Origin of the sequence: Brevibacterium spongiae (genome assembly GCF_026168515.1) — a bacterium.
Lineage (GTDB): Bacteria > Actinomycetota > Actinomycetes > Actinomycetales > Brevibacteriaceae > Brevibacterium > Brevibacterium spongiae.
The window spans coordinates 2006927-2122269 of sequence record NZ_CP093443.1 but is presented as its reverse complement, the minus strand read 5'-3'; the positions used below and the strand labels follow the sequence as shown (position 1 = coordinate 2122269).

Sequence of the window (115343 nt, the reverse complement as noted above, 5' to 3'; positions counted from 1 at the left end):
CTCGAGTCTCGCCGCCGGTCACCCCTTCGCGGCCACCGGCGGACGCATCGTCGCCAGCACCGCCAAGCACCTGAAGACCACCGGCAAGAAGCGTTCCCTGGTCTCGATCTGCGCCGCAGGCGGACAGGGACTGACCGCGATTGTGGAGGCAGTATGAAAGACACATATCTCTCCCTCGTCAACGGACCTCTGAAGCAGGTCGCGAAGACCCTCGGCCTGCCGCAGCCGGTCGAACTCAATCGGTTCGGCTCCACCCCGGCCAGCTACACCAACAGGCCGGTGCTGGTCCTCGGCACCGGAGCCGGCGCACAGAGCCTCGCCGACCTCCTGCTGGAGAACGGCCTCGAGGTGCGCCGGAACGCCCAGACCGGTGAGAAGGTGCGTGCGATCATCGCCGTCCTCGACGATGCGCAGTCGCCGGCGGCGCTCTCACCCGTCGTCCTCGAAGTCGGTGCGGCGCTGCGATCGCTGGCGACCTGCGGTCGCATGATCACGATCTCGACCGCACCGGATCCGACGAACCAGACACCGGAACAGGCCGCCACCACTCAGGGCATCACGGGCTTCACCCGTTCGGTCGCCCACGAGATGCGCGCGGGTGCCACCGCCAATGGGATCCTCCTCGACGGTGTCGATCTCACCGCACCCTCGGTGACCGCAGCACTGTGGTTCCTGCTCTCGGGCAAGTCCGCCTATGTGTCCGGGCAGTTCCTCACCGTGTCCTCCGCCGCCGGTGACCGCCTGAGCCTCAAGGACTTCATGTCCACGGGCGCCCAGGGACCACTGGCCGGACGCACCGCCGTCGTCACGGGTGCCGCCCGCGGCATCGGAGCGGCGATCGCCCGCAACCTCGCCCGAGACGGCGCCTCCGTCATCGGTGTCGACATGCCGCAGGCCGGTCAGCCCCTGGCGCAGGTGATGAATGAGATCGGCGGCAAGTCCGTCCAGCTCGACATCACCGCCGCAGACGCAGCGGACAAGATCGCCGAGGCGGTCGCAGCTCCCGTCGACATCCTCATCCACAATGCGGGCATCACCCGCGATAAGATGCTCGCGAACATGGATGCCGGCAAGTGGGACTCGGTCATCGCGGTCAACATCGCCGCGCAGACGATGATCAACGCCCATCTGGCCGATAAGGGCCTCTTCGCCGACGGAGCCCAGGTCGTGTCCCTGGCTTCGACCTCGGGCATCGCCGGAAACCGGGGGCAGACGAACTACGCCACCTCGAAGGCCGGTGTCATCGGACTCACGGCCGCCTCGGCGGACGACTTCGCCTCCCGCGGCGGAGCGATCAACGCCGTCGCCCCCGGCTTCATCGAAACGGACATGACCGCGAAGATGCCGACGCTGACCCGCCAGGTCGCCCGCCGACTCTCCAGCCTGCAGCAGGGCGGACAGCCGGTCGACGTCGCCGAGGCGATCAGCTTCCTCGCCTCGAGCGGAGCCCGCGGCATCAACGGTGAGACCCTGCGCGTCTGCGGACAGAACATGGTGGGTGCATGATGGCAGGATCGATGCTCCCCGTCTACGCCCGCGCACTGATCAAGACCCTGCCCGTGGGACCGCGGACCGGACCCGACCTGCCGCAGCGGTCGCTCGACCGCAGCATCCCGCTCGAGCCGGTCGCCTATTCCGGTTTCGCGCACGTCGTCGAGCAGAGGCTGGGCGATATCGTCCACCCCGGCTACCTGCACGTACTCGCGTTCCCCCTGTCCATGCAGCTGCTCTCGGACCCCGATGTGCCTCTGCCGATGCTGGGCATGGTCCACATCCACAACCGCGTGGACATGCTGTCGCCGGCCCGCCTCGGCGAGGTCGTCGACTTCCACGTCGAACTCGCAGGACCGTTCGAGCACGCGAAGGGCACGACGATCGAGGTGCAGGTCACCGCGCACGTCGAAGGACGTCCCGTGATGGACGAGGTCTCGACCTATCTCGCCAAGGGCAAGAAGCTGCCGGGTGTCCAGGCGCGAGCCCAGGTTCCGCACGCACAATTCGAGGCTCCGCGCCCGAGCGCGCTGTGGCGTCTGGATCCGATCATCGGGCAGCGCTACGCGCAGGTCTCCGGCGATTTCAATCCCATCCACCTCAACGGTCTGGCGGCGAAGGGCTTCGGCTTTCCGAGGCAGATCGCCCACGGCATGTACACGGCCTCTCGGGCACTGTCGGCGATGGATCCGCGACTGGAGTCCTACCGCTGGGACGTGTCCTTCGCGAAGCCGATCCTGCTGCCGGGCACAGCCGGTTATGCGCTGCTGGAAGGACGCCGTCACGAGGCCTCGCGGTCGGCGGTGTTCCACCCCAAATCGGGCAAACCGCACGTGCTCACGCAGGTGGCACACCTCGAAGGATGACCTGAAAAGTGGAGTGCGTCACAAATGCCGATTTCGATTTTGCGACGCCCTCTCGCGCATGTAGAGTTATCTCTGTTGCCAGCGCGAGTGGCGGAATTGGTAGACGCGCTAGCTTGAGGTGCTAGTGCCCAACTTATCGGGCGTGGGGGTTCAAGTCCCCCTTCGCGCACAACATGGAGATGGCCTCCGGATTTCGATCCGGGGGCCATCTTCGCATTCTGCAGTCGGAGTTTTCGCGGCATAGGGGCTTCCGGAGCTTCCGCGGGTTCAGAACTCATTCGCCGCGTCCTGATCACGAACACCACGTGTGAACTTCTGACCCGCTGATACACGCCCGTTTGTCTGTGAGCCGGGCTCGCGGGTGGGATACGGTGGGAGACAGCCGTACGATCACCGCGCAGAAGCGTGATCGGATCACCACCGACGGGAGTCCCTGTGTCTGATTTCAGCGCCGCCGAGGCGGAAGTCACCGAACTGTGCCGCCAGCTCATCCGCATCGACACTCAGAACTGGGGCGGCAACAAAGCCAACCCGGAGCTGCCTGCCGCGGAACTCATCGCCTCCTGGTTCGCCGAGGTGGACCTGAAGTCCGAGATCGTCGAATCCTCACCCGGCCGGGCCAATCTCGTCGCCCGCGTCGAGGGCACGGATCCGAGCGCGCCCGCGCTCGTCGTCCACGGTCACACCGACGTCGTGCCCGCGGCTGCCGAGGACTGGAGCGTCGATCCCTTCGAAGGCGTCATCAAGGACGGCCTGCTGTGGGGCAGGGGAGCGGTGGACATGAAGGATATGGACGCGATGATCATCGCCTCTGTCCGGGCGATGATGGCCCAGGGTCTGCGCCCGCGCCGCGACCTCATCATCGCCTTCTTCGCCGATGAGGAAGCCGGCGGCAACTACGGCGCCCGTCATATGGTGCGCAATCGCCCGGAGCTCTTCTCCGGTGCCACCGAGGCGATCTCCGAGGTCGGCGGCTACTCCGTCGACATCCGCGGTCAGCGCGTCTACCTCATCCAGACAGCCGAGAAGGGCCTGGCCTGGCTCAACCTCATCGCCCACGGCACCGCCGGGCACGGCTCCCAGCGCAATGACGACAACCCTGTCACCCGTTTGGCCGAGGCGATCTCGCGCATCGGCAACCATCCCTGGCCGCAGGACATCCCGCTGGCCACCCGGAAGCTGCTCGAGGGCGTCTCGGAGCTGACAGGCATCGAGTTCCGGTCGGAGACGATCCCGCAGCTGCTGGCCGAACTCGGCTCGGTCGAGAAATTCGTCGCCCCCACCCTGCAGAACACCTCGAACCCGTCCTTCCTCGACGCCGGCTACAAGCACAATGTCATTCCCGGCACGGCCACGGCCTACGTCGACTGCCGCACCCTGCCCGGCCAGCACGAAGACGTCATGCTCACGATCAAGGAGCTCGCAGGGGAGGGCATCGACATCTCCGCCGAGGACGAAGGTGAGGCACTCGAGGCCCCGTTCGACACTCCGCTCGTGGCGCAGATGAAGGCGAGCCTGCTGGCCGACGACCCGAGTGCGAAGGTGCTTCCGTACACGCTCTCCGGCGGAACGGACAACAAGTCGATGGCAGAGCTGGGCATCACCGGCTATGGTTTCGCACCGCTGCAGCTGACCGGCGACCTCGATTTCCCCGCGATGTTCCACGGCGTCGACGAGCGTGTGCCGATCTCCGCCCTCAAGTTCGGGACTCGCGTGCTCGGGGACTTCCTGATGAAGGCATGACGGTGACGACGATCCCGGCGAGCACACCGACGGCGCTGACAACCGTCGTGAGCGTGACCACCGACCCCGGGATCGGCAACAGCACATCGAGCAGGAGCGCGCCGAGAAGATTGCCGAAGAGCGCGAACAGGCTCAGCAGCAGCACCCCGAGGCGGGCCACCGTCACCGTCGTCAAGGCGATGAAGATGACCCCGAAGACCCCGCCCAGTATGATCCACCACTCATCCGGTGCGGTGGGAAGACCGGCCCACGGGACCCCTGCGACCAGCAGCACCGCGGTGCCGAGGACAAGGGCGGCGAAGCCGACGGTGAAGTTCACCGTCGTCGCGACGACCGCAGACCCGGTGGCGGCGCGGATGCGGCCGTTGAAAGCCTGCTGGACACTCGTCAATGCTCCGGAGGCGAACGGCAGCAGGGGAGCCCACAGCGGGATTCCCGTCTGCAGCCGCTGACCGGCGCCGAGCGCCAAAGACCCGAGCACGATGAGCACGCCGATCACACGGAGGACATCGAGTCGCCGGCGACCGCCGGGCGGCAGATCGGTGGAGTCGACGATGAGTCCACCGGTGACCTGCCCGGAGACGAAGGCCATCGTGAACATCGCCACGCCCATGAGCGGCACGGTCAGGGCCTGAGCGATGACGACGAGTCCGCCGCTCAGCCCACCGAGCATCACCCACCACGGCAGGGACCGCTGCCGCAGCAGTCCGAGCAGCCGCCATACGGCCCCGCGCGAGCGCGGCGAGACGATGAGGGCGGTGCCGACGACGAGGAGTCCGACGACGAATGAGACGAGTGCGGCGAAGACAGCATGGCCGAGCACCTGACCGAGCAGGCCGTTCGCGCGTCCCTGCAGGGACATCGCCGCTCCAGCGACGACCGTGATCAGCCCTGCGGAGAGGACGGGGAGGAGAGGCTGAGACCTCACACTCTCAGCTGCTCAGTGACAGCGGCATGATTTTGCGGCGCAGCCAGACGGTGCGGACTCCGCCGACGGAGATCCGAGTCCGGGCGAGCTCCCATTTGCCGTATTCCGCCTCGTCATTGAGCTCCTGCAGGCTCACCGAGCGCGGTACATCCTTGGAGAACGAGACCTTGCGGAACTCGTAGGTCATACGTGGACGCTGACGTTTCATAGGCCCACCCTAGACGATCTGGGCTAATCTGGATGGTATGCCCGTCATCGTTCTGCTGCGGCACGGCCTCTCCAGTGCCAATGTGTCCGGAATCCTGGCCGGACGAGCTCCCGGCGTGTCCCTGACCGATGCGGGAGCGTCAGCGCTCGAAGCGAACCTGGCGCTGCTGCCGAACCGGCGTTTCTCCCGTCTGCTGCATTCGCCGCTGCAGCGCTGTGCGGAGACGGCGGAGATCGCACAGCGGGCAGCGGAATTCGATTCTGTGTCCGCCGACGAGTCCGTCATCGAACTCGACTACGGCGACTGGACCGGGCGGACGCTGAAAGAACTTGCCGAAGAACCGCTGTGGGCCACGGTGCTGCGACGTGCATCGCAGGCCGAGTTCCCCGGAGGGGAATCCATCGCCGAGGCGGCCCGCCGATCCGTTGACCGCGTCCGTTCGCTTGTGGCCGAGCTCGGCGCGGAGGAGTCGAAGGAGTCACCGCGGTGGGCGATGGTCGTCTCTCACGGCGACATCATCAAGGCGATCATCGCCGATGCTCTGGGCATGCCCCTCGATGACTTCCAACGACTGAGTGTGGCCCCGGGCTCGTTCACCGTCATCGACTACTCGGGTGCGGTCCCCGTGCTCGCGGCGATGTCGGTGACCGCTGCCGGACTCGCCCAATCAGGTGCCGTCGGCGGGGGCGGAATCCGCTGACCCCGGCCTCCGCGCATGAAGGCCGAACTCAGAGGATTCGCTGAAGGCCGAGCTCAGCAGATTCGCTAAAGACCGAGCTCGGCTACCCGGGATCAGACGGCGGCGAGGACGCCGGTGCCGAGCAGAATGTAGAGCACGATGCCCAAGGCCACGCGGTACCAGACGAAGATCGCGAACGACTTCGTCTCGACGTAGCGCAGGAACCAGTGGATGACGACGAGTCCGAGGCCGAAGGAGATGATCGTGGCGAGGATCGTCGGCCCCCAGCCGAGCACCATATCGGTGCTGCCGAGTGTCTGATAGACCCCGTAGAGGCCCGATCCGACGACGGCCGGGATCGCCAGCAGGAAGGAATAGCGGGCTGCCGAGGGGCGATCGAAGCCCATGAACCGACCGGCCATGATCGTGCCGCCGGAACGCGATACGCCGGGGATGACGGCCAGGGCCTGCGCGAGTCCGTACAGGATGCCCTGTCCCCAGGTCATGTCGTCGAGGGTGCGCTGGCGTTTGCCGACCCAGTCGGCGAGGCCGATGATGAGGCCGAAGACGATGAGCATCGTCGCGGTGATCCACAGGCTGCGCAGTGCGCCCTCGATGTAGTCCTGGAACAGCAGTCCGATGATGACGATGGGAATCGAGCCGACGATGATCAGCCAGCCCAGGCGCACCTCGGGATCTCTGCGATCGTGCTTGCCGACCAGGGCCTTGCACCATTTGGAGATGATCGAGACGATATCGTGCCAGAAGTAGACGATGACGGCGGCTTCGGTGCCGATCTGGATGATCGCGGTGAAGAAGGCGCCGGGATCGGAACCGGGCAGCATGAGTTCGCCGACGATGCGCACATGCGCCGAGGACGAGATCGGGAGGAACTCGGTGAGTGCCTGCACGATTCCGAGAACGGCAGCGACGAGCCAGTCGTACATACGACTCCTTGAGAATGTGGGTTGGGAACGAAACCACGGTAGTCGCCTGATCAGGTAACCTCAAGAAGCATGAAGCACCAACGCCTCGGCACCACCGGTCTTGACGTCAGCGATGTGGGTCTCGGAACCTTCGAATGGGGGCACCGGGTCGACGACCGGACCGCTCAACTTCTCGTCGACGACTATATAAGTGCTGGTGGGAACCTTATCGAGCTGCCAAGTTCGGCCACGGTCGCGGCGTCGGTCCTGGGGGAGCTGAGACTTCCCGAAGAGATCCTGGTCATGGCCCGTGTGGGCGTGTCCATGAGTGATGCGGACCATATCGAGGTCGGACTCGGGCGGGCGCGCATCCTGTCCCAGGTGGACTTCCTGCTGCGCACGACCGGACGCAGCCACCTCGACGTACTCGTCCTCGATGTCTTCGACACCGACGTCGATCGGTCGGAGACCGCCTCGGCGATCGATACGCTGCTGACTCTGGGCAAGATCCGCTACGTGGGAGTCTCCCACCACACCGGGTGGCAGCTCGCGGAGATGCGCGGAGCCGGGATTCCGATCGCCTGCGCCGTCGCCGAATACTCGCTGCTCAACAGGGACGCCGAAGACGATCTCATCCCTGCCGCCGACTACGCCGGAGTCTCACTCATCGCCGGCGCCGGGCTGGGCCGCGGAGTGCTCACCGACAAATATGCCGCGTCGACACCGTCCGATTCTCGTCTGGCCGGCGAACTCGGCGACTATGTCGGCGCTTATCTCGATGACCGGTCGAACCGGGTGCTCGCCGGGGTCCGGAAGGCCGCTGCCGCCTTGGGCGTGTCGACGACCGATATCGCCTTGGCATTCAACCGGCACCAGGGCATCGCCTGTTCGCTGGTCTCGCCGCGAACACCGGCTCAGCTGGCCGAGATCACCAGCAGCGAGGTCGAACTGGCCGAGGAGATCGCCGAGGTGCTCGACCAGATCTCCTGATCGGCTGCGTCAGTTGAGATGCTGGATGAGTTGGGACGCTGGGTCAACAGCGAGGCTGGTCCAGCTGCGAGGCCGCGTCATTCGTCCTCGTCGTCGTCATCGATGATGAAATCGTCGTCATCGTCCTTCGCATCCTCGACGTCGTCGAAGAGTTCGAAGGGAGTCACTTCGTCGAACGCGGTGTAGATCGCGTCTTCGTAGATTTCGAAGGCATCGGCCAAAGCCATATAAGCGGCTTCGACTCGGGGGTCTTGGTCACCGTTGCGGTGCGCGGATGCAGCGTAGTGCTCTCTCACTGCTTCGAGGAATGCGTCCAGGGCCTCACGAGGATCAGTGCTCATGACTCAAATGTATCCCAGGCCGGAGTCACATGTAAGGGTTTGAACTAGGCTGAAGACATGGCAGCTCTCTACGACCACCCCGCACCTGACCGTTTCGTCGTCGGCACGATCGGACTGCCGGGGGAGAGGACCTTCCTCCTCCAGGCGAAGTCCGGCAGCGCGCTCACGACCGTCGTGGTGGAGAAGGAGCAGGTGGAGATCCTCGCCGATCGGATCACCGAGCTGCTCGACATGGTCATGGTCAAGGATCCTGCCGCACGGGTGCCGCAGACAGCGTTGGATGACCGGATCGACAATGCCGGGCTCAATGTGCCCATCGAACCCGAATTCCGCGTCGGCACCATGAGCCTGGGATGGGATACGGTCAAACACGAGCTCGTCATCGAATGCTTCGAACTCACCGAGGCGGACGCACAGGCCGGGACCTCTGCGGACCCGGACGACGACGAGGTCGAACGCGAAGTGCTGCGTGTCGTCCTCGACGCCGCAGCCGCCCGAGAGTTCTCCCGTCGCGGCGAACAGGTCGTCGGGGCAGGGCGCGGGGACTGCCCGTTCTGCTCGCTGCCGCTCGAACCCGACGGGCACCTGTGTCCGCGGGCCAATGGGATCCCGCGCGCCTGAACCGTGATGGACCACAGCTTTCTCCTCGACGCTCTGACCGCGGGGGAGTGGACGGAGATGGGCGCGATCCCGCGGGCCAGCAACGACACCCGCCTGCTCGTCATCGAACAGGCAGGTCGAGCGATCAAAGCCGTGTACAAGCCGATCTCCGGGGAACGACCGCTGCACGACTTCCCAGAAGCGACCCTGGCCCTGCGCGAGGTCGCGGCTTTCCGGCTCAGCGACTCACTCGGCCTCGACGTCGTCCCGCCCACGGTCCTCCGCCACGATCTGCCCGCCGGTCCAGGCTCCCTGCAGGCCTACATCGAGGCCTCTGACGACGATGAGGCGGTGACCCTGACCTCGGTCCAGACGATCCCGGCCGACCACACCCCGATCTTCGCTCTGCGCACCGAGGACGGGCGCGACCTGGTCCTGTCCCATGCGGTCGGCGAAGGCCTGCGGGCCATCGCCTTCTTCGACCTGCTCGCCAACAATGCCGACCGGAAGGCCGGCCACGTCATCACCGGCAGCGCCCTGCCGAGCACCGATGCGCGGGATGTCGGAATCTTCGGCATCGACAACGGTCTGACCTTCCACCACGAGGAGAAGCTGCGCACCGTGCTGTGGGGCTTCGCCCGCACCTCCTTCCAGGCCGAGGAGATCGATGCCCTCGAAGAGATCGTCGACATGGGCCAGGCCCTGCAGAACCGACTCTCCGACTGCCTGTCGACGACGGAGATCGCAGCGCTGCGCGGGCGCGCCGAGACTCTTCTCACAGCGGAGTTCTTCCCCGAAGCACCCGAGAACCGCACAGCCATCCCCTGGCCGCCCATCTGAGGACACACATCCCGTGGCAGGGTTCGCTTCGGCCGCTTTCGCAGTGAAGTGCCGAACGCCTGACTCTCGGTTAGGCTGGTGGCCGTGAAGTCATGGCCCGAACCTCAACTGCCCCGTCTGACCAGCACCGGCAAGGTGCCCACGGTCTTCGACACGAGCACCCGCAGCCCGCGTCGTCTGCGCGGCCGCGAGCAGACCGCTCGCCTCTACGTGTGCGGGATCACTCCCTACGATGCGACGCATCTCGGTCACGCCGCCACCTATGTGGCCTTCGACCTGCTCAACCGCATCTGGCGTGATGCCGGACTCGACGTCAACTACGTGCAGAACACCACCGATGTCGACGATCCGCTGCTGGAGAGGGCCGACGCCACCGGAGTCGACTGGCGCGAGCTCGCCTCCTCCCAGATCCAGCTCTACCGCGAGGACATGGAGGCACTGCGGGTGATCCCGCCGCAGAGCTTCATCGGCGTCGTCGAGACGGTCGCCGAGATCGCCGCGGCCGTTGAGGACCTCGTCGCCAAGGGTGCCGCCTACACACTGGACAACGGCGACGTCTACTACCGGGTGTCGACCCCGATCACCCCACCCTTCGGCACCGTCAGCCATGACGATGAGAAGACGATGGCGGCGCTGTCCGCCGAACGCGGCGGCGACCCGGACACACCGGGCAAGGACAACCCGATCGATCCGCTGCTGTGGCGTGCCGAACGTGAGGGCGAACCGGCGTGGGACGGAGGCTCGCTGGGCCGAGGGCGGCCCGGCTGGCACGTCGAATGCACCGTCATCGTCGACAAGTACGCGGGCCTGCCGGTCGATGTGCAGGGCGGTGGAAACGATCTGATCTTCCCGCACCACGAGATGAGCGCAGCACACGCCGCGGCCTGGCGGGACACCCCGATGGCCAAGACCTACATGCACACCGGCATGGTCGGTCTCGACGGCGAGAAGATGAGCAAGTCCAAGGGCAACCTCGTGCTCGTCTCACAGCTGCGCGAACGCGGAGTCGACCCGATGGTCATTCGGACCGTGATCCTGTCCAACCACTACCGCAGCGACTGGAGCTTCACCGAAGAGCAGCTCGAGACCGCCTCCGCCCGTCTGGACGCGTGGCGGCATGCGGCGAAATGCGAGTCCGAATGCCGCGAGGGCCTGCGCGGACACATCATCGGTCTGCTCCGCGAAGCACTCACCGACGACCTCGACAGCCCGCGTGCGCTGGGAATCCTCGACGAGTGGGCCGACCACTACGCAGACTCCGAGCCCTCGGCCACCGCCTCTGTCAGCGGTGACCGGGTCGCCGACGCCGTCGACGCGCTGCTGGGAATTCGTCTCCTCGACTGAGATTCGGCCAGGGAGGCCGAGATTCCGTCTGCTCGACTGAGACCTCGCCTGTTCGGCTGAGATGCGTCGCTATCGGTCGCGGCCGCGTTTGCGCAGATAGCGTTCGAACTCGGCCGCGATGGCGTCTCCGCTGGCTTCGGGCAGTTCGGCGGAGTCGGTTCCCTCTTCCAGCGCTCGAACGAGTTCGGCCAGCCGCGGATTGAGGGAGACGAGCTCATCGGCACCGAGCTCCCACGCACGGCTCTCCTCTTCGAGGACATGGATGTCGACTTCGATCTCCGCATAGTGCTCGACCGCCTTCGCCAAGGCGAGCTCCGCCTTCGGCGAGGGGGAGTCGGCAAGGTAGTCGGGCACTCCGACCCACAGGTTGACGGCACGCAGATTCCGCCACTGACAGGCGACCCCGAGGAGGCCGAGGATGCCGATCGGGCCCTCATAGCCGTTGGCGTCGATGTCGAGTTCATGGGCCAGCGCCCGATCCTCGGTGTTCGCGACGACCGGCAGCGGGCGGGTGTGCGGCACTTCCGCGTGGAGTGAACCGAGGAGGACGACCGCATCGTCCGGCCCGATCTGGCCGAGGATGAGGGAGAGGAACTCCCGCCATTTCAGCCCCGGCTCATGACCGTGGATGATGGTCACCGGCAGTCCGCCGTGATGGCCGCGATGGACGGCGATGCCCGGCCAGGCGATCGATGCGGTGCCGTCCTCGTCGCGGAGGATCTCCGGTTCGGAGAAGCGGAATTCGTAGAACCCGTCGGTGTCGAGGATCTCCGCGTCGTTCAGCGCCCAGACTTCGACGAGATCCTTGGCCAGCGAACTCGCCGCTTCGGAAGCATCGGCATCCTGACCTTCGAAGGCGATGAACACGAGTGCCCCGGACCCGGATGGAAGAAAGCTCATGGTTCAAGACTACGCTGGCACTATGACGAATTCTGCCTCAGCCGAACCTGCCGCAGTCCTCTGGGATATGGACGGAACCCTGGTCGATACGGAACCGTACTGGATCAGAGCCGAAACCGAGCTGATGAACGCTCACGGGCTTCCCTGGTCGGAAGAGCAGGGACTCGAATTCGTCGGCAACGAACTGACCACCTCGGCGGCGATGATGCAGGACGCCGGCCTCGACCTGCCGGTCGACGACATCGTCGAGACCCTCATGAGCACAGTGATCGACGCGATCCGCACCTCCGTGCCGTTCCGCCCGGGGGCACTGGACCTGCTCGCAGAACTGACAGCGGCGGGGATCCCCAACGTCATGGTCACGATGTCCTACCGCCGACTCGCCGAGGCGGTCATCGCCAGCTGCCCCGCAGGCAGCTTCGCAGGGCTCATCGCCGGTGACGAAGTCTCCGCCGGCAAGCCCGATCCCGAGCCCTATCTCAAGGGTGCCGCCCTGCTCGACCTCGCCCCGGGCGATTGCGTCGCACTCGAGGACTCGAAGCCGGGCCTGGCCAGTGCCGAGGCGGCGGGGACCATCGCCGTGGGCATCCCGCATCTCGTCGACCTCGAAGCACGACCGGGCCGGATCCTGTGGGACAGCCTCGAGGGCCGCACCGTCGAGGATCTGCGTCGGCTGGCCCAGCGCAGCTCCGTCTGAACCGGGTCGGGCGCCTCAGGCGCCGACGATCTTCGTGATCTCCGGGGTCGGCGGGGCGGTGTTTCCCCAGGCCGGGCACAGCGGTTTGAAAGTGCACCAATTGCACAGCGGTGACTTCTTCGGCCGCCACCGATCCGCCTCGGCGGAGGCGATGATGTCCTTCCAGATGGCATCGATCTCGAACTCCGTCTGCTCGACCTCGGCCATCGTCGGGTGCGATTTGAGCACGCTGCGCGAACCGAGGTACATCAGCTGCAGCGTGTGGACGAGCTCTCCCGAGAGCCGGTAGACGACGAGGGCGTAGAAGCCCATCTGGAACTTCGCCTCCCGACCGTACTGCGGTTTCGGCTGCTTGCCCGTCTTGTAGTCGACGAGCCTGGTCTCCCCACCGGGGGCGACATCGACCCGATCGATGAACCCGCGCAGCTCGAGCCCGTTGTCAAGCGTCGTGCGCACGTACTTCTCCGTCTCCTCGGGCTCGAGGTGCTCGGGGAACTCGAGGACGAAATAGGAATCGATGAGGCGACGCGCCGATGTGAAGAACGTCTCCTTCTCCGATTCAGCGGTGAAGATGTCGAGCACCTCCGGATCCTTCTCCACGAGTTCGTCCCAGGCGGGCATGAGCATCGACTGGGCCAGTTCGGCGGTGCGCTCCGCGGCCGGCGCGGTGAACAGCTTCTCGAGCACGGAATGGACGACGGTGCCGCGGAAGGCCGCCTGCGAGGGCGGTTCCGGCAGCTTGTCGATGCTGCGGAAGCGGAACTTCAGAGGACATTGGATGAAGTCGTTGGCCCGGGAGGGCGAGAGACTGGTGAGCTCGGCCATATCACCACTGTAACGACCCGCCCTGACACGTCGTGGCGACCAGCGCCCGGCACTGTGTCGCTGTTAGGCTGAGTTACCGACCCACAGTGGTCCGCTCACCTCGACATCGACCGGAGGAATCCCTTCCATGGCCGCGAAAAACCACCAGCCCGGTGCCTCATCGGGTCTGCGTCTTGGCACCGTCCTCGGCGCACCGGTGATTCTGGCGTGGTCGTGGTTCCTCGCCGCCATCGTCATTACGATCCTCTTCACACCGTGGCTCAACCAGGTGCGACCGGATCTGGGCATCGGCGCATGGTTCGTCGCGTTCGCCTATGCGGTGCTGCTCTTCGCCTCGGTGTTCCTCCACGAACTCGCTCACGGCGTGGCCGGGCAGTTCTACGGTCAGAAGGTCGCCGCCATCGAGCTGAACATCTGGGGCGGCTTCACCCGCTTCGAACCCCAGATGGACAATCCGCGCGACAAGGCCGCGATGACGAGCTTCGTGATCTCGATCGTCGGCCCCATCGTCAACATCGTCCTCGCCCTGCTGGGATGGTGGTGCCTGAGCGCGGCAAGCCCCACCTCGGTGCCATGGCTGCTGCTCATCGCGGTCACCTTCGCCAATGTCGCCCTCGGCGCCATCAACCTGCTGCCGGGCATCCCTCTCGACGGCGGGTGGGCGCTGCAGGCGATCATGTGGCGCATCACCGGCTCCCAGTACCTGGGCACGATCGTGGCCAGCTGGGTCGGACGCATCATCGCCATCGGCTTCATCGGCTGGTCGGTCATCACCCCGCTGCTGGCCGGCGAACGGCCGGCCCCGCTCACCGTGGCCTGGATGTCGCTCATTGCGATCATGTTGTGGTTCTCCGCCGGGGACGCTGCCACCCACGCCAAACGGGCGCGGAAGATGGAGACCTACGACCTCTCCCAAGTCATCCAGCCCGCCATCGCGGCCACCTGGGATGCCGACCTCGCCGACACCCTCGACTACGCGAACACACTCGGCAACGCCAAGGAACGCACCCTCATCGTCGTCCTCGACCAGAAGGGACTGCCCTATGGGCTGGTCGACCGGCACGCTGCCGCCGGCCGTCTCGCCGAAAACCTCGACGCCGTCCCCGCAGGCGAGGTCGCCCGCCCCCTCGTCGGCTGGATCGGCGTGCCCAAGGACATCACAGCCCCGCATCTGCTCGAATCGCTCACCCACCGGCCCAAGGCGCAGTTCAGCCTGGTCATGGACGGGAACACGCTCGTCGGCGTCATCGACCTGCAGGAGTTCTTCGACGAGCTTCTCGCCGCCTGAGCCGGTTGTGTGAGGCAATCCTCACCAGCGTAGAGTGGTGACATCATGACTCAGCCACTCCATACCCGACCCGTCCGCGTCCTCGACCGCGGCGAAAAGGTCCAGCTCACCGACCCCAAGGGGCGCATGCACACCTTCGTGCTCGCCCCGGGCGAGCACTTCCACACGAACAAGGGACTCATCAGCCACGATGACATCATCGGGCGAACCGAGGGCATCATCGTGTCGAACTCCGGGGGAGTGGAGTTTCAGGTCTTCCGTCCCCGCTACGAGGACTTCGTGCTCTCGATGCCGCGCGGCGCCGCAGTCGTCTATCCGAAGGATTCGGGACTCATCGTCACCCTCGGCGATATCTTCCCCGGCGCAGTCGTCGTCGAGGCAGGCGTCGGCTCCGGAGCACTGTCGATGGCTCTGCTGCGCGCCGTCGGCCCGAACGGATCGGTCCACTCCTTCGAACTGCGAGAGGAATTCGCGACGATCGCTGCGGGCAATATCGCTGACTTCTTCGACGGTGAACCCGAGAACTGGTCGGTCACCGTCGGTGATCTCTCCGACATTCTGCCGCAGACGTTCGCAGCCGACAGCGTCGACCGCGTGGTCCTCGACATGCTCACTCCGTGGAACACCCTCGACGCGGTCAGCGAAGCCCTGACTCCCGGCGGCATCGTCATCGCCTACGTCGCCACGGTCCCGCAGCTCTCCCGCTTCGTCGAGGCACTGCGCGCCTCGGGGAAGTTCGCCGAACCGGAATCCATGGAGGCCATGGTCCGCGGCTGGCACGCCGACGGACTCGCCGTCCGCCCCGACCATCGCATGATCGCCCACACGGGCTTCCTCATCATGGCCCGCAGGATGGCCGCAGGGGTGGCTCCGCTGGAGAAGAAGAGGCGCCCGCAGGGGGCTACCGCGGCTGCCGAGGACGTCGCCGCGTGGACGGAGCCCGAAGTCACCGAGGCGGCCATCGGCACACGCACCGCACACGGAAAGAAGCTGCGCCGAGTCGTCCGCGAAGCCGGGAAGCGCCTGCGCACCGATGACGCCGCAACGTCTGCCGCCGGCGCGAGCGCGACAGACGCTGCCGCAGGCGCGACCGAGAGCGACGGCCCAGCCGCCGCAGACTCGACAGGACACACCACCACTGAGACCACTGGGCCGAAGGAGGATCGATGACTGAGACCACGACCGAGGTGAAGAAGCTGCGCGAGGACACCGCGTCCCTGCGCCAGCAGCTCTACTCCGCGGGCAAACGCAATGAGGCCTTGTCGAAGACCCTGCGCACCGCCCGGGACGAACTGGACCGGATCAAGGAAGAGGCCCGGCGGCTCACCGAGCCGCCGAACAACTGGGGCACTCTCGTCGCCCTCGACGACAAGGGGGTGACCGCGGACGTCATCGTCGGCGGCCGCCGCATGCGCGTGGCCGTGGCCCCGGAGGTCGAACCGGCCGGTCTGCGCGCCGGAGCCGACGTCCTCCTGTCCGAAGGCCTCGTCGTCATCGGCACCGGAGACTTCCCACCCGTGGGATCCGTCGTCAACGTCCGCGAATTCGTCGATGCGACGCGCATCCTCGTCGGCGCCCCTGGTGATGACGAACAGGTATTCACCCTCGCCGCGGGCCTCGTCGACTCCGGCCTGCGCGTCGGCGATGCCGTCGTCGTCGACACCCGCACCCATTACGCGCTGCAGGTCGTCGAGAAGCCCGAAGTGTCCTCGCTTCTGCTCGAAGAGGTCCCCGACATCACGTATTCGGACATCGGGGGACTGTCCGACCAGATCGGCCTCATCAAGGACGCCGTGGAGCTGCCCTTCGAACACCCCGAGCTCTACACCGAACACGGCCTCAAGCCGCCGAAGGGCATTCTGCTCTACGGCCCTCCCGGCTGCGGCAAGACGCTCATCGCGAAGGCCGTGGCGAACTCGCTGGCCGATCGCACCGGTGAGGAGAGGACGAGCAAGACCTACTTCCTCAACATCAAGGGACCGGAGCTGCTGGACAAGTACGTCGGCGAGACCGAACGTCAGCTGCGCCTGATCTTCGCCCGCGCTCGGGAGAAGGCATCGGCCGGCTTCCCCGTGGTCGTGTTCTTCGACGAGATGGAATCGCTGTTCCGCACCCGCGGCACCGGCAAGTCCTCGGACGTGGAGACGACGATCGTGCCGCAGCTGCTGACCGAGATCGACGGAGTCGAACAGCTCGACAACGTCATCGTCATCGGCGCCTCCAACCGTGAGGACCTCATCGACCCGGCGATCCTGCGCCCGGGCCGCCTCGATGTGAAGATCCGCATCGAACGGCCCGATGCCCAGGCCGCACGCGACATCTTCGAGAAGTACCTCACTGCCGAACTGCCGCTGCATTCGTCCGTTCTCGCCGGTCACACAACCCCCGCCGAGGCGGTCGCCGCCCTCATCGACGACTGTGTCGAGCGGATGTTCGCCGAGACCCCGGAGAACGAATTCGTCGAGGTCAGCTACGCCGACGGTTCGAAGGAGGTCCTCCACTTCTCGGCCTTCGCTTCGGGAGCGATGATCCACAACATCGTCGACCGGGCGAAGAAGTCCGCGATCAAGTCACTGCTCGAAACGGGTGAGCGGGGCCTTCAGCGGGCACACTTCGAAGCCGCCATCGCCGAAGAGTTCAGCGAGCACGAGGACCTGCCGAACACGACCAACCCCGACGAATGGGCACGGATCTCCGGTCGCAAGGGCGAGCGGGTGACACATCTGCGGATGATGCACCTCGACACGACCAGGGGAGCCCCGACCGTGCCGTACGAGACCGAGATCGCCGAGGTGCGGCCGAACTCGGACCTCGTCTGAGACGCCGAACGGGCCCACCTGCACTCAGCAGGCGGGCCCGTCCGTTCATTCGTCAGCGGCTGCGCTTGCGGCGGCCGGATCCGCCTGAGACGGCGGTGGCGATGATGCGCCAACCGACCAAGGTGATGAGGTTGAGCGAGGTCGCCACGATCATGAAGCTCACCGGAACCGTGCCGGGATCGCCGCCGGCGCCGGTGACGCCGCGCAGCACGAGACCCACCAGCACGGTCACCGCCCACACTCCGGTGCCGGTGGCCAGGGGCGAGATCGGTCGGTCCCAGACCGCGCTCAGCAACCAGGCGAGGACGAGGGCTGCGACGAACGGCCACGCTGTGGTCATCAGCCCCTGCGGGTCGAAATTATGAGAATGTGTGTAGTGACCGACGATCGTGAACAGAATCACGAGGATGAGGTCGACGATCAGTGCGATCGGGAGATGAGATTTCTTCGTTGCCACGTCCCCGAGTCTAATCCTTGGAGGAGATGCAGATGCTCAGAGTCAGACGCGTCATGGGTTCCGAGACCGAGTTCGGCCTCAGCCAGCCCAATAATCCGCGGGCGAACCCGATGCGGGATTCAGCGCGCGTCATCGACGCCTATGCGGGACCGCGCGGGCTGAAATCGTCCCAGAGCTTCTGGGACTTCGCCACCGAATCCCCGCTCGCCGATGCCCGCGGCTTCTTCATGAATGTCGCCGACGCCGACTCCTCGCAGCTGACGCACATCCCGTCCGAGGATGTCGAAGCCCAGTACCTGGCGAATGTGGTCACAGAGAACGGTGCCCGCTACTACGTCGACCATGCTCACCCCGAGTACTCCTCCCCGGAGGTGCTCACCCCACGCGATATCGTCACCTTCGACCGGGCCGGCGACCTCGTGGGGCTGGCCTCGGTGAGGGCACTGGAGACGACCGACGAACCGGTCAACCTATACAAGAACAACACGGATTCGAAAGGTTCGTCGTACGGCACCCACGAGAACTACCTCGTCGACCGCAGCACCGACTTCGACGACATCGTCGCAGGCCTCGTCCCGTTCTTCGTGACCCGCCAGATCCTGTGCGGTTCCGGGCGGGTCGGCATCGGCCGCGAAGGCGAGGGCAAGGGCTTCCAGATCTCGTCTCGTGCCGACTTCTTCGAAGCCGAGGTCGGCCTGGAGACGACTCTGCGGCGGCCCATCGTCAACACCCGCGACGAACCGCATGCCGACCCGGCGAAGTACCGACGACTGCACGTGATCATCGGCGATGCCACCATGGCCGAACCGGCCACCTATGTGCGCTTCGGTGCGACCTCGCTGGTCCTCGGCCTCATCGAGGCGGGGCTGGCACCGAGGATCGAACTCGACGATGCCCTGCAGTCGCTGTGGGACGTCAGCCACGACCTCAGCCTCAGCGCCCCTCTGCGCCTGGCCGACGGCACCACGATGACTGCCCTGGAGATCCAGGAGACCTTCTACGCCGCCTGCGCGCAGCACGCCGACCCCGAGGATGCCGACACCGCTGCAGTGCTCGCCGAATGGCGTCGTTTCCTCGACGGACTGGCCGCCGACCCGCGCAGCCTCGCCGATTCCATCGACTGGATCGCGAAATGGGTGCTGCTCGAGAGCTACCGGAGCCGGGAAGACATCGACTGGGACCACCCGAAGCTGGCTCTCATCGATGTCCAGTACCACGATGTGCGTCCTGAGAAAGGACTCTTCCACAAACTCGAGCGGGCCGGACGGATCCGCCGGATGACCACCGACGCCGAGGTGGAGGCCGCAGTGACGAACGCCCCCGACGGCACCCGCGCCTTCCTCCGCTCGGTGGCGGTCAGCCGCCTCGGCGATGACCTCGTGGCCGCGAGCTGGGACTCCCTCGTCCTCAACGCGGGCGAACTGGGCATCGTGCGTCTGCCCATGCACGAACCCCTCAAGGGCACGCGTGAGCTGTTGGCAGAGCGGGTCGCGGGAATCGAGACTGCCGAGGGCCTGCTCGAGGCTCTCGGAGTGGATAGACTGAAGACGAAGAACGACTGAAGAGGTGTGAGATGAGCTCGCAGGAACAGGTCCAGAGGGACAAATCGAACGGCGGATCGGATGCGCCCGTCGACCCGCCGGAGGCCGTGCAGGGTCAGATCAATACGCAGAACGTCGACTCCATCCTCGACGAGATCGACGGCGTGCTGGAATCGAACGCGGAGGAATTCGTCAAGAACTTCGTGCAGAAGGGCGGCCAATGAGATGTCAGGATTCCCTCCTGCATTTCTGAGCTCGACGAGCAATTCGTTCGTCGACCTCGCCCGCTCCCTGGCCCCCGAGTCGCTGCCGCAGACCAGCGGACGTGATCTGGCCGAGCAGACGCCGGAAGGCACGACGATCATCTGCTTCCGCACCGCCGCGGGCATCCTCATGGCCGGGGACCGCAGAGCCACGATCGGCAACCTCATCGCCTCCCACTCGATGGAGAAGGTCAAGGCCGCCGACGACTACTCCGTCATCGGCATCGCCGGCACGGCCGGGGTCGCGCTCGATCTCATCCGGCTCTTCCAGCTCGAACTCGAACACTACGAGAAGATCGAAGGGGCCAGGCTCTCTCTGCACGGCAAGGCCAATCGACTGGCCGCGATGCTGCGCGGAAACCTCGGACTGGCCATGCAGGGGCTGGCCGTCGTCCCGCTGTTCGCCGGAGTCGACGAGTCGACCCCGCACGGGCAGATCTTCAGCTTCGACGTCACCGGCGGCAAATACGAAGAGCACCGTTTCCACTCGATCGGCTCCGGTTCGGGCTTTGCCCGCGGGGCGCTGAAGAAGCTGTGGCAGCCGGACCTCGACCACGAGCAGGCGATCGGCGTGGCCGTCGAAGCGCTCTTCGACGCCTCCGACGACGATTCGGCGACCGGGGGACCGGACTTCGTGCGCCAGATCGCACCGACGATCTTCACCGTCGACCTCGAGGCCGGCGTCACCGAAGTCGACTCGGCCACGGTGCTCGAGACCGCCACAGAGGTGGTCGCTCGCCGCACCCACAGCGCGCGGTCATGAGCCTCGAACGGGCACACACGCGGCCTGACCAAGCGCCACGCGTCGAATCGTCACCGCGAAAGGATCGGACATGAGCCAGGCACCGTTCTACGTCTCACCGGAACAGCTGATGAAGGACCGGGCGGACTTCGCCCGCAAGGGCATCGCCCGGGGTCGGTCGGTCGTCGTCATGCGCTTCGACGAGGGAATTCTGCTGCTCGCGGAGAACCCGTCGCCGACTCTGCACAAGATCGCCGAGATCTACGATCGGATCGGCTTCGCCGCCGTCGGCAAATACAACGAATTCGAGACTCTGCGCCAGGCCGGGGTCCGCTATGCGGATCTGCGCGGCTACTCCTACGACCGCACCGATGTCACGGCGCGCGGTCTGACGAACGCCTATGCGCAGACCCTCGCCGGTGTCTTCACCACCGAATCGAAGCCGTTCGAAGTCGAACTCGTCGTCGCCGAACTCGGTCTCACCGCTGCCGGCGACCAGCTCTATCGACTCAGCTACGATGGTTCGGTCATCGATGAGTCCGAGCATGTGGCCATCGGCGGTCAAGCCGATGCGATCACCGCTGCCCTGGCCGGAGTGGCGACTTCGCAGATGACGCTTCGCGAGGTCTTCGCCCACGGCGTGCAGGCCCTGGGCGCCGCCACCCAAGCGACTCTGGCCACAGAGGCGCTGGAGGCGGCGATCCTCGACCGGACGACGACCAAGCAGAGGACGTTCCGGCGCCTCGATGATGCCGCAATGAGCCGGCTGCGGGAGGCCTGAATGGCACGCATCTACGGAATCGAGACCGAATACGGGCTCGCCCACACCGCTGATCCCGACGGGCGTCGGATCGGGCCGGAGGAGATCGCCCGGCATCTCTTCCGCCCCATCGTCGAATGGGGACGGTCCTCGAACGTGTTCCTGCCCAACGGCTCACGCCTCTACCTCGACGTCGGCTCCCACCCCGAGTATGCGACCGCAGAATGCGACGACCTCTCCGATCTGCTCGCTCAGGACCGGGCCGGCGAGGCCCTCATGGTCGACCTGCTGGGTCAGGCGCAGACCGCTCTCGAGGACGAAGGCATCGGCGGGCGCGTCCACATGGTCAAGAACAACACGGACGCGGCAGGCAACTCCTATGGGTCCCACGAGAACTTCCTCATCCGCCGCACCCTGGACTTCAACCGGCTGACCACTGTGCTGCTGCCGTTCCTCGTGTCCCGGCAGCTGCTCGTCGGTGCCGGCGCCATCATTCCCAGCCGTTCATCGTTCTCTCCCGATGAGGAGTCCGATCGCTCGGAGATGATGTTCGGACTCTCCGCTCGCTCCGATGTGATGTGGGAGGGGCTGTCCTCGGCGACGACACGTTCGCGGCCGATCATCAACGCCCGCGACGAACCGCACGCGGATGCGGAGAAGTACCGTCGGCTGCACGTCATCGTCGGTGATTCCTCGATGTCGACGGCCACCTCGGCGCTCAAGCTCGGATCGGCGATCCTCATGCTCGACCTCATCGAACAGGGCGCGCGGATCCCGGAGAACGGTCTGCGCCACCCCGTGCGCGATATCCGGCTCGTCGCCCGCGACCTCACAGGCACCGTCGTCCTCGAGCGCACCGACGGGACCACGACGACTCCCTTGGGTCTGCTCGCCGATTACCGGGATCGGGCGCAGCGGATCGTCGACAACGGCGATCACAGCCTCGGCGATGAGAAGCTCGCAGGCTATGTCATCGACCTGTGGACGCGGATGCTCACCGCGGTCGAGTCACAGGACTTCTCGACCGTGGACACGGAGATCGACTGGGTGATGAAACGCGCACTCATAGAACGGTCCATGCAGCGCGGGATCAGCGACATCACGGATGCGCGCATCCACCGACTCGACATCGCCTACCACGACATCACCCCGGCGACCGGCCTGTTCCCCAAACTGGAGGCGGCGGGAATGGCGAAGAACCTCGTCCCCGCCGAAGCGGCCACCCGCGCCAAAGACGTGCCCCCGGCAACGACCCGCGCCGCCGTCCGCGGAGAATTCATCCGCGCCGCCCACGACGCCCGCCGCGACTACACAGTCGACTGGGTGCACCTGCGCCTCAATGACGAATCCGGTCGCGCCGTCGCACTCAAGGACCCATTCGCCACGACTCACCCGCAGGCGGAAACACTCATCGCCGGCCTGTAAGATCGCCCTGTGATCCGGTCGCACCCGCCATTCGGTGCGGGCACGGCCACGCGTGACGAAAGGAAACCAGTGCGCACCAAAGTGCTCAGCGCCATTGCGGCCGGCCTGCTGCTGCTCTCGGCCTGCGGGCAGGGCGACGAGTCAGATGATTCGACCACACCTCCGCCCTCAGTGGCTGCCCAGGACGCGAAGTCGACAAGCCTCGACGACATCACGGTCGAAGGCAAGAAGGGCGAGAAGCCGAAGGTCAGCTTCGAGTCCCCGCTGGTGATCGAGAAGGCCGAGAAGAAGGTGCTGGAGAAGGGCACGGGAGACAAGATCGCCGACGGCGAACAGGTCACCGCCCAGATGACTCTGGTGTCGGGCACGAGCGGGAAGGTCGTCGAATCCAGTTACGATTCGAAGTCTCCCGCCGGATTCCCCATGGACAAGTCCCAGATCTCAGAGGACCTGTACAACGCGCTCCTCGACGTCAAGGTCGGCTCCCGGGTCATGCTGTCGCTCAACGGCAGCGCCCAGCAGGGGGAGGCCGCGCAGACGCTCGTCTACATCATCGATGTGGAGAAGACCTCTCGCCCGCTCACCCGCGCCGAGGGTGAGAAGGCCGACCAGTCGGACAACCCGGTGACGGTGAAGTGGGGCGATGACGGGGCCCCATCGATCTCGAAGCCCAAGGGTGAGAAGCCGAAGGACCTCGAGACGTACACGACGATCGAAGGCAAGGGGCCCGAGGTCAAGAAGGGCCAGAGCGTGGCCGTGAAGTACTCCGGCTGGCTCTGGGACGACACCTCGAAGACCTTCGACTCGAACTGGAAGAGGGGCGGGCAGCCGTTCGCCGTCGAACCCGTCGGAGAGGCACCGGTCATCGACGGCTGGAACGAAGGCCTCGTCGGACAGAAGGTCGGCAGCCAGGTCGTCCTCGTCATCCCGCCGGACAAGGGCTACGGCAAACAGGGCAGCGAACCCTCGATCCCGGGTGATGCGACCCTCATCTTCGTCGTCGACATCCTCTCCGCCCAAGGCTGAGGCAAACCGCTTCCAGGGCTGAGACGAACCGAGTCCGCACCGCACACGAGACTGAAACACACCCATCCGAACAAGGAGGAAGAGCATGAGCAAGCAGAAGCCAGAAGTCGATTTCCCCGGCGGCGACGCCCCCACCGAACTCATCATCACCGATGACATCGTCGGCACCGGCGCCGAGGCGGGACCCGGCGACACCGTGAGCGTGCACTACGTGGGAGTCGCCCATTCCACCGGTGAGGAGTTCGACGCATCCTACAACCGCGGCACCCCGCTGGAGTTCCGTCTCGGTTCCGGGATGGTCATCTCCGGTTGGGACCAGGGCATCCAGGGGATGAAGGTCGGCGGCCGCCGCACCCTGCAGATCCCTCCCCACCTCGCCTACGGAGACCAGGGAGCCGGCGGAGTCATCCGCCCCGGCGAGTCACTCATCTTCGTCTGCGATCTCGAGAACGTGCGCTGACCCAGCGCGACACCGAAGTGGCCGGGCCCTGTGGGACCCGGCCATTCGTGTCAGTGCTGTGCGGAAGTCAGCAGTGCGCAGTGCTCAGAGTATTCGTATGCTCGTGCGCGCAGGGATCGCAGCTTCGCGGTGCAGGGATCACAGTTCGGCGGCGCAGCGTCCGGCGGCGGCTGCGGCCAGGAACGACGCTGCATCGGCCGGCAGCTTCCGTCCCATCGTGGACAGGCCGACGGGGGAGGAGCGGAGCGCCGCCCACAGACCGCCCAGGTCGACGTCGACGAGATCATGCATGGCCAGGCCACCCAGCTGTGCCCCGACGACGTCTGCCACGACGGCAGGATCCGGATCCATCTCGGCCCGCTCCGCCTCGGTGAGGGTGGAGAAGTCGGGCACCGGAACGATCATTCCCGGCCGCGCGATCTCTCTCAGCGGCGTCAGAGAATGGTGGGAGATGCCGAAGTGACGACCGCGGGCATCGGCGTTCGACATCCGCAGCAGCCCCACGGGACGTCCGGCGAGCAGAGCCGCGGCATTGAGATGGTCGCCGGTGACGAGACCCGAATACCCGTACTTCGTGCCGGTGCCGAGGTTCCCCGGCCCCTGCGCGACGATGGTGATATCGGCACCCATGACGTGTTTGGCGGCGAGGAGACCGGAATGGATGGTCACCGCTTCGAGGTCACCGCCCCAGGACTGCCCGGTGCTGATCGTCCCGGTCAGCCATCCGGCTTCCTTGAGACCGGCTGCCGCCTGTGAGAACGGGGCGGGCAGTGCCGCGCCGTCGCTGAGCACATACGCCACACGCAGGCCGGGATCGACGGCACGGATGCCGGCGATGATCGCCGGCAGGGCCGAATGCAGATCGGCCACGACCACTGGCATGCCGTCGAGGTGCTCCGCCTCGGCGAGGACAGCATGGTGTTCGGATTCCTGATCGTCGACGCCGAGCACCATCGTCTGCAGAGGCGAATAGCGGTCCTTGACCAGATGCCCGGGTCCCTCCGGCGGATCCTCGGGCAGCGCGTCGGGCAGCGCCACGATGAGCCCGAAACCGCCGGTGCCCAGGCGCTTGGCCAGGGCAGAGACATTCACGAGCACGGTGTCTCCGAGGCTTGGCTGCCCGACGGCATCGGTGTAGGCGACCGCGCGGATGGACGTCACATCTGTGTCGGGCAGCGCCTGGTCCAGTTCCACGTCGACATCTGTGTATCCTGGCCGGGTGGAGCGAATCGCTGTGACGATTCCTTTGCGCCAATGAATCATGGTCCCCAGACTATCGCCCGGCCTAGGTTACGGTGGAATTGTGACAACACCCCGCAGCAGCAGACAGAGACAGCAGACGGAGCGTCTGATGAACCTGCTCATCGCACTGCGCGCCTCGCGCGGTTGGGTCTCCCGCAAAACGCTGATGAGCGTCATCGACGGCTATTCCGGACTCGACGAAGTCGCCTTCGACCGCAAATTCTCCCGCGACAAAGAGCTGCTGCGCCATATGGGCATCACGATCGCCACCCGCGCCGAACACGACGCGTACGGAGACGCGGGGGAGACCGGCTACCGGATCTCCACTGCCGACTACGCGATGGACGAAGTCGACCTCACCCCGGCCGAGGTCGCCGCCGTCACCGTCGCCGCCTCCTTCTGGTCGGAGACCGAGCTCGGCGAATCCAGCGCCCAGGCACTGACGAAGCTGCGCGCGCTGGGCATCGACCTCGACCAGCAGGGTCTCGGACCGGCGCAGATCGAACCCGGCTCCGCCGCCCGCCGTCTCGCCAGCGCGAACTTCGCCGATGCCCTCCACCACATCAACGCCCGCGAGGCCATCGGCTTCCGCTACCACAAGCCGGGACAGAGTGCTCGGAAGGTGCGGCTGGAACCCTACGCTCTGCTCAGCCGCGGCGACCGCGTCTACCTCATCGGCTTCGACCTCGACCGGCAGGCACGGCGGACGTTCCGCCTCTCCCGCGTTGAAGGCGGCATCGCAAAGCTCGGCGGACGCGAGCCCGGCGACTACACGATCCCCGCGGACTTCTCGCCCGAGCTGGCGCTGCAGTCGAGTTCGGAGATGGCGGTGGTCGCCGAGGCGAAGCTGAACATCCGCGCCCACCGGGCCGACCCGCTGCGACGTCGCCAGGTGCGCGAGGACGGCGCTGACGTGATCATCGAATTCTCCGACGTCGACACACTCGCGGCGGAGATCGTCGGCTACGGCGATGCCGTCGCAGCCGTGGAACCGCCCGAACTCGTGCGAGCTGTGGACCGACGCCGCGAGACGATCCGCGATTCCCTCAACCGACTCGGAGGTGCCAGTGTCCTCAGCGCGTGAGCGACTGACGAGGCTGCTCAGCCTCGTGCCCTACCTCGACGCCCACCCGGGCGCCGACCTCGAGGACACAGCCGCCTACTTCGGCATCGACTCCGACACCCTCATCGACGATCTGCAGCTCCTCTTCGTCACCGGACGTCCGGGGCACATGCCCGATGACCTCATCGACGCCAGCTGGGAAGGCGGGCAGATCTTCATCTCCAACGCCGAAGAGGTCTCCGTGCCCGTGCGGCTGAGCGCGGAGGAAGCCGGAGTCCTCGTCCTCGCACTCGAACTGCTCTCCTCACTGCCGGGACTCGACTCGGAGGCTGTGGCCACCGCCGCGAGCAAGCTGCGCCTCGCGGCGGGGGAGAACCTGCGCACCGCCGTCGACGTCAGCCCCATCGACGTCGACGAAGAGCTGCTGAGTGCGATGCGGCAGGCCGTCGACGACGAGTCGGCGCTGCAGATCGAGTACTATGTGGCCTCCCGTGACGAGCTGACCACGCGGATCATCGCTCCGACGAACCTCGTGCCCGGTTCAGACTGGTATGTCGACGCCTGGTGCTATTCGGCCGGTGCTCCGCGCCGATTCGCCCTCGGCAGCATCAGAACGTGGGAACCGGCGGATCATCCGCCGCTGTCCGTGAGCGAATCGTCGTCCCGATCCCATGAGGTCACACTCGGATTCGACGGCAGGGGAGCCTGGCTGGCCGATGAACTCGACGTGACGGAACGTGAATACTTCGACAACGGTGAGACGAGTGTGCGGGTGCGTCTGCTGGTGCATTCCGTCGACTGGCTGAGCCGGTTTCTGCTCTGCCATGCCGATGTCATCACCGAGGTCGATGACACCGACGCGGTGTCGGCCGCCCTGCGACGACTCGGCTGAGCGGAGAACCGCCTGCGGATGAGGATGAAAGGCTCAGCCGCACAGCGTAGAATCGTCCACAGCATCAACAATCCAAGGAGCTCCCAATGAGACCAAGTTTCGTGCAGATCGCGATCGTGATCCTCATCATCGTGATCATCTTCGGCGCGCCCAAACTGCCGCAGCTGGCCCGGAGCCTGGGACAGTCGATGAAGATCTTCAAGTCCGAGGTCAAGGACCTGCGCGACGACGATGAGGACTCGACGACGAAATCCACCGAACCGGGAGCACTCAACCAGAACTCCTCGAACGACTCGACCACGGCGACCGGTGGGACCACCGGTGCGGATGCGCCGAGTCGGGAGAAGCAGGACCCGCAGTCTCACGAGAAGTGAAAGAGAACAGTCAGCGGAGAGCCTCTCGTTCACGGAAGAAGAATCCTGAGAAGAAGATGCCCGTCGTCGGGCACCTCGTCGAGCTGCGCAACCGCGTCATCATCGCGGCCATCGCCATCGCAATCGGTGCGGTCGGCGGCTGGTTCCTCTACGATCCCGTCCTCGACATCCTGCAGGAGCCGATCCGGACCATCCGTGACAACGGGGGACGAATGGCGGAGATCAACTTCGCCGGAGTCGCCTCTCCGTTCGATCTGAAGATCAAACTCTCGTTCTTCATCGGGCTCTTCCTCTCCTGCCCCATCTGGCTCTACGAGATCTGGGCCTTCATCGTCCCAGGACTCAAAAGCAAGGAGAAGCTGTACTCGCTGGGGTTCCTCGGCGCTGCGATTCCGCTGTTCCTCGCCGGGTCGACGATGGCGTTCTTCGCCCTGCCCAATGCCGTGAAGGCGCTGACGTCGTTCACGCCCGAAGGCGGAACGAACATCATCCCTGCTCAGGACTATCTGAGCTTCGTGATGGTCATCATCGTCGTCTTCGGTCTCGCGTTCGTCCTGCCCGTGCTCATGGTGGGACTGAATATGCTGGGCATCCTCTCGGCAGAGCGGATCAAGAAGTCATGGCGCATCATCGTCATGCTCGTGTTCCTGTTCGCCGCCATCGCCACCCCGACGCCCGACGCGATGTCCATGTTCTTCCTCGTCATCCCCATGATGACGCTGTTCTGCCTGGCATGGGTGATCTGTGTGTTCAACGACCGACGACGCAAGAAGCGCCTCATCGCTCAGGGCCTGTGGGTCGATGAGGACGAATTCACCGACGAAGAGAAGAATGACTGATTCCACTCGCCCCTCAGATCCAACCGCTGCGGAAGAGACGCTGAGTCCCTCCGCCGCCTACGCCGACTTCCGGGCGCGCGCGGACTTCGCCCGCACTCCCTTGGGGCGGTTCATGGCGCGCACCGACTTCGAACTCGACGACTTCCAGATCGAGGCCTGCAGCCACCTGCAGGAAGGTGAGGACGTCCTCGTCACAGCACCCACCGGAGCGGGGAAGACGCTCATCGCCGAATTCGCGGTCGAACTCGCCCGCGACGAAGGCAAACGGGTCTTCTACACCACACCGATCAAAGCGCTGAGCAACCAGAAGTTCAATGACCTCGCCACCGTGCACGGGGCCGAGAACGTCGGCCTGCTCACCGGTGACACCTCGATCCGGCGGGATGCGCCGATCATCGTGATGACCACCGAGGTGCTGCGCAATATGCTCTACAACGATCTCGGGGGCCTGTCCGACCTCGGCTTCGTCGTCCTCGACGAAGTCCACTACCTTGCCGACAGGTTCCGCGGACCCGTGTGGGAAGAGGTCATCATCCATCTGCCCGATCGGGTGCAGATGGTGTCGCTGTCGGCGACGGTGTCGAATGTCGAGGAGTTCGGTGCGTGGCTGCGGGAGGTCAGGGGCCCCACGACGATCGTGTCGACCAGTCACCGCCCCGTGCCGCTGGTCAACCATGTCCTCGTCGGCCATCGCATGTTCGACCTGTTCACCCACGCCGATTCCGACCGGATCGACCCCGCGCTCAATCACGCCACCCGCACCCACGGGGGACCGCGTTCGAAACGCGCCCGTGCCACCCGAGCCCGGTTCCGGCGCCCCAGCCGCACGCAGGTCGTCGCCTCCCTCGCCGAGGCGGCCATGCTGCCCGCGATCATGTTCATTTTCTCCCGCAACGGCTGCGATGAGGCCGTCGAGCAGTATCTGAGCACCGGAGTCGATCTGAACTCGCGCGAGGAGAAGACGATCGTCAATGCTGCGCTCGAGGCGCTGCGGGATGACATCGCCGACGAAGACCTGGGCATCCTCGGCTACCACACGTTCCGCGAGGGACTGCTGCTCGGTGTGGCCGCACACCATGCGGGCATGATCCCCCAGTTCAAACAGCTCGTCGAAGAGCTGTTCTCGCAGGGCATCATCAAGGTCGTCTTCGCCACGGAGACCCTCGCTCTGGGCATCAACATGCCTGCACGCACTGTCGTGCTCGAAAAGCTCGTGAAGTTCAACGGCGAAGCCCATGCGATGATCACTCCGGGGGAGTACACGCAGCTGACCGGACGGGCCGGACGCCGCGGCATCGACCGGATCGGACATTCGGTCGTCGTGTGGCATCCGACCATCGAAGTCAGCGAACTCGCCGCCTTGGCGTCGAACCGGTCGTATGCCCTGAACTCGGCGTTCGGACCGACCTACAACATGACTGCGAACCTGCTTTCTCGGATGAGTTCGGCGGAGGCGGCGAAGGTCCTCGAGACCTCGTTCGCGCAGTTCCAAGCCGACAAGGCCGTCGTCGGTCTGGCACGGAAGGTGCGCAAGAACGAAGACACGATCGCCGCGTATGAGAAGTCGATGCACTGCGACCTCGGGGACTTCGCCGAATATGCGCGTCTGCGCCGGGCGATTTCGGACACGCAGAAGCAGGAGACGCGGACGAAGTCGCGCAATCGGCAACGCGATATCGTCGAATCCCTCACCGCGCTCAAGGTCGGTGATGTGGTGACGATGCCGGCCAAACGGGTCGGCGGCCGTGCCGTGATCATCGCCCCGATGAGCAGCCGGGATGGAATCTCCCGACTGCCCACAGTCCTCACCGAACAGGGCAAGGTCTGGCACCTGCGCCCGCATGAGGTGACCGAGCCGGTCGCCTCACAGGGCCGCGTGCGGGTGCCGAAGAAGTTCAACCACCGGCAGGCCGGCGATCGCAGGCAGCTGCTGGCCATCCTCGAATCCGCGATCGCCGACGGCCGAGTCGACCCCGACGCGCACTGGGAGTCGAGTCGGGAACGTCACGGTGAGAGCACGACCGTGGCCGAACTGCAGGCGCAGATGCGCGCGCACCCGTGCCACGACTGCCCGGATCGGGAGATGCACGCCCGGTGGGCCAACCGCGCCGACAAGCTCATTCGGGAGAACGATTCCCTCATCGCCCGCATTGAGGGCCGCACGACCTCAATCGCCCTCGTGTTCGAACGGGTCCAGGACGTGCTGCGCGGCCTCGGCTTCGAACCTGCCGAGTCGACGATGCTGCGTCGCATCTACGGCGAACGGGATCTGCTGGTGGCGCTGACGATCCGCGCCGGGCTGTGGGAGAAGCTCAATGAGCCCGAACTCGCAGCGTTCGCGTCGATCTTCGTGTTCCAGTCGCGCAGAGACACCTTGCATGCGCATCGGGCTCCGAGCGCCGATCTCAAGGTCGTCTGCGATGAGGCGGAGACGATTTGGCGTCGGCTCTTCCACCTCGAAGAGCAGCACGCGTTGGAGACCACCGATGAACCGGATCGCGGGCTCATCAGACCGATGTACCGGTGGACGGAGGGCAAGAACCTCTCCGAGTCGCTGCGCGGCAGCGACATCGCCGCAGGCGACTTCGTTCGCTGGGCGAAGCAGAGCCTCGATCTGCTCGGTCAGGTCGCCGAGGTCATCGACGACGACACCGCAGTGCGGATCCGACGGACGATCGACGCCATCCGTCGCGGAGTCGTCGCCGACTCCTGACCGTGACCGCTCAGCGGCGGATCAACGTTCGGCGATTCCCCAACGCTCAGTGACGCTTCATGCTCAGCGGCGGACCTTCTTGACGATGTTCTCGATGTCCGAGCCGAAGGCGTTCTCCGTCGTCAGGTAGGTCCACGTCGACGAGGGTCGCTTGAGGCCGTGGGACTCGAGATCGATTCCCTCGGCCGTGATCTCGGCCTCCGCGATGGTGGTCTTCGAATCCTCGATGACATCGGACCAGAATGAGGAGAAGACGCGGATGGATTCCGCGTTGAACGCCTCATGCGGCTTCTCCCGCGCGAAGGTGCGCAGGTGGATGCCTTCGCGCAGATCGTTGAGGAACGCCAGATGATCGACCCAGCGGGAGTCGAGGTGGAAGAGCATGACTTCCCGCAGCACCTCGTCGAGGAGCTCTTCGGAGTGTTCGGCCGCGATCTGCTCGGCTCTGTCGCCGAGTTCGCTGCGCAGCTGTTCGACAGGACCGTCGTCCTTGCGGATCTCCGTGCGACGTTCCAAGACGAGTTCTCGCTGCTTGGCCATGAGCTCGTTGAACCGCCAGGTGTCGCGGTGCAGTGCCGTGTTCTGTCCCTCTGCGATGCGCTGAGCATGTTCGACGAGGCCGAGGGCGCGCTTGGAGTCGATGAGTCCGGTCTCGTCGCCTTCGGAGACGAACCGTTGGATCTCCGGGACGCGAGTGACCAGCTCATCTTCCAGACTTGTGAAGAACACTGAGGTTCCCGGATCTCCCTGTCGCCCGGCACGACCGCGCAGCTGATCATCGAGGCGGGAGGACGGATAGCGTCCGGCTCCGATGACGAGCAGACCGCCTGCCTCGGCGACGTCGTCATCGGCGAGCCGGATATCGGTGCCGCGCCCCGCCATCTGCGTGGACACCGTCACGGCTCCCGGCGCACCGGCTCCGGCGATGATCTCGGCCTCATGAGTGTCGTCCTTCGCGTTGAGGACTGCGGCGTCGATGCCGCGTTCGCTCAGGCGCTGGGCGAGTGATTCGCTTTCGGCCACCGACGAGGTGCCGATGAGCACCGGCCGACGGCGGGCGTGGTTGTCCGCGACTTCCTCGACGATCGCGCGCTCCTTCGACTCCTGATAGGTGAAGAGGCGGTCGGGTTCGTCGATGCGGACGACCGGCAGGTGGGTGTCGATGGGCACGATCTCGAGATTGTAGAACTCGCGCAGATCGTCGCCGACGGCCAGAGCCGTGCCCGTCATTCCGCACACTGTCTCATAGCCGTGGACGAGTTCTTCGACGGTCATCTGGTCGAGGATCTCACCGCTGTCGGTGGTGCCGAGGTTCTCTTTGGCTTCGACGGCGGCCTGGAGTCCGTCGGGCCAGCGCTGCAGCTCCGCGACGCGTCCGCGGGACGAGGAGATGAGTTTGACCCGACCATCGACGACGAGATAGTCGACATCGCGTTTGACCAGGGCTCGAGCGTAGAGTGCGAGGTTGACGGCGGCCAGCGTCTCGGAGTCCTCACCGAAGAGTTCGACATCGAGTTCCTCTTCGACACGGTCGACTCCGGCATCGGTCAGTGACACGGCGTTCCGGTCGGGGCTGACCTCGAAGTGGGTATCGGGGCTGAGTTCGGCCACGAGTGCTGCGATCGCGGCGTCGGCGTCTTCGACGCTGGCCGACCCGGCCAGGACGAGGGGGACACGGGCCTCATCGATGAGCACGGAATCGGCTTCGTCGACGATGACGACGTCGCGGTCGGGAACACGCAGGTCCGCATCATCGGTGAGGAAGCGGTCCCGCAGGACATCGAATCCGACCTCGGTCACCGAGGCGTAGACGACCTCGGCCTGATACGCCTGACGTCGTTCGTCGTCGTCCTGCGCCCCCGAGATCGCCGCCGACCGCACACCGAGGAGGTCGAAGAGCGGTTTCATCCACTTCCGGTCGCGCACGGCCAGGTAGTCATTGACGCTGACGACGTGGACGCGGCGTCCCTGCAGGGCGTATCCGGCTGCGGCCAAGGCTCCGACGAGGGTCTTGCCCTCACCGGTCGCCATCTGCACGATGCTGCCTTGGAGGAGCCCGATGAGTCCGCGCAGCTGTGTGTCATACGCGGTTTCGTCCAGGGCACGCGAACCGGCCTCGCGGGCGAGAGCGCAGTAGCGGGTGAGCATCTGCTGCTGGCTTCCCGAGGCGAAGACCTCGCCGGCGGCCTCGGTGAGTTCGGCATCGCTGAGCTCGGAGTATTCACGTCCGGCAGCGGCGAGGTCCTCGGCCGCGCGTTCGAACCAACCCGTTGCCTTCTCCGCGTGAGCGCCGGGTCGGTTGAGCAGGCGTGAAAAGAATCCCATTGTCGTCCTTCGTCGTAAGTGCGTCGGTGTCGAGTCTAACGTTCAGGGCATCGGCCACGAACCGTCGACGACGGCTTCGGCGTTGCCCTTCTTCCGCAGCCAGGCCTGGAGTCCCGCGGCCTGTGAGCGTTTCCATTCGGCTTGGGCGCTCATGATCTCGCCATTGCTCAGACCCGCGATTTCCGTGGACTTTTCGGCCAACGCTCGGGAAATGTCCAGTGCCGCGAGCGCGTCGGCGGCAGCATCGTGGGCGTCGAGGAGGTCGACTCGGTAGGTCTTCGCAGTGTCGACGAGTGTGCGCTTTCCCCTGCGGTACGGATCGATGTGCTTGTCGAGGACGAAGGTGTCGACGATCGTCGGGATGATCGATGCGAAGTCGATGTCCGGGCGATGGCGGGCCACCTCGGCGGCCATCACGCTCAGATCGTAGACGACGTTGTGACCGACGACGACGGCACCTTCGTCCTTGAGCGCGGCGAACTCATCGCAGAGTTCGGTGACGACTGCGGCCGCCGGCGCACCGTTGGCTTGAGCGTACTCGGTGGTGATGCCGTGGACGGCGCGTGCCGACTCGGGGATGTCGATGCCGGGATCGGCCAGCCAGGTCCGCGTCTGCGTCGCCGAGTCGACGAAGGCGGCGGTGACGATGCGGGCCGTGGCCGGGTCGACTCCGGTCGTCTCGAGGTCGAAGCCGACGAGCCGGGACTGCACCCACGTGCCTGCCGCGCCGCCGGACCGCCCGGTCTCCGAAGACGGTCCACGCGCCGAGCCCGGTGCCGTTGAGGACTGTGCGAGCGGGGGAGTGCCGTCCTGCTCGGCCCTCGCATCGTTGATCCCCGGACCGTCGGCCCTCGACTCACCGGGGTGCGAATTGTCTGCGCTCGAACCAGCGGTCTCCGAACCGCCGCCTGCAGATTCGAGTGCACCGATGAGATTGTCGACGGAACGGCGGATGTTCTGTCCTTCTGCGGCTGCGAGGACCGAGGCCCGGTCGAAGCGGTTCGGCACGGCACTGAGATCCACGCGATGGTCGACATCGGTGAGGCAGCGCATGACTTCGAGCGTCTTGTACAGGGTGTCTTCGACGTCGATGATGGTCGCCGCCCGCTTCGGACTCAGACCGCCGGTCTTCACACCGGCCTTCGCAGCCTTGATGATGGACTCGAGCGAACCGAAGTTCGCCAGCAGCGTGGCAGCGGTCTTCTCCCCGATCCCCGGAGCCCCGGGCAACCCATCCGACGGGTCGCCGCGCAGGGCCGCGAGCTCACGATAGCGGGGCCCATCGGGCACTCCGTAGGCACTCGGCAGATCGGCCTGAGTCACTGACTCCCATTCCCCGCCCTTACGAGGACGCAGAACGCTTACGTCGGTGTCCGCATCGATGAGCGCGAGCAGGTCACGGTCGGGGGAGACGATGATCACTGGAGTGGTCGACTCGGCCGCCATGGTTGCGATGACATCATCGGCCTCGGTTCCGGCCACCTCGGCGATGGGGATGCCCGCGGCAGCGAGCACGCGGTTCAAGATCGGCAGCTGCCCGGCCAATTCGGGCGGGATCTCCGTGCCGGCGTCCTCGTCCTTGACCCGGGCTGCCTTGTATTCGGGCATGATCGCGGTGCGGAAGGCCGGGCGCCAGTCCGCGTCCATCGTCGCCACCACACGGGCGGAATCGAAGCGGCGGATCATCTGGGCGACGGTGTCGAGCACCCCGCGAACAGCATTGACCGGCTGACCGTCATCGTTGACGATCGAATCCGGCACCGAGTAGAAGGCGCGGTAGTACAGTGCAGGCGTATCGAGCAGAACCAATGGCTTCACATCAGGTGACGATACCCGACCCTCCTGACACAGGTGTAGCCGCGTGTGCGGACGGTGTAGCCTGTCGGCTGTGACTATGTACTTTGGTGGAGATGTTTACAGCAGTGTCGACCCGTTTGCCACGGCACTGGGATGTGCTGACGGCAAGGTCTCGTTCATCGGTTCCGATGAGGCGGCCAAGGCCCTGGACCCCGATGCGATCGACCTGGAGGAGGACTTCCTCACACCCGGATTCGTCCACGCCGGGCTCGTCCTGGACGAGGCGGCCCTGAGTGCGCAGGAGCTGTACGACGCGGGCTTCACCCATGTCCACGCCCTCGGCAGCGCCGAGGCAACCGCCCGGTTCACCGCAGGAGCACCGGAGGGCCTGTCGGTCGTGGCCTATCCGACCCTGACCGACGAGGGTGCCGATCCCGCTGCTGCCGGTGCCGGTGCAGTCGGCGGGCGGGCCTCGATCGATGCCGCACGGCTGCTCAGCGAACAGACCCTGCCCGAGCTCAGCCTCTTCGTCCTCATCGATTCGAATGAGCGCCTCGGCGAGGTGCTCGAAGCACTGTGTGCCGACCCGGCGTTAGCGCAGCGGTGCGGATACCGACTGCGCCTCGACTTCACCATCGCCGACGAGCTGGTCGAAGCCCTGGGCCGCAGCGGGGTCGCGATCACCGTCGACCCGGTGCGCCCTCAGCCTCTGGCGCAGCTGTTGGCCGCCGGCGCGCAGGTCTCGTTCTGCCATTCGGAGTCTTCTCCCTGGGCAGGAGTGCGCGCCGCCGTCGTCGGCGATCACGGCATCGGCGCCCGCGCCGCCTTCAACGCAGCGACTCGATTCGCCCATCGAGCCGCCGGCAACCCCGAGGGCGGAGTGCTGGCCCCGGGAGCCGACGCAGACATCGTGCGCTGGCAGATCGAACGTCTCGTCGTTCAGGTCGCCGATCCGCGTGTCGCGGCATGGAGCACCGATCCGCGTTCGGGAACACCCGGGCTGCCGGAGCTCGCACCGGACGTGTCGCTGCCCACACGAGTCGCCCTCTGACTCGATATCCGAGACATGATGTCCAGCCGACACGCCAGCGAAGTGAAACTTTCTTCGGCTAGTTGTGAGCCTCTGACCTGGGGATTCACTCATCAGCCCAGGTCACAGCGATTTTGCAAAGTCGTGCCCGGCATCTAGATTCGAGGAGAACATTCTGCGAGAAGCGGGATGGAGTCGACACTCCCGTCATTAGACAACTCGCTGCGTCCGCGGCGTGGCCCGAAGGCGGGGGTGTCGACTCAATATCACAGGCACCGACCGCGTATCGTGGAGTCCGTGCTTTCCAAGATCCTCGTCGTCATTCCGACCTACAACGAACGACTCGCCCTCCCCGTCACCCTCTCCGGGCTCTTCGAACAGCAGCCGGAGATCGATGTCCTCATCGTCGATGACGGCTCGCCCGACGGCACGGGGGAGTGGGCAGACGAACAGGCGCAGTCGGATCCCCGCATCAGCGTCCTCCACCGGAGCGAGAAATCGGGCCTGGGCATGGCCTATATCGCCGGATTCGAATGGGCTCTGGAACGCGACTACGAGATCATCTGCGAATTCGACGCCGACGGATCGCACCGTCCGCTCGATCTCGAGCAGCTGCTGTCCGTGGCTCGGGCGGGTGAGGCCGACCTCGTCATCGGATCACGGTGGGTGCCGGGCGGCACGATCGTCGACTGGCCGAAGTCGCGGTTCTTCCTCTCCCGGGGAGCCAACGTCTACGTCAATGCCGCGATGGGTCTGGGAGTCAAGGACGCGACCGCAGGTTTCCGCGCCTACACCCGCGAGGTGCTCGAAGAACTCGACCTCTCCGGTGTGCAGTCGCAGGGGTACTGCTTCCAGATCGATATGACCTACCGCACCGTCGAAGCCGGCTTCCGCATCGCCGAGGTTCCCATCGTCTTCGTCGAACGTGAGCTCGGCGAGTCGAAGATGAGCGGATCGATCATCTCCGAAGCTTTCACGAAGGTCGCCGGCTGGGGATTGGCTCGTCGCCGCAGACAGCTGCGCCGACTGCTGACCCGCACCAGCGCACTCACGTGATTCCCCTCCACGTACTACCTGGCGGGTCGCCAGCAACCCGGGCTGCTGGGGACCCGCCAGGACTATTCAATTCTTGTCAAGCGGCCTGGTTTGTGTAGTTCGGTGCCTCGAGAATGCGTTAAATGGACCGTGCGGAATACGGCTTCATGCACCAGATGGCACTCATCTTCGTCGTCTCTTCCCCGAGCCGATTGGCCATACAAGTTCTGATCTACCAGATTTTGGGTCGACAGGTTCGCTTAACCAGCGTTGGTACACTGGTTCCTATACGTGCACCTCTCTGTCGTGTCATCCGAGCCCGCACCATCCGGCACTGCTGGGACCGTATTGATGGTGTCAGAGCTGCTTGCTGGGTCGTTGCCTTTTAAGCGAATCAGCGCCGCTGCTCGCCGTGGAGTTCCAAAGTCCCTTCAGTGTTGCCTTCTCCTGTGGTCCGAACAACTCAGTCGGGTGCATCATAGATATGCCTGCCGCGTCGACACTGGTTCCTACTTGGTGCGGGCCAGCCCGATTTTAAGCGTGGTGCGGAATCGGTGACAACTGCCTGAACCGACCTGACTCGAAGTGCCTGATCAGTCTGGGAGAAGGTCCCGGACCGATCGTCCCGGTTCTTTCGGGTCCTACCGATCTTCTTGAGGAAACTCGTGCCTGCCCATTGACCTAAAACATAGGCGCACCCCCGGCATCGGCCTGATCCCGCTTGACTCACGACCGCAGCGTTTCCGGGAAAGCGCCGAGCGTATCACCGGTGCGGTGGGAAGATGCCGCGGCGGGCACCGCGGGTCGTCCTCGAGAGCGTCGAGGACCATGTTGACAGCTCATTCAGGAAGTCCGGAGCGGGTATCTCATTTTGGGGGTATGACAGTGAAGTTCTCTCCGTGGCTTCACTGTCTCCATCATGGTTCACTACTCGATTTCTGAGATCGACCCGCTTGAGACTATACTGCTAACAACAGGGCCGATTGAGAGGCGAGGGACAGTGAACGACGCTGCTGACTTGTTGCAACAGGTACCGCTCTGGCTCCGTTTCGACTTCACTTCTGCGTCATGGATCGTCGCCGTAATTTCCTTAACTTTATGCTCGCTCTATCTGGCAGGAGCATTCAAGCTATGGTCTCAACGGCGATTTTGGAATCCGGCCCGGTTGCTTTCCTTTGTTTTGGGTTGCGTTATTGCATTCCTCGTAACGACTTTGGGAGTGAACGCGGCCGCGCCGCATTCGCTGACCGCGCTGATGTTTCAACAGATCACTTTATTGACCGTGGTCCCTCCGCTTCTACTCACTGGTGCCCCCGGTGTGCTTTTGCTCCGAACGATGCCACACGGCGGATTTGGTGGAACCATCCTCCGAGCGGCTCTCGGCGGGCTACGCTCGAAGTGGACAGGCATGTTGCTCCATCCCGCAGTTCCAATTATTTTTGCTCTTCTGGCATTTCCCGTCCTGTACCTGAGCGATGCAATCAGCATATTCGTATCAACTCGGGCCGGAATGGAGTTCCTGCTGGTGATGTTTCTACTCGGTGGAATCCTTGCCGCTGTTCCACTCTGGTCGGTTGATCCACTGCCTCGAGCGCAGTCCTTTCCCTCCCGATTCTTAGACATTGCCATTGAACTGCAGATTCACGCCATACTCGGACTAACCTTTCTGCGAATGGGTCGGCCTATTTTCGAACAGTATTCAATGGCGACTAACGGAATCGATCCTGTCTACGACCAGGCGGTTGCGGGTGCACTTCTATGGACATACGCCGAAATGCCGTTGTTCCTCGTGCTTATCATCTGTCTGGCTCGCTGGTTTGCGCAGGAACAGAAATCACACAAGATCAATCAGTCGAGTGAGGACGCGGCAATGGATTCTTACAATGAATACCTTTTAGATCTTAGCGACCAGGATAGAATGCATAAACAGCACTGAATCTGTTCCCGTCTGAATCTCGTGAGCAACATCGACAAGTTGCTACAGCCCCTTGGCAGCACCCTCGCTGACCGGCAACACCCCGAAGCCATCGATGACGACAAGATCGGCTCGCAGCAACCGATCCAGGTTCCTCGTCATCACATCATCGGTCTCATAGGCACGGATCAGCGCACCTAAGCCCTGATTCACAGTTCTCGTGATGTCCGACGACGGTGGCCTGACTGGGAGTTGTTCCTCTGACGGGGGAATATAGTAGTGCCTAAGTTGACATCCCGACGCGCAGGAGGTAGTGTTCGCCATTGCGCGTTATCACCCATTCGTCACTGATAGTCACTTGTCGCCAGTCGAGGCCGATCGCCGACATGCGTTCAATTTTGCCTCGGCTCCTGCCCCGGCGCCGGGTATGGGGCTGGTCCGGGGCGATTCACTCCACAGAAGACGATTCTTGCTATCACTGCACGGTTGGCAAGAACGGACAGACGCCTCAACATTCATTTCACCTTCTTGGACAACTCAGGCGTAGAGTCGGTTTACAGGCTCTTCACATTTAGGAGTGTAATCGGGGCCTGAATCCTCCCGTCTCGAGCAAGCTCCTGGCGATGTAGTGGGTGAGGTTGCGGAACCCCAGCGGCGACCCGCGCAGGTGTTCCAGCCTGCCGTTCAACGCCTCCGTCGGACCTGACTTGCTTCACTTAGGCTGATTTTGGGTTTTGATTCGGCATCGGTGCTGGTGAGAGTGCTGTCATGCGCGGAACTGGGACACTAAACGGGTCCGTAGAATGAGTGTATGAGCCTGCGACTGAGGAAAGTCCCGACCGCGTCCGGGGCAACCGCGGTCCAAATCGTGACGAAACGCCACGGCAAACTCACCGTTATCGAACACCTCGGTTCCGCCCACACCCCGGCACAGTTGGCAGCACTCGAAGAAGCCGGCCGCGAGAAGATCAACGAGTCCACCGGTCAGCTGTCTTTGGACCTCGACACCGGAAACAAGGTCTCTGCTGGTTCACGTCGACGGGTGAAGGGATCGGCATCGCGTGTGCTTATCGATACGGTCCGCACCGCTTATGACAGGCTGGGCTTCCACGTCGTCGACGACGAAGCCTTCTTCCAGATCGTCCTCGCTCGCATCGTCGAACCCACCTCGAAGTCCGACAGCATTAGAGTCCTTGACGAACTCGGTGCCGATACCAAACAGGCTCATCGTCGCTGATGCTGGAATGCTCTCAGCCGCGAACCTGAAGGCCATCGATGACGCCGGGCTGAGGTTCATCGTGGGATCACGACAGACGAAAGCACCAAATGATCTGGCAACCTACTTCACCTGGAACGGCACGAACACCGAAGACGGGCAACTCGTCGATACCCTGACACCACGAGCCACCGTGGCGTTGAATAAGAACCGGACTCTGACTCGTGCCGAACCTGTGTGGTCACCTGCGGACCATCCGCACGCCTGGCGAGCAGTGTGGCAATACCGGCGGAAACGAGCCGTGAGAGACCGGGAGACGCTGAATCTGCAACGCAACCGCGCCATACGCATCATCGATGGGGAATCGAAACCGAAAGCAGCACGGTTCGTCAAAACCAAGGGGTCGACGAAGGTCTTCGACGAATCTGGGTATGACAAGGCCGTCGGGTTGGCCGGTTGGAAAGGGCTACGTCACGAATATCGCAGCAAACGTGATGTCGGCCAACGATGTCGTCGGGTCTTATCATGACTTGTGGCATGTCGAGCAGTCATTTCGGATGTCGAAGACTGACCTTCGAGCCCGTCCGATCTTCCATCGCACTCGTGACGCGATCGAGGCGCACCTGACGGTTGTGTTCACGGCGTTGGCTGTATCGAGGTTCATGCAGGAAGCGACGGGGCTGTCCTTGAAGAAGATCGTGACCACACTGCGGCCTTTGCGTGAGTTCGTGGGCGAGATCGATGGGCACGAGCTCGTGTTCCCACCCGACATCCCTCCAACCGCCGCGAAGCTAATCGAAAATGTCGAGAATTTCGGGCCCGGGTCGGGACACTAAAGTGAAGCAACTCAGGTCAGACCATTCGACGTCCCCGGCCGATCGAAATACGCCAACACATCGACAACGCGCTTCTTCAATGTCCGACCCAGCCGGCGCAACTCAACAAGACCGGCAGGCACCCCCGACGAGATCGACTCGATGATCGCCTGCAGCGACTTCTTCCCCGCGGCTCGGTCCGGGTTGCGGTAGGCGGTGATGATGTCCTGGAACACGCTCCAGGTCACTTCGACATCAGCATGATTGTCATCAGCGAAGAGCGCGACGATTCGCTGTTGCTGCCGCTCGGTGAGTAATTGACACCCGGTGTGCAGGGTCCGCCGGGCCTGATACAACGGGTCACCCTTTTTGCCGCGGTGTCCGGTCGTTTCCTGCTGAACACGCCTGCGGACCTCGTCGAGACTGTCCCCGGCGAGACCCACGACGTGGAACGGATCCATCACTTCCACCGCGGCCGGAAGCTCTTCGACAGCCGCGGTCTTGAACCCGGTGGACCCATCCATCGCCACGACCTCGATACCATCGCGGAACTCCTTCGACCGTCCGGCCAGCCACGACTTGAACACCGCTTTCGACCGTCCCTCGACCATGTCCAAGAGTCTGGCTGGGCCTGTCTTATCGCGGATCGGGGTGAGGTCGATGATCACGGTCACGTACTTGTCGCTACGTCGGGTGTGCCGCCATACATGCTCGTCAACACCGATGACGGCGACGTTGTCGAACCGGGAAGGATCGTCGATGAGGACCCGCTGTCCTTCAGCAAGGATGGCGTCGTTAGCGGTATGCCAAGATACGGCGAGCTTGGCTGCGATGACGGAGATAGTGGCGTGATCGACAACGAGTGCTTTCAGCGCCCAGGCGAGACAAGTTCGGGAGATCTTCGCCCGGGCCGGGGCGGCTTGGTCGGTGTCATGGCGCCACACACGTGAGCAGAGTTCGCATTTGTAGCGCCGGAGTCGGATGACCAGGGTGGTTGGACGGTGTCCGAAGGGTTCGTGAGCTAGTCTCCGGGTCACGGTGTCGCGTGGCTTGCCGTGTCCGCCGCATCGGCGGCACCACTGATCATCGGTCGTTGGGGTGCACAGGAGAACTGTTTCTGAATCGGTGACGTGTTGGCCCTGACAGTGCAGGCCGAGTGTGTCGAGGTGGCAGAACGTGGTGAGGTCAGGGGTGGAGAACGTAAGGTGGTGCACGTCGAGGTCTTTCGGATGGTTTGTGTAGGAACTTCCATCTTCGAAAGGCCTCGACCTATTTCTGTGTAGCGACGCGCACCGGTTTTACACCCTCAACTGCGAAGAGCCCTTTTGAAGGTGGATCAGGGACAACACAGACAGTTTCCGGCGCGCATCAATCCCGAGGTCATTGGCCCGCAACAGGCCGGTCAGCGCATTGATAGTCCGCGTTTTCTCCTGGGTCATGGACTGGCGGGCCTTGACCAGGATCCGCAGTCCCTGACGCGGACCATCGGCCTGCCTGGGAAACCGCAGCCGCGACTCGTCCATTGATAGGACGGTGTGAGCGATCCTGTAGGCATCGATGCGGTCGTCCTTGCCTGTGGCATGGCGGTCGCGGGCGTTCATGCTGGCAGCCTCGGCGACCGTGTACCCGGCCTCGGCGACATTCTCAGCCAGGATCGCCCCGTAGGTGCCGATGCCCTCGATCACCCACAGGGTGTCCTGGTCCCCGCCTGTACGGCGACCGACCCAGTCCAAAGCCCGCTTCAGGCCGGCCTTGCTGGTGGGGAAATCGCGAGTATCGACATGCTCACCAGAACTGGTGAGCACGGCGTAGACGTGGTTCTTCGCGTGGGTGTCGACGCCGACGACAAACGCGTACAAATGCGAGATGATAGACATGACGGTTCATGATTCTCCCGTGTCAGAGCGGATAAGGTCCGACCGTCGAACGGTCGGCTCCGGCCCGGGGAGATAGTCACGTCGGAACACTACTGTGATGAGTCACGTTCGTTCAGGAACGGACAACCTTCTGATCAAGTTACCGATGTGGGCCGAGCCGGTGCCGACCGCCCACCGATCACCAGACAGATCCCGACGAAGACATCGTTGGAGTCAGTAGCAATTAGAGTCATGATGATCGATGGGACGGTCAGTCCCTACTCTGCCAGCTAGTCCCAGACCAGCCACCACCCATACTCGGGGCAACAATGCGGGGCACAGGCCCGATGGCCTGCGCCCCTTTTTTGATACCTGTCCGGGCTTTCACCCGTGGTTCAGCTCTGCGCGGGAACCTCTCCGCGACGGATCGCCAGGCGCTCGTCGAGGAGCACCTGGAGTTCGTCGAAGGACCGACGCTCGAGCAGCATGTCCCAGTGGGAGCGCACGTGCTTGACGGGGTCGCCGTCGGGCTCATTCACGCCGACGCGCACACCGATGCCGTGGATCCCGGAGTCCCACGTCGAGGGGACCTCGGCTTCGATCGAGAAGGGAACCTTGAAACGGGTTCCGTCCTCGCACTCGAACTCCACCATCTGACGCGGTGCCGGCTCGACGCCCTCTTCGGTTTCGAGGCTGCGCGAGCCCAACTGTGTTCCGCGGAGACTGCGTTCGCTCATATCTAAGACCTTCCGACTCGACTGCTCACCTTGGACGCAATGTAACAGTCTACCGTGTCCGTCTATTCCTTCGGGCCCATTACCCGAGACCGTCCCTGCGGCCCAGTGCCGCAGAGAGTTCACCGAGCCCTGTGTCGACATCATCGGTGACGATGCCGTCGACGCCGAGGTCGAAAAGGGCCTGCATTCTCTCTGCCTCGTTCACAGTCCACACGTGGACGAGCAAGCCCGCACTGTGGGCCCGAGCAACGAAGTCCGCAGTGACGACGGGAAGGCCCCTGAACCGTTCGGGCACCTGCAGGGCATCGATCTCCGGGACCAGGGCCAGCAGGCCATGAGCCGGCAGACCCGGCAGGCGACCGAGGGCGAAGAGCGCCGTCTCCGTGGTCCCCGTCGACGTGCGCACCCCCGGCAGCGCGGTGCGCAGTCGTCGCAGGGTGCCGGAGTCGAAGGAAGCGAGCCGGACGCGTTCGGCGGCGCCGAAGTTGTGCACGAAGCGGATCATCGGGCCGATGCTGTGCTCGGCTTTCACATCGATATTCCACTCGACGTCGGGAAGCGCCTGCAGCAGAGCCTCGAGGCGGGGCAGACGACCCCCGGCGATGAGGTCGATCCCATCGAGTTCGGCTGCCGTGAGCTCGCGGATGGCCTGGCGGCGTCCGGCGATGCGGGTGAGGTCGGCGTCATGGGCGGCGAAGAGGATCCCGTCGGCTGATGCGTGGACGTCGGTCTCCATCCAATGCACCCCCGCCTCCGCTGCCGCCGTGAACGCTTCAAGAGTGTTCTCACTCATTCCCGGCCACAGGCCGCCACGGTGCGCGATGATCTCTGGGTCTGCGGTGACCTCGGGCTGAGAATTCATGGTCCAATCCTAATCGGGTGTTGATTTCGACAGGAGCGTCATCAAGGATGGAGACATGAGCTCACACCGCGAACCCATCGAACCCGACTACGTCATCGACTCCACCGCGAAGACACCGACCGAACGGGCACGTCGTGCCGCCGGTCGTGCCTACACCGCGGCGAGCAGCGGAGTGAAGAACGTGCGTGAGGCCGCTTCGACGTCCCGCCTCATCGAAGCCACAGAAAGCAACGTCAACAAGGCCCTCGGTTCGCTGTCTCACGCCATCGACGACGCTGTGCGCAGCGGCAAGGTCGAACAGGCCTTCGACAAGGCACAGGAGAGAGTGACCTCGGGAGCTGCGGGAGTGCGCAAACTCGTCACCCGCAAGTCAGAGTGAACTTCCGGGTGAGCAGACTCTCACCTGTGTGGCACGCCGTTCGGGCGTGCCACATTGCATTTGTAACAGTTCCTTCATTAGACTCTCCCGCAGGTAACAATCCGATAACTTGGAGTCCCTCCTCGTGCGCACCGCCGCGATGAGGTCTTCCCCTGCACGCCTCCGAGTTGCCGAGACACACTCTGACGACGAGGAACATCACTGTGGGCAGACACTCAGCACCGAGCACACAACGGAGCGGTTCGCTCTTCTCCGCGCTGACGGCGAAGAAGAAGTCCGGTCGACACGCACCGGAACGCAAGGAGAACACCGCCGGGGGAGTGCTCGCCGCAGTCCGCACTCGCCCTGTGCTCTCAGCATTCATCGTTCCCACCGCGGCAACCGCCGCCGTCGTCGCCTCGAGCCTGGCTATGGCCCCCGGAGGCACGACGCCGACTGACCACGTCGTCGCCGAGGCCCCGGCCGTCGCACCTGTCGAACCGACGAAGGCGACCGACGAATTCCTCGCCAAGGCGAAGAAGCAGGCTCAGGAGAAGCCCGCCGACGTCACCATCGATACGAAGATCGAGACGCCGAGCCCCGAGCCGAGTGCGACCGATGCGAAGAAGTCGGACGAGAAGTCCTCGGGCGATAAGGAGTCGGAATCCGCCGGCGGGTCCGCCGCCGATGAGAACGACGGACCGTCGAACTCCGGGAAGTCCGCCGGCGAATCCGGCAGCTGCCCGATGTCCTACTACGGAGGCGGAGACGGCTTCGACGGGCAGCAGACCGCCAACGGCGAGATCTTCGATACGAACAAGCTCACCGCAGCCCACAAGACCCTGCCCTTCGGGTCCAAGGTGAAGATCACGAACACCGCGAACGGCAAGTCAGTGACCGTGCGCATCAACGACCGCGGCCCCTACCACGGCAACCGCTGCTTCGACCTGTCGAAGGCCGCGATGGAAGCCATCGGCGGCGTCGGCGCCGGACAGATCAACGGCAAATACGACGTCCAGTGATCGTGAGCCTCTGACTCTTCACCGATTCCTCTCCGCCGCGGCCCGCGCTTGATCGCGCAGGCCGCGGCGGATGTGCATCGGGGAGACGACCGTGAGGTCGGGGACGGTGATGAGCTGACTCACGGCCACCTCGGCGGGTTCCATCGGCAGCTCGATCTCCATGTCCTCGCCACTGACCCGTGCCCCCGCCAGAGCCGCCTCGGTGAGTCTGCCGGGCACGGCCCGCCGCAGATCATCGGCACGCGTCCGGGGCAGCCGCAGGCGGACCATGACGGTGCGCATCGACCGGTCGAACTCCTCCTGCGAGACTTCCCAATATTCGCCGAGGCGGAACTGCGGTGGTGCTGTGACCCGCAGATACGTCGGTTCGGCTGATCGGATCCGAGCGACCCGATAGGTGCGGGGAACGCCCCCGGGAGCCTGCGCCGCGAGATACCAGCGGCCGGCCTTGACGACGAGACCGAGCGGAATGAGGGTCCGCGGTCGAGCGCGCCCCTGTCTCTCATAGACGATGTTCAGCCCCCGCCCCGAACGCAGGGCCCCGACGATGGTGCTCAGCGCGTGCGGGTCCTCCTTGGCCATGAACCAGTCGGGACCGTCGACGAGGATATGCCGGGAGAACGCCGAGGCGGTCTCCGCGAGGATCTTCTCCCGGGCGGAGGCGAGTTCGGCCGAAAGACCGAGGTCTCCTGCCGCCGAGGAACCGACGAGCACCGAATCGACTTCATCCCGGGTCAGACCCGAGACCGGAGAGCTCCAATCGCCGAGGAGGCTGATCCCACCGCCCGGACCCGACTGGGTGAGGACGGGAACTCCGATGAGCGAGAGATCCGTCAGGTCCCGATAGACGGTGCGCTCCGTGACCTCGAGGCGACGGGCGAGTGCAGCAGCGGTGATCGGACTCGTCCGCGCGGCGAGGATGACGATCTCCGAGACGAGCCGCGCTGACTTCATGGTTCCCAGACTAATGACCATCACTGACATTGCCTGTCAGTGATCATCGTGCAGGCTCGTGCCATGACCACTGACGCAGCAGAGACCACGCCCCAGACCGCACCCATCGAACGCTTCGCACCATTCGCCGACCAGACCCTGAATGGCCGCATCGCTCTCGTCGCCGGAGCCACCCGGGGCGCCGGCCGTGCCATCGCCCGTGACCTCGCCCGTGCCGGCGCCTTCGTCCACTGCACCGGCCGATCGACCCTCGGGAGGCCCTCCGACTACGGGAGAGCTGAGACGATCGAGGAAACCGCATCGCTGATCACAGCCGAAGGCGGGCAGGCAGAAGCCCACGTCTGCGACCACCTCGAGCCGGCCAGGATCGCCGAGGTGATCCGCCGGATCGATGACCGGCACGGCCGACTCGACATCCTCGTCAACGACATCGGGGGAGAGGCCTACGTCGAATGGGGCACACCCTTCTGGGAGACCGACCTCCCCTCCGAGCTGCGCCTATTCCGAGCAGGCCTCCTGACCCACCTGCACACCGCCCATGCCGTACTGCCCCTGCTCACACGCAGCCCCGGTGGACTCCACATCGAGATCACCGACGGCACAGCAGCCTATAACGCCGGCCACTACCGGGAGAACATCCTCCTCGACCTGACGAAGACCGCAGTGAGCCGTCTGGCGTTCGGCCTCGGCCACGAACTGGACAAGGTCTCAGCGACCGCGATCGCCATCACCCCCGGGTGGCTGCGGTCGGAGATGATGCTCGATCACTTCGGGACGAACAAGACCGATTGGATGCGCGACTCGCTCGACGAATCCCGCACCGAACCGCCTCGCGACTTCGCGATCTCCGAGACTCCCCATCTGCTCGGGCGCAGCGTCGTCGCACTGGCCTCCGATCCGGACCGCCACCGCTTCAACACCACGACACAGGACACCCACGGAATGGCCACCCACTACGGATTCAACGATCTCGACGGATCGCGACCCGATTCGTGGAGCTTCATCACCACACTCGAAGTCGACCCTGCGGCGGATCCCCGCGAATTCCGCTGACGTCCCCAGCGTGTGCGGAATCCGCATTCGGTTGATCCGCCTTGGCACAGGCCCGGGACGTGGCTAGTCTGAAGCCACCCGAATCGCTTCAGGAGGAGACCGCCATGTCCACAGAAACCTGTGATGTCGTCGTCATCGGAGCAGGTCCCACAGGCCTGAGCGCGGCCCGCAGACTGCGGGCCTCCGGCAAGGACGTCATCATCCTCGAAGCACGCGACCGAGTCGGCGGACGCACCTGGACAGACCACATCGACGGGCAGATGTACGAACTCGGTGGTCAGTGGATCTCACCGGACCAGACGGCTCTGCTCGCCCTCGTCGACGAACTCGGCAAAGAGACCTACCCGCGGTACCGCGACGGCGACAGCGTCTACATCGCCCCGGACGGGACACGCACCGTCTACAGCGGCGATATGTTCCCGGTGGGGGAGTCGACGCAGGCGGAGATGGAACGTCTCATCGGACTCCTCGACGACCTCGCCGCACGGATCGGCCCGCAGGCTCCCTGGGATGCCGACGACGCCGCCGAACTCGACTCGATCTCCTTCCACCATTGGCTGCGCGATCAGTCCGATGACGAACTTGCCTGCGAAAACATCGGACTCTTCGTCGCCGGCGGCATGCTCACGAAGCCGGCCACAACCTTCTCCGCACTCCAAGCGGTGCTCATGGCCGCCTCGGCGGGATCCTTCTCCAATCTCGTCGACGACCACTTCATCCTCGACCGACGCGTCGTCGGCGGCATGCAGTCCGTCTCGGAGCAGATGGCCGAGGAACTCGGTGCAGATGTGGTGCGGCTGCAGCAGCCGGTGCGACGGATCGAATGGTCCGAGAACACAGTGCGCGTGTCCACCGACGAGATGAGCGTGAGCGCCGCACACGCGATCCTCGCCGTGCCGCCGAACCTCTATTCGCGGATCAGCTACGATCCGCCGCTGCCGCGCCTGCAGCAGATCTTCCACCAGCACCAGTCCATGGGCCTGGTCATCAAGGTCCACGCCACCTACGACACCCCGTTCTGGCGTGACGAAGGACTGTGCGGGACCGGATTCGGCGCCTCCCGACTCGTCCAGGAGGTCTACGACAATACGAACCACGGCGAAGAGCAGGGAACCCTCGTCGGCTTCATCTCCGATGTCAACGCCGATGCCATGTGGGCGCTCGACGAGGAGACCAGGCGCACCCGCATCCTTGAGGCCCTCGCCGAATTCCTCGGCCCGAAGGCTAAGGACCCGCGCGTGTTCTACCTCTCCGACTTCGGTGCAGAGGAATGGACCCGCGGTGCCTATGCGACGAGCTACGACCTCGGCGGACTCCACCGCTGGGGTCGGTTCCAGAACGATCCGGTCGGTCCGCTCCACTTCGCCAGCTCCGATATCGCCGCCGAGGGCTATCAGCACGTCGACGGGGCAGTGAGGATCGGCACCGCGACCGCCGAGGCCATCCTCGACGAGACCTCCTGACCGATGAGCACACCAGAGTCGTCACCGTCGACGGATTCGAGCGGACTGAGTTCGAAGGGACTGTCCGCCGGGAAGATCGGTGCCATCGGCGGAGCCGTCATCGGCATCTCCTGCATCGCCCCGGCCTATACACTGACCTCCGGACTGGGTCCGACGATCTCCGAAGTCGGCGTCCACACCCCGGCGGTGCTGCTCATCGGCTTCGTGCCGATGCTCCTTGTCGTCTTCGGCTATCGGGAGCTCAACACAGCGATGCCCGATTCGGGCACCACCTTCACCTGGGCCACCCGCGCCTTCGGACCCTGGCTGGGGTGGATGGGCGGTTGGGGCCTCGTCGCCGCCACCGTGCTCGTGCTCTCGAACCTCGCCGCAGTCGCCGTCGATTTCCTCTTCCTCCTGCTGTCCCAGGTCTTCAGCGACCCGCAGATCGCCGAGCTCACCCGGGTGCTGTGGATCAACATCCCCGTGACGATCGTGCTCACGGCCGCCGCGGCGTGGGTGTCCTACCGCGGAGTCGAAGCCACAGAGAAGCTGCAGGTGTGGCTCGTGGCGTTCCAGGTGCTCGCACTCGGGTGGTTCGTCATCGCCTCTCTGGTCCATGTCTCAAACGGCACGGCCTTCGACCCGACTCCGGTGTCCCTCGATTGGTTCAATCCGCTCTCCGCCGGTGACTTCTCCACCGTCGCCGCGGCCGTGTCCCTGTCGATCTTCCTGTTCTGGGGCTGGGACACAGTGATCACGATGAACGAAGAGGCGAAGGACCCGGAGAAGACCCCGGGACGTGCCGCCATGCTCACGATCATCGCGATCGTCATCATCTACCTGGCCTGCACCATCGCGGTCATCTCCTTCGCCGGCATCGGCACCGAAGGCCTTGGTGCAGGCAACCCGGACAATCAGGAATCGATCTTCGCGTCCCTGGCCGGACCTGTGATGGGACCCTTCGCGGTGCTCGTCTCGATCGCCGTGCTCTCGTCCTCCCTGTCCTCGCTGCAGGCCACGATGGTCTCACCCTCGCGCACGATCCTCGCGATGGGCCACTACGGTGCGCTGCCGGAGAGATACGGTCGCGTCTCTCCCCGGTACAAGTCGCCGTCGACGGCCACAGTCACCTCGGCGGGAGCGGCGATCATCTTCTACGTCGTCATGCGGCTGCTGTCGGAGAACGCCCTGTGGGACACGATCACGGCACTGGGACTCATGGTCTGCTTCTACTACGGGATCACCGGCCTGGCCTGCATCTGGTACTTCCGACGCAGCCTCTTCACCTCGGCGCGCACCGTGTTCTTCCGGTTCCTGTTCCCACTCGTCGGCGGCGTGACCCTGCTCGTCATCTTCGTCACCACGGCCATCGACTCACTCGATCCCGACTACGGTTCGGGATCCTCGGTCTTCGGCATCGGACTCGTCTTCGTCCTCGGGATCGGGGTGCTCCTCCTCGGCGTCGTCATCATGATCATCCAATCGTTCCGACATCCTGACTTCTTCCGCGGACGGACTCTGCGCCAAGGGGTCGACGCAGGGTGAACGAGCAGCTCGTGGCGCTGCGGCGGGTCCGCGACCGCATCGACCGCGAGTTCGACCGTCCCCTGAGCGTCGAAGCCCTGGCCGCCGGGGAGCACATCTCGGCAGGTCATCTCAGCCGCCGGTTCAAAGCCGCGTACGGCGAATCCCCGTACTCCTACCTCATGACCCGCCGGATCGAACGCGCCATGGCGCTCATCCGGCGCGGCGACCTGTCGATCACCGATATCTGCTTCACCGTCGGATTCTCCTCACTGGGCACCTTCAGCACCCGATTCAGCGAACTCGTCGGCCTCTCACCGAGGCAGCACCGCGATGGCGTCGCAGCCGGTGAACATCAGCTGCCGACGATCGTGGTCAAGAACGCGCTGAGACCGGTCAGGAATCGAGAAGTCCCGCGGGGCTGAGCAGTCTACGATTGCTCACATGGACATCACGATCAACGCCAGTTTCCTCCCACACCTCGACGCAGACGAATCCCTCCACTTCTACCGCGACGTGCTCGACTTCGAACTGCGCCTCGACGTCGGCTCCGGCCGCATGCGCTGGCTGACGGTCGGGCCGAAGAACCAGCCGGACACCTCGATCGTGCTCACCCCGCCCGTGACCGATCCGACGATCAGCGAGGCCGAACGCGCAACCATCGAAGCGCTCATGGCCAAGGGCAGCTTCGCGGCCATCGTGCTCGCCAGCCCCGACGTCGACGCGGTCTTCGCCAAGGTCGAAGCCAAGGGTGCCGATATCGTGCAGGAGCCGATGGACCAGCCCTATGGTCTGCGCGACTGCGCTCTGCGCGATCCTGCCGGAAACATGATCCGCATCCAGCAGAGAGGCTGAGCCCGCGTGCACACAGCCGACAGTCATGACCTCATCCGCGTTCGCGGAGCCCGCGAGAACACGCTGAAGAACGTCTCCGTCGACATTCCCAAACGCCGGCTCACGGTCTTCACCGGAGTCTCCAAATCGGGGAAGAGCTCCCTCGTCTTCCACACCATCGCCGCGGAGTCCCAGCGGATGATCAACGAAACCTATTCTGCCTTCGTCCAAGGTTTCATGCCCGCCATGGCCCGCCCCGAAGTCGACGTGCTCGAGGGACTGACGACGGCCATCCTCGTCGATCAGGAGCGGATCGGGGCGAATCCGCGCTCAACCGTGGGCACGGTCTCGGACATCAACGCGAAGCTGCGCACACTCTTCTCCCGGTTGTCCGAACCGAATCTCGGATCGACGAACGCCTATTCGTTCAACGTCGCCACCGTCAGCGGCAAGGGTGCGGTGACGATCGACAAAGGTGAGGGCAAGCAGGTCGAGCGCCGCTCGTTCTCCGTCAACGGCGGAATGTGCCCGCACTGCGAAGGCATGGGCACAGCCACGGACATCGCCATCGCCGAGGTGGTCGATGAGTCGAAATCCCTCGACGAGGGAGCCATCACGATCCCCGGATACAAACCCGGCGGTTGGTCGGTGCGGATGTTCTCCGAGTCCGGGTTCTTCGACCCGGAGAAGCCCATCGCCGACTACGACGAGAGAGAACGCCACTACCTGCTTCACGCCGAGGGCGAGAAGGTGAACATCAACGGCACGAACATCACCTTCGACGGACTCATCCCGCGCATCCGACGGTCGTTCCTGTCCAAGGACCGCGACGCCATGCAGAAGCACATCCGCGAATTCGTCGACCGCGCCGTCGTGTTCACTGTCTGCCCCGAATGCGACGGCACCCGACTGAACTCCGCGGCCCGCTCGTCGAAGCTGGCGGGGAAGTCGATCGCCGATGTCTGCTCCATGCAGATCTCGGACATCACCGCATGGATCGACGACATCGACGCCGGTGCCGCCTCGGCGCTGCTCGATTCGCTGCGCGCAGATGTGCGGGCCTTCGTCGACATCGGACTCGGCTATCTCTCGCTCGAACGTTCGGCCGGATCGCTGTCCGGGGGAGAAGCACAGCGGATCAAGCTCGTCCGCCACCTCGGATCCTCGCTGACCGATGTCACCTACGTCTTCGACGAACCGACGATCGGACTGCATCCGCACGACATCCAGGCGATGAACGAGCTGCTGCTGGCTCTGCGCGACAAAGGCAACACCGTCCTCGTCGTCGAACACAAACCCGAGACCATCCTCATCGCCGATCACATCGTCGACCTCGGCCCCGGAGCAGGCAGGGCCGGGGGAGAGGTGACCTTTGCGGGTACCGTCGACGGTCTGCGGAAGTCCGAGACGTTCACCGGTCGCCACCTCGGCTACACCGCCGAACTCAAGGACGCGGTGCGCACGCCCACCGGAGCACTCGAGATCAGGGGAGCGGCATCGCACAATCTCCATGACGTCGACGTCGATGTTCCGCTCGGAGTCCTCACCGTGATCACCGGCGTCGCCGGTTCGGGCAAGAGCAGCCTCGTCGAGGGCTCGCTGAGACACCGGGACGGTGCCGTGATGATCGATCAGGCACCGATCAGGGGATCGCGGCGCAGCAATCCCGCGACATACACGGGAATGCTCGAACCCATCCGGAAGGCCTTCGCGAAGGCCAACGGGGTCAAGCCGGCCCTGTTCAGTGCGAACTCCGAAGGGGCGTGCCCGGTGTGCAACGGCGCCGGCATCATCTATTCGGACATGGCGTTCATGGGCGGAGTCTCCGCTCCCTGCGACGAATGTGAGGGCAAGGGCTTCCAAGCCGAAGTGCTCGAATACCGGCTCGGCGGGCTGAATATCCGTGAGGTCCTCGACCTGTCCGTGACCGCGGCGCTTGATCATTTCGGCGCAGGGGAGTCGCGCATTCCCGCGGTCGTGAAGATCCTGAAGAACCTCGCCGAGGTGGGGCTCGGGTACGTCAGTCTCGGGCAGCCGCTGACAACTCTGTCCGGGGGAGAGAGACAGCGGCTCAAACTCGCCGTGCACTTGTCGGCGAAGGCCGCCGACACCGCGCAGGTGATCATCCTCGATGAGCCGACGACGGGACTGCATTTGGCCGATGTCGAGAATCTGCTGCGTCTGCTCGACGGACTCGTCGACGGCGGACGCACCGTCATCGTCATCGAACATCACCAAGCGGTCATGGCCCATGCCGATCACATCATCGACCTGGGCCCGGGTGCCGGGCATGACGGCGGACGCATCGTCTTCGCGGGCAGTCCTGAACAGCTCGTCGCCGGTGCGTCCAGTGGCGAGCCGAGTCTCACTGCACGGCATCTGGCGGCTTATGTAGGCGTCTGAGACTCCACACAGATGCCCGCGGATCCAGGGGAGTCGCGGTCTGTGTCGGCATGTGTGCGCTCGGGGAGGCGCGCGTCACTCAGGTGCTGTTCAGCCACTGCGGAGTCGATTCGGATGCTGAATCTGTGCTCTCAGGTTCACACTGCTCGGTTCTTTCGTTACGGTGTATAACGACTCGGTAACGGCCGAGTTACAGAACCGAAATGCAGTCGTACTTTGGAGAAGACACAGTGAACCTCTACAGCACAAGCCTCCGCAAGGTTGCCCTGCTCGTCGGTGCCGGCGCCGTTGCAGCGGCCGGACTCACCGGAATGAGCGCAGGCCAGCCGGCGCAGGCATCTGAGAAGGGCGTCTGGGACAAGGTCGCCGAATGCGAATCCGGCGGTGACTGGCAAATCAACACCGGCAACGGATACTACGGCGGACTGCAGTTCTCCAAGCAGACCTGGAACGGCTTCGGCGGTTCGGGCACCGCGGACCAGCACAGCAAGCAGGAGCAGATCCGCATTGCTCAGAAGGTCCTCAAGGAGCAGGGTCCAGGCGCATGGCCGGTCTGCAGTGAGAAGGCCGGGCTGACGAAGTCCAATGGCGCCGCTGATGACGGTGGCGGTAAGAAGGACGATGGCGGCAAGAAGGACGACGGCGACAGCGGCAAGGTCGGCCTCGGCGGAAACGTCACCGTCGGCGGCTGATCCCATCCGCTGAACAGCTCATCCGATCCGTCGAGCCTTGCGCTCGACCGATCGACTCGATGGCCGCGAACGACAGTTGTGTCGTTCGCGGCCATCGTCGTCTGTGCGGCTTTCGTGATCATCGGTGAACGTTTGACGCATCGTCGGCAGACGAGAACCGGTGAGGAGCGTTGCGCTTTCACGGTCCGGATGTAATGGTGAATCCATGACGATGAGGCGCGAGGGACCGTTCTGGGACGTTGTCCGCGGTGAGGCCGAGCCGCCTGCTGCAGCGAAGACTCTGGGATGGGAGCTGGTCGAGGTCGATCCTCAGAGTTCGACCATCACGGTTGCATTCATGGCCGGTGAGTCATTTCTGAATCCTGCGGGTACGGTCCAGGGAGGATTCCTTGCAGCCATGTTGGACGACACGCTTGGCCCGGCGCTCGTTGCGACTTTGGAGCCCGCACAGTTCGCACCGACAGCCGATCTGCACATCCAGTTTCTCCGACCTGCGCGGCCCGGAAGGCTCACCGGCCATGGTCGCGTGGTCCGTCGTGGCAGAGACATTGCTTTCCTTGCGGGCGAGCTCGTTGATGACGATGGCAATACCGTGGCGACCGCGGCAGCGACGAGTGTCATCCGGAAGTTGTGACAGCCCCTTTCGCCTCACACGCATAGCGCCGATAATATACATTATGTTAAGTACAGACCAGAAGGCCGCTCCCCGAACCCCTGCATCTCGAGTCCACGGATAGTGTGGACGATGATGGACTGACGACAGAGTGACAGGAGCCGACATGGCACAGAAGCAACCGGCGATGCGGCCGACCGGCGAAGACGTGTCGGATGTCCTCGATCGCGCCCAAGGGCCTCGACGCGCCGAGGCTGAACAGCTCACGGCGATGCTTGCAGAGATCTCCAGCGAGGACCCCGTCGTCTGGGCTTCGCGGATCATCGGCTTCGGCAAAGTCGAGTATCGCTACGATTCCGGACACAGTGGAATCATGCCGGTGCTCGCGTACTCCCCCGCCGCCCGTCAGCACACGCTGTACCTCACGGGTGATTTCGAAGATCGCTGGTCCGACCTCTCCCAGCGCATCGGCAAGTACCGCAGCGGCACATCGTGCCTCTATCTCACTCGTCTGACGAACGTCGACGAGTCGGTTCTCCGCGAGCTGCTCGAGCGCACCCGCGATCACACCCTGGCCGAATGGCCGGACTGATAGCATGTACTGAACAGTAACTCAGCTCACATTCAGGAGTGATCCATGGCCGCAGGCACCACCGCCGTACAGACCGCCGAGTCTGCATCCACCTTCAAGCTTTGGAAGAAGATGCAGGAGATGCCTCTGGGTGGCCGCGTGGGTTCCTGGCTGTTCTCTCAGGCCATCTGTTTCAAGGCACCCTACTTCCGCACTGTGCGCCCGCAGATCAAGGAGCTGCACCCCGGGCTGTGCCGCGTCACTGCACCTAACCGCCGCGGAATGCACAACCATATCGGCACCTACCACGCGATCGCGTCGTGCAATATGGCCGAAGTCGCTGCTGGTGTCATGACGGAAGCGACTGTGCCGCCCACTCACCGCTGGATCCCAGCGGGAATGACTGTGGAATACAACGCCAAGGCCAGCAAGGGGGAAATCACGGCCGTCACCCGCCTTGACGAGATTCCCGAGTTCGGCGATGAGAAATTCGACTTAGTCGTCCCCGTCGATGTCCTCGACGCGAATGGCATCGCCTTCGTCACCGCGCGCATCACCATGTACATCTCGCCGAAGAAGCGCTGAGGCGCCTAGGCGCGAGCCAGTCACCGACCTCAGCCGGTTACTGACACCAACCAGTCACCGGCCCGACAACAGCAGCACGCGCTGAGCGTGCGAGGTGCTCTTGCCGCTCAGGCGCGGCGCCTTGTAGCCGCCCTCCGATCCCAGAGCGATGATGAGCTCGCCGAGTTCGGTTGAGATGAACTCGGCGAGGGTGTCGTCGATCGGCCAGTCGTGGCCGGTGCCGCGAGCGAGATCTGCAGCATGGAGCGCGAGCTCGAGGATGCGCATCTGCACAAGCTGCGTGCCGGGTATCTCACCGATCCTGTGCGCCACCGGACGATCCAAGTCGCTCTCCCCTGCCGCATCTCTGAACGTCAGCTCCGGGGCCCAGAAGGCCTTGAGCAGATCATCGCCGAGATGGTTCCGGCTGCGAGTGGCTTCGACCTCGGCGGTGTCGGCCTGCCGCAGCAGCAGCGTGTAGCGGACTCCCCCGCCGATGAGATGATTGATCAGCTCGGCGTTCGTCCATCCCTCTGCGCCGCTGCGCCTGGTGAGATCTGCCTCGGCGACTCGCTCCAGCGCAGTGACCCAACAGGCCTCCGCGCGATCGAGACCGCAGGCCATGATCGAATCCATTGCACTCACTTCCTCTGTGACGAGTGTGCTCTGTGACGAGTGGCTGTCCCTGCTCAGCATAGACGGCGTTGTGCGGCAGCACCCTGCGCCCGGCAGGTGGACTTCAGCCGAATCGATGGCGCTCATCAATTCTGTCGGTCCCGACAGTTGAGAACTTCTCACCGAACTCTGGTGCCTGACCGTTTGGTCAGGTTATGTTTCAAATAGCACACGATGTTGGTATACCAAAGAGGGTTGCCCGCAGTGCGTTCCTGAAACTCAACGAAGAAGTGAGGAGCTGACCATGCACATGGCCAGCGGTTCGGCTGACTACATCGGCCTCGCGAATGCCCCGATTCTCTGGATACTGGCCATGGCGGTGATGGGAGTCGTCGTCGTCCAGTCCCTGATCTATATGACCGCGGTGAGGAAGAACGCCGAATCCGCTGGGATGAGCCAACAGGAGGTGAGATCGGCCTTTCGCGCCGGCGGTGTCGCCGCAATCGGCCCGTCGCTGTCGGTGGTGCTCGTGGCGATCGCGCTGCTGCCGCTGTTCGGCACTCCCCCGGTCATCGTCCGTGTCGGGCTCATCGGGTCCGCCGCCACCGAGGTGGCATCGGCCTCTCTCGCAGCGGGGACCATGGGGGCGAACCTCGGTGATGAGACCTTCACCAAGGGCGTCTTCATCGTCGCACTCATGGCGATGAGCCTGTCGGGAGCCGGCTGGATGATCTCCACCCTCATCCTCACCCCCATCTTCAAGCGCAGCTCCCACAAGCTCGAGAAGGTCAACCCCGCGCTCATGTCGATCATCCCCGGAGCGGCGCTGCTGGCAGCCTTCGCAGCCCTGACCTTCCGGGAGATCCCGAAGTCGCCGACCCACGTCATCGCCGTGATCGTCTCCGCCGTCGTGATGAGCATCTGCCTCCTGCTGGCCAAGGTTCTCAAAGCGCCCTGGCTGAAGGAATGGGGTCTGGGCATCTCCCTGCTCATCGGCCTCGTCGCCGCCTACTTCGCCCACTACGCCGGTCTCGGCCTGCCCGAAGCCTGAGGAGTCCACACATGTCTTCGATCATCACTTCGCCTTCGCACGCGGCCTTCGAACGGACCACGACCCGCTGGGGCTCGATCACGCTGTTCATCGGCTTCCTCATCGCCACCTCGGTGCCGTTCTATCTGCTCTTCGTCGCTGACGCCGACGTCGACCTCGGTGAGATCCTCACCGGATTCCTCGCAGTCTTCGCCGTCTACGGGGTCTTCTACATCGTCGAACCGCTCACCTACTTCCCCATCCTCGGTCCCGCCGGCATGTACCAGGCATTCATGATCGGCAACGTGGCCAACAAGCTCCTGCCTTCGGCCATCGTCGCGCAGGACACGATCGGCGCGAAGCCCGGCACCCGCAAGGGCGAGTACGCGGCGACCATGGCCATCTGCGGTGCCGCGATCATCCACGTGGCCTCGATGGTCATCTTCGTCGGCCTGTTCGGCACCTGGCTCGTCGCCCTCATTCCCGAACCGGTCACCCTGGTGGCCAAGCTCTACATCCTTCCGGCCATCCTCGGCGGCGTGACGGTGCAGCTCATCGCCTCCCTCCGGCAGGTCAAATCGACTCTCATCGCCCTCGGAATGGCGGCACTGATCATCCTCGTCCTCATTCCGCTGGTGCCGGTGCTCGCCCCCGGCGACGTCGCCATCGTCGTCTTCCTCACCATCCTCATCACGTGGTTCACCCGCAACAAAGAGGTCACGGACAAGAGGACCGGCGGCGATACCGTGGGCATCAACTGAGAACCGCCCCTCGACCACCGAAGACGCAACCGCCCAGACCTGCCAAGATGGCAGAAGACCAGCTGAGAAAGGACACCATGTCACTCGACCCCGCACTCCGCGAAGCCCTCACCGGCGACCTCGCCCAGATCGTCGCGGACTACAAGGACTTCCACCGCACCCCCGAGCTGTCGATGCAGGAGACCCGCACCGCAGCCGAGATCGACTCCCGACTCACAGCACTGGGACTGACCACCCACAGCTTCGGCGGCACGGGAATCGTGGCCGTGATCGACAACGGCGACGGACCCGTCGTCGGCTACCGCGCGGACATCGACGGCCTGCCGATCGTCGAGGACACCGGCCTCGACTATGCCTCCACCGCAAAAGGAACCCTGCCCGACGGCGCGACGACGCAGGTCATGCACGGCTGCGGCCATGACACGCACATCACCGTGGGGCTCTACCTCGCCAAATACCTCGTCGAGCACACAGACCTGTGGTCGGGAACCGTGGTCATGCTCTTCCAGCCCGGTGAGGAGACCGGCCAGGGTGCTCGCGCGATGCTCGACGACGGCCTGTGGGACAAGATCGTGCGCCCGGAGGTCATCTACGGCCAGCACGTGTGGCCCGGCCGCGCCGGACACGTCTACGTCAGCAAGGGCACCGCGATGGCGATGTCCGACTGCCTGCGCGTGACAGTGCGCGGAAAACAGGCGCACGGCTCGCAGCCGGAGAACGCGGTCGACCCGATCGTCCTCGGCGCCTACATGATCACCCGCCTGCAGTCGGTCGTCTCCCGGGAGATCTCGGGAAGCGACATGGCCGTCGTCACCGTCGGCACCTTCCACGGCGGGCTCAAAGAGAACATCATCCCCGATTCCGCGGAGTTCAAACTCAACATCCGCACCTTCACCGAGGAGGTCCGCGAAGTCGTCCTCGACCGGGTCCGCCGCATCATCGAAGCCGAGGCGATCGCGTCCGGGGCCCCGGAACCGGAGATCGAGGAGATGTACCGCTTCCCCCGCTGCTTCAACGATCCACAGGAGACCGCGGGGTTCATCGACACCGTCGGAGCTGAGCTCGGTGCCGAACAGGTCCATCTCGACAAGCCGGCCACCGGCAGCGAAGACGTCGGGGCCTTCGGCGACGATATCGGCGTTCCCTACGTGTACTGGTTCTTCGGCGGGTACTCCCCCGCGAAGTTCGACGGACCTGAGGCCCCGGCGGGCAACCACTCCCCCTTCTTCGCCCCCGACGATGTCGAGACAACACTGGAGACCGGTGTCCGCGCGGCGCTGTCTGCGGTGCTCGGCAAGGTCGGACGGTGAGACGATGAGTGAGGAATCACTGTGGTGGTCGACCAGGGAGCTGGCCGGGCGAATCTCCGCCAAGGAGATCTCGGCACGCGAAGCCCTGCAGGCACACCTCGATCGCATCGACGAGGTCAACCCGATCCTCAATGCGGTCGTCACCCGAGACGATGAGGCCGCCTTCGCCCAAGCGGAGACGGCGGATGCGGCTGCGGCACGCGGGGAGCGCCTCGGCGCCCTGCACGGGGTCCCGATGACCCACAAGGACACCCATGACACGGCGGGGATGCGCACCACCTGGGGCTCACCCCTGATGGCCGATCGCGTACCGGAGACCGACGCGCTCATCATCGCCCGCCTCAAGCAGGCGGGCATCACGACGACGGGCAAGACGAATGTGCCGGAGTTCGCTGCGGGCTCTCACACCTTCAACCCGGTCTTCGGGACCACCGTGAATCCCTATGATCCGACGAAGTCCGCCTCCGGATCCTCCGGCGGGGTGGGCGCGGTGCTGGCCGCCGGGGTCCAGGCCTCCGGCGACGGCTCGGATATGGGCGGTTCACTGCGCTCCCCTGCTTCGTTCAACAACGTCGTGGGGCTGCGGCCGAGCAACGGCCGCATCCCTCACAGTTCTCCGGGCAATCCGTATGCGTGGCTGTCACAGAGCGGCTTCATGGCCCGCTCAGTCTCCGATGTCGCTCTCCTCATGTCCGTGGCTTCCGGACCCGATCCGCTGGGCCCCCAGTCGCATCCGGAACCCGGCAGCGTATTCGACCTCCCGGAGTTCGCCCTCGACGCCCAGCACTCCCCCGACCTCACCGGGCTGAGGGTCGGGTTCTCCCCTGACCTGGGTGGGATGTTCCCGGTCGCCGAGGAGGTCGCCCGCATCGTCACCGACACCGCAGCCGTCTTCGCCGACCTCGGTGCGCATGTCGATGACGCTGTCCCGGACCTCCGCGACGCCGACGAGGTCTTCGGGGTCCGCCGTGCGCTGGACTTCGTCGGATCCTGGGGCGGACTCTACGAATCCGATCCCGACCGGATCAAGGCCTCGGTCCGGTGGAACATCGACCTGGGCCTGGCCCTCACCGGTGCGGAGGTCGCCTCGGCCGAGGCGGCCCGGGCACGCCTGCACCGCGAAGTTCAGCGGTACTTCGCCGGCCACGACGTGCTCGTCCTCACCACCGCCCAGGTGCTGCCCTTCGATGCGACCATCGAATATCCGACCGAGATCAACGGGGTGCAGCTGGAGAACTACCTCGACTGGATGCGGTCGCTGTGCCTCATCTCCGCCACGGGGTGCCCAGCGATCTCCGTTCCCGCAGGATTCTCGGAAACGGGACTGCCCGTGGGCGTGCAGATCGTCGCCAGACCCGGAGCCGATGTGAAGCTGCTGCAGGTCGCCCATGACTTCGAAGCGGCCACGGGACACCACGGCCTGCACCCGCAGCTGTGATGGAGAAATGTGATGGAGAAAGTGGAGAGGTTTGGCAAACCTGCACAGTGTTTGCCGAGCCTTTCCACACTGGAACGGTTCTAGAAAAGGTGTCACTATATTCTTAACGCAGGCGGAATCGATCCGTCTGAGAATCGCAAAGGAGTAACAGATGCACCTGAGCCCCGCTATGCAGAAGGTCCTCAACGAGCAGGTCACCCTCGAACTCGAAGCCTCGCTGGTCTACCTGCAGCTGTCGATCCAGCTCGACGATCTCGACCTCCCCGGAATGACCCGCTGGATGCGCGCCCAGTCCGAGGAAGAGCAGGTTCACGCCGCCAAGTTCACTCAGCACTGCCTCGACCGCGGTTTCGCTCCTCAGATCGGCGATATCGCCGCTCCGAAGGTCTCCGGCTCGCAGCCGATCGACTTCTTCAAGGCTGCTCTGGCTCATGAGGAGAAGGTCTCCGAGTCCATCCGCAGCCTCTACCGCACTGCACAGGACGAAGCCGACCTCGATGTCCTGCCGCTGCTGCACTGGTTCATCGACGAGCAGGTCGAGGAGGAGTCGAGCATCTCCGAGATCATCGGCCGCCTCGAACGCGTCGGCGAGGACGGAGCCGGCGTGCTGCGCATCGATTCCGAACTCGGTTCGCGCCACCCCGACATCACCGCCGACAGCGAGTGACCTGCTCACACGCTTGACCGAGCCCAGCGCGTGAAGTGCGCCGAGACTCACAGCTGCGAAGGGCGGCCGACTCCCCAGGGAGGCGGCCGCCCTTCGTCGTCCGCGCACGAACTCTCAGGCGAGGACCGACTGGGCGATGAGGAGGACGAACGGCAGCGTGAGCAGCATGATGACGGTCTGTCCTGCGATGAGGGCGGCCATGAGCTTCGCATCCCCGCCGAGCTGCCGGGCCATGACATAGCCCGAACTGGCAGTCGCGATCGACTGGAAGACCATTCCCACGAGCGCCGGCACGCTGGGAACCGCGAACTGCGCCAGAGCCGCCAGTGACAGGCCCGGCAGCACGAGAAGCTTGATCACCGTCGAAGTGATGATCGCCCGCGCATGATCACGCATCTCGACCATCCGCAGACCCGCACCTACGCACAGGAGTCCGATCGGAAGCGAAGCCGCGGCCAGCGGGTCGAGGACCGTGGCGGCCACGGCAGGCAGACCCAATCCGCTGACGTTCGCCACCGCACCGACCACACAGCCGAGCACCAGTGGATTCGTCACGATCGCCCGCAGCAGGGCCACCAGCGAACTCGGGCCGGTGCGCAGGAACTCGAAGCCGAGGCTCGAGATGATGTTCACCGTCGGGACGAGAATCGCCGCGACGATCGCCGCCACCGCCGTGCCCTCGGCACCGAACAGGCTGCCGGCCAATGACAGCCCGACATACGTGTTGAAGCGGATCCCGCCCTGGAGCACCGAGGTGAAGGCGGGCAGATCACGAGCGACGACTCGCCGCGCGAGCACGATGCCCACGGACACGATCACTGTGGGGATGACGAGCGCCGCTGCCAAGCGGGCGATCGGCACATGGGCCACGTCCACCTCGGCGACGGAGGTGAAGAGGAGAACGGGAAGGAGGCAGTAGTACGCGAGCTTCTCCGCCCCGGCCCAGAATTCGTCGCTGCCGAACCCGGGCAGACGTCTGAGCCCGAGACCGAGGGCGATGAGCACCGTGACGGGGAAGAGGGCGAGAAGCACCGGAACCAGACTCACAGAACTGAGAGTTTCATGAGTTCGGAATCATTTCAAAGTTGAGTGTGTTTGACTCAATAGAGCAACCCAAAGAAAGGAAGCACATGGCTACTCGATTCGATCCCATCCGCGACCTCGACCGTTTCTTCTCCGAGGTCACTCGCACCCCGAACTCCACCACCCTGCCCATGGATCTCTACCGCGACGGTGAGGTCTTCATCGCCCGCATCGACATGCCCGGCGTCGACCCCAGCAGCATCGACGTCGACGTCGAAGACCGCACCCTCACGGTTCGCGCCCGTCGCGAATCCGAGGTCGCGGACAAGGACGTGAAGTGGCTGACCCGTGAACGCACCAACGGCACTTACGCCCGCCAGCTCACGCTCGGCAATCGCGTCGCCCTCGACCGGATCCGCGCCGACTACAGTGACGGCGTGCTCAGCCTGACGATCCCCGTCGCCGAGGAGGCCCGCCCCCGGAAGATCACCGTGTCGCACACCTCGCCCGCAGGCAGTGCCCCGGTCGTCGAATCCACATCGACCGAAGGCTCCGCAGCCGAGGATTCCCTGAGCTGACCGACCGGTCAGATCCGTTCGCGGGCCCGCACCCATTCCAGGGTGCGGGCCCGCTGTCTCGTCACTTCAGTTCGAGGAGATAGGCCAGGCACATGTACGGCACGTCGACCGTGCCGGTCACCGGGTGTTCGTCGCGGAGATAGCCGCGCAGATTCGATTCCACCCGCGACCGTGTCGCCTCATTCGATCGCAGCCAGTAGGACCGTGTGCGAGCGAGGTCGACGATGCCGTCGACATCGAGAGCGGTGGTGAACTCGACGAGGCGGTCGCCGACGAGTTCGAGCCCTGCACCCGGCTCCGGTCGGTACTGCGGACGATAGACGTCACCGGCGTGCATGATCCGGCTGAGACGCAGCACCCAGTCGATGCGCACGTCGAGCTGATTGATGAGGATGAGCAGCCTGCCGCCGGGGGCCAGGATGCGGGCGATCTCGGCCGCCGCAGCCGCCTCGTCGAACCAATGCCAGGCCTGTGCGACGATGACGAGGTCGACGCTGTCGGACTCCAGGCCCGTATCTTCGGCCGTGCCGACCCGGCTGGGTGCCGGATTGCGTTCGAGCGCCGCGGTGTCGGGATCGACGGCGATGACATCGGCACCGCGGGAGAGCAGCTGCCGGCTGAGGATTCCCGTGCCTGCACCGAGATCGCAGACCCGCAGTGCCTCCCAGCCGTCGGAACGGTCGGTCAGGGCGAGGTCGACGGCGGAATCGGGATAGCCCGGGCGGACTTCATCGTAGACCTCGGCCTGAGCACCGAAACCGCGCCCATGCGCGGCCCGAGCCCGTGGTCGCACCATCTGTATCCGCCTCTCCCCTGGTCGGGTGCCCGAATGCGGTCGGCTACTCGACAGTCGCTGTCGGAGCCGCCGCAGAATGTCCGTGTCGATGTCGAAGACAACTCTATCCTCCCCGGATGCTGTCCTCGCCGGGTTCTCGTGTCGCTGTTCTCTGTTGGCTGTCGCTGTTGTCGCTTGTCAGCGCAAGGGTGATCGCGCACCGATCGACGTGGGGTCGTTAGGATGGAGGCATCGGCCCGATCCCAGCTCGAAGGAGCCACCATGTCCTCATTGTCCGATCTCCAGTCACGCCTGGACGAGGCGTCCGCCGCGTACGAGGAATTCGCGTCCCGTGGCCTCAAGCTCGACATCACCCGCGGCAAGCCCGCACCGGCTCAGCTCGACCTCGCAGCCGATCTGCTCACCACCGTCTCCGGTGACGATGTGTTCACTCCCAGCGGGGTGGACACCCGCAACTACGGAGGTGCAGAGGGGCTCATCGAACTGCGTGAGATCTTCGCTCCGCTGCTCAAGGTCCCGGCCGCACAGCTGTTGGCCGGTGGCAACGCTTCGCTGACGTTCATGACCCAGGCCCTGACATTCGCTCTGCTGCACGGCACCGCCGTCGACGACCGACCCTGGGGGCTGGGACCGCATAAGCTGCTGTGTCCTGTTCCCGGCTACGACCGCCACTTCACCCTGGCCGAATCGCTCGGCTTCGAACTGCTGTCCATTCCCATGGACGATGAGGGTCCGGACGTCGCCGCCGCCCAGCGCCTGGCAGAAGACCCCGCGGTCAAGGGCATGTGGATCGTGCCGATGTATTCGAACCCCACCGGAATCACCATCACGGACAGACGCGCCCGCGAACTGGCGCAGATGCCCGCCGCAGCACCCGATTTCACTCTGCTGTGGGACAACGCGTATGCGCTGCACCATCTGCGTGAGGACCATCCGGATAACCTCGACATCCTCAGCCTGTGCGCCGAGGCCGGTCATCCGGAACGTGCATGGATCTTCGCGTCGACGTCGAAGGTCACCCATGCGGGAGCCGGAGTCTCGTTCTTCGCGGGCGGACCGGCGACCGTCGATTGGATGACGGCGAACCTGGGCAAGGTCTCGATCGGTCCGGACAAGATCAACCAGCTGCGTCATCTCCGCTTCTTCACCGATTCCGCAGGCGTCGAGGCGCATATGCGCAAACATGCTGAGATCATCGCTCCGAAGTTCGACGCCGTGCTCACCGCCTTGGACGAAGGGCTGGGGTCAGACGATCTGGCGTCGTGGACATCGCCCGAGGGCGGCTACTTCATCACGCTGACGACGATGGACGGCATCGCCGATCGCGTGGTCAAGCTCGCCGCCGAGGCGGGAGTGAAGCTGACACCGGCCGGGGCCACCCACCCCTATGGATTGGATCCGAACAACAGCATCATCCGCATCGCTCCCACGATGCCGACGCTCGACGAGGTCGAGCTCGCCGCCCAGGGCCTCGTCGCCTGCGTACGGCTGGCGAGCTTCGAGAAGCTCATGGCCGGCTGAGTTCCGGCGACGGTCCAGGGGCCGATCGCTTCACACCCTGGACTCCGCCGAAGCGGAAGGGCCCGCTGCGAACCATCAGGTTCGCAGCGGCCCCTTCATCGTTGTGCGTGCGTTGTCGGCCGTATCGGCTCAGTACTCGTAGAAGCCGCGCCCGGACTTCACTCCGAGCAGCCCGGCGTCGACCATCCGTGAGAGCAGGATCGGCGGTTTGGTCGCCGGGTCACCGGTCTCTTCGTACATGCTCTGTGCCGCGTACAGGCACGTGTCGAGACCGACGAGGTCAGTGAGCTTGATCGGACCCATCGGATGGGCGCAGCCGCCGACCATGCCGGCATCGATGTCTTCCTTCGTGGCGAATCCGGATTCGAGCATCCGGATGGCGCTGCACAGGTACGGGATGAGCAGAGCATTGACGATGAAGCCGGGACGGTCATCGGCTTGGACCGGGTTCTTACCCAGCACATCGGAGACGAACGACGTCACGGTGTCGCGGACATCCTCGGCGGTGAGCACCGAAGACACGATCTCGACCAGCGGCTGGACGGGTGCCGGATTGAAGAAGTGCACCCCGAGCACACGTTCGGGACGCTGTGTCGACTGTGCGAAGCGGATGATCGGCATCGACGACGTGTTCGAAGCGAGGATCGCCTCCGGATCGGTGACGACTTCATCGAGCTCGGCGAAGATCGACTTCTTGATCTCTTCGTTCTCACTGGCCGCCTCGATGACGAGCTGACGATCGGCGAGATCGGCGATGTTCGTGGTGAACCGCAGACGGCCAAGGGCTTCATCGCGGGCCTTCTCGTCGAGCTTGCCCTTCTCCACGGCCTTGGACAGGGACTTCTCGATCCGTGCCTTCCCGGCCGCGGATGCCTCGTCGTTGATCTCACGGACGATCACGTCGAGTCCGGACTTCGCGAGCACCTCGGCGATTCCGGCTCCCATGAGTCCGCTGCCGATGACTGCTGTGCGTTGGATATTCACTGGCGTCTCCTTCGTTGTGCAAGGCTGCTGATCGTGCCCGAACTCATCGAGTCCGGGCACGAAGTCAGTCAGGAATTTCGGTTGAGGAACCACTCTGCCGACCGGATCGCCTTCATCGCCTCTCGGCGGCGCTCGGTGGGCAGAGTCTGGACATAGACCTGTCCATCGAGGTGCGCGACCTCGTGTTGGAGCATCTGCGCGAATACCTCGGTGCCTTCGATCTCGACCGGACGGTTCTGCGCATCCACCCCGCGCACTCTGGCGAATTCGTAGCGCGGGGTCGGGAAGAAGAGTCCGGGGACCGAGAGGCAGCCCTCTTCGATATCGCGCAGCGCTCCCCCGACCTCGACGATCTCAGGGTTGATGACGTAACCGGTGCGTCCGTCGAGGTCGTAGCCGAAGGCTCTCAGCCCGACCCCGATCTGCGGGGCCGCGACCGCGGCACGGCCTTCCGGCCGTGCCGTGTCGACGAGATCGATGGCGAGGGCTTCGACATGCGCGTCGAAGACCGACACCGGTTCGCAGCGGCTGCGGAGCACCGGATCGCCCCACAGCCGGATATCACGCTCAGGCATCGATCACCACGACAAGATCGCCGCCTTCGAGCTGCTGCACGTCGGCAATGGCCACGCGGGAGACGGTGCCGGCGGTCTGCGTCGTGATCGTGGCTTCCATCTTCATCGCCTCGATCGTTGCGACGGTGTCTCCGGCGGCGACCTGGTCGCCTTCGTGGACCTGCATGGTCACGACGCCGGCAAAGGGGCTGCCGACGTGTCCGCGGTTGTTCGGGTCGGCCTTCTCTGCGGCCTTGACCTCGCTCTCAACGGACCGGTCGCGGACCTGCAGCGGACGCAGCTGTCCGTTGAGGGTGAACATGACTGAACGCATACCGCGTTCGTCGGTGCCGCCGATGGCCTGAACGCCGATGAGCAGGTTCTTGCCCTTCGACAGTTCGACCGCGTGTTCCTCTCCTGCGGTGAGGCCGTAGAGGTATTCGGAGGTCTCGACCACGGACAGATCACCGTAGTTCGAACGCATCGACTGGAATTCCTTCGTCGGTCCGGGGAACAGGAGCTCGTTGAGCTTGTCCTTGCGTTCCCGGCCGGGCGCCTCCAGCGCGGCGGCGTCCTCGGGCTCAAGGTGCTCGACCAGCGGCTTCGGCGAGCGACTGGCCAGCGCCTTCGTCCGGAAGGGTTCGGGCCAACCGCCCGGAGGGTCACCGAGGTCGCCGTTGAGGAATCCGATGACCGAATCCGGGATGTCGAACTTGTCCGGGTTCTCCGCGAATTCTTCGGGAGAGACTCCGGCACCGACGAGGTGGAGGGCGAGGTCGCCGACGACCTTCGACGACGGGGTGACCTTGACGAGGTGGCCGAGGATCGAGTCGGCTGCCGCGTACATATGCTCGATGTCCTCGAACCGCTCCCCCAGGCCCAGTGCCACGGCCTGCTGGCGCAGGTTGGACAGCTGCCCGCCGGGGATCTCGTGCCGGTACACACGACCGGTGGGTCCGGCGAGGCCGGATTCGAAGGGTGCGTAGAGTTTGCGCACGGATTCCCAGTAGGGTTCGAGGTCGCTCACGGCGTCGAGGCTGATGCCCGTATCGCGTTCGGTGTTCTCGAAGGCGGCCACGAGTGCGGACAGGCTGGGCTGGCTGGTCGTGCCGGCCATGGCCGCCGAAGCGGCATCGACGGCGTCGGCACCGGCAGCTGCCGCCGCGTACAGCGTGGCGAGCTGACCGCCCGCGGTGTCATGAGTGTGCACGTGGACGGGCAGGTCGAAGTTCTCCCGCAGAGCGGTCACGAGCTTCACCGTCGCCGCCGGTCGCAGCAGTCCGGCCATGTCCTTGATCGCGAGCACATGGGCTCCGGCATCGACGATCTGCTCGGCCAGACGCAGGTAGTAGTCGAGGGTGTAGAGCTCTTCACGCGGGTCGAGGATGTCCGAGGTGTAGCAGAGGGCCACCTCGGCGAGCGAGGAATTCGTCGCCCGCACGGCTTCGATCGCCGGGCGCATCTGTTCGACGTCGTTGAGGGCATCGAAGATGCGGAAGATGTCGATGCCGGTGCGGGCGGCTTCGTCGACGAAGGCGTCGGTGACCTCGGTCGGGTACGGGGTGTAGCCGACGGTGTTGCGGCCGCGCAGCAGCATCTGCAGGTTGATGTTGGGCACCGCTGAGCGCAGCGATTCGAGGCGTTCCCACGGATCTTCGCCGAGGAACCGCAGCGCCACATCGTAGGTGGCTCCGCCCCACGCCTCGATGCTCAGCAGCTCGGGCGTCATCCGGGACACGTGCCCGGCCACAGCCAGCAGGTCGCGGGTGCGCACGCGGGTGGCCAGCAGAGACTGATGGGCATCGCGGAACGTCGTGTCGGTGACTGCCAGCGCGGTCTGCTCGCGCAGAGCGCGGGCGAAGCCCTCGGGACCGAGTTCGCCGAGGCGATCACGGCTGCCCGGTGCGGGAGTCGCCGACAGGTCGGTGTCGGGAAGCTTGTCACCTGGACGGATGCGCAGGCCCGGTTCGCCGTGCGGGCGGTTGACAGTGACATCGGCGAGGTAGTCGAGCAGCTTCGAGCCGCGGTCCGCACTGACGCGGGCGTCGAGCAGATGCGGACGCTCTTCGATGAACGAGGTGGACAGGTCACCGGCGACGAACGCGGGTTCGTCGAGGACGGCCTGGAGGAACCCGATGTTCGATGACACACCGCGGATGCGGAATTCCGCGAGGGCGCGCTTGGCACGGCCGACGGCCTGCGCGAAGTCGCGTCCGCGGCAGGAGAGCTTGACCAGCATCGAATCGAAGTGGGGGCTGACGGCAGCTCCGGCATGGACCGTGCCGCCGTCGAGGCGCACGCCCGCACCACCGGCGGACCGGTAGGCGGTGATCGTGCCGGTATCGGGGCGGAAGGAGTTCGCGGGATCCTCGGTGGTGATGCGGCACTGCAGGGCGGCACCCTTGATCCGCATATCCTCCTGGCGCAGGCCGACCTCCGCGAGGGACTCGCCGGCGGCGATGCGCATCTGCGAAGCGACGAGGTCGACGTCGGTGATCTCTTCGGTGACGGTGTGTTCGACCTGGATACGCGGATTCATCTCGATGAACACGTGCTTGCCGGCCCGTGGCCCATCGGTTTCGAGGAGGAACTCGACTGTGCCGGCGTTCTGGTAGCCGAGGGCCTTCGCGAACTTCAGGGCATCGGCGTGCAGCTCTGCGGCGATCGCGGGATCGAGGTTCGGCGCCGGTGCGATTTCGACGACCTTCTGGTGGCGGCGCTGGACCGAGCAGTCACGTTCGAACAGGTGGATCGCGTTCGAGTCATTGTCCGCGAGCACCTGCACCTCGATGTGGCGAGGACGCTGCACAGCCTGCTCGATGAACACCGTCGGATCGCCGAAGGCGCCTTCGGCTTCACGCATAGCCGCCTTCAGCGCTGCCTCGAGATCGGCTGCGGCAGCGACTCGGCGCATACCGCGACCGCCGCCGCCGGCGACCGCCTTGACGAAGAGCGGGTACTCCATCGATTCGGCATCGGCCAACAGCTGGGCGATGTCGGCCGAGGGCCGGGTCGAATCGAGCACGGGGATCCCGGCGTTGCGGGCAGCAGCCAGTGCCTGGACCTTGTTTCCGGCGAGTTCGAGCACATCGGCCTGCGGGCCGATGAAGGTGATTCCCGCCTCGGCGCAGGCGCGTGCCAGATCAGGATTCTCCGAGAGGAAGCCGTAGCCGGGGTAGATGGCGTCTGCGCCGCTCTCCTTGGCCACCCGCAGCATCTCTTCGACGCTGAGGTAGGCGCGGACGGGATGCCCTTCCTCACCGATCATGTAGGCCTCATCGGCCTTCATCCGGTGTTCGGAATTGCGATCCTCATAGGGGAAGACTGCGACTGTGGAGGCTCCGAGCTCATAGGCGGCACGAAACGCACGGACGGCGATCTCTCCGCGGTTGGCCACGAGAACTTTAGAGAACATAGGTGTCTCTCACTTCTGTATCGGCCGCACTGGGCGACTGGTCGACAAGCTGTCGGAAACATACTCTACTCAGTGACCTATGACACCTTTGCGGGTGGGGGTCGACTTTTGACTGGACCGGACGTCTCGGCGTGGTCGGCACGGCTCCATGGGTCCCGATACGTTACCGTAGGAGGGTGCTTGTCCTCAGTATCAGCAGCCTCAAAGGCGGAGTCGGTAAGACGTCCGTAACGCTCGGTCTGGCCTCGGCGGCCTACAACAGGGGAATTCCGACCTTGGTCGTCGACATGGATCCGCAAGCGGACTCGTCGACGGGTCTCGATGTGCCGACCTCGACGCGCGTCGACATCGCCGATGTTCTTGCTGCCCCGAAGTCCCAGAAGATCCTGTCCGAGGCCATCATCCCCTCGGGGTGGGTCGGAGACAGGCTCGGTCACCTCGACGTGATCTCCGGCTCTCCACGCGCCGCGGAGTTCGATCGTCCTTCCCTGTCGGAGCGATATCTTCGTCGCCTCGAGGATGCCCTGTCTCGGATCGCGAAGGGATATCGGCTCGTCCTCATCGATTGCCCACCGAGCCTCAACGGACTGACCCGGACGGCATGGACGGCGAGCAACCGCGTCGCCGTCGTCACCGAGCCGAGTCTGTTCTCGGTGGCCGCCGCTGATCGGGCATTGCGTGCCACGGATGAGCTGCGGCAGCGCGGAGCCAGTGATCTGCAGCCCCTCGGACTCGTCGTCAACCGTGTCCGGGCCGGTTCGACCGAGCACGACTACCGCATCCAGGAGATGCGTGAGATGTTCGGTCCCCTCGTCCTCAATCCGCCGCTGGCCGAGCGTGCGGTCATGCAGCAGGCACAGGGCTCGGCGCGCCCGATCCATTCCTGGCCGGGCAAACCCGCCGAGGAGGTCGCCGGCTCATTCGACGCTCTCCTCGAGCGAGCACTGCGTTCGGAGAACATCCGCGGCCGCCGCGGCGGCGAAGTGAAGCCGGCCCAGGCGAAGCCTGAGAAGAAGTAGCCTCTCCCCCAGCACGATTCTGCGACTGCCGCCCTGACCTTCGGTCCGGGCGGCAGTCTCGTCTGTGGTCAATACACCGAGGCCAGAGCGGCATGATTGCCGTTCCCCCTCGGTGGAGTGACCACAAACGGGCCGACTGAGACGCCATAGGTGCGACAAGCCGGTGTCGTGCACCCATTCCGGCTTATGATCCTCACCATCCATTTCGTGAATGACGAAGGCGGCCCGTCCTGTGGACGGACCGCCTCGGCGAATCGGTGAGACGGAATGCCCCTGGGTTCAGCCGCTCTTGCGGGCGGCGCGACGAGCCGCGAGCTCGTCCATTGCTTCGATCGCCGCATCGTCTTCGGGAATGCGTTCGCTCGGCAGCTCGGACAGCGTGCCTTCGACTTCGTTCCAGACTCGGCCGACAGCGATGCCGAACACGCCCTGACCACCCTGGAGGAGGTCGACGACCTCATCGGGCGAGGTGCATTCGAAGACGCTGGCGCCATCGGACATCAGCGTGATCTGAGAAAGGTCTTCGACGCCGCGGGAACGGAGATGCTCGACCGCTGTGCGGATGGACTGCAACCCAACACCGGTGTCGAGGAGTCGCTTGACGATCTTGAGGACGAGGATGTCGCGGAAGCTGTAGAGACGCTGACTTCCGGATCCGGTGGCATTGCGGATCGAGGGGGTCACCAGGTCGGTGCGCGCCCAGTAATCGAGACGACGATAGCTGATGCCGACGACCTTGCAGACGGTGGGACCGCGGTAGCCGGCCTCTTCGTCGAGAACAGGCAGATCATCATCGAACAGCAGGCCTTGCGCCGCTGACGGCATCGGCGTCATGTCGACGCTTTCGTGACTTGAGCGGTTCACACCGACTCCTCCTTAAAGTCCCTGGGGGAAGCGAAGGTCGCTTGGAAGGACCGAGAACATAGCCATTCTAGCTCTCTTCCCAGCGAACCTACAGTGGGATTCAACAACTCCAAGTTATTCTGCCGTGCCGGTCTGGACAAACACCCCAAGGTAACAATTTCTGCGTGTCGCCGTTACCGCAGTATTCGAACATGTCATCTGGCCGTCATTCGTCCCGACCAGGCGGGTCACTCAGCGCTGTCGGGGCGCCCTTCGGACCGGCCTTGCGCGTCGGACGACTCAGCGTCGGACTTCACGGAGTCGGAGTCGGGCTTCTTGGAATCCGACTTCTTGGCGTCCTTGGACTTCTTCGCCGGCTCTGCCTTCTTCGGCTTCGCGCTCGTGAGCAGCTTGGTCTTCACAGTCGAGGCGTAGGAATCGACGTACTCCTGTCCCGACAGCCGCATGATCTCGTACATGATCTCGTCAGTGACCGAACGCAGCAGGAAGCGGTCGGTGGGCAGGCCCGAGTACTTCGAGAAGTCCATGGGCGTGCCGAAGACGACGCCGACGCGGCGCGGCTTCGGTACGAGTCGACCTGCCGGCTGGAGTTTGTCAGTGCCGATGATGGCGACCGGGATGACCGGCGCACCCGACTCGAGGACGAGCCGAGCGATTCCGGTCCGCCCCCGATAGAGCTTGCCGTCAGGTGAGCGGGTCCCCTCCGGATAGATGCCCAAAGAGTTGCCTTCGCCCAGAACTTTCAGCCCCGATTCGAGTGAGGCCTGGGACCCCGAGCCGCCGCCGCGGTCCATGGGCAGCTGATTGTTGAGTTTGAAGAACCATCGGGTCACCGCGCCTTTGATTCCGCGCCCGGTGAAGTAGTCCTTCTTCGCCAGGTAGACGACAGGCCGAGGTGCGAGCAGCGGAACGAAGATCGAGTCCATGAAGTGGTTGTGGTTTCCCGCGATGATCGCCGGGCCCTCTGTCGGCAGATTGTCCAGGCCGCGCACCCAGGGACGGAACAGGATCCGCAGGATGGGTCCAGCGAGGACTCGCTTGAGAAACCAGTAGAACACGCGCACCCTTCCATGTACGACTCCTTGTCGTCCTCGGCAATCATATATCGATACGAACCGTGAACGACCATGCTCAGATCATCTCATCCGTGCCATGCTGGTTGCATGGAGATCGATTTCACTCTGCGGTCCGAGCCGCTGGCCGCCTATCGCAGCCTCGGTGCCGGTTCACCGACCGCGGTCCTCTTCCTGCACGGTCTGACCGGCTCTCCTGTGGTCTGGGTTCCGATCGCCCGCGCGATCGCCGCCGAGGGCCTCGATGTCAGCGTGCCCCGCCTGCCCGGCCACGGCACGACCTGGCAGGACATGGACCGCACCGGCTGGTCCGACTGGCTCGAAGCAGCGCGCCGGGAGCTGACCCGGTTGCAGGCCGATCACGATCGGGTGATCGTCGCCGGACTGTCGATGGGCGGATCTCTTGCCTTGGCCCTGGGCACGGACGCCGCGGCCCCCGATGAGATCGTCGTCGTCAATCCGGCGCTCTACGTCGACTCCCCCTTCGCCCCGCTCCTGCCCGTGCTGCGCCACGTGATGCGGACGACGGCGTCGATCGGAGGCGACATCGCCCACCCCGACCGGGACGAATACGCGTACACCCGGACGCCGCTGGCACCGTTGGCCACGTTCCACCAGGCACTGAAGGGGCTGCGCGAGGATCTCTGGAAGATCGAGACCCCGGTCACCGCGATGATCTCCGGTGAGGACAACGTCGTCGGACCCCGCACTCTGCGCACGCTGCGTTCAGATCTGCCGCATCCTGCCCAGATCGTGGCTCTGCGTAGGTCGCGTCACGTGGCGACTCTCGACTTCGATGCGCAGACCATCGCCGAGGTGGTCCTGGACAGAGCGCGTTCCGCTGCGACCGAATCCGCCCCGGCGCACCGGGGCGGGGAATAGCCGCGAGCACAGAATTGCTGTGACAGGTATGAATGACGACGGCACCGCTTCGGCTTCCGACGACGAAGGCCGTGACGACTGGCGCCAGGACGTCCCGGACCCAGAGCGCATCGGCAATGACCGGTCGAGGATCAGCGACGAGGAGTGGGACGACCTCGTGCAGCAGATCGCCGAGCCTGCGGCCCCGATGGGCGATATGCCGGCCGACGACGTCCGGGAGGCCCTCGAGGACACCGAACGCTGGCAGCCGGGACCTGCTGAGCCGATCGGCTGGCGCACCGCCGCACCCACACTCGTCCTCTCCTGGGCCGCCGCCCTCGGAGCGGTGGCGCTCCTGCTCGTCGGGGCCATCTTCTTCCGCCCGCTGCCCGGCTGGTACCTGCTCATCGGCATCGCCGTCGGAATCGGCGGGGCCGTGGGACTCTTCTACCATCTGCCCTCCCAGCGTTCCGCTGACGACGGAGACGGCTCCTCGGTGTGAACCGTGATGTCGTCTTCTGCCCGAGAACACAGCCCGGCCCTCCGTGTCAGCAGCACCTGAGACACTGGAGATCATGACCGCCCCATTCGATCGCGCCCCGAGCGCCCTGGACAATGCGCAGCTGTCCTTCGACTCCCTGGGCACTCCCCTGTCCGATGTCACCTTCGTCATCGTCGACCTCGAGACGACGGGCACACGGGCGGGCCAGTCGGAGATCACAGAGATCGGTGCGGTCAAGACCCGCGGTGGCGAGGTCATCGGAGAATTCCAATCGCTGGTCAAACCCGAACAGTCGGTGATCAGCCCTTTCGTCGCCCGACTCACCGGCATCACCCACGCCATGGTCGACGATGCCCCTTCGATCCGCGCGGTCCTGCCCAGCTTCCTCGAATTCTCGATCGGCGCCGTGCTCGTCGCCCACAATGCCCCGTTCGACATCGGCTTCCTCCGGTCGGCGTGCGAACGGCTCGACTACCACTGGCCGGCCCCGACAGTGCTCGACACCGTCACCCTCGCCCGCCGCGTCGTGGGCCGGGATGAGGTGCGCAACCACAAGCTGTCGACGCTGGCCGCACATTTCGGCACCGAGGCGGCACCCGACCACCGTGCGCTCTCCGACGCCCGGGCGACCGGCGAACTGCTCCATCACCTGTTCGAACGATTCGGCGGCTACGGAGTGACCACGCTCGAGGAGCTCTCAACCGTCCGACAGTCGGGATGGGCCAAACGCCAGTCGAAATCGCATCTGGCCAGGGGAGTGCCGGCCGAGCCCGGTGTCTACATGTTCCTCGACGGCACCCGCCGTGTCCTCTACATCGGCAAATCCGGCAATATGGCCCGTCGTGTCCGCGGATACTTCAACGCCTCGGAGAATCGTGGCCGGATGGCCGAGATGATCACTGCGGCGCAGGAGATCAGCTGCCTGCCGTGTGCCCACGCTCTCGAAGCCGAGGTCCGCGAGATCCGTCTCATCGGCGAGTTGGCCCCACCGTACAACCGCCGATCGAAGAATCCCGACCGCAACTCATGGATCGTCCTCAGCGACGAGCTCTTCCCCCGCCTCTCGGTTGTCCGAGCGAATTCTGCGATCGAACGCTCGCCCGCCCCGCCGCTGGGACCTTTCCGATCCCGGAAGAATGCGCAGGCGGTCAAGGAGCTGCTCGACACCCTCTACCCCGTCAAACGGTGCACGGCGAACATCACGAAGCGCAACCTCGGTGAGCATCGGCCGTGTGTGAGCGCTCAGGTCGGTCAGTGCGGAGGCCCCTGCTCCGGCATCACCGACCCGGACGCGTATCAGGACAGCATCTCCGACCTCGTCGAGCTCCTCACCGGTGACCTGAGCTCGCTGCAGCGCTTGGCGTCTGCACGGATGCAGCGATTGGCCGGTGAAGCCAGGTACGAGACGGCGGCAGAGGTCCGCGACGCCATGCGTTCGGCTGTGGCGACCGCGTCGCGAGCCGAAGAGGTCACAGCTCTGCGCGGCGTGCCGGAACTCGTGGCCGTGGCCCCCGGTTTCGAATCGGGCTGGGATCTCGCCGTCATCCGGCACGGCCGACTCGCCAACGCCGGTCATGTCACCAGTCGTCAGGGGCTGTCCGAATCGGTCACAGCACTGCGATCCACTGCCGAGTGGGTGCCCGCACCGGGCCCGCTGCCGCGTGAGACCGATTCGCTGCCGGAGGAGACACGGCTGCTCGCTGGCTGGCTGGAGACAGCGGAGCTGGTCTCGACCTCGGTGCAGGACGGCGTCGGCTGGTCGCTGCCGCGCACGGGAGCGACCAGCCACGCCAGATCATCAGGAGCGGTTCGTCTCGGCGACGCGGTGTGAGACCTCGATGAGCTGGTCCAGCTTTGCGGCGCCGGCGCCGCTGTCGATCGTGGCGACGGCGGTTTCGAGTTTCGCCGCCAGCCGTTCGGTGAAGCTGCCGACAGCCGATTCGTCGGCCGCCACGAGTGCCGCGGCGGCATTGATCGCCACGATGTCACGCACAGCTGACCGTTCGCCGTCGAGCACGGCACGAGTGATGCCCGCGTTGACCTGCGGTCCCCCGCCGCGCAGATCGTCCTTCGTGGCGCGAGCGATGCCGAGGTCGAGGGCGTCGAAGGTCGTATGTTCGATCTCACCGTGGCGGACTTCCCAGACATCGTTGACGGCCGTGTTGCTCAGCTCGTCGAGCCCGTCACGGGAACGGAACACCACGGCCTGATGCCCGCGCTTGGCGAGAGTGCCGACGACCAGCGGTGCCATCTGAGCATCCGCGACCCCGATCGCAGCGTGACGGGCACGCGCGGGATTGGTCAGCGGTCCGAGGATGTTGAAGGCCGTCGGAACGCTGATCTGGCGTCGCACCGCCGCCACGAACTGCATCGACGGATGGAAGACGTTGGCGAAGCAGAAGGCCAGACCGACTTCCTGGGCGATCTGTCCGGTCTGCTCGGGAGTGATATCGAAACGCACGCCGAGCGCTTCGAGCACGTCGGCAGATCCCGACGCCGAGGATGTCGCGCGGTTTCCGTGTTTGACAACCCGTTGCCCGGTGGCGGAGATGATCATCGCCGCGGTCGACGAGATGTTCGCGGTCTTCGCCCGGTCGCCTCCGGTGCCGACGATGTCGACGGAGTCTTCGAGGCCCGGCAGAGGCACTGCATGGTCCATCATCGCGGCGACGAGACCGGCGATTTCGTCGACCGTCTCACCCTTTGTGTGATGGGCGGCTAGAAATGCGGCCATTGTCACATCGGGGGTATTGCCGGACATGATCTGATCCATCGCCCATGCCGCCTGCTCACCGGCGAGGTCCTGCTGGTGCATCAGGGCCATGAGCAGATCGGGCCAGTTCTGAGCGACTGTCTCGACCTCGCTGCGGGCCTCCGACGCGTGAGCTGCCGGGGTGGTCAGGGGCGTGGAATCAGTCATCCGTATGAACTCTCGTTAGGCATTGCCGCCGTCCCGCAGGCGGGGACGGACCTTACCTGCGGCATCCTATCGCGACTTCGACACGCGGGCGGAGGCGGCTTCCAGATCGAGACTTCGGCACCAACTCGGGGATTTCGCTACACATTGTAGAAATTTCTTTCTCGAAACCTGGGTAAAAGATGAAAACTCACCCCAAGACGGGTAATAATGGATCTGTGTCAACTGCCTCTGCATCTCAAACAGCGCCAGCACATCCGGTTGTCAATCGTCCGAATGTGACCACGGTGGGCTTCATCGTGTTCCTCGCGAGCGACCTGATGTTCTTTGCCGCGCTCTTCGCCATGTACTTCACCATCCGGTCCGTCGTTCCGGAGCTGTGGGAGACGAGGACTCCGATCCTCGATATCCCTTACGCCCTTGGCAACACGTTGATCCTGGTGTCGTCTTCGTTCACCTGCCAGATCGGTGTCTTCGCGGCCGAACGGTTCCGCCCCCGGCGGACCGGTTCCCTGTTCAACATCGCCAAATGGGGGATGGTCGAGTGGTTCTACCTCACCTTCCTCCTTGGAGCGATCTTCGTCTCCGGTCAGGTCATGGAGTACGCGACCCTCGTCAGCGAGGGACTCGCGATCAACTCCGACGGATACGGATCCGTCTTCTACCTGACGACAGGGTTCCATGGCATCCACGTGACCATTGGGCTCATCTGCTTCCTGCTCGTCATCGGCCGGGCCTACGGAGCGAAGAAGTTCGGTCACCACGAAGCCACATTCGCCATCTGCGTTTCATACTACTGGCACTTCGTCGATGTCGTCTGGATCGGGCTGTTCGGCATCATCTACCTGCTCCAGTAGGCGGCCTGAGATGCTCGGTCCCCAGGACTCACAACACTTCAAGCAACACTTCAAGCAAAGGACGATCAAGTGAAGCTTCTAGCAGATCGCCGCAGACATCCCATGGCACTGGTCGCACTGCTCCTCGTGGGACTGCTGCTGACCGGCGGAGCCTATGCACTCTTCACACAGACCTCGAGCGCCAAGGCTGACACAGCTAGTGCCTCTGATATAGAAGAAGGCAAAAAGCTCTTCGCGGCAAACTGTGCCACCTGTCATGGTCTCAACGCGGAAGGTTCGAAAGCCGGACCCGGCCTCATCGGCGTCGGCGCGGCAGCCGTCGACTTCCAGGTCGGTACCGGACGTATGCCGCTGCAGGCCAACGGTCCGCAGGCCCGCGTCAAGGAACCTCAGTTCGATGAAGAGCAGACCGCTCAGCTGGCTGCCTATGTAGCTTCGCTCGGCCCCGGGCCGGCAGTTCCGGAAGACGAATACCTCGATGCGTCGAAGGGTGACCCTGCTGCTGGCGGCGGTCTCTTCCGCACCAACTGCGCCATGTGCCACAACGTGGTCGGCTCCGGTGGTGCTCTGACACGCGGCAAGTATGCACCGAACCTCTCCGAGGTTTCGGAAAAGCACCTCTACGAAGCGATGCAGACCGGACCGCAGAACATGCCGATCTTCAACGACGCGAACCTGACGCCCGAAGACAAGCGCGATGTCATCGCCTATGTCAAGGAAGTCTCGGACAACCCCTCTCCCGGCGGGTTCAAGCTCGGATCGCTGGGACCAGTGGCAGAGGGACTGTTCATATGGTTCTTCGGTCTCGCTGCGGTCATCGGTATGACAGTGTGGCTGTCATCCAGGTCCAAGTGAGTCCGACAGTGTCGTTCACCATCCAACACGAAAACAGACGGGGAATTCAATGACCTCGAAAGAGCACTCCGGTGGCGGCGGCCAGCTCGAGGAGTTGAACGGGTTCACGAACCCGGGTCTGCCTGAGCACAAGCCGCGGCTTTCCGACTCGGATCCGCGTGCCGAGAAGATCGCCGAACGCCAGGTGGCCGCATGGTTCGTACTGTCGATGATCGGAACCATCTGGTTCATCGTCGCCTACTTCCTGTTCAGCCCCGGTGAGTCGATGCGGAGCATCCGACTGCACACCATGTTCGTCGGCCTCGGTGCCGCCGTTGCAATGTTCTCCATCGGCTTCGGTGCCGTGCTATGGGCCAAGAATCTCATGAGCGATCACGAGGGCATCGACGAGCGCCACGACATCAACGGCAGCGAAGAGGACCAGGCCATCGCGCTTGAAATCCTTCATCAGGCGAAGGAAGAGTCGGGAATCGCCCGACGTCCGCTTCTGCGCAATACCCTCATCGCCGCACTGGCAATCGCTCCCCTGCCCGCGGTCCTCGTCTTCCGCGACTTGGGGCCCCTGCCCGGCGACAAGCTCTTCAACACACTGTGGGAGAAGGGCACTCGCCTCATCCGCGATCCGGGTGGAATACCCTCGGTAGACTCCGAGCGTCCGATCAAGGCCGACGAGGTCACGATCGGGTCTGCTTACCACGTCCTGCCGTCGGGCATCGGCGACGAGGAATCGAGTGAGCATCCGATCAATGAGAAGGCCAAGGCGGCGGTTTTGCTCATGCGCATCGATCCAAAGGAACTCAAAGAGGATCCTGATCGCAAGGACTGGTCACACGACGGCATCGTCGCGTACTCGAAGATCTGCACACACGTGGGTTGCCCTGTCGCTCTCTACGAGCACCAGACGCACCACCTGCTGTGCCCCTGCCACCAGTCGACCTTCGACGTGACCGAGCACTGCAAGGTCATCTTCGGCCCGGCCAAACGACCGCTTCCTCAGTTGCCCATCACCGTGGACAGCGAAGGCTACCTGGTTGCACAGTCGGACTTCCCTGAGCCTGTCGGACCTACGTTCTGGGAGATCAACCACCCATGAGTACTACACAGCCAACTACCACCATCGGGAAGGCGGCGAGCTTCGCCGAAACCCGCGTCGGCGCTTCGGTTCTCGTGCGCGAATTCGGCCGCAAGATCTTTCCTTCGCACTGGTCGTTCATGCTCGGCGAGGTTGCTCTCTACAGCTTTATCATCGTCGTTCTGTCGGGAACGTTCCTCACGTTCTTCTTCCAGCCCGCCATGGGCGAGCTGCACTACGACGGACCCTGGCTGCCGCTGCGCGGCGTCCAGATCTCCGAGGCCTACGACTCGACGCTGGCGATTTCCCTGGAGATTCGCGGCGGTCTGTTCATCCGACAGATGCATCACTGGGGCGCGCTGCTGTTCGTCGCCGCATTGAGCGTGCACATGCTCCGTGTGTTCTTCACCGGCGCGTTCCGTCGACCGCGTGAGCTCAACTGGGTCGTCGGCGTCCTCCTGGTCATCATGGGCATGGCCGCCGGCTTCACCGGCTACTCCCTGCCTGATGACCTGCTCTCGGGCAACGGTCTGCGCATCATCGACGGCATCCTCAAGTCGCTCCCCCTCGTCGGCACCTACATCTCGTTCTTCCTCTTCGGCGGCGAGTTCCCTGGCATCGACATCGTGGCGCGTCTGTACACGCTGCACATCATGATCGTTCCGGCTCTGCTCATCGCACTCATCGGCATCCACCTGATGTTCGTCGTCGTGCACAAGCACACCCAGTACCCGGGTGCCGGCAACACCGAGAAGAACGTCGTCGGCGAACCCGTTCTGCCGACCTTCGCGGCCAAGGGCGGGGGTTTCTTCTTCCTCATCTTCGGTCTGCTCTCACTGATCTCCGCACTGTTCACGATCAACCCGATCTGGAACTACGGTCCCTATGACCCGTCACCGGTGTCTGCCGGTACGCAGCCTGACTGGTACATCGGCTGGGCCGACGGCTTCCTCCGCATCGTCCCGGGCTGGTTCGAGTTCTACATCTTCGGATGGCCGATCTCGTTCAACATCAACAGTGCTGTCATCGTCATGGGCGGCGTGTTCGCGGTCATGTTCATCTACCCGTTCTTCGAAGCGTGGCTGATGAAGGACCACCGGGAACACCACATCCTCGATCGTCCGCGCAACAACCCGACTCGCACGGCCATCGGTGTCGCAGGGATCATCTTCTACTGCAACATGTGGGCAGCCGCCTCGGGCGATATCATCGCGGTGTTCTTCCAGATGTCGCTCAACGATATGATCTACATCTTCCGATTCCTGTTCTTCTTCGGACCGATCATCGGATACGTGATCACCAAGCGCATGTGCATCGCTCTCCAGCGCAAGGACCGGGAGATCGCGCTGCACGGTCGCGAGACCGCACAGATCATCCGTCTCCCCCACGGTGAGTTCCTCGAACGCCATGAGGCTCTTCCTCCGCACAAGCTGTGGAAGATCACTGCATTCGAATCGCCGGAGTACATCCCGGCTCAGCCGAACGCCGAGGGCAAGGTCACCGGTATGGAGAAGCTGCGCGCACGTCTGTCGCGGTTCTTCTTCGAAGATCGTGTGGCACCGGTGACGAAGCAGGAACTCGAAGCTTCTCACCACAGCCACGATGCGGTCGAGGGCTCGAAGAACAACGAGCTCGGTCACTGACCGGTCAGTTTCATCACGAGTCGAGGGGCTCAGCAGTTCAGACTGCTGAGCCCCTCGTCCTATTCACGGCACACTACGACCGCCACGCTTTGGAACAGCAGGCAGAGCTGCCGGTACAGGTCATCGGCACTGTTGATTTCGCCGATGCACTTTCGGCGCCGAGGGACTCCCCTCGGAATTCGTTCCTCGGTCTCTAGCCGGGACTGGAGTCAAGAATGGTGGCGAGAATGGTGTCCAGAATGGGGCTGTCACCCTGAGAGGCCGACGGACCTTCTTGTCTCAATTACACACAGGCTTTCTTGCCCCTATCGCACACAGTCCTGTCTCGTCTGTGAGGCCGGAGGCCGGTGCGTAGAGAAGTCTTCTGTGCGGATGAGGGCAAGACAGCGGTTCCACCGGTCTGGCCGCGGTTGCCCCGGTCTGCAGTGTGTATCGGTGGTCGACGGGCGCCACTCCCCTGCCTACGACATCATCATGCGGGCAGCCCAGCGCCGTCCCCTGCAGAGCGGAGCCCTCCTGCGCGGCCTGGTGGACCGGGCTGGAAACGCCTGTGACGAGGCCGAATTTAGGGTGTTTGAAGGGCAGCGACGGTGCCTCGCGAGGCTATCCACGTGTCCCGAAAGGATACGAGACCAGGCCCACAGCAAGATCGCCCACGGGAACCGGCCACCTTATGATCCTCTGAACCTCTGAGCGCAGACGATTCCAGATGTACCCAGAGTTGAACAGCGCCCCGTTGAACAGCGTCCCAGGATCGCTGAGTCGGAGACCATCCCCTCAACCAGTATTCGGCACCATCACTTCACACAACGCAGGTCGCGCTGAGCTCACTGACGGTGTGAGTATTTGAAGCTTTGGGGACCAGTCGATCGTGCGTTTGGGAGCCACCGATATTGCCGGTGGGGGCCAGCAGCCGGGACTATCGGGTCCACCAGCCACCCACCGACGGTTTCTCACGAATTCAGAGCAGCATGTTCACGCATGTTATGACTGCCAGTCTCGACCCAGATCGTGTTGTGCACGATTCGGTCCATGATCGCATCCGCGTGGACTCCAGACCCTAGTCGTTGATGCCAGTCCTTCTTCGCATACTGGGTACAGAACACCGTCGATGCCGTGTCGTAGCGGCGCTCGAGCAGTTCCAGCAGCATACTGCGCATAGCCTCATCGGGAGGATCGAGTAACCATTCGTCGATGACGAGGACGGTGAACGCGGCGTATTTCTTCAATAACTTCGTCGTGCCCAGCGGTTTGTCCTTTGCTAGTGCCCAGGCCTCTTCCAGATCAGGCATGCGAATGTAGTGAGCTCGGATCCGGTGCTGACAGGCTCGTTTTGCTAGAGCACATCCCAGATAGGACTTTCCCGAACCGGTGAATCCTTGGAACACGACGTTCTGGCCGCGGTCGATGAAGCCGCAGGTTCCTAGCTGCGCGATCACGTTCTGATCCAGTCCTCTCTCATCGACGCGGGACAGTTGCCGCAGGTCCGCTGCCGGGTATCGTAGTCCGGCCCGGCGGATGAGTCCTTCAACTTTGGCATGGTTGAACCTCGAGTGGGCTTCGTCGACGATCAACTGCAGGCGTTCATCGAAGCTCATTCCCATAGTCAGGTCCTCGTCCTGGGACTCGAGTGCCTCCAGCAAAGGTGTCGCACCCATCTCGCGCAGCTTGCGCTTGGTTTCTGTATCGATCGCCGTCACTGTCGGCCTCCTGCATAGTAGGAGGCTCCACGAACGTAACCGCCGTGCTCGACAGGCTGAGCCTCGTCGGCTCTGGTGTGGTCTTGCCCTGTGACCAGGATCGGGTTCACATGCGCATAGCGTGGGGACCTCACCGGACCGGCCAAAGCGATCCGGCAGGCCGCCTCGACCCTTTCAGCAGAGTAACGGCGGGCCAGCCTCAACACCGCCAGGGCCGGGTTGAGTCCTTGCTCGTCGATGGGAACAGACTCGAAAATGCGATCGATGACAACCAGTGCCGATGGACCGATCCGCTCGGCCCACCGGCGGGCTCGCGGTTTGTCCCACAGCTGGTACTTCTCGCCGACCGGCAGGTCGGCCTCATTCGTCCGATACTCATTCGCTGCCGTTACCGGTAGCAGCAGGTGCGTCGTGATCCTCTCATGGCCGGAATAGACCTCAAGACTGCGATCGGTGATTCGCAGATCAACCTTGGCGCCGATATGGGCAAACGGCACTGAATAATAGTTCCGCGCCCAACTGACATGCCCATTCCTGGCCACCCGGCGCCCGTAGACCCACCGGCTGATCTCGTAGGCAACCTGCGGCAATCGCCTCAGCAGTGGCTGCTCATCGGTGGTGAAGACGCTGAGTCTGGAACCTGGCCGCTTCTGGAAGGGCTCGGCGTTATAGGCTGCGACTCGCTCCTCGATCGCCGATGCCAGTTCCGGCAGCGAAGCAAACCGTCGGTCCCGAAGTCCCGCGATCACCCACGTGGCCACATGCCCGACAGTGTTCTCCACACTCGCCTTGTCTTTCGGTGCTCTGATCCGGCCCGGAAGCACTGCCGCCGAATAGTGGGCAGCCATTTCCCGATAAGCATCGTTGAGCACGACCTCACCATCGCGGGGATGAGCGATCACTCCGGTTTTGAGGTTGTCCGGCACGATCCTCGGCGTCGATCCGTCGAAAGCGGTGAACATTGCCACATGCGTGAGTGTGTCAACCCCATTTGGCCCCACTGTGATGCTTTGATTTGGCCCCACCCCAGCATGTGTGGTCGTGCTCGCCGCGCGTTGGTAACAGTCGCGGCCCAGCGGGGTCGGGCGGTGTTGTGTTGCGAGCCTTTCTCCGGCCACAGGAGTGGCCGGGCCTCTCAGGTTCCAGTGTGGTCAGAACGGCGGATCGCCAGGGCCGTAGTCGGGTTCGGTTGGTCCGAATCGGCGACGCAGTCGCTGAAGGTCCTCAATAGCCGAATCGATCAGATCGGCGGCATGCTCGCGGCCACTGGGCTGAACAGACTCGATGGTGACACTGATCCCGTCCAGGAGATCCTGGGCGTCATTGAGGCGTTGGCTGATGTAGGCGACCCAGTCCTCGGTGGCATCGATGGCATTTCCGCTGGCTGGTTCCTGATCCTCGGTGGTGATCATGGTTGATCTCCTTCCTGCAAAGTGGCCTCTTCGCTCCTGGCCCGGGTGGTGCGCAGCCGGTAAGAGCTGGTGCCGGTGTTGATGATGTGGGCGTTAAACGTCAACCGATCGACAACGGCCGCGGCCAGCCGCGGGTCGGTGAATGTCTGCCCCCACTCGCTGAACGAGGCGTTCGAGGCTGTCGCAATCGAGGCTCGTTCCTCACGTTCGGTGATGATCTGGAAGAGTAACTCAGCTCCACGAGAATCGAGGCTGACATACCCCAACTCATCCAGGCACAGCAGGTCCAGGCGAGCATAGCGGCCCACTACCCGGGAGAGCTGCTTGGCATCGGCGGCCTCGGTGAGCTCGTTGACCAGGGCCGCCGTCGTGACGTAGCGGACTCTGCGGCCCTGCTCGGCCGCGGCGGTCCCCAGACCGATCAGCAGATGCGTCTTCCCTGTCCCGGAATCACCGAGTAGCACCAACGGCTCACCGGCATCGATCCACGCTCCGGTGGCCAGAGTCGCCAACCGGGCCGGCGGCAAATCCTCGATGGCGGCGGTATCGAAGTCGGACAGGTGCTTGGTGCGAGGAAACTTCGCTTCCTTGATCCGCCGGATCCGACGGCGGGCATCACGATCATCACACTCCGCGGCCAACACCTCAGCCAGGTAGGCCTTGTGCGAGAGCCGTTCTCGGGCTGCTGCCTCGGCCATCGGTGAGGCCTGGTCACGGATCGTGGGCATGAACAGGGTCCGACAAGCCGTGGCGATCGCGGCCTCAGCCGCCTGATCACCCAGAGCAGTCACTGCCGGCGTCGATGCCGGGATGGTTTTCGCGTTCATGCTCCCACCACCGAGACCAGTTCGTCATAGGCGCCCAGGCCCGGCACCGGCCTCTCCCCGACTGGTCCGACGTGGGCCGGGACGACCACCGCCGGTGGCGCAGTCATCGCCTGACCGGCCCGGCGGGCCTCGACCGCGACCACATCAGCATCGAAGCATCCCAACCCGGTCGCGGTTGTCAATGCGGTGACAATGTCACCGTTGGGCAGGCTGCGGTGCAGTAGCAGCACACCGATGAGCGCCCGGGTCCCGGCCGTGTCGCCGAGTTGCCCACGCGCAGCATCCCAGAACCGTTGATGAGCGTTCGTGAACATCCCGGACTTCCGGGCAGCCGCCAGCGCGGTGGCCCCGGCGAATGCTCCGGGCTTGCGTATGAGGACTTCCAGGTAGTGATCGAGGACCAAATCTTCGGTGTACTTATGCAGCGACCGGGTATGGACAGCGACCACCCCCGACTCAGCGATCACGGTCACCGTCGTGGCCCCCAAACGCACCTGGAGGCGTCTGCCAGCCAACCGGGCCGGCACCGAGTAATAGGACTGACGTACGCACACTCTGGCTCTCGCATCGACCCGACACGACAGGGTCTGCGCGGCATCGAAGACCTCATCGGGCAAACCCCGCAGGCCAGGCAGCTCCCGGGCCGCCGCGGCCCCGACCGTCTCGACCCGGCCGGTGATCTTTCGGTCGTCATCACCAGCATCGGCAGCGACCATGAAAGCGTTGAGCTCGGCTAAGGAGGCGAACTCGGGCACCGGCACCAGATGACGGCGCCGGAACCGACCGACCTCCCCCTCGACGCCACCCTTCTCATGAGCACCCTTGATCCCGGGCTGGCAGAAGAAGCTATCGAACCCGTAATGCGACCTCAGGGCGACAAACCGGGGATTCTCCTCCCGTTCCCGACCCAGCAGCACCCGCACCACCGCCGGAGTCAGGTTGTCATACCGGATCATGCCCGTCGGGACTCCACCGAGCCGGTCGAAGGCCTTCACATGACCGTCGAGAAACGACTCCTGAGCCTGGTTGGCGTAAGCAATGTGCACGGCTTTACCCGAATGCGATAGGCGCAGAATGAACATCCACAGCTTCAACCACACCCCACCGATGAGGGCGTAGAACTCCCCGAAGTCGACCTCGGCTTCAGCCGCCGGGGCATGGGTTTGAGGAACCTTGACCTCCAACGACTGATCGAAAATGTCCCGGCGCAGCTTCGCGACCAGGGTTCGCACACTCGACTCCGCAACCTCGACTCCTTCCTCCTCGACGAGGCGCTGCCAGACCCGCCGGGCGGTATGACGCTGCTTCCGAGGGACCTCTTTGTCAGCAACTAACCAAGCCCGGACGGTGGCAACGTGCTCACCGAGGACTGGTGCTACCCTCTCCGGAGTCTTCCGCCGCGGTGGTACCGCATCCGCCAACGCCTGACGTACCGTCCTGCGGTGGACCTTGTACTTTTGGGCTAACTGTCGAATCGACATCTCATGGTCTCTGTGGTCTCGTCGGATATTCTCGAATTGCTCCACTCTCGACATCTCCTTCATATGCCCCACCTCTTCGTGAACGTCTTGGTCGACATCACGAACGGTACGGCTGGTAGGTCGGGGGTGGGGCCAAATCAGAGGATCATTTTTGCTCCAAGTGGGGCCATTTCAGACTGTCACACTCACATGCGCCCGCAACCAGGAATCCTGGCTCATATCCAGACTCGGATACACGAACGCGTACCGGCTGAATGGCAGACACGCGACGAACAGATACACGGTCACAGGCTGACTCGCCCCCGACGGATACAGTCGCATCGTCGGCCCCGACCAATCGACTTCGATCGTCTGCGCGGCCTTGTGACCGACTCGGGAAGCGGCGCCAGTGACCAGCACATGACGTTGATAGGTGCGGCAGAACCGGTCGTAGCTCATCGCCGCATCACCAGCAGCAGCGCATGCATCGACATACTCGCCATGGAGGAGCTTCAGCGTCACCCCGACCCGAGCCATCTCCTTATGGATTCGTTCCCAGTCGGGTTGGGCGAACACACTGTGATGGTCGCCGCGGCCCGGGAACAACAGACTGTACACCTCACCATCGGGGCAGTCTTTGACATCATCCCAACTCAGGCCGGCAGCATTCGCGGCATCGAGGACTTGGGTGACAGACTTACGGGACATCGCCTGAGACGATGCAATAGCTCTTCCCGAGAGCCCCTCGGCCCGAAGCTGTAGAACCAGCTTCGCTCTGATCTTGCGTACCATGAATATTCTCCTTCTGCCGCGTGCCCTATACACGCGGCGGAAGGAGCTTATACGTCAGTGGCCCCCATGCACGCCATAGCTGGCCCCGAACCACACGATTATCTGATCAGGCGTCCGGCCCCCGAACCCACGATTGACGGCCCCCAATAAAGCGGATATTCAGGTGTGCGCAGCTCCGCGAAGACTGTCGACGCAGCCGAGGTCCACTGCCGTCGACGTGCGGTCCTTGAGGCTGCCTCTTGTGAACGCACGCAAAGGGCTCCAGAACGCCGTAACAGGCGTGAATAGCACTGTGGCCCGAACTCGAAGGAGTTCGGGCCACAGAGGCGCGGCGAGAGTCATCTCGCTGAAGGGGTGATCAGTGGGCGAAGTCTCCACGATCGTGTTCGTAGGACAGACCCACGAGCGCGACGACGCCGAGCACTGCACCGAAGGGGAAGATCCACCAACCCATGGCGATTCCGTAGAACGCAACGGCTGCAGCACCTGCACAGACGATCGGCCACCAGCTCCACGGGCTGAAGAAGCCGTAGTCGGCATCGGCGTCCGAGATCTCGGCATCATCGTGGTCCTGAGGCTGACGGCCGACACGGCGGTCGGTCAGCCACAGGTAGATGCCGATCATTCCGGACATTCCACCGACGAGCAGCAGAGCGGGGAATCCCACCAGCTCAGTGAAATCGGTGTAAAGGCCGTACGCAATCGCTACCACGATGAAGAACAGCGCGTTGATGTTGAAGACGAGGATCGAAGCTTTCACTTGGCGGCGCCTCCAGTCAGCTGTTCTTCAGAGGTCGAGTGCCCGGCGTATTCGAGCAGCTCAGGGTGGTTGAGATCGAAGGCCGGACGCTCCGAACGGATCCGCGGCAGCGAGGTGAAGTTGTGACGCGGGGGTGGGCAGGAGGTCGCCCATTCGAGCGATGCGCCGTAGCCCCAGGGATCATCAACGGTGACCTTCGGAGCGTTGCGAGCTGTGATCCACACGTTCCAGAAGAACGGAACCATCGACAGACCAAGCAGCAGCGAGCCGACCGTCGACACCTGGTTCATCCAGGTGAAGCCGTCCTGCGGCAGGTAGTCAGCGTAACGACGGGGCATGCCGTCGACACCGAGCCAGTGCTGGACGAGGAAGGTGCCGTGGAAGCCGATGAACAGCATCCAGAAGTGGATGTGGCCGAGCTTCTCATTGAGCATCTTTCCGGTCCACTTCGGCCACCAGAAGTAGAATCCGGCGAACATCGCGAACACGACGGTGCCGAAGACGACGTAGTGGAAGTGAGCGACGACGAAGTAGGTGTCCGAGACCTGCTGGTCGAGAGCCGGGCTGGCGAGGATGACGCCGGTCAGACCACCGAAGAGGAACGTGGCGAGGAATCCGATCGACCACACGATCGGCGTCTCGAACGTAATCGAGCCTCGCCACATCGTGCCGATCCAGTTGAAGAACTTCACGCCTGTCGGAATGGCGATCAGCATCGTCATGAATGCGAAGAACGGCAAGGCCACAACTCCGGTCACATACATATGGTGTGCCCACACCGTCACGGACAGAGCGGCGATGGCGATCGTCGCGAAGACGAGTTCCTTGTAGCCGAAGACGGGCTTGCGACTGAACACAGGGAAGATCTCGGTGACGATGCCGAAGAAGGGCAAGGCGATGACATAGACCTCCGGGTGGCCGAAGAACCAGAACAAGTGCTGCCAGAGAATCGGTCCACCGTTAGCCGGACTGAAAACATGGGAACCGAGAATGCGGTCCGATGCGAGGACCAGCAATGCGGCAGCGAGAGGCTGGAAAGCCATGAGCACGAGGATGCCTGTGACAAGCACATTCCAACTGAAGATCGGCATCCGGAACATGGTCATGCCCGGTGCACGCATAGTGATCACAGTAGTGATGAAATTGACCGATCCGAGGATCGTTCCGAAGCCCTGCAACGCGAGGCCGAGGACCCATAGGTTGCCGCCAGCGCCTGGTGTGAACGTCGTGTTGCTCAGTGGCGCATATGCCGTCCAACCGAACGAGGCCGCCCCCTGTGGAGTGAGGAAGCCGGAAATAGCCACGAGGCTGCCGAAGAGGTACATCCAGAAAGCGAAGGCGTTCAGTCGAGGGAAGGCGACGTCCGGTGCACCGATCTGCAAGGGCATGATGACGTTGGCGAATCCGGCGAACAGCGGGGTCGCGAACATCAGCAGCATGAGCGTACCGTGCATGGTGAACAGCTGGTTGTACTGTTCCTTCGTCTCAACGATCTGCATTCCGGGCTCGAAGAGCTCGAGTCGGATGATCAGCGCCATGACGCCGCCGATGCAGAAGAAGAAGAACGAACCGATGAGGTACATGTACCCGATCGTCTTGTGGTCCGTCGACGTGATCCAGTCGACGATGATCTTGCCCTTGTTCCGGGGAACTACCGGAGTGTCAAGAGCTGATTGATCCATCGTGGCGGTCATTTTTCAGCACCTTCTTTCGGGTACCAGTTGCGATCATACTCCGGTCCCAGCTGGCCAGTGTTGCCCTGATCGGCAAGCGACTGTGTGTAATTCTGGAATTCTTCCTTCGACACGACCTTGACGTTGAAAAGCATCTCCGAGTGGTACTCACCGCACAGTTCGGCGCACTTGCCGACGTACTCGCCTTCCTTTTCGGCACGCAGATGCAGACTCTGATCGCGGCCGGGGATCATATCGCGCTTCTCGAGGAACGCAGGAACCCAGAAGGAGTGGATGACATCGCGGGAGTGCAGGCGGATCTCCAGGTCGGTGTCGACGGGGAGGTAGAGCACGGGAGCGGTCTCCTCCGGCTTCTCCGTGCCGTCGAGTTCGACTTGCGTACCGGCGTAGTAGACGTTCTCCGTCTCATAGTTGAAGTCCCATGCCCATTGCTTGGCGGCGACCTCGATGACCTGCTCGCCGGGAGTCCTGTCGTCAGTCGTCTTCTCCATAACCTGGACGTTCTGGAAGAAGAAGCCAAGCACGAGGACGACTGGGGTGACGGTGAAGAGGATTTCGATGGGCATGCTGTAGCGCATCTGAACCGGCAGTCCGCGATCGTGCTTGCGGCGACGGTACGCCACCATCGCCCACAGGATCAGGCCCCAGACGATGAGACCTACCACCAGAAGGGCGATCCAAGCGCCGTTCCACAGTGCTGTGTAGGCCTCGGTGTGGTTCGTCGCGCCCTTAGATTCGACGGGAAAAAATCCTGTGGCGATCTGCTCTTTCGTGCAACCTGATAGCAACGCCGGTATCAATACGGCGCTCAGAATGCCGAGCCGCTTCGCCCAGGACCGCTGCGGTCCTGACTGATTCGGAGAATCCACGTGCAGCCTTTCACAACGTTCTTCGTCTCTGGTCAGGCCGAGAGACGTGTACTTACTCTGTCATCCATAAGACTACCGCTACAGGCGGTAGAAATTCACCCGCAGGTGTTCATTTGTTGAGAATACCCTGACAGATTTTGCCCCGGAGCGCGGAATCTAGCCGTGCGGAGTACTCGAGACCGCCGATCTCCGACACGCCGAGGCTCTCCAGGTGTGATGTCTGCCACTGTGTGTCGATGAGCCACTCCCCTGGCCTCGGCCTAGGATCTGCTGCGGTGACTGAAGCATCCGCCGAGGTCGCAGCGCCGTTCGGCAGCGAATAGTCTCTGTCGTCGAAGAGGCCGACGAGGTGCGCCAGAGCGGCCTTCGAGGCGTCTCTGGCCGTGTGGAACATCGACTCGCCGGCGAAGAACGATCCGATGGCGACACCGTAGAGTCCCCCGACGAGCTCGCCATCGGACCACACTTCGACCGAGTGTGCCCAACCGTCGTCGTGCAGGCCGCGATAGAGGGTGATGATGTCCTCTGTGATCCAGGTGCCGAGCCGATTCGGGTCGGCACACGCACGCATGACCTGCTCGAAGGCGCGGTCCGTGCTGTAGTCGAAGTGCTTCATCGATTTCCGCAGGCTCTTCGTGACCCTGATGTCTCCGGGCAGCAGCACTCCGCGTCGTCGCGGAGCCCACCAGCCCATGCGACCGGTGCCGCGGACGCCGACGCCCATCGGGAACAATCCTGCTCTGTACGCAGAAAGGACCTGGGGCTGCGTGGCCGTGTACGACACGGCACGCAGATCCTCCAGGTCCATGAGAAGCGATCCTCCTCGTCAGCCGCGGCTGATCAGTGGAACGAGTCTCCGCAGGCGCAGGATCCGCCGGCGTTCGGGTTGTCGATGGTGAAGCCCTGCTTCTCGATGGTGTCCGAGAAGTCGATCGTCGATCCGCTGAGGTAGGGAACGCTCATCCGATCGACGATGACCTCGACTCCGTCGAAGTTCCGCACAGCGTCACCGTCGAGGTAGCGCTCATCGAAGTACAGCTGGTAGATCAGTCCGGAGCAGCCTCCGGGCTGGACGGCCACGCGCAGACGCAGGTCATCGCGACCTTCCTGCTCGAGCAGGCTGCGGACCTTGTCGGCAGCGGTCGACGACAGCTCCACCTCGTGGGTGGCTTCGGCTTTATCGGTCACAGTCATGGTTACTCCTTCTCACGTTCCTGTCCCCAGGCTACACCGCGAACAACGTCACGGTGGGTGTTCCTATTCCCGTTTCTCTCACTGTGCCGGTGCGAGTCGCTGGAGCAGCAGCGCCTCGGCGACGATCGCCGCCTTGAAATCGGGCAGATAGAGCGATTCGTTGGCGCTGTGAGCTCGAGCATCCGGGTCTTCGACGCCGGTGACGAGGATCGATGCGCCCGGGAAGACCTCCAGCAGGTCCGCGATGAATGGGATCGAGCCGCCGATGCCCATCGTCACCGAATCGGTCCCCCACGCATCTGTGAGCGCCTGGCGCGCCGTCTGCACGACCGGATCGGTTTCGTCGGCGCGCCACGGGCTGCCGCCCTCGGTCTCACCGATGCTCAGCTGCGCACCGAAGGGCAGGTTCGCCCGCAGGTGCTCCTCCACGGCCCGGACCGCCGAGGCAGGTGTGTCCCCCGGTGCGAGGCGGATCGACAGCTTGGCTCTGAGTGAGGACTGCAGCGTGTTCGAAGAGACATCGACGTCGGGGATGTCGAGGCCGATGACGGTGATCGCAGGCTGCGTCCACAGACGTGAGGCAAGCGTTCCGGCACCGATGAGCTCCGTGGACTCGAGCACGCCCGAGTCGGTGCGCAGGGTCGCCTCGTCGTAGTCGATGTCGGACTCGCGCTCCGTATGGAGTCCGGCAACGGCGACGGAGCCGTTGTCATCGTGGAGGCTGGCCAGCACTTTGGTCATCGCGAGCATCGCATCGGGTGCGACTCCTCCGTACATGCCGGAGTGCACCGCGTGATCGAGGGTGGAGATCTCGAACTCGATCGCGCACATCCCCCGCAGGCTCGTCGTCAGCGCCGGCGTGCCGGCCGCCCAGTTTCCCGAATCGGCGACGACGATGACATCGGAGCGCAGACGGTCCCGGTAGGTCTCGAGGAAGTTCCGGAAACTCGGGCTGCCCGCCTCCTCCTCGCCTTCGAAGAAGAGAGTGACACCCACGCCGAGGCGGTCGGCCAGCAGCCGCAGAGCGGTGAGGTGGACCATGATGCCGGCCTTGTCATCGGCAGCTCCGCGGCCGAAGAGCCGGTCCCCCTTGCGAGTGGCGACGAAGGGCTCGGTGTTCCAGTCCTCCGCGCGTCCGGGCGGTTGCACGTCGTGGTGAGCGTAGAGCAGGACGGTCAGGGCCCCGGCGGGAGCCGGCACCGAGGCGACCACGGCCGGGTAGCCGTCGGTGCCGTCGTCCTGCTGGGCGGTGAGTATCTCGGTCTCGAGTCCGAGCTGCCGTGCCAGGCCTGCGACCGCCTCGGCGCTGGCGGTGACGTTGGCGGCGTCGAAGCTCGGCCACGCCACGGACGGGATCGCCACGAGATCGGTGAGATCGGTGAGGACCTCATCGAAGATGGTGTCCAATTCGGCGTGCAATTGTGCACTGTCAAGTGCTGAAGTCGATTCGCTCATTCTCCAAAGGTAGTATGCATCTCGTGTTCGGAAGCAAAAAATCGCGCGCGGAGGACGAATCCTCTGCCCCTCAGCCAGCCCATGATGACCACTCCGCAGAAGCCGACGCCCGGCGCGTTGCGGAGGAGAAGAAGGGACGGCCCACGCCCAAGCGCAGCCAACAGGAGTCTGCGCGCCGTCAGCCCTTGGTGAATAAGGATCGCAAAGTTGCGAACAAGAAGGCCAAGGAACAGCAGCGGCAGGAGCGTGATCGCGCGCGCATCGGCATGATGAACGGTGAGGAGAAGTACCTCACCCGCCGCGACAGGGGTCCGCAGCGCCGCTACATCCGCGACTACGTCGATGCCCGGTTCTCGATCGGGGAGATCTTCATCCCTGCCGCGATCCTCATCCTCGTCATCGCCTTCACTCAGCCGGTGCAGATCCAGCAGTACTTCACCTATGCCGTATGGGGGCTCATCGCCCTCATCATCCTCGACGGATTCGTGCTCAACTACATCCTGAAGAACCGGCTGCGCAACAAGTTCGGCGAGGTCGAACGCGGGATCACGTTCTATGCGATTATGCGCAGCATCCAGCTGCGTCCGCTGCGCATGCCCAAACCACAGGTCAAGCGCCGCCAGTACCCCGAGTGAGCAGTCGGCTCGACTCGAGGCCGCGGATGACGCGGCCGGGGAAGAACGGACCGGAGTAGATCATCTCCGAATAGACCTGAACCAGATCGGCGCCCGCGGCCACTCGTGCCCGGGCGTCTTTCGCGTCCGCGACTCCCCCGACGGAGATGACGGTGAGCTCCTTGCCCACATGCTTCTTCACCAGTCGCAGCACCTCAAGCGACCGGTCGGCCACGGGGCGACCGGAGATGCCCCCGGCCTCGGCCTCGGCGAACGCGGCCTCTCGGCCCTCGAGCACGGACCGGTTGATCGTCGTGTTCGTCGTGATGAGCCCGTCGACACCGGAGCGCAGCGCGAGATCGCAGATCTCGACGACGTCATCGTCGGCGAGGTCGGGGGCGATCTTCACCAGCAGGGGCACATGACCGAGCGTGGAGCGCGGATTCTCCACCACCTCGGCGGCGGTGTCGCGGACTGCGGTGATGATCGGCTCCAAACTGCCCACCGATTGCAGATCCCGCAGACCCGGCGTGTTCGGCGAGCTCACGTTGATGACGAGGTAGTCGGCGAGCGGTGCGAGCACCCGGGTCGACGCCGCATAATCGGAGACCGCGTCGGCCGCCTCGACGATCTTCGTCTTGCCGATGTTGATCCCGACGATCGGGCGCAGGCGGGCCGGCAGTGCGTCGATCTTCTTCCGCTCGGAGGCGATGTTGAACGATGCCTGCCTGGAACCGTCGTTGTTGAAGCCCATGCGGTTGAGCAGCGCGAGGTTCTCCCGCAGCCGGAACAGGCGCGGTCGGTCATTGCCGGGCTGCGCGTGTGCGGTGATCGTGCCGACCTCGATATGCCCGAAGCCCAGCATGGACAGGGCGCGGACTCCGACGCCGTTCTTGTCGAAGCCGGCGGCCAGGCCCACCCGGTTGGGAAACGGCAGACCGAGCACATCTGCGGACCGAACGGTTCCGCGTCCGCAGATGAAGCGCAGCACGCGCCCGAGCAGGGGCACGGAATCGAGTGCCCGCAGTGCGGTGAACGAGAGGTGATGGGCCCGTTCGGCATCCATCGGTGCGAAGAGGAGTCTGAAGATCAATGAGTACACGACCCCAGAATATGTCACAGTCGACCGCCCTTTCCGCATCCCGCCTTGATTGGCATTAGGATCGAATCAACGTTCAAAGACGACTGAAAGGGAACTCATGGCTGGTGCATCCACCACAAGCAGCTATTCCACGACCTCACCGCTGAAGGCCACCGCCTCCGTGCTGGTGTTGGGCACAGCGGATTCGGCGGTCCTCGGACTCGACGGAGCGAAAACCGCGCGAACTGCGCTCGACGAAGCTGCGCAGGCCATCGGGTTCACCGGAAAGGCCGGATCCACCGCCCGAGTTCCCGCACCGAAGGGCGTTGCCGCGGGCTCCGTCCTGCTCGTCGGCCTCGGAGACTTCGATGCCTCCGCCGAGGATGTCGCCGCCACTCAGGAGGCGCTGCGTCGTGCCGCAGGCGCCGCCCTGCGCACACTCGACGGCGTCGCCTCGATCGCGCTGGCGCTGCCGACTGCCACCCCCGCCGAAGTCGAAGCCGTCACCGTGGGTGCCGGGCTCGGCGCCTACAGGTTCCTCGAATACCGCAGCGAGGGCGCGACACCGGGCGAGATCACGGTGATCGGGCCCAAGGGCAAGACCTTCGCCGCCGCCCACGCGGCCGGTGCCGTGATCGCGGCCGCGACGAACCGTGCCCGCGACCTCGTCAACACTCCTCCCCTGGACCTCTACCCCGAGTCCTATGCCGAAATCGTGAAGACCCAGGCCAAGGAGCGCAAGCTCAAGGTCACCGTCTTGGGTGACAAGGAGCTCAAGGCCGGCGGCTACGGCGGGATCATCGGAGTGGGACAGGGTTCGACCCGGGGCCCACGGCTCGTCAAGGTCGAATACGCCCCGAGGGGCGCGAAGCGTCATCTCAGCTTCGTCGGCAAGGGCATCACCTTCGATTCCGGCGGCATCTCGCTCAAGCCCGCGAAGAGCATGGAGGACATGAAGTCCGATATGGCCGGTTCGGCCGCTGTCGTGCAGGCGCTGTTCGGCATCGCCGACCTCGGACTGCCCGTGCGGGTGACCGCCTGGCTGCCGTTAGCAGAGAACATGCCCGGCTCCTCGGCACAGCGTCCCAGCGATGTGCTCACGATGCGCAGCGGCAAGAAGGTCGAGGTCACGAACACCGATGCCGAGGGCCGACTCGTCCTCGCCGATGCTCTCACCGACGCCGATGCCGAAAAACCCGATCTGCTCATCGATGTCGCCACTCTCACCGGCGCACAGATCGTCGCCCTCGGCGAACGGACCTCGGGTGTCATGGGATCCGAACCTGCCCGGAACGAAGTCACCGCTGCTGCGGCGGCCGCCGGCGAGAACATGTGGGCGATGCCGATCCCGGAGGAGATGCTCGCAGGCTTCGACTCCACCGCGGCTGATCTCACGAACTCCGGGCCCCGGCCCGGCGGGATGCTCGCCGCGGCGGCATTCCTGCGCGAATTCGTCGGTGAGGACACCGCGTGGGCGCACATCGACATCGCCGGACCCAGCTTCAACGGGTCCGCACCCTTCGGCTACACCCCGAAGGCGGCAACCGGTGCTGCCGTGCGCACGCTCATCGAAATCGCGAAGGGCTGAGCAAGGGGGCGGAACGACGAAGTTCTACACGCTGTCGACGGGAACGTGATCATCCCCACCTGTGTCCAATCAGACAGCGTTTCCTTTCGCCACAGGCGAGAAAAGTGGAAAGATAAGACAGAAAGCTGCTTAGCGCAGTCTTATTCACAGCTACGAGGAGTAATCCGTGAGTGATTCATTGACCTACGACCTTGTCGTCCTGGGCGGCGGAACCGGCGGTTACGCCGCTGCTCTGCGAGCCGCAGAACTCGACATGAAGGTCGCTCTGATCGAACGCGACAAGGTTGGCGGCACATGCCTCCACCGTGGCTGCGTGCCGACGAAGGCTCTTCTGCATGCAGCAGAGGTCGCCGACTCGGCTAAGGACTCCGCAGCATTCGGCGTCGAAGCCGAGTTCAAGGGCATCGACATGAGCAAGGTGCTCGAGTACAAGGACGGGGTCATCACCCGCAACTACAAGGGACTGCAGGGCCTGGTCAAGGCCCGCGGCATCGACACCTACTTCGGCACCGGCAAGCTCGTCGGCAAGGACACCGTCGAAGTCTCGGGCGAAGACGGCAACCACACCGTCAAGGGCACGAACGTCCTGCTCTCGACCGGTTCGACCTCGAAGACCATCGGACTCGAGATCACCGACCGCGTGATCACGAGCACCGAGGCGCTGCAGCTGGACAAGGTGCCGAACTCGGCCATCGTGCTCGGCGGCGGCGTCATCGGCGTCGAGTTCGCCAGCGTCTGGAAGTCCTTCGGAGCCGACGTCACGATCGTCGAAGGACTCAAGCACCTCGTCGCGAACGAGGACGAGACGATCTCGAAGAACCTCGAACGCGCCTTCAAGAAGCGCAAGATCGGCTTCAAGCTCGGTGTCATGTTCAAGGGAGTCGAAGAGACCGCTGACGGCGTCAAGGTCACCCTCGAAGACGGATCTACTCTCGAAGCCGAGTACCTCCTCGTGGCAGTGGGCCGCGGCCCGGTCACCGAAGGCTTCGGATTCGAAGAGCAGGGCATCCCGATGGATCGCGGATTCGTCCTCGCCAACGAGCGTCTCCACACCGGCGTCGGCAACATCTACGCCTGCGGCGACATCGTTCCGGGCCTGCAGCTGGCACACCGTGCCTTCGGCCAGGGAATCTTCATCGCCGAGGAGATCGCCGGTCTGAAGCCGGTGCCCGTGCTCGAATCGGGCATCCCCCGCGTCACCTACTGCGAGCCGGAGATCTTCTCCGTCGGACTCTCCTCGGCTCAGGCCGAAGAGAAGTACGGCAAGGATCAGGTCGAATCGCTCGAATACAACCTCGGCGGCAACGGCAAGTCCGTCATCCTCGGCACCACGGGACTCATCAAGGTCATCCGCGAGAAGGACGGCCCGGTCGTCGGTGTCCACGGCATCGGCGCACGCTTGTCCGAGCAGGCCGGCGAAGCTCAGCTCATCGTCAACTGGGAGGCTTTCCCCGAGGAAGTCGCGCAGCTCATCCACGCGCACCCCACGCAGAACGAAGCCATCGGCGAAGCCCACCTGGCCCTGGCCGGCAAACCCCTGCACTTCCACTCATAAGATCCGAGGAGAGAAAAACTCATGTCGAATTCCGTTCAGATGCCGGCTCTCGGAGAGTCGGTCACAGAGGGCACGGTCACCCGTTGGCTCAAGTCCGTCGGCGACGAAGTCGAAGTAGACGAGCCCTTGCTCGAGGTGTCGACCGATAAGGTCGACACAGAGATCCCCAGCCCGTACGCGGGCACGCTGGAGAAGATCCTCGCCGACGAAGACGATGTCGTCGAGGTCGGTGGAGATCTCGCCTACATCGGTGACGGCAGCGGATCGTCCGACGACGATTCCGCACCGGAGGCCGAGGAGGCTTCGTCCGATGACGAGCCTGCCGAAGAAGCTTCGGGCGAAGACTCGGCACCTGCCGAAGAGTCGGCGCCGGCTGCAGAGGAAACCGCTCCGCAGGAAGAGGCCGAAGAGTCTGCTCCCGCTGCGTCGTCCTCAGGCTCGGCAGACTCCGGTGAAGGCACCGAGATCACGATGCCTGCTCTCGGCGAATCCGTCACCGAAGGCACAGTGACCCGCTGGCTCAAGGAAGTCGGCGAAGAAGTCGAGGTCGACGAGCCGCTGCTCGAGGTCTCCACCGACAAGGTCGACACCGAGGTGCCCTCCCCCGTCGCCGGAACCGTCCAGGCACACCTGGCCGAAGAGGACGAGACCGTCGAGGTCGGCGCACCCCTGGCTCGCGTCGGCACCGGAGCACCCGCCAAGGACGATGCCCCCGCCGATGAAGCACCGAAGGACGAGGCTCCCGCCAAGGAGGAAGCTCCCGCCGAGGAGGCACCGAAGCAGGAAGAACCTGCTCAGGAGGCTCCCAAGCAGGAAGCGCCCAAGCAGGAAGCGCCGAAGGAGGAGGCCGCTCCCAAGCCGGCTCAGACATCCTCCGCTCAGGCCGCTTCGGCCGCGCAGGCAGAGGAACCCGTCGAGGCCGCCGCTCAGGCACCGGCCGCAGCCGACACCGTCGGCGAGAACGCCGCCTACGTCACTCCGCTCGTGCGCCGTCTCGCGCGTGAGAAGGGTGTGGATCTCTCGCAGGTCACAGGCACCGGCGTCGGCGGTCGCATCCGCAAGCAGGACGTCGAGACCGCTGCGAAGAACGGACCTGCCGCGGCACCCGCCGCAGCTGCCGCACCCAGCGGTGCGCCGAAGGCTCCGTTCAAGGTCGAGATCCCCGAAGAGGTCGCGAAGCTGCGCGGCACCACGGAGAAGGCCTCGCGGATCCGGCAGACCATCGCAAAGCGCATGAGCGAGTCCCTCGATGTCTCTGCTCAGCTCACGCAGGTCATCGAAGTCGATATGTCTCAGGTCGTCAAGCTGCGCAAGGCGAACAAGGAAGCCTTCCAGTCCAAGCACGGCTCGAAGCTCACCTACCTGCCGTTCTTCGCCAAGGCCATCGTCGAGGCACTCCAGGTGCACCCGAAGGTGAACGCCCAGTACGATCTCGAGTCGCAGCAGATCACCTACTTCGATCACGAGCATCTGGCAGTCGCCGTGGACACTCCACGCGGTCTGCTGGTCCCGGTGATCAAGGACGCGGGTGACCTCAGCGTCGCAGGCCTCGCCAAGGCCATCGACGATGTCGCTGACCGGACGCGCAACAACAAGATCATGCCGGACGAGCTCTCGGGCGGCACCTTCACGGTGACGAACATCGGTTCGGTCGGTGCGCTGTTCGATACGCCGATCATCAACCAGCCGCAGATGGGCATCCTCGGCACGGGTGCCATCGTCCGTCGCCCCATCGCCGTGAAGACGGCCGATGGCGACGAGTCGATCGCCATCCGCGACATGGTGTACCTGCCGTTGACCTACAACCACCAGCTGGTCGACGGTGCGGATGCGGGACGCTTCCTGCAGACCATCAAGGCACGTCTGGAAGAGGGCAACTTCGAGGCCGATCTCGACCTCTGAGTCTTCCTCTCCATGACGTAGCCGAGGGGCCGACCATTCCTGGTCGGCCCCTCGGGCCATTCACGACAGGTTCGTCCTTGCCACTCACGACGAGCTCGCCCGCTCTGTGACCTGCTCGACGCGCCATGCCTCGCCGAGGCGCTTGAGCACGAATTCGACCGACTGCGCCCCGAAGTCCTCGGCACTGGCACCGGTGCCGGCGCTCGAGTGCATGGTCGCCGAGGCGACGATCCGGTTCTCCCCGACTTCCACGACATTCACGGCGTCGACCTCAATGGAATATTCCGAGCCGGCATACACAGCATGGTCGATGAGCTCATCTGCGGCGGCCGCAGCGGACCCGGGCACGGTGAGTTCACTCAAGGCTGCCGCGTCGCCGTCACTGAGCGCCTGGGCGCGGTCGGCGCAGAGCCGAGTGAGCACATCGGCCACATCTTCGGCGCTCACCTGAGCCGCATCGTTGGCCTCCTCATCAGGGCTCGCCTCTTTTTCAGGGCCCGGTTCCCTTTCAGGACCCGGTTCCGCCTCGGGGTCCTGAGTTGTGTGAGGGCTCTGTTCGTTCTGAGACCCCACCACCTCCGTCGGCTGAGCGGAATCGGCGGCCGTCCACGATCGCCAGACGACGAACCCACCGACCACGGTGAGGCAGAGGGCCGCCGCGACGAACCAGCGACTCCGGAAGGACGGCTTGAGGCGATGCGGCCGGGCCTCGAACAGTCCGAGCACCCACCGACGGATTGCGGGCATCGCCCGTCTCGGGCGTGACCCTGACCTCCTTCGCTGAGACCGTCTGCTCGCCGCGCGCAGAGCAGTCGCCGGCGAACCCTGGTGCGGTGGCGTCGGGCCTGCAGGCTCCGAGTCCGGTTCGGCACCTGTCGCCGCCGTGCCGTGCCCCGCCCCGAGCGTCGTCCTGCCGACTGCCGCGAGACGGACCTCGGCGGGCAGGCTCGCCTCCGGACGATACCCGGCGGGGACCCCGTCAGCAGTGCCGACCAGTGCCTCGGTGCGCTGCTCCCGCACCCGCCCCAGGGGATGGTCGGATGCGGCTCGCAGACGCGCCGTCAACGCCGTTTCGGGGGCGAGATCACGATCCGCCGGGACCAGCGGCAGCGGAACCGGAACGGCGAGTGCCCGCATCGCTTCGGCCACCTCGGTGAGTGCCGCACTCAGCCCCGAGTCGGCGGAGGAATCTGCCAGCAGGTCGGCGACGACGGCCCGCAGGGTCTGTGACGAATCAGACAGGGCGAGATTGACCGGGAGCAGGCATTCGGCCCAGGGGCGCCCGACTGCGGCGTGATAGAGCATCTCCCCCACGGCCCGGCGCGGTGAGGTGACCAAGGCTGTCGTGATACCGGGGATGAGCGTGGGCCTGCCCACCGAATCGAGTCCGAACGCCCGCAGGCTCAGGCGCTCTTCGGGACGTGAACAGTCTCCGAGTTCGGAGACGACGCCGAGGAACAGGGTGCACAGCTCCGGCTCGGTCAGTCCCTGATAGGCACGCACCACGTCGAGAACGAGGCCGCCGGGCAGAGCACGCACGAGCAGCAGAGTCCGTCGCCCGGTGGGCAGATCCACCTCGGCGGTGCCCAGGCTCTCAGGGCTGCCGGCATCGACGTCGCCGTTGTCGATTCCCCACGCGCTCTCGCCCGCGGGTCCGATGACGGTGCAGACGTCGTCGGAGATCATCGCCTGAAACTCCCATGTCATGTTTCGTCATCTCCATTGATGCAAGTTGAAGTCGTTTGTTGATGTTTAATGGTGCGCGCGTGACGGGCGTGTTGTCAAGGGTCACATTTTCGAAGAGCCCTTCTCGAACGTCAGCGCCCAGATTGAACCCGCGGTGCAAGAGTCATAGTGTGGAGCCATGCCCCTGGCCACAGAAACGCTCGGGTTCGCTCCGGTCCTCTCGGACTATCAGCAGACCTGGGACATGCAGAAGAGATATCACGAAGAGGTGCTCGCCGGAGACAGGGAGTCGACGGTCCTGTACCTCGAACACTCCCCGGTCTACACCGCCGGAAAGCGCACCGAGGCGGCCGACCTCCCGGCCGATGGCACCGAAGTCATCGACGTCGATCGCGGAGGAAAGATCACCTGGCACGGTCCGGGTCAGCTCGTCGCCTACTTCATCTACCGCCTCAACGACCCCAAGGACGTCCGTCTCTTCGTGTCTCAGCTCGAAGACGCGATGATCACGCTGCTCGCCGAATACGGGCTTGAAGCCACGACCGTCGACGGGCGCGCCGGGGTCTGGCTGCTCGGCGACGGAATCCGCCGCGATCGCAAAGTCGGTGCCATCGGCATCCGCATCCACGAAGGCGTGACGATGCACGGCTTGGCGCTCAACTGCAGCAACGATCTCGGCGCGTATGAGAACATCATCGCCTGCGGGATCACGGACGCCGACACGACTTCCATCAGCGCAGAGATCGGACGGACGGTGACGCCGGAGGACACGGCGGGCCGCCTCGACGAGATTCTGCAAGAAACCATCACTGCCTAGGAGAACTCCGATGACGATTGCACCAGAAGGCCGCCGCATGCTGCGAGTCGAGGCACGCAACTCCGAGACGCCGATCGAGGACAAGCCCGCCTGGATCAAGGCCAAGGCCCACATCGGACCCGAGTACACCTCGCTCAAGTCGCTCGTGCGCAAGCAGGACCTGCACACAGTGTGCGAGGAAGCCGGCTGCCCGAACATCTTCGAATGCTGGGAGGACCGCGAGGCGACCTTCCTCATCGGCGGCGAACAGTGCACCCGGCGCTGCGACTTCTGTCAGATCGACACCGGCAAACCGGCGGAATTCGACGCGGACGAGCCTCGCCGTGTGGCCGCCTCGGTGGCGGAGATGGGATTGCGCTATTCCACGATCACCGGCGTCGCCCGCGACGACCTCGAGGACGGCGGCGCCTGGCTGTATGCCGAGACGGTGCGCCAGATCCACGATCTCGAATACGTCGACGGTCGCGGCACCGGAGTCGAGCTGCTCATTCCGGACTTCAATGCGAAGCCCGATCAGCTCGCCGAGGTCTTCTCCTCCCGCCCCGAGGTGCTCGCCCACAACGTCGAGACGGTCCCGCGCATCTTCAAGCGCATCCGGCCCGCATTCCGATACGAGCGCTCGCTGTCCGTGATCACTCAGGCCCGGGAGGCCGGACTGGTCACGAAGTCGAACCTCATCCTCGGGATGGGCGAGACGAACGATGAGATCATCTCCGCACTCCAGGACCTCCACGACGCCGGATGCGATCTCATCACGATCACCCAGTACCTGCGCCCCTCCCCCAGGCACCATCCCGTGACCCGGTGGGTCAAGCCGGCCGACTTCGTGATGCTCCGCGATGCCGCCGAGGAGATCGGGTTCCTCGGTGTCATGTCGGGTCCGCTCGTGCGTTCGTCCTACCGTGCCGGTCGCCTCTGGGCGACTGCGATGCGCAGGCGCGGGGAGCAGATCCCCTCTCACCTGCAGCACCTGGACAAGCACACCCCAGCGAAGCAGGAAGCTCAGGCCGTCGTGGATACCTTCGGTCCCGGCGAAGAGGTAGACTTGACTGCTGAGCAATGAAGGCGTTCGCCACCACGTGGCATCGCCGCGACGCCCCGCTAGAGCAAGTGAGAGAATGAGCGAAGAACCCCGCAAGGGACTTTTCCGGCGCAAGCCGAAGGATCCGAACAAGAAACCTGGTCGTCTGGCCCAGATGCGGCAGGTCTATGAGCTGTCCGCCAAGCACAATAAGGCGACTCCGTGGCTCCTGGCTGCGGCGGTGCTCGGCCTCACGCTCATCGGGCTCCTCGTGGGCCTGCTCATCGGCGGAACCACTGCGATCTTCACGACGATCCTCGGTTTCATGCTCGGTCTGCTGTTGGGCATGTTCATGCTCGGACGGTTCGCCGAGACCGCGGCGTTCGCGCAGATGGACGGGCAGCCGGGTGCTTTCGGTGCCGTTCTCAATACTGCTCGTCGCGGTTACCTCATGGATGAGAAGCCGATCGCCGCCGACCCGAAGAGCCGTGACCTCGTCTTCCGCTCGACCGGTCGTTCCGGTGTCGTGCTGCTCAGCGAGGGGCCCAAGGGACGCAGTGCGAAGCTGCTGGCCAAGGAGAAGAAGCGCCACGAGCGCATTCTGCCCAACGTTCCCGTCCACACCTTTCAGGGCGGGAAGGAAGAGGGCCAGCTGACGATGAAGCAGGTCGTTCCGACAGTGCAGAAGCTGCCGCGCAAACTCAATCGTGCCGAGGTGCTGGCCGTGCGCAATCGTCTGGCGGCGCTGGGCACGCAGGGCACGCGTCCCCCGATTCCCAAGGGCATCGACCCGAACAAGGCCCGTCCGAACCACAAGGCCATGCGCGGACGCTGATCTGAGACGAGACGGCGGCAACGCCGTCCCGATCGCACGATCGCACTCTGTCGCACACTGAAGCGGCGCCGACTCACTGAGAGTCGGCGCCGCTTCCACATCCCCCAGTTGCTACCTGACGGGTCCCCAGCAACCTGGCGCCAGGTTGCTGGGGACCCGTCAGGTAGTAAGAGGGGTGGGTCAGCGGCGGAGGATCACTGTGCCAGCTGCGAGGTCGTGCAGTCCGCGGTTGTCACGATTGAAAATGAGGGCAGGCACGACGAGGACGACGAGCACAGCCCGGATGAGTGACTTGAGGAGCCCGGGCACGTGTCCGGAGAGTCTGCGCACTTCGATGCCGAAGATGCGATGGCCGACCGAATACCCGAGCGTGCCGACGAGCAGGAAGTTCTCCAGGGCGAAGAAGGCCGGTGCCAGAATCGGGTTCGTCGGGTCGATGGCATTGGCGATCGCCAGGCACATCAGCCAGTCGACGATGAGTGCGAGGATCCGCTTCCACGCAGGTGCCAGAGAATGCGAGCCGGAGACAGGCAGACCGAGCCGCTTGCCGGGCCAGTCGTCTTCTTCCCTGTCGAACCGGGGTCCTTCGAGCCAGGAACCGAGGTCGTCACGATTGATCACCCTCCCAGCCTACGAAATCCGGCCTGAGTGAATCCTCAGGAAACATGCCCGAAACATGAGCGTCATCACTACTTCATTCTGGGGCGACTAGGATTGAGCGTGGTCACGACAAACGGCCACCGTACTCGAACTAGGAGACCTAAGTGTTCTCGTCTGCTGAAGAACTCGTCAACTACATTTCGGACAACGACGTCAAATTCGTCGATGTCCGTTTCTGCGACCTGCCCGGTGTGGTCCAGCATTTCAACCTCCCCGCTGCCTCCTACGGCACGGAGGAGATCACCGAAGGTCTGCTCTTCGACGGGTCCTCCATCACGGGCTTCCAGGGCATCCACGAATCCGATATGAAGCTGCTCGCCGATGTCACCTCCGCGTACATCGATCCGTTCCGTGAGGCCAAGACCCTCGTCGTCACCCACTCGATCGTCGACCCTTTCACGGATGAGCCCTACTCCCGGGACCCGCGCCAGGTGGCGGCGAAGGCCGAGGCCTACCTCGAATCGACCGGCATCGCCGATACCGTCTTCTTCGGCGCCGAGGCGGAGTTCTACCTCTTCGACTCCATCCGCTACGAGAACACTCCGGGCAGCAGCTTCTACAAGATCGGCTCCCAGGAGGCCGCTTGGGACACGGGCACCGACGAGCCCGGCGGCAACCAGGGCTACAAGACTCCGTTCAAGGGCGGCTACTTCCCTGTCTCCCCGCAGGATCAGTACGCCGACATCCGCGACAAGATGTCGCTGACACTTGAGCAGATCGGCTTCGAGATGGAGCGGGCCCACCACGAGGTCGGCACCGCCGGTCAGCAGGAGATCAACTACAAGTTCAAGACTCTCCAGCATGCCGGTGATCAGCTGCTCGATTTCAAGTACGTGATCAAGAACACCGCGTTCGAGCTCGGGAAGTCAGCGACCTTCATGCCCAAGCCGCTGTTCGACGACAACGGATCCGGCATGCACTGCCACCAGTCGCTGTGGAAGAACGGTGAGCCCCTCTTCTACGACGAGAACGGGTACGGCGGACTGTCCGACCTCGCCCGCTGGTACATCGGCGGACTCATCGAGCATGCCGGTGCCGTGCTGGCGTTCACGAACCCGACGATCAACTCCTACCGGCGGCTCGTCCCCGGCTACGAAGCACCGGTCAACCTCGTGTACTCGGCACGCAACCGCTCGGCTGCGATCCGGATTCCGGTCACCGGCTCCTCCCCGAAGGCCAAGCGCCTCGAGTTCCGCGTGCCCGACCCCTCGTCGAACCCCTATCTCGCGTTCTCCGCGCAGCTCATGGCCGGCATCGACGGCATCCGCAACCGCATCGAGCCGCCGGAGCCCATCGACAAGGACCTCTACGAGCTGCCCCCGGAGGAAGCCAAGGACATCAAGCTCGTGCCGGGCACGCTCGACGAGGCGCTCATCGAACTCGAGAAGGATCACGACTTCCTCACCGCAGGAGACGTGTTCACCCCCGATCTCATCGAAACCTGGATCCGGATCAAGCGTGAGAACGAACTCGATGTCGCACGCCTGCGTCCGACTCCGACCGAGTTCGAGCTCTACTACGCACTCTGATCCCGGCGCGCACTGCGCCAGAGGGGAATAGAGTGAGGGCGTCACGGGTTTTCACCCGTGGCGCCTTTTCGCATCTTCGTCCCGTCTCCTGCGGGCCGGAACACTGACTATTGGAGGGTTCGACCTTGACGCACTACGATCTGCTGCTCATCGGCACCGGTTCGGGGAACATGTTCCTCGACAAGCGGTTCAAGGGACTGAAGACGGCCATCGCCGAAGAATGGCATTTCGGGGGCACCTGCCTCAATGTCGGCTGCATCCCGACGAAGATGTTCGTCTACCCTGCGACGCTGGCAGAACAGGCCGCGCAGGCCGACCGCTACAACCTCTCCCCCACACACCCGCAGATCGATTGGGCAGGCCTCCAGGACCGCATCTTCTCCCGCATCGACGCCATCGAATCCGGGGGCCGCGACTACCGCAGCAGCGATCGACAGCCGAATATCACCGTTGTGACCGAACACGTTCACTTCACGGGTCAGAAGAGCGTGCGCACTGCCTCGGGCGAGGAGATCACCGCTGATCGCATCGTCATCGCCGCCGGTGCCCACCCTGTCGTGCCCTCCATCGAGGGACTCGACGCCGCACGCGTCGACGAAGCGGACTATCCGGTGTTCACCTCGAACACTGTGATGCGGCGCTCGGGCCAACCGCGGCGCCTGGTCATCATCGGCTCCGGCATCATCGCCATGGAGTTCGCCCACGTCTTCTCCGCCCTCGGCACCGAGGTCACCGTGCTTGCCCGCGGTGCCCGACTGCTGGGCAGCATCGACGCCGAGGCGGCCGATGAGTTCACCCGCATCTTCGACTCCTCCCATTCCGTCCTCCACGGTGCCCAGGCCAAGCACATCGACGTCGCCGACGGCGAGGTCACGCTCGGCCTCGAGCCCAGCGGTCGCCTCGGCGAGGTGGATCTGCCGGAGACGATCACCGCTGACGGAGTCCTCATCGCGACCGGCCGCGTCCCGAACACCGCCGAACTCGATGTCGCCGCCGCCGGGTTCGATGTCACCGACGGACAGCGGCTGGCAGTCGATCGCCATCAGCGCGTGCTGTCGGCGGGCGCGCCGGTGCCCGGTGTCTTCGCGCTCGGCGACATCTGCTCACCCCACCAGCTCAAGCATGTGGCCAATCATGAGGCGAAGATCGTCGGACGCAACCTCGACGCCGATGTCGCTGCAGGTCAGCCTGGAGCCGCCCGCGAGGATGACCTCGCCGCAGTCAATCACCACGCCGTGCCAGGAGCAGTCTTCTCCTCCCCTCAGGTCGCTTACCTCGGGATGAGCGAACAGGAGGCGAAGGGCGCCGGCCACGACATCACCGTCAAGGTCCAGCAGTTCTCGGATGTCGCCTACGGCTGGGCGATGGCTGATGACCCCGGCATCGTGAAGATCATCGCCGACCGTCAGAGCCGACTCATCCTCGGCGCATCCATCGTCGGGCACGAAGCCTCGATGCTCATCCAACCGCTCATTCAGGCGATGGCGTTCGGACAGACCGCCGACGAGGTGGCCACCGGGCAGTACTGGATCCACCCGGCCCTGCCCGAGGTCGTCGAGAACGCACTCCTCGGACTCGAATTCGACGACTGACCGGCGGTGCACAGCAGCCGGGCTGCGTGCAGCCGTCCGGAGCCGCTCAGAAGCCGTAGAAGCGGTGCTCCATGACGGCACGCGCATGCCGGGTCGTGCGCAGATAGTCGTCTTCGAGGTCATGGCCCTCGCCTGCGGCATAGCCGAGCAGGCGGGCCGTGGCCTCGAGCTCGGTATGGTCGCCGGGCAGCGATTCCGCGGTGCGTCCGCGAAACAGCATCACGGCCGAACGCACGTCGGTAGCCAGCTGCCATGCCGCCGCCAGCTGCTGCGCATCCTCAACGGGCAGCAGCCCGGCCTCGGTGGCGGCCTCCAGCGCCTGCAGGGTCGATGTCGTCCGCAGTCCCTCCAGCTCATGTCCGTGCTCGAGCTGGATGAGCTGAACGGTCCATTCGACATCGGAGAGACTGCCGCGACCGAGCTTGAGGTGGCGGCGTTTGTCCGCGTTGCGGGGCAGTCGTTCGTCTTCCATCCGCGCCTTGAGCGTACGCACCTGCGTCAGCGCCTTCTGCGGCATCTGAGTGGGATACCGGAGCGGGTCGATGAGCGAGAGGAAGTCCTTGATGAGATCCTCGTCCCCGGCGACAGGACGGGCACGCAACAGGGCCTGAGCCTCCCACGGCTGTGACCACTTCGCATAGTAGGCCTGGAACGACGAGAAGCTGCGCACGAGCGGACCGTTCTTGCCCTCGGGCCGCAGATCCGCATCGAGGTCCACGCCCTGAGCCCCTTCGCTGGCTTTGAGTCGTGTGGACAGCTGCAGTGCCACCTTGTTCAGGTGTTTGCTCAGTCTCCCCTTGGCCTCGGCGTCGAGGCCATCGTTCTTCGGCCGGAAGACGTACATCGCGTCCGCGTCCGAGAAGTACCCGATCTCTCGCCCGCCCCAGCGCCCCATGGCGATGACAGCGAACTCGTAGTCGGGAATCTCCGGGGCATCGAGGTCAGTGCGCACCGCTTCCAGCGCACCGCGGACGGCGAGGTCCATGAGGTCGGAGAGGTCGCCGGGAATCTCCGCCCGGTCGCCGACATCGAGAACATCGCGCAGGGCGATGCGCAGCAGCTCACGGCTGTACGTTTCCCGAATCGGCGTCACGGCAACCGCACCGTGGCGTCTGAGCAGACCGTCGACCTCGGCGGTCAGCACCTTCTGGTCACGGGCGGTGAGATTGTCGAACTTGTCCAACCACGCCACGGCGGCGGGCTGACGCAGCAGCAGTTCGGTGGCATAGCCGGACAGGGACAGCACATCGGCGACCGACTTTGCGGCCAGTCCGGAGTCTCGCAGCATCTTGAGGAACCATCCCGAGGACGCCAGCGATTCGCTCAGTCGCCTGAATGCCAGCAGTGCCCGGTCGGGTTCGACACCGTCTGAGAACCAATCGAGCAGGGCCGGCAGCACCTGCTTGATGACCATCGCCGTCCGCGACACTCCGGTTGTGAGCGCCTTGATATGCCCCAGAGATCCCTGCGGGTCGCGGTAGCCGAAGGCCTGAAGACGATCGGCTGCCGCCTGCAGACTCGAACCGCGTTTATGAGCGTCGACCACAGCCCCGTGGACTCCGACGGCCGCTTCGAGGATCGGCCGGTAGAAGATCTGCTCATGCAGACGGGTGACCTGTCTGGCGAAGTCGCGCCGGGTCTCTTCCAAGCGGGCGCCGGTGCGGGATCCGGAGCGGAAGACCGACCGGGCGAGCATCCGCAGCTTCCCATCGTCGTCAGGGATGAGGGCGTTGCGCATCATCCGCGGAATCTGGACACGGTGTTCGACGACGCGCATGAACCGGTAGGCAGTGGAGAACACGGACGCGTCCTGCTGCCCGATATATCCGTGCTCACCCAGCTCTTCGAGCGCGACCAGCGTATTCGGGGTCCGAATGTCCTCATCGGTGCGGCCGTGGACGAGTTGGAGCATCTGCGCGGAGAACTCGACATCGCGCAGACCCCCGCGGCCGAGTTTGATCTGACGAGGCGCCTCGGCGGCGGGGATGAGATCGACGACGCGACGCCGCATCGATCGGATGCCGTCGATGAAGCCCTCACGACTGGCAGCCTTCCACACCAATGGCAGCAGCGACTGTGAGAACTGGTCGCCGACTCCGACGTCACCGGCGATAGGACGGGCCTTGAGCAGAGCCTGGAACTCCCAGTTCTGCGCGATGTCGGCATAGTAGTGCTCGAATTCCGAGAGTGTCCGCACGAGTGCCCCCGCCTTGCCCTCGGGACGCAGGGCCGTGTCGACCTCCCACAGCGCCGGTTCGCCGCCGGCGTCGGAGAGAACGGCTCGGGTCCGCTGGGCCAGGTCCGTGGCGAGGCTGCGAGTGTCCTCGTCGGCCGCGGAGTCGAGGACGAAGACGACGTCGACGTCGGAGACGTAGTTGAGCTCCCTGGCGCCCGTCTTGCCCAGAGCGATGACGGCCAGGCGGACGTCGCCGCCGCCATCGGCTTCGGCACGCGCGATCGCCAGAGCGGCATCGAGCGCGGCGGCGGCCAGATCTGACAGGACCGCCATGACATGATCGACGATCTCCTCCGGCGCCTCGGCGGCGAGATCATCGGCGACGAGGCGCAGAACCGCGTCCCGGTAGGTCCGGCGCAGTGCCTTGATCCCCTCGTCCCCGGTCACCGCGGCCTGCGGGGCCGAATCTGCGGGGTCTGCGCCGACCGCCCTGAGCATGTCCTCGCGCAGGGCCACCGCCGAGGCGGCCGGTGTCGAGATCAGCAGGAAGGCATCGGGTGCCAGCAGCAGAGGCAGAGAGTCAGGGTGGCGGACCAGATGGTCGACCATCGCCTCCGAGGTGCCCATGACCGCGAGCAGACGAGCCAACAGCGGTCGGTTGAGCTCGTCTTCGGCCAAGGAGTCAGAGGTCCCTGACCGAACCGCTTTCAGCAGCGCAGCGGAGTCCTTCCCGGCGGCTTCGACGACACGGAGCAGTCCCAGGGCGGCCCCGTGCGGATCGGGGGTGGCCATGAGCAGGTCGACGAATCGCGAATCCGTGGCCAGAGGCTGACCCAGAAGCTCATCGAGTTCGTGGAGGAATCGGGCCGTCGCCTCCGGGACGCTGGTCGTGCGTGAGGTGATTCCTGCCATCGGGCTCACATCGAGGTGAAGTGTTTGGCGAGCTCGTAGGGAGTCACCTGGGCGCGGTAGTCGTTCCATTCCTGACGCTTGTTGCGCAGGAAGAAGTCGAAGACCTCTTCACCGAGGGTCTCGGCCACGAGGTCCGAGTCCTCCATGATCTCCAGGGCATGGGACAGACTGTGCGGCAGCGCTTCGATGCCCATCGCCCGGCGCTCGGTGTCCGAGAGCTGCCAGACATTGTCCTCGGCCTCCTCGGGAAGTTCATAGCCTTCCTCGACGCCTTTGAGCCCGGCGGCGAGCATGAGGGCGTAGGACAGGTACGGGTTCGCCGACGAGTCCATGGCGCGGTATTCCACTCGCGCCGACGAGGACTTTCCGGAGTTGTACTGCGGCACCCGTACGAGAGCTGAACGATTGCGATGCCCCCAGGAGATGTATGAGGGTGCTTCGTGACCCGTCCACAGTCGTTTGTACGAATTCACATGCTGGTTCGTCACCGCCGAGATCTCTGCGGCGTGGGTGAGCAGACCCGCGATGAACTGGCGGCCGGTCTTCGACAGCTGGTATTCCGCACCCGGTTCGAAGAAGGCGTTGTTCTCCCCTTCGAACAGCGACACGTGGGTGTGCATGCCGTTGCCCGGGTGCGCCGAGAGGGGCTTGGGCATGAACGACGCATAGACACCCTGGGAGATCGCGACTTCCTTGATCACCGACCGGAACGTCATCACATTGTCGGCCATGGTCAGTGCGTCCGCGTAGCGCAGGTCGATCTCATTCTGCCCGGGACCCGCCTCGTGGTGGGAGAACTCCACCGACAGTCCCATGGCTTCGAGCATTGTCACCGCTTCGCGACGGAAGTCGTTGGCGGTGCCGCCGTTGACGTGGTCGAAGTAGCCTGCGGTGTCGACGGGCATCGGCGCGGTCCCGTCGCTGATGCCGGTGACCGGGTCGAGGTTGTCGGTCTTGAACAGGTAGAACTCGATCTCAGGGTGCACATAGAAGGTGAAGCCGCGTTCGGCGGCCTTCGCCAGAGTGCGTTTGAGGACATTGCGCGGATCCGCCGGTGCCGGTTCTCCCCCGGGCACATGGATATCGCAGAACATGCGCCCAGTGGGCTCCGTCTCCCCGCGCCAGGGCAGCAGGGAGAAGGTCGAAGGGTCGGGCTTGAGGACCATATCGGCCTCGTAGACCCGGGAGAGCCCCTCGACCGCCGAGCCGTCGAAGCCGATGCCCTCGGAGAAGGCGCCTTCGAGTTCGGCCGGCACGATGGCCACGGACTTCAGCTGCCCGAGGACATCGGTGAACCAGAGCCGGATGAATCGCACTTCACGATCCTCGACGGTCCTGAGAACGAATTCCTCCTGACGTGACATCCGATCAGCCGTTCCACTTCTCGTCGTCTTCGTCCCACTTCTGGCTGCGCTCGCGGGCTTTCTCCAGGGCGGCGCGTGCGACCTCTTCCGTCTCGTACGGGCCCATCCGGTGCGTCCAGTCGCTGACCAGACCCTTTTCGACGGTGTTCGTCTCGATATTGAAGTAGTACTTCGAATCGGGATCGTCGATATCTTCATAGAGTCCCATGGCGAGCCTTCTCTCCTCAGCGGGGTTCTGTCTTGACACTGTCAGCTTACCGTTTCGACACGCGTTGAGAGGAGCACCCCGCATTGGAAGAGGTCGTGCCCTCACACACCGGGCTGGAATCATGATTTCAGCGTCAACTGGCACCGAAATGCACTGATTCCGCATTTCGCAACACGAAAACAGGTTTAAAGGTTTGCTCCCCAAACCTTCTAAGGAATACAGTTGAATCAATGTTGACCGACGTCGAAGTCGGGCGCCTTCGCCCCAGCGGCGCACAATCATGAGAGAAGGACACACAATGCGCATTTCAGTGCCCACCGAGGTCAAGAACAACGAGTTCCGAGTCGCCATCACCGCTGCCGGCGTGCACGAGCTCGTCGCC

At 64.3% G+C, this 115343-nt stretch carries 108 protein-coding genes, 1 tRNA gene and 4 pseudogenes (2 of these 113 running past the window's edge); 70 read left to right on the top strand and 43 right to left on the bottom strand.

The genetic code is table 11. The features are described 5' to 3' along the window. The 5 genes from L1F31_RS09665 to L1F31_RS09645 form a co-directional block, all read left to right on the top strand. Window positions 1–157 carry the 3' end of an acetyl-CoA C-acetyltransferase gene (locus L1F31_RS09665; protein WP_265417094.1) on the top strand. It extends 1133 nt beyond the left edge of the window, so only the last 157 of its 1290 coding nucleotides appear in the window; its start codon lies off the left edge, out of view; its stop codon occupies window positions 155–157. Continuing rightward, entirely contained in the window at window positions 154–1506 is a 1353-nt protein-coding gene (locus L1F31_RS09660; protein WP_265417093.1) for a 3-oxoacyl-ACP reductase, read from the top strand. Before L1F31_RS09665 ends, L1F31_RS09660 begins: the two co-directional genes overlap by 4 nt. Beyond that, window positions 1503–2357, top strand: coding sequence for a MaoC family dehydratase (locus L1F31_RS09655; protein ID WP_265417092.1), 855 nt, complete (start codon window positions 1503–1505; stop codon window positions 2355–2357). The genes L1F31_RS09660 and L1F31_RS09655 overlap by 4 nt, the downstream gene beginning before the upstream one ends. 81 nt (window positions 2358–2438) lie before the next feature. Beyond that, window positions 2439–2526, top strand: a tRNA-Leu gene (locus L1F31_RS09650). A 266-nt stretch (window positions 2527–2792) separates the two neighbouring features. After that, window positions 2793–4100, top strand: coding sequence for a M20/M25/M40 family metallo-hydrolase (locus L1F31_RS09645; protein ID WP_265417091.1), 1308 nt, complete (start codon window positions 2793–2795; stop codon window positions 4098–4100). Here the strand turns inward: L1F31_RS09645 and L1F31_RS09640 are convergent. After that, window positions 4054–5028, bottom strand: a complete 975-nt coding sequence (locus tag L1F31_RS09640) for a DMT family transporter (RefSeq protein ID WP_265417090.1) — start codon at window positions 5026–5028, stop codon at window positions 4054–4056. The two genes, L1F31_RS09645 and L1F31_RS09640, sit on opposite strands and share 47 nt — an antisense overlap. Window positions 5029–5032: 4 nt before the next feature. Next, window positions 5033–5215 (bottom strand): DUF5703 family protein, encoded by a 183-nt coding sequence (locus L1F31_RS09635; protein ID WP_265417089.1) that lies wholly within the window; start codon window positions 5213–5215, stop codon window positions 5033–5035. A 58-nt stretch (window positions 5216–5273) separates the two neighbouring features. Here L1F31_RS09635 and L1F31_RS09630 point away from each other — a divergent pair, with 58 nt between their 5' ends. Further along, the gene (locus L1F31_RS09630; RefSeq protein ID WP_265417088.1) at window positions 5274–5936 is read left to right on the top strand and encodes a histidine phosphatase family protein; all 663 of its coding nucleotides are present in this window, start codon (window positions 5274–5276) and stop codon (window positions 5934–5936) included. 92 nt (window positions 5937–6028) lie between these two features. Here the strand turns inward: L1F31_RS09630 and L1F31_RS09625 are convergent, their stop codons facing one another. After that, complete coding sequence (locus L1F31_RS09625) at window positions 6029–6862, bottom strand: undecaprenyl-diphosphate phosphatase (protein WP_265417087.1); 834 nt, start codon at window positions 6860–6862, stop codon at window positions 6029–6031. A gap of 69 nt (window positions 6863–6931) precedes the next feature. On the opposite strand from L1F31_RS09625, the gene L1F31_RS09620 reads away from it, so the two are divergent. Then, complete coding sequence (locus L1F31_RS09620) at window positions 6932–7831, top strand: aldo/keto reductase (RefSeq protein ID WP_265417086.1); 900 nt, start codon at window positions 6932–6934, stop codon at window positions 7829–7831. A 77-nt stretch (window positions 7832–7908) separates the two neighbouring features. Here the strand turns inward: L1F31_RS09620 and L1F31_RS09615 are convergent, their stop codons facing one another. Further along, complete coding sequence (locus L1F31_RS09615) at window positions 7909–8172, bottom strand: hypothetical protein (RefSeq protein WP_265417085.1); 264 nt, start codon at window positions 8170–8172, stop codon at window positions 7909–7911. Between the two features lie 57 nt (window positions 8173–8229). Here L1F31_RS09615 and L1F31_RS09610 point away from each other — a divergent pair, with 57 nt between their 5' ends. The 3 genes from L1F31_RS09610 (at window position 8230) to mshC (ending at window position 10956) form a co-directional block, all read left to right on the top strand. Next, on the top strand, window positions 8230–8793 hold the full coding sequence (locus L1F31_RS09610) for a DUF3090 domain-containing protein (protein WP_265417084.1): 564 nt from the start codon (window positions 8230–8232) through the stop codon (window positions 8791–8793). A gap of 6 nt (window positions 8794–8799) precedes the next feature. Further along, on the top strand, window positions 8800–9612 hold the full coding sequence (locus tag L1F31_RS09605) for an SCO1664 family protein (RefSeq protein ID WP_265417083.1): 813 nt from the start codon (window positions 8800–8802) through the stop codon (window positions 9610–9612). 84 nt (window positions 9613–9696) lie between these two features. Further along, window positions 9697–10956, top strand: a complete 1260-nt coding sequence (gene mshC, locus L1F31_RS09600) for a cysteine--1-D-myo-inosityl 2-amino-2-deoxy-alpha-D-glucopyranoside ligase (protein WP_265417082.1) — start codon at window positions 9697–9699, stop codon at window positions 10954–10956. Window positions 10957–11025: 69 nt separating this feature from the next. Here mshC and L1F31_RS09595 read toward each other — a convergent pair whose 3' ends face one another. After that, window positions 11026–11856, bottom strand: a complete 831-nt coding sequence (locus tag L1F31_RS09595) for a PAC2 family protein (RefSeq protein ID WP_265417081.1) — start codon at window positions 11854–11856, stop codon at window positions 11026–11028. Window positions 11857–11878: 22 nt separating this feature from the next. On the opposite strand from L1F31_RS09595, the gene L1F31_RS09590 reads away from it, so the two are divergent. Then, window positions 11879–12553 (top strand): HAD family hydrolase, encoded by a 675-nt coding sequence (locus tag L1F31_RS09590; protein WP_265417080.1) that lies wholly within the window; start codon window positions 11879–11881, stop codon window positions 12551–12553. Between the two features lie 15 nt (window positions 12554–12568). Here the strand turns inward: L1F31_RS09590 and L1F31_RS09585 are convergent, their stop codons facing one another. After that, complete coding sequence (locus tag L1F31_RS09585) at window positions 12569–13378, bottom strand: RecB family exonuclease (RefSeq protein ID WP_265417079.1); 810 nt, start codon at window positions 13376–13378, stop codon at window positions 12569–12571. A 127-nt stretch (window positions 13379–13505) separates the two neighbouring features. Between L1F31_RS09585 and L1F31_RS09580 the strand changes: the two genes are divergently transcribed. Genes L1F31_RS09580 through arc form a run of 3 tightly spaced genes read left to right on the top strand, consistent with a single transcriptional unit; the run spans window position 13506 to window position 17485 of the window. Then, the gene (locus L1F31_RS09580) at window positions 13506–14666 is read left to right on the top strand and encodes a site-2 protease family protein (protein WP_265417078.1); all 1161 of its coding nucleotides are present in this window, start codon (window positions 13506–13508) and stop codon (window positions 14664–14666) included. A gap of 45 nt (window positions 14667–14711) precedes the next feature. Further along, window positions 14712–15836, top strand: coding sequence for a tRNA (adenine-N1)-methyltransferase (locus L1F31_RS09575; RefSeq protein WP_265417077.1), 1125 nt, complete (start codon window positions 14712–14714; stop codon window positions 15834–15836). Beyond that, on the top strand, window positions 15833–17485 hold the full coding sequence (gene arc / locus L1F31_RS09570) for a proteasome ATPase (RefSeq protein WP_265417076.1): 1653 nt from the start codon (window positions 15833–15835) through the stop codon (window positions 17483–17485). Before L1F31_RS09575 ends, arc begins: the two co-directional genes overlap by 4 nt. Before the next feature lie 52 nt (window positions 17486–17537). Here arc and L1F31_RS09565 read toward each other — a convergent pair whose 3' ends face one another. Next, a complete protein-coding gene (locus L1F31_RS09565; protein WP_265417075.1) occupies window positions 17538–17942 on the bottom strand; it encodes a DUF3054 domain-containing protein in 405 nt (134 codons plus the stop codon). 32 nt (window positions 17943–17974) lie between these two features. Here L1F31_RS09565 and dop point away from each other — a divergent pair, with 32 nt between their 5' ends. The 7 genes from dop to L1F31_RS09530 all read left to right on the top strand — a co-directional run bounded on the left by dop (window position 17975) and on the right by L1F31_RS09530 (window position 24159). After that, entirely contained in the window at window positions 17975–19504 is a 1530-nt protein-coding gene (gene dop, locus L1F31_RS09560) for a depupylase/deamidase Dop (protein WP_265417074.1), read from the top strand. 11 nt (window positions 19505–19515) lie between these two features. Beyond that, window positions 19516–19707, top strand: coding sequence for a ubiquitin-like protein Pup (locus tag L1F31_RS09555; protein ID WP_135540878.1), 192 nt, complete (start codon window positions 19516–19518; stop codon window positions 19705–19707). A 1-nt stretch (window position 19708) separates the two neighbouring features. Continuing rightward, window positions 19709–20509, top strand: a complete 801-nt coding sequence (prcB, locus tag L1F31_RS09550; protein ID WP_265417073.1) for a proteasome subunit beta — start codon at window positions 19709–19711, stop codon at window positions 20507–20509. A 70-nt stretch (window positions 20510–20579) separates the two neighbouring features. Beyond that, entirely contained in the window at window positions 20580–21269 is a 690-nt protein-coding gene (gene prcA / locus L1F31_RS09545; RefSeq protein WP_265417072.1) for a proteasome subunit alpha, read from the top strand. Beyond that, on the top strand, window positions 21270–22673 hold the full coding sequence (gene pafA / locus L1F31_RS09540; RefSeq protein ID WP_265417071.1) for a Pup--protein ligase: 1404 nt from the start codon (window positions 21270–21272) through the stop codon (window positions 22671–22673). A gap of 69 nt (window positions 22674–22742) precedes the next feature. Further along, on the top strand, window positions 22743–23699 hold the full coding sequence (locus tag L1F31_RS09535; protein WP_265417070.1) for an FKBP-type peptidyl-prolyl cis-trans isomerase: 957 nt from the start codon (window positions 22743–22745) through the stop codon (window positions 23697–23699). An 85-nt stretch (window positions 23700–23784) separates the two neighbouring features. Continuing rightward, window positions 23785–24159, top strand: a complete 375-nt coding sequence (locus tag L1F31_RS09530) for an FKBP-type peptidyl-prolyl cis-trans isomerase (RefSeq protein ID WP_265417069.1) — start codon at window positions 23785–23787, stop codon at window positions 24157–24159. A 138-nt stretch (window positions 24160–24297) separates the two neighbouring features. On the opposite strand, the gene L1F31_RS09525 is transcribed toward L1F31_RS09530, so the two are convergent. Next, on the bottom strand, window positions 24298–25422 hold the full coding sequence (locus tag L1F31_RS09525) for a DUF3866 family protein (RefSeq protein WP_265417068.1): 1125 nt from the start codon (window positions 25420–25422) through the stop codon (window positions 24298–24300). 88 nt (window positions 25423–25510) lie between these two features. On the opposite strand from L1F31_RS09525, the gene L1F31_RS09520 reads away from it, so the two are divergent. The 5 genes from L1F31_RS09520 (at window position 25511) to L1F31_RS09500 (ending at window position 31282) form a co-directional block, all read left to right on the top strand. Continuing rightward, complete coding sequence (locus L1F31_RS09520) at window positions 25511–26485, top strand: helix-turn-helix transcriptional regulator (protein WP_265417067.1); 975 nt, start codon at window positions 25511–25513, stop codon at window positions 26483–26485. Then, a complete protein-coding gene (locus L1F31_RS09515) occupies window positions 26469–27356 on the top strand; it encodes a WYL domain-containing transcriptional regulator (protein WP_265417066.1) in 888 nt (295 codons plus the stop codon). Before L1F31_RS09520 ends, L1F31_RS09515 begins: the two co-directional genes overlap by 17 nt. An 86-nt stretch (window positions 27357–27442) precedes the next feature. Continuing rightward, window positions 27443–27730 (top strand): Sec-independent protein translocase subunit TatA, encoded by a 288-nt coding sequence (tatA, locus tag L1F31_RS09510; RefSeq protein ID WP_265417065.1) that lies wholly within the window; start codon window positions 27443–27445, stop codon window positions 27728–27730. Continuing rightward, window positions 27727–28569 (top strand): twin-arginine translocase subunit TatC, encoded by an 843-nt coding sequence (gene tatC, locus L1F31_RS09505; RefSeq protein WP_429860920.1) that lies wholly within the window; start codon window positions 27727–27729, stop codon window positions 28567–28569. The genes tatA and tatC overlap by 4 nt, the downstream gene beginning before the upstream one ends. After that, complete coding sequence (locus L1F31_RS09500) at window positions 28562–31282, top strand: DEAD/DEAH box helicase (RefSeq protein WP_265417064.1); 2721 nt, start codon at window positions 28562–28564, stop codon at window positions 31280–31282. Before tatC ends, L1F31_RS09500 begins: the two co-directional genes overlap by 8 nt. Before the next feature lie 63 nt (window positions 31283–31345). Here the strand turns inward: L1F31_RS09500 and secA2 are convergent, their stop codons facing one another. Beyond that, the gene (gene secA2, locus L1F31_RS09495) at window positions 31346–33607 is read right to left on the bottom strand and encodes an accessory Sec system translocase SecA2 (protein WP_265417063.1); all 2262 of its coding nucleotides are present in this window, start codon (window positions 33605–33607) and stop codon (window positions 31346–31348) included. A 42-nt stretch (window positions 33608–33649) separates the two neighbouring features. Further along, window positions 33650–35425, bottom strand: coding sequence for a 5'-3' exonuclease H3TH domain-containing protein (locus L1F31_RS09490; protein ID WP_265417062.1), 1776 nt, complete (start codon window positions 35423–35425; stop codon window positions 33650–33652). A gap of 76 nt (window positions 35426–35501) precedes the next feature. Between L1F31_RS09490 and L1F31_RS09485 the strand changes: the two genes are divergently transcribed. The 4 genes from L1F31_RS09485 (at window position 35502) to L1F31_RS09470 (ending at window position 39585) form a co-directional block, all read left to right on the top strand. After that, window positions 35502–36455, top strand: coding sequence for an amidohydrolase family protein (locus L1F31_RS09485; protein WP_265420417.1), 954 nt, complete (start codon window positions 35502–35504; stop codon window positions 36453–36455). 276 nt (window positions 36456–36731) lie between these two features. After that, a complete protein-coding gene (locus L1F31_RS09480; RefSeq protein WP_265417061.1) occupies window positions 36732–37490 on the top strand; it encodes a polyprenol monophosphomannose synthase in 759 nt (252 codons plus the stop codon). A gap of 979 nt (window positions 37491–38469) precedes the next feature. Next, the gene (locus tag L1F31_RS09475; RefSeq protein ID WP_265417060.1) at window positions 38470–39405 is read left to right on the top strand and encodes a cytochrome c oxidase assembly protein; all 936 of its coding nucleotides are present in this window, start codon (window positions 38470–38472) and stop codon (window positions 39403–39405) included. Window positions 39406–39426: 21 nt separating this feature from the next. Next, window positions 39427–39585 carry a hypothetical protein gene (locus L1F31_RS09470; RefSeq protein ID WP_265417059.1) on the top strand — a complete coding sequence of 53 codons (159 nt, stop codon included), beginning with the start codon at window positions 39427–39429 and terminating at the stop codon, window positions 39583–39585. 370 nt (window positions 39586–39955) lie between these two features. Here the strand turns inward: L1F31_RS09470 and L1F31_RS09465 are convergent. Next, window positions 39956–40096: pseudogene (locus L1F31_RS09465) on the bottom strand (ISL3 family transposase); the annotation flags it as partial. Window positions 40097–40195: 99 nt separating this feature from the next. Here L1F31_RS09465 and L1F31_RS18995 point away from each other — a divergent pair. The 3 genes from L1F31_RS18995 to L1F31_RS18985 are packed head-to-tail and all read left to right on the top strand — an operon-like array spanning window position 40196 to window position 41436. After that, entirely contained in the window at window positions 40196–40621 is a 426-nt protein-coding gene (locus L1F31_RS18995; protein ID WP_346732457.1) for a hypothetical protein, read from the top strand. After that, a complete protein-coding gene (locus L1F31_RS18990; RefSeq protein WP_346732506.1) occupies window positions 40578–41129 on the top strand; it encodes a hypothetical protein in 552 nt (183 codons plus the stop codon). Before L1F31_RS18995 ends, L1F31_RS18990 begins: the two co-directional genes overlap by 44 nt. Then, the gene (locus L1F31_RS18985) at window positions 41032–41436 is read left to right on the top strand and encodes an IS1634 family transposase (RefSeq protein WP_346732456.1); all 405 of its coding nucleotides are present in this window, start codon (window positions 41032–41034) and stop codon (window positions 41434–41436) included. Before L1F31_RS18990 ends, L1F31_RS18985 begins: the two co-directional genes overlap by 98 nt. Window positions 41437–41450: 14 nt before the next feature. Here the strand turns inward: L1F31_RS18985 and L1F31_RS09455 are convergent. The 4 genes and pseudogenes from L1F31_RS09455 to L1F31_RS09440 all read right to left on the bottom strand — a co-directional run. Beyond that, window positions 41451–42629 (bottom strand): annotated as a pseudogene (locus tag L1F31_RS09455) (ISL3 family transposase); the annotation flags it as partial. Window positions 42630–42713: 84 nt separating this feature from the next. Next, on the bottom strand, window positions 42714–43292 hold the full coding sequence (locus tag L1F31_RS09450; RefSeq protein WP_265420371.1) for an IS110 family transposase: 579 nt from the start codon (window positions 43290–43292) through the stop codon (window positions 42714–42716). Window positions 43293–43666: 374 nt separating this feature from the next. Further along, complete coding sequence (locus L1F31_RS09445; protein WP_092013842.1) at window positions 43667–44008, bottom strand: RNA polymerase-binding protein RbpA; 342 nt, start codon at window positions 44006–44008, stop codon at window positions 43667–43669. 79 nt (window positions 44009–44087) lie between these two features. Further along, window positions 44088–44870, bottom strand: a complete 783-nt coding sequence (locus L1F31_RS09440; RefSeq protein WP_265420370.1) for a glycerophosphodiester phosphodiesterase family protein — start codon at window positions 44868–44870, stop codon at window positions 44088–44090. Window positions 44871–44925: 55 nt separating this feature from the next. On the opposite strand from L1F31_RS09440, the gene L1F31_RS09435 reads away from it, so the two are divergent. Next, complete coding sequence (locus L1F31_RS09435; protein WP_265420369.1) at window positions 44926–45249, top strand: hypothetical protein; 324 nt, start codon at window positions 44926–44928, stop codon at window positions 45247–45249. A 203-nt stretch (window positions 45250–45452) separates the two neighbouring features. After that, the gene (locus L1F31_RS09430) at window positions 45453–46250 is read left to right on the top strand and encodes a septal ring lytic transglycosylase RlpA family protein (RefSeq protein ID WP_265420368.1); all 798 of its coding nucleotides are present in this window, start codon (window positions 45453–45455) and stop codon (window positions 46248–46250) included. An 18-nt stretch (window positions 46251–46268) separates the two neighbouring features. Here L1F31_RS09430 and L1F31_RS09425 read toward each other — a convergent pair whose 3' ends face one another. Continuing rightward, the gene (locus L1F31_RS09425) at window positions 46269–47204 is read right to left on the bottom strand and encodes a helix-turn-helix transcriptional regulator (protein WP_265420367.1); all 936 of its coding nucleotides are present in this window, start codon (window positions 47202–47204) and stop codon (window positions 46269–46271) included. Between the two features lie 63 nt (window positions 47205–47267). Here L1F31_RS09425 and L1F31_RS09420 point away from each other — a divergent pair, with 63 nt between their 5' ends. The 10 genes from L1F31_RS09420 (at window position 47268) to L1F31_RS09375 (ending at window position 56924) form a co-directional block, all read left to right on the top strand. Continuing rightward, window positions 47268–48257, top strand: coding sequence for an SDR family oxidoreductase (locus L1F31_RS09420; protein WP_265420366.1), 990 nt, complete (start codon window positions 47268–47270; stop codon window positions 48255–48257). 104 nt (window positions 48258–48361) lie between these two features. Continuing rightward, window positions 48362–49720 carry a flavin monoamine oxidase family protein gene (locus L1F31_RS09415; RefSeq protein ID WP_265420365.1) on the top strand — a complete coding sequence of 453 codons (1359 nt, stop codon included), beginning with the start codon at window positions 48362–48364 and terminating at the stop codon, window positions 49718–49720. Between the two features lie 3 nt (window positions 49721–49723). Beyond that, window positions 49724–51247 (top strand): APC family permease, encoded by a 1524-nt coding sequence (locus tag L1F31_RS09410; RefSeq protein ID WP_265420364.1) that lies wholly within the window; start codon window positions 49724–49726, stop codon window positions 51245–51247. Beyond that, the gene (locus L1F31_RS09405) at window positions 51244–51651 is read left to right on the top strand and encodes a helix-turn-helix transcriptional regulator (protein ID WP_265420363.1); all 408 of its coding nucleotides are present in this window, start codon (window positions 51244–51246) and stop codon (window positions 51649–51651) included. Before L1F31_RS09410 ends, L1F31_RS09405 begins: the two co-directional genes overlap by 4 nt. A gap of 19 nt (window positions 51652–51670) precedes the next feature. Then, window positions 51671–52081 carry a VOC family protein gene (locus L1F31_RS09400; protein ID WP_265420362.1) on the top strand — a complete coding sequence of 137 codons (411 nt, stop codon included), beginning with the start codon at window positions 51671–51673 and terminating at the stop codon, window positions 52079–52081. Between the two features lie 6 nt (window positions 52082–52087). Beyond that, on the top strand, window positions 52088–54463 hold the full coding sequence (locus tag L1F31_RS09395) for an excinuclease ABC subunit UvrA (protein WP_265420361.1): 2376 nt from the start codon (window positions 52088–52090) through the stop codon (window positions 54461–54463). Window positions 54464–54666: 203 nt separating this feature from the next. Then, complete coding sequence (locus L1F31_RS09390) at window positions 54667–55155, top strand: transglycosylase family protein (RefSeq protein ID WP_265420360.1); 489 nt, start codon at window positions 54667–54669, stop codon at window positions 55153–55155. A gap of 205 nt (window positions 55156–55360) precedes the next feature. Further along, entirely contained in the window at window positions 55361–55789 is a 429-nt protein-coding gene (locus L1F31_RS09385; protein WP_265420359.1) for a PaaI family thioesterase, read from the top strand. Between the two features lie 145 nt (window positions 55790–55934). Next, the gene (locus tag L1F31_RS09380; RefSeq protein WP_265420358.1) at window positions 55935–56360 is read left to right on the top strand and encodes a DUF1801 domain-containing protein; all 426 of its coding nucleotides are present in this window, start codon (window positions 55935–55937) and stop codon (window positions 56358–56360) included. 45 nt (window positions 56361–56405) lie between these two features. After that, complete coding sequence (locus L1F31_RS09375; RefSeq protein ID WP_265420357.1) at window positions 56406–56924, top strand: hotdog fold domain-containing protein; 519 nt, start codon at window positions 56406–56408, stop codon at window positions 56922–56924. A 54-nt stretch (window positions 56925–56978) separates the two neighbouring features. On the opposite strand, the gene L1F31_RS09370 is transcribed toward L1F31_RS09375, so the two are convergent. Next, window positions 56979–57539, bottom strand: a complete 561-nt coding sequence (locus L1F31_RS09370) for a maleylpyruvate isomerase N-terminal domain-containing protein (protein WP_265420356.1) — start codon at window positions 57537–57539, stop codon at window positions 56979–56981. Between the two features lie 283 nt (window positions 57540–57822). On the opposite strand from L1F31_RS09370, the gene L1F31_RS09365 reads away from it, so the two are divergent. From L1F31_RS09365 to L1F31_RS09345, 5 genes are all read left to right on the top strand, one after another. Then, entirely contained in the window at window positions 57823–58569 is a 747-nt protein-coding gene (locus tag L1F31_RS09365) for a DUF5058 family protein (RefSeq protein WP_265420355.1), read from the top strand. Between the two features lie 11 nt (window positions 58570–58580). Further along, the gene (locus L1F31_RS09360; RefSeq protein ID WP_265420354.1) at window positions 58581–59309 is read left to right on the top strand and encodes a hypothetical protein; all 729 of its coding nucleotides are present in this window, start codon (window positions 58581–58583) and stop codon (window positions 59307–59309) included. A 77-nt stretch (window positions 59310–59386) separates the two neighbouring features. Then, complete coding sequence (locus tag L1F31_RS09355; protein ID WP_265420353.1) at window positions 59387–60619, top strand: amidohydrolase; 1233 nt, start codon at window positions 59387–59389, stop codon at window positions 60617–60619. Between the two features lie 4 nt (window positions 60620–60623). Continuing rightward, window positions 60624–62057 carry an amidase gene (locus tag L1F31_RS09350; RefSeq protein WP_265420352.1) on the top strand — a complete coding sequence of 478 codons (1434 nt, stop codon included), beginning with the start codon at window positions 60624–60626 and terminating at the stop codon, window positions 62055–62057. A 151-nt stretch (window positions 62058–62208) separates the two neighbouring features. After that, on the top strand, window positions 62209–62724 hold the full coding sequence (locus L1F31_RS09345) for a ferritin (protein WP_265420351.1): 516 nt from the start codon (window positions 62209–62211) through the stop codon (window positions 62722–62724). A gap of 114 nt (window positions 62725–62838) precedes the next feature. Here L1F31_RS09345 and L1F31_RS09340 read toward each other — a convergent pair whose 3' ends face one another. Then, on the bottom strand, window positions 62839–63771 hold the full coding sequence (locus L1F31_RS09340) for an AEC family transporter (protein ID WP_265420350.1): 933 nt from the start codon (window positions 63769–63771) through the stop codon (window positions 62839–62841). 83 nt (window positions 63772–63854) lie between these two features. On the opposite strand from L1F31_RS09340, the gene L1F31_RS09335 reads away from it, so the two are divergent. Further along, the gene (locus L1F31_RS09335) at window positions 63855–64325 is read left to right on the top strand and encodes an Hsp20/alpha crystallin family protein (RefSeq protein ID WP_265420349.1); all 471 of its coding nucleotides are present in this window, start codon (window positions 63855–63857) and stop codon (window positions 64323–64325) included. Window positions 64326–64386: 61 nt separating this feature from the next. Here the strand turns inward: L1F31_RS09335 and L1F31_RS09330 are convergent, their stop codons facing one another. Continuing rightward, on the bottom strand, window positions 64387–65121 hold the full coding sequence (locus L1F31_RS09330; protein WP_265420348.1) for a class I SAM-dependent methyltransferase: 735 nt from the start codon (window positions 65119–65121) through the stop codon (window positions 64387–64389). A gap of 261 nt (window positions 65122–65382) precedes the next feature. Between L1F31_RS09330 and L1F31_RS09325 the strand changes: the two genes are divergently transcribed. Then, complete coding sequence (locus L1F31_RS09325) at window positions 65383–66642, top strand: aspartate aminotransferase type Ic (protein ID WP_265420347.1); 1260 nt, start codon at window positions 65383–65385, stop codon at window positions 66640–66642. Between the two features lie 129 nt (window positions 66643–66771). On the opposite strand, the gene L1F31_RS09320 is transcribed toward L1F31_RS09325, so the two are convergent. The 3 genes from L1F31_RS09320 to L1F31_RS09310 all read right to left on the bottom strand — a co-directional run bounded on the left by L1F31_RS09320 (window position 66772) and on the right by L1F31_RS09310 (window position 71595). Beyond that, a complete protein-coding gene (locus L1F31_RS09320; RefSeq protein ID WP_265420346.1) occupies window positions 66772–67626 on the bottom strand; it encodes a 3-hydroxybutyryl-CoA dehydrogenase in 855 nt (284 codons plus the stop codon). Window positions 67627–67694: 68 nt separating this feature from the next. Beyond that, complete coding sequence (locus tag L1F31_RS09315; protein ID WP_265420345.1) at window positions 67695–68201, bottom strand: peptide deformylase; 507 nt, start codon at window positions 68199–68201, stop codon at window positions 67695–67697. Continuing rightward, the gene (locus L1F31_RS09310; RefSeq protein WP_265420344.1) at window positions 68194–71595 is read right to left on the bottom strand and encodes a pyruvate carboxylase; all 3402 of its coding nucleotides are present in this window, start codon (window positions 71593–71595) and stop codon (window positions 68194–68196) included. The genes L1F31_RS09315 and L1F31_RS09310 overlap by 8 nt, the downstream gene beginning before the upstream one ends. Window positions 71596–71771: 176 nt before the next feature. On the opposite strand from L1F31_RS09310, the gene L1F31_RS09305 reads away from it, so the two are divergent. Then, window positions 71772–72614, top strand: coding sequence for a ParA family protein (locus tag L1F31_RS09305; RefSeq protein WP_265420343.1), 843 nt, complete (start codon window positions 71772–71774; stop codon window positions 72612–72614). 279 nt (window positions 72615–72893) lie between these two features. Here L1F31_RS09305 and L1F31_RS09300 read toward each other — a convergent pair whose 3' ends face one another. Together L1F31_RS09300 and L1F31_RS09295 are read right to left on the bottom strand one after the other, a co-directional pair. Then, complete coding sequence (locus L1F31_RS09300) at window positions 72894–73478, bottom strand: MerR family transcriptional regulator (RefSeq protein ID WP_265420342.1); 585 nt, start codon at window positions 73476–73478, stop codon at window positions 72894–72896. A gap of 227 nt (window positions 73479–73705) precedes the next feature. Next, the gene (locus tag L1F31_RS09295; protein WP_265420341.1) at window positions 73706–74536 is read right to left on the bottom strand and encodes a lysophospholipid acyltransferase family protein; all 831 of its coding nucleotides are present in this window, start codon (window positions 74534–74536) and stop codon (window positions 73706–73708) included. A gap of 105 nt (window positions 74537–74641) precedes the next feature. On the opposite strand from L1F31_RS09295, the gene L1F31_RS09290 reads away from it, so the two are divergent. The 3 genes from L1F31_RS09290 to L1F31_RS09280 all read left to right on the top strand — a co-directional run bounded on the left by L1F31_RS09290 (window position 74642) and on the right by L1F31_RS09280 (window position 77745). Beyond that, entirely contained in the window at window positions 74642–75433 is a 792-nt protein-coding gene (locus L1F31_RS09290; protein WP_265420340.1) for an alpha/beta hydrolase, read from the top strand. Between the two features lie 28 nt (window positions 75434–75461). After that, window positions 75462–75914, top strand: coding sequence for a hypothetical protein (locus L1F31_RS09285; protein ID WP_265420339.1), 453 nt, complete (start codon window positions 75462–75464; stop codon window positions 75912–75914). 73 nt (window positions 75915–75987) lie between these two features. Then, complete coding sequence (locus L1F31_RS09280; RefSeq protein WP_265420338.1) at window positions 75988–77745, top strand: DEDD exonuclease domain-containing protein; 1758 nt, start codon at window positions 75988–75990, stop codon at window positions 77743–77745. On the opposite strand, the gene trpD is transcribed toward L1F31_RS09280, so the two are convergent. After that, window positions 77713–78816, bottom strand: a complete 1104-nt coding sequence (trpD, locus tag L1F31_RS09275) for an anthranilate phosphoribosyltransferase (protein WP_429860963.1) — start codon at window positions 78814–78816, stop codon at window positions 77713–77715. The genes L1F31_RS09280 and trpD overlap by 33 nt on opposite strands. Window positions 78817–79013: 197 nt before the next feature. Between trpD and ctaE the strand changes: the two genes are divergently transcribed. From ctaE to qcrB, 4 genes are all read left to right on the top strand, one after another. Beyond that, window positions 79014–79688 (top strand): aa3-type cytochrome oxidase subunit III, encoded by a 675-nt coding sequence (gene ctaE, locus L1F31_RS09270; protein ID WP_429860955.1) that lies wholly within the window; start codon window positions 79014–79016, stop codon window positions 79686–79688. A gap of 69 nt (window positions 79689–79757) precedes the next feature. Next, window positions 79758–80543, top strand: coding sequence for a cytochrome bc1 complex diheme cytochrome c subunit (gene qcrC / locus L1F31_RS09265; RefSeq protein ID WP_265420337.1), 786 nt, complete (start codon window positions 79758–79760; stop codon window positions 80541–80543). 49 nt (window positions 80544–80592) lie between these two features. After that, window positions 80593–81636 carry a cytochrome bc1 complex Rieske iron-sulfur subunit gene (gene qcrA / locus L1F31_RS09260; RefSeq protein ID WP_265420336.1) on the top strand — a complete coding sequence of 348 codons (1044 nt, stop codon included), beginning with the start codon at window positions 80593–80595 and terminating at the stop codon, window positions 81634–81636. Next, on the top strand, window positions 81633–83258 hold the full coding sequence (gene qcrB / locus L1F31_RS09255) for a cytochrome bc1 complex cytochrome b subunit (RefSeq protein WP_265420335.1): 1626 nt from the start codon (window positions 81633–81635) through the stop codon (window positions 83256–83258). Before qcrA ends, qcrB begins: the two co-directional genes overlap by 4 nt. 953 nt (window positions 83259–84211) lie before the next feature. Here the strand turns inward: qcrB and L1F31_RS09250 are convergent. The 12 genes and pseudogenes from L1F31_RS09250 to L1F31_RS09195 form a co-directional block, all read right to left on the bottom strand. Then, a complete protein-coding gene (locus tag L1F31_RS09250; protein WP_283255771.1) occupies window positions 84212–84958 on the bottom strand; it encodes an ATP-binding protein in 747 nt (248 codons plus the stop codon). Further along, window positions 84955–85929: pseudogene (locus tag L1F31_RS09245) on the bottom strand (Mu transposase domain-containing protein); the annotation flags it as partial. The pseudogene L1F31_RS09245 and the gene L1F31_RS09250, both read right to left, overlap by 4 nt. Window positions 85930–86109: 180 nt before the next feature. Next, window positions 86110–86370 (bottom strand): hypothetical protein, encoded by a 261-nt coding sequence (locus tag L1F31_RS09240; RefSeq protein ID WP_265417433.1) that lies wholly within the window; start codon window positions 86368–86370, stop codon window positions 86110–86112. Then, window positions 86367–87197 carry an IS21-like element helper ATPase IstB gene (gene istB, locus L1F31_RS09235; protein ID WP_265417432.1) on the bottom strand — a complete coding sequence of 277 codons (831 nt, stop codon included), beginning with the start codon at window positions 87195–87197 and terminating at the stop codon, window positions 86367–86369. The genes L1F31_RS09240 and istB overlap by 4 nt, the downstream gene beginning before the upstream one ends. Beyond that, entirely contained in the window at window positions 87194–88732 is a 1539-nt protein-coding gene (gene istA / locus L1F31_RS09230; RefSeq protein ID WP_265420372.1) for an IS21 family transposase, read from the bottom strand. Before istA ends, istB begins: the two co-directional genes overlap by 4 nt. A 126-nt stretch (window positions 88733–88858) precedes the next feature. Continuing rightward, window positions 88859–89449: pseudogene (locus tag L1F31_RS09225) on the bottom strand (transposase); the annotation flags it as partial. A 358-nt stretch (window positions 89450–89807) separates the two neighbouring features. Continuing rightward, a complete protein-coding gene (locus L1F31_RS09220; protein ID WP_265420334.1) occupies window positions 89808–90209 on the bottom strand; it encodes a cytochrome c oxidase subunit 4 in 402 nt (133 codons plus the stop codon). Beyond that, a complete protein-coding gene (ctaD, locus tag L1F31_RS09215) occupies window positions 90206–91903 on the bottom strand; it encodes an aa3-type cytochrome oxidase subunit I (RefSeq protein WP_265420333.1) in 1698 nt (565 codons plus the stop codon). Before ctaD ends, L1F31_RS09220 begins: the two co-directional genes overlap by 4 nt. Further along, on the bottom strand, window positions 91900–92772 hold the full coding sequence (ctaC, locus tag L1F31_RS09210; protein WP_265420332.1) for an aa3-type cytochrome oxidase subunit II: 873 nt from the start codon (window positions 92770–92772) through the stop codon (window positions 91900–91902). The genes ctaD and ctaC overlap by 4 nt, the downstream gene beginning before the upstream one ends. Before the next feature lie 109 nt (window positions 92773–92881). Then, window positions 92882–93580, bottom strand: a complete 699-nt coding sequence (locus L1F31_RS09205; RefSeq protein WP_265420331.1) for a leucyl/phenylalanyl-tRNA--protein transferase — start codon at window positions 93578–93580, stop codon at window positions 92882–92884. 32 nt (window positions 93581–93612) lie between these two features. Further along, window positions 93613–93966 (bottom strand): HesB/IscA family protein, encoded by a 354-nt coding sequence (locus L1F31_RS09200; protein WP_265420330.1) that lies wholly within the window; start codon window positions 93964–93966, stop codon window positions 93613–93615. Between the two features lie 78 nt (window positions 93967–94044). After that, window positions 94045–95421 carry a dipeptidase gene (locus L1F31_RS09195; RefSeq protein ID WP_265420329.1) on the bottom strand — a complete coding sequence of 459 codons (1377 nt, stop codon included), beginning with the start codon at window positions 95419–95421 and terminating at the stop codon, window positions 94045–94047. A 14-nt stretch (window positions 95422–95435) separates the two neighbouring features. Here L1F31_RS09195 and L1F31_RS09190 point away from each other — a divergent pair, with 14 nt between their 5' ends. After that, entirely contained in the window at window positions 95436–96056 is a 621-nt protein-coding gene (locus L1F31_RS09190; protein WP_265420328.1) for a DUF3043 domain-containing protein, read from the top strand. Here the strand turns inward: L1F31_RS09190 and L1F31_RS09185 are convergent. Further along, complete coding sequence (locus tag L1F31_RS09185; RefSeq protein WP_265420327.1) at window positions 96031–97137, bottom strand: quinone-dependent dihydroorotate dehydrogenase; 1107 nt, start codon at window positions 97135–97137, stop codon at window positions 96031–96033. The two genes, L1F31_RS09190 and L1F31_RS09185, sit on opposite strands and share 26 nt — an antisense overlap. A 97-nt stretch (window positions 97138–97234) precedes the next feature. Between L1F31_RS09185 and L1F31_RS09180 the strand changes: the two genes are divergently transcribed. The 3 genes from L1F31_RS09180 to sucB all read left to right on the top strand — a co-directional run bounded on the left by L1F31_RS09180 (window position 97235) and on the right by sucB (window position 102161). Then, window positions 97235–98704 (top strand): leucyl aminopeptidase, encoded by a 1470-nt coding sequence (locus L1F31_RS09180; protein WP_265420326.1) that lies wholly within the window; start codon window positions 97235–97237, stop codon window positions 98702–98704. 166 nt (window positions 98705–98870) lie between these two features. After that, on the top strand, window positions 98871–100259 hold the full coding sequence (lpdA, locus tag L1F31_RS09175; RefSeq protein WP_265420325.1) for a dihydrolipoyl dehydrogenase: 1389 nt from the start codon (window positions 98871–98873) through the stop codon (window positions 100257–100259). Window positions 100260–100280: 21 nt separating this feature from the next. After that, entirely contained in the window at window positions 100281–102161 is a 1881-nt protein-coding gene (gene sucB / locus L1F31_RS09170) for a 2-oxoglutarate dehydrogenase, E2 component, dihydrolipoamide succinyltransferase (protein ID WP_265420324.1), read from the top strand. 84 nt (window positions 102162–102245) lie between these two features. Here sucB and L1F31_RS09165 read toward each other — a convergent pair whose 3' ends face one another. Beyond that, window positions 102246–103868, bottom strand: a complete 1623-nt coding sequence (locus L1F31_RS09165) for a hypothetical protein (RefSeq protein ID WP_265420323.1) — start codon at window positions 103866–103868, stop codon at window positions 102246–102248. Window positions 103869–104025: 157 nt separating this feature from the next. Between L1F31_RS09165 and lipB the strand changes: the two genes are divergently transcribed. Genes lipB through L1F31_RS09150 form a run of 3 tightly spaced genes read left to right on the top strand, consistent with a single transcriptional unit; the run spans window position 104026 to window position 106520 of the window. Then, window positions 104026–104664 (top strand): lipoyl(octanoyl) transferase LipB, encoded by a 639-nt coding sequence (lipB, locus tag L1F31_RS09160; RefSeq protein WP_265420322.1) that lies wholly within the window; start codon window positions 104026–104028, stop codon window positions 104662–104664. Window positions 104665–104674: 10 nt separating this feature from the next. Beyond that, on the top strand, window positions 104675–105727 hold the full coding sequence (gene lipA, locus L1F31_RS09155; RefSeq protein WP_265420321.1) for a lipoyl synthase: 1053 nt from the start codon (window positions 104675–104677) through the stop codon (window positions 105725–105727). Between the two features lie 55 nt (window positions 105728–105782). Further along, complete coding sequence (locus L1F31_RS09150; RefSeq protein ID WP_265420320.1) at window positions 105783–106520, top strand: DUF4191 family protein; 738 nt, start codon at window positions 105783–105785, stop codon at window positions 106518–106520. A gap of 180 nt (window positions 106521–106700) precedes the next feature. Here L1F31_RS09150 and L1F31_RS09145 read toward each other — a convergent pair whose 3' ends face one another. After that, window positions 106701–107141 (bottom strand): RDD family protein, encoded by a 441-nt coding sequence (locus L1F31_RS09145; RefSeq protein WP_265420319.1) that lies wholly within the window; start codon window positions 107139–107141, stop codon window positions 106701–106703. Window positions 107142–107284: 143 nt separating this feature from the next. Here L1F31_RS09145 and glnA (L1F31_RS09140) point away from each other — a divergent pair, with 143 nt between their 5' ends. Next, on the top strand, window positions 107285–108709 hold the full coding sequence (gene glnA / locus L1F31_RS09140; RefSeq protein ID WP_265420318.1) for a type I glutamate--ammonia ligase: 1425 nt from the start codon (window positions 107285–107287) through the stop codon (window positions 108707–108709). Window positions 108710–108834: 125 nt separating this feature from the next. Then, window positions 108835–110301: a mycothione reductase gene (locus tag L1F31_RS09135; protein WP_265420317.1), complete on the top strand. Its 1467-nt coding sequence runs from the start codon at window positions 108835–108837 to the stop codon at window positions 110299–110301. Window positions 110302–110347: 46 nt separating this feature from the next. Here the strand turns inward: L1F31_RS09135 and L1F31_RS09130 are convergent, their stop codons facing one another. Genes L1F31_RS09130 through L1F31_RS09120 form a run of 3 tightly spaced genes read right to left on the bottom strand, consistent with a single transcriptional unit; the run spans window position 110348 to window position 114961 of the window. Further along, window positions 110348–113389: a bifunctional [glutamine synthetase] adenylyltransferase/[glutamine synthetase]-adenylyl-L-tyrosine phosphorylase gene (locus tag L1F31_RS09130; RefSeq protein WP_265420316.1), complete on the bottom strand. Its 3042-nt coding sequence runs from the start codon at window positions 113387–113389 to the stop codon at window positions 110348–110350. A gap of 5 nt (window positions 113390–113394) precedes the next feature. Next, window positions 113395–114753 carry a type I glutamate--ammonia ligase gene (glnA, locus tag L1F31_RS09125; RefSeq protein ID WP_265420315.1) on the bottom strand — a complete coding sequence of 453 codons (1359 nt, stop codon included), beginning with the start codon at window positions 114751–114753 and terminating at the stop codon, window positions 113395–113397. Window positions 114754–114757: 4 nt separating this feature from the next. Beyond that, entirely contained in the window at window positions 114758–114961 is a 204-nt protein-coding gene (locus tag L1F31_RS09120) for a hypothetical protein (RefSeq protein WP_265420314.1), read from the bottom strand. Window positions 114962–115259: 298 nt separating this feature from the next. Between L1F31_RS09120 and ald the strand changes: the two genes are divergently transcribed. Next, window positions 115260–115343 carry the beginning of an alanine dehydrogenase gene (gene ald, locus L1F31_RS09115; protein WP_265420313.1) on the top strand. It continues 1035 nt past the right edge of the window, so the window shows 84 of its 1119 coding nt (coding positions 1–84); its start codon is at window positions 115260–115262; its stop codon lies off the right edge, out of view.

Bases quoted from the DNA above. Each gene is read 5' to 3' on its own strand.
- L1F31_RS09620 (WP_265417086.1), top strand. From the start codon at position 6,932: ATGAAGCACCAACGCCTCGGCACCACCGGTCTTGACGTCAGCGATGTG.
- L1F31_RS09500 (WP_265417064.1), top strand. From the start codon at position 28,562: ATGACTGATTCCACTCGCCCCTCAGATCCAACCGCTGCGGAAGAGACG.
- tatA (WP_265417065.1), top strand. From the start codon at position 27,443: ATGAGACCAAGTTTCGTGCAGATCGCGATCGTGATCCTCATCATCGTG.
- L1F31_RS09605 (WP_265417083.1), top strand. From the start codon at position 8,800: ATGGACCACAGCTTTCTCCTCGACGCTCTGACCGCGGGGGAGTGGACG.
- sucB (WP_265420324.1), top strand. From the start codon at position 100,281: ATGTCGAATTCCGTTCAGATGCCGGCTCTCGGAGAGTCGGTCACAGAG.
- qcrA (WP_265420336.1), top strand. From the start codon at position 80,593: ATGACCTCGAAAGAGCACTCCGGTGGCGGCGGCCAGCTCGAGGAGTTG.
- L1F31_RS09205 (WP_265420331.1), bottom strand. From the start codon at position 93,580: ATGGACCTGGAGGATCTGCGTGCCGTGTCGTACACGGCCACGCAGCCC.
- L1F31_RS09375 (WP_265420357.1), top strand. From the start codon at position 56,406: ATGGCCGCAGGCACCACCGCCGTACAGACCGCCGAGTCTGCATCCACC.
- L1F31_RS09385 (WP_265420359.1), top strand. From the start codon at position 55,361: ATGACGATGAGGCGCGAGGGACCGTTCTGGGACGTTGTCCGCGGTGAG.
- L1F31_RS09410 (WP_265420364.1), top strand. From the start codon at position 49,724: ATGAGCACACCAGAGTCGTCACCGTCGACGGATTCGAGCGGACTGAGT.
- L1F31_RS09335 (WP_265420349.1), top strand. From the start codon at position 63,855: ATGGCTACTCGATTCGATCCCATCCGCGACCTCGACCGTTTCTTCTCC.
- L1F31_RS09435 (WP_265420369.1), top strand. From the start codon at position 44,926: ATGAGCTCACACCGCGAACCCATCGAACCCGACTACGTCATCGACTCC.
- L1F31_RS09390 (WP_265420360.1), top strand. From the start codon at position 54,667: ATGCAGTCGTACTTTGGAGAAGACACAGTGAACCTCTACAGCACAAGC.
- L1F31_RS09625 (WP_265417087.1), bottom strand. From the start codon at position 6,862: ATGTACGACTGGCTCGTCGCTGCCGTTCTCGGAATCGTGCAGGCACTC.
- L1F31_RS09445 (WP_092013842.1), bottom strand. From the start codon at position 44,008: ATGAGCGAACGCAGTCTCCGCGGAACACAGTTGGGCTCGCGCAGCCTC.
- L1F31_RS09520 (WP_265417067.1), top strand. From the start codon at position 25,511: ATGAACCTGCTCATCGCACTGCGCGCCTCGCGCGGTTGGGTCTCCCGC.
- L1F31_RS09555 (WP_135540878.1), top strand. From the start codon at position 19,516: ATGAGCTCGCAGGAACAGGTCCAGAGGGACAAATCGAACGGCGGATCG.
- L1F31_RS09655 (WP_265417092.1), top strand. From the start codon at position 1,503: ATGATGGCAGGATCGATGCTCCCCGTCTACGCCCGCGCACTGATCAAG.
- secA2 (WP_265417063.1), bottom strand. From the start codon at position 33,607: ATGGGATTCTTTTCACGCCTGCTCAACCGACCCGGCGCTCACGCGGAG.
- L1F31_RS09165 (WP_265420323.1), bottom strand. From the start codon at position 103,868: ATGACATGGGAGTTTCAGGCGATGATCTCCGACGACGTCTGCACCGTC.
- L1F31_RS09290 (WP_265420340.1), top strand. From the start codon at position 74,642: ATGGAGATCGATTTCACTCTGCGGTCCGAGCCGCTGGCCGCCTATCGC.
- ctaE (WP_429860955.1), top strand. From the start codon at position 79,014: ATGAAAACTCACCCCAAGACGGGTAATAATGGATCTGTGTCAACTGCC.
- L1F31_RS09350 (WP_265420352.1), top strand. From the start codon at position 60,624: ATGAGTGAGGAATCACTGTGGTGGTCGACCAGGGAGCTGGCCGGGCGA.
- L1F31_RS09130 (WP_265420316.1), bottom strand. From the start codon at position 113,389: ATGGCAGGAATCACCTCACGCACGACCAGCGTCCCGGAGGCGACGGCC.
- L1F31_RS09365 (WP_265420355.1), top strand. From the start codon at position 57,823: ATGCACATGGCCAGCGGTTCGGCTGACTACATCGGCCTCGCGAATGCC.
- istA (WP_265420372.1), bottom strand. From the start codon at position 88,732: ATGTCGAGAGTGGAGCAATTCGAGAATATCCGACGAGACCACAGAGAC.
- L1F31_RS18985 (WP_346732456.1), top strand. From the start codon at position 41,032: ATGACAAGGCCGTCGGGTTGGCCGGTTGGAAAGGGCTACGTCACGAAT.
- lipA (WP_265420321.1), top strand. From the start codon at position 104,675: ATGACGATTGCACCAGAAGGCCGCCGCATGCTGCGAGTCGAGGCACGC.
- lipB (WP_265420322.1), top strand. From the start codon at position 104,026: ATGCCCCTGGCCACAGAAACGCTCGGGTTCGCTCCGGTCCTCTCGGAC.
- L1F31_RS09635 (WP_265417089.1), bottom strand. From the start codon at position 5,215: ATGACCTACGAGTTCCGCAAGGTCTCGTTCTCCAAGGATGTACCGCGC.
- L1F31_RS09450 (WP_265420371.1), bottom strand. From the start codon at position 43,292: ATGTCTATCATCTCGCATTTGTACGCGTTTGTCGTCGGCGTCGACACC.
- L1F31_RS09310 (WP_265420344.1), bottom strand. From the start codon at position 71,595: ATGTTCTCTAAAGTTCTCGTGGCCAACCGCGGAGAGATCGCCGTCCGT.
- L1F31_RS09370 (WP_265420356.1), bottom strand. From the start codon at position 57,539: ATGGATTCGATCATGGCCTGCGGTCTCGATCGCGCGGAGGCCTGTTGG.
- L1F31_RS09355 (WP_265420353.1), top strand. From the start codon at position 59,387: ATGTCACTCGACCCCGCACTCCGCGAAGCCCTCACCGGCGACCTCGCC.
- istB (WP_265417432.1), bottom strand. From the start codon at position 87,197: ATGAACGCGAAAACCATCCCGGCATCGACGCCGGCAGTGACTGCTCTG.
- L1F31_RS09150 (WP_265420320.1), top strand. From the start codon at position 105,783: ATGAGCGAAGAACCCCGCAAGGGACTTTTCCGGCGCAAGCCGAAGGAT.
- dop (WP_265417074.1), top strand. From the start codon at position 17,975: ATGCTCAGAGTCAGACGCGTCATGGGTTCCGAGACCGAGTTCGGCCTC.
- L1F31_RS09400 (WP_265420362.1), top strand. From the start codon at position 51,671: ATGGACATCACGATCAACGCCAGTTTCCTCCCACACCTCGACGCAGAC.
- L1F31_RS09360 (WP_265420354.1), top strand. From the start codon at position 58,581: ATGTCTTCGATCATCACTTCGCCTTCGCACGCGGCCTTCGAACGGACC.
- L1F31_RS09420 (WP_265420366.1), top strand. From the start codon at position 47,268: ATGACCACTGACGCAGCAGAGACCACGCCCCAGACCGCACCCATCGAA.
- L1F31_RS09380 (WP_265420358.1), top strand. From the start codon at position 55,935: ATGGCACAGAAGCAACCGGCGATGCGGCCGACCGGCGAAGACGTGTCG.
- L1F31_RS09615 (WP_265417085.1), bottom strand. From the start codon at position 8,172: ATGAGCACTGATCCTCGTGAGGCCCTGGACGCATTCCTCGAAGCAGTG.
- L1F31_RS09120 (WP_265420314.1), bottom strand. From the start codon at position 114,961: ATGGGACTCTATGAAGATATCGACGATCCCGATTCGAAGTACTACTTC.
- prcB (WP_265417073.1), top strand. From the start codon at position 19,709: ATGTCAGGATTCCCTCCTGCATTTCTGAGCTCGACGAGCAATTCGTTC.
- glnA (WP_265420315.1), bottom strand. From the start codon at position 114,753: ATGTCACGTCAGGAGGAATTCGTTCTCAGGACCGTCGAGGATCGTGAA.
- L1F31_RS09280 (WP_265420338.1), top strand. From the start codon at position 75,988: ATGACCGCCCCATTCGATCGCGCCCCGAGCGCCCTGGACAATGCGCAG.
- L1F31_RS09610 (WP_265417084.1), top strand. From the start codon at position 8,230: ATGGCAGCTCTCTACGACCACCCCGCACCTGACCGTTTCGTCGTCGGC.
- pafA (WP_265417071.1), top strand. From the start codon at position 21,270: ATGGCACGCATCTACGGAATCGAGACCGAATACGGGCTCGCCCACACC.
- L1F31_RS09485 (WP_265420417.1), top strand. From the start codon at position 35,502: ATGTACTTTGGTGGAGATGTTTACAGCAGTGTCGACCCGTTTGCCACG.
- prcA (WP_265417072.1), top strand. From the start codon at position 20,580: ATGAGCCAGGCACCGTTCTACGTCTCACCGGAACAGCTGATGAAGGAC.
- L1F31_RS09315 (WP_265420345.1), bottom strand. From the start codon at position 68,201: ATGCCTGAGCGTGATATCCGGCTGTGGGGCGATCCGGTGCTCCGCAGC.
- L1F31_RS09530 (WP_265417069.1), top strand. From the start codon at position 23,785: ATGAGCAAGCAGAAGCCAGAAGTCGATTTCCCCGGCGGCGACGCCCCC.
- L1F31_RS09630 (WP_265417088.1), top strand. From the start codon at position 5,274: ATGCCCGTCATCGTTCTGCTGCGGCACGGCCTCTCCAGTGCCAATGTG.
- L1F31_RS09440 (WP_265420370.1), bottom strand. From the start codon at position 44,870: ATGAATTCTCAGCCCGAGGTCACCGCAGACCCAGAGATCATCGCGCAC.
- L1F31_RS09575 (WP_265417077.1), top strand. From the start codon at position 14,712: ATGACTCAGCCACTCCATACCCGACCCGTCCGCGTCCTCGACCGCGGC.
- L1F31_RS09240 (WP_265417433.1), bottom strand. From the start codon at position 86,370: ATGATCACCACCGAGGATCAGGAACCAGCCAGCGGAAATGCCATCGAT.
- L1F31_RS09180 (WP_265420326.1), top strand. From the start codon at position 97,235: ATGGCTGGTGCATCCACCACAAGCAGCTATTCCACGACCTCACCGCTG.
- L1F31_RS09595 (WP_265417081.1), bottom strand. From the start codon at position 11,856: ATGAGCTTTCTTCCATCCGGGTCCGGGGCACTCGTGTTCATCGCCTTC.
- L1F31_RS09425 (WP_265420367.1), bottom strand. From the start codon at position 47,204: ATGAAGTCAGCGCGGCTCGTCTCGGAGATCGTCATCCTCGCCGCGCGG.
- L1F31_RS09325 (WP_265420347.1), top strand. From the start codon at position 65,383: ATGTCCTCATTGTCCGATCTCCAGTCACGCCTGGACGAGGCGTCCGCC.
- arc (WP_265417076.1), top strand. From the start codon at position 15,833: ATGACTGAGACCACGACCGAGGTGAAGAAGCTGCGCGAGGACACCGCG.
- L1F31_RS09660 (WP_265417093.1), top strand. From the start codon at position 154: ATGAAAGACACATATCTCTCCCTCGTCAACGGACCTCTGAAGCAGGTC.
- L1F31_RS09190 (WP_265420328.1), top strand. From the start codon at position 95,436: ATGCATCTCGTGTTCGGAAGCAAAAAATCGCGCGCGGAGGACGAATCC.
- L1F31_RS09525 (WP_265417068.1), bottom strand. From the start codon at position 25,422: ATGATTCATTGGCGCAAAGGAATCGTCACAGCGATTCGCTCCACCCGG.
- L1F31_RS09285 (WP_265420339.1), top strand. From the start codon at position 75,462: ATGAATGACGACGGCACCGCTTCGGCTTCCGACGACGAAGGCCGTGAC.
- L1F31_RS09200 (WP_265420330.1), bottom strand. From the start codon at position 93,966: ATGACTGTGACCGATAAAGCCGAAGCCACCCACGAGGTGGAGCTGTCG.
- L1F31_RS18995 (WP_346732457.1), top strand. From the start codon at position 40,196: ATGAGCCTGCGACTGAGGAAAGTCCCGACCGCGTCCGGGGCAACCGCG.
- L1F31_RS09585 (WP_265417079.1), bottom strand. From the start codon at position 13,378: ATGGCCGAGCTCACCAGTCTCTCGCCCTCCCGGGCCAACGACTTCATC.
- ctaD (WP_265420333.1), bottom strand. From the start codon at position 91,903: ATGACCGCCACGATGGATCAATCAGCTCTTGACACTCCGGTAGTTCCC.
- qcrB (WP_265420335.1), top strand. From the start codon at position 81,633: ATGAGTACTACACAGCCAACTACCACCATCGGGAAGGCGGCGAGCTTC.
- L1F31_RS09415 (WP_265420365.1), top strand. From the start codon at position 48,362: ATGTCCACAGAAACCTGTGATGTCGTCGTCATCGGAGCAGGTCCCACA.
- L1F31_RS09345 (WP_265420351.1), top strand. From the start codon at position 62,209: ATGCACCTGAGCCCCGCTATGCAGAAGGTCCTCAACGAGCAGGTCACC.
- L1F31_RS09580 (WP_265417078.1), top strand. From the start codon at position 13,506: ATGGCCGCGAAAAACCACCAGCCCGGTGCCTCATCGGGTCTGCGTCTT.
- L1F31_RS09195 (WP_265420329.1), bottom strand. From the start codon at position 95,421: ATGAGCGAATCGACTTCAGCACTTGACAGTGCACAATTGCACGCCGAA.
- L1F31_RS09590 (WP_265417080.1), top strand. From the start codon at position 11,879: ATGACGAATTCTGCCTCAGCCGAACCTGCCGCAGTCCTCTGGGATATG.
- L1F31_RS09330 (WP_265420348.1), bottom strand. From the start codon at position 65,121: ATGGTGCGACCACGGGCTCGGGCCGCGCATGGGCGCGGTTTCGGTGCT.